Annotated in this window: 101 protein-coding genes and 1 tRNA gene (2 of these 102 cut by a window edge); 54 read left to right on the top strand and 48 right to left on the bottom strand. The window is 31.1% G+C overall.

Going from position 1 to position 115,343, the window contains the following annotated elements; translation table 11 throughout:
• Positions 1-307, top strand: partial view of a VOC family protein gene (locus tag MUN68_RS05495; RefSeq protein ID WP_249995661.1) — the 3' portion only. The gene continues 44 nt to the left of window position 1, outside the view; only the last 307 of its 351 coding nucleotides appear in the window; the start codon falls outside the window, past its left edge; its stop codon occupies positions 305-307.
• Between the two features lie 5 nt (positions 308-312).
• Here the strand turns inward: MUN68_RS05495 and holA are convergent, their stop codons facing one another.
• Positions 313-1,317, bottom strand: coding sequence for a DNA polymerase III subunit delta (gene holA, locus MUN68_RS05490; RefSeq protein WP_249995660.1), 1,005 nt, complete (start codon positions 1,315-1,317; stop codon positions 313-315).
• A gap of 105 nt (positions 1,318-1,422) precedes the next feature.
• On the opposite strand from holA, the gene MUN68_RS05485 reads away from it, so the two are divergent.
• The 3 genes from MUN68_RS05485 to MUN68_RS05475 all read left to right on the top strand — a co-directional run bounded on the left by MUN68_RS05485 (position 1,423) and on the right by MUN68_RS05475 (position 3,871).
• Positions 1,423-1,869, top strand: coding sequence for a type I restriction enzyme HsdR N-terminal domain-containing protein (locus tag MUN68_RS05485; protein ID WP_249995780.1), 447 nt, complete (start codon positions 1,423-1,425; stop codon positions 1,867-1,869).
• Between the two features lie 62 nt (positions 1,870-1,931).
• Positions 1,932-2,912, top strand: coding sequence for a glycosyltransferase family 2 protein (locus MUN68_RS05480; protein WP_249995779.1), 981 nt, complete (start codon positions 1,932-1,934; stop codon positions 2,910-2,912).
• Positions 2,913-3,013: 101 nt separating this feature from the next.
• Entirely contained in the window at positions 3,014-3,871 is an 858-nt protein-coding gene (locus MUN68_RS05475) for an OmpA/MotB family protein (RefSeq protein WP_249995659.1), read from the top strand.
• Positions 3,872-3,930: 59 nt separating this feature from the next.
• Here MUN68_RS05475 and MUN68_RS05470 read toward each other — a convergent pair whose 3' ends face one another.
• The gene (locus tag MUN68_RS05470; RefSeq protein WP_249995658.1) at positions 3,931-4,551 is read right to left on the bottom strand and encodes an L-threonylcarbamoyladenylate synthase; all 621 of its coding nucleotides are present in this window, start codon (positions 4,549-4,551) and stop codon (positions 3,931-3,933) included.
• Between the two features lie 130 nt (positions 4,552-4,681).
• Here MUN68_RS05470 and MUN68_RS05465 point away from each other — a divergent pair, with 130 nt between their 5' ends.
• Genes MUN68_RS05465 through MUN68_RS05455 form a run of 3 tightly spaced genes read left to right on the top strand, consistent with a single transcriptional unit; the run spans position 4,682 to position 7,506 of the window.
• Entirely contained in the window at positions 4,682-5,542 is an 861-nt protein-coding gene (locus tag MUN68_RS05465) for an alpha/beta hydrolase (protein ID WP_249995657.1), read from the top strand.
• A gap of 39 nt (positions 5,543-5,581) precedes the next feature.
• The gene (locus MUN68_RS05460; protein WP_249995656.1) at positions 5,582-6,541 is read left to right on the top strand and encodes a retropepsin-like domain-containing protein; all 960 of its coding nucleotides are present in this window, start codon (positions 5,582-5,584) and stop codon (positions 6,539-6,541) included.
• Positions 6,538-7,506, top strand: a complete 969-nt coding sequence (locus tag MUN68_RS05455; protein WP_249995655.1) for a glycogen-binding domain-containing protein — start codon at positions 6,538-6,540, stop codon at positions 7,504-7,506. Before MUN68_RS05460 ends, MUN68_RS05455 begins: the two co-directional genes overlap by 4 nt.
• On the opposite strand, the gene MUN68_RS05450 is transcribed toward MUN68_RS05455, so the two are convergent.
• Positions 7,507-9,825, bottom strand: a complete 2,319-nt coding sequence (locus tag MUN68_RS05450) for an ATP-dependent helicase (RefSeq protein WP_249995654.1) — start codon at positions 9,823-9,825, stop codon at positions 7,507-7,509.
• A 137-nt stretch (positions 9,826-9,962) separates the two neighbouring features.
• On the opposite strand from MUN68_RS05450, the gene MUN68_RS05445 reads away from it, so the two are divergent.
• The 3 genes from MUN68_RS05445 to MUN68_RS05435 are packed head-to-tail and all read left to right on the top strand — an operon-like array spanning position 9,963 to position 13,350.
• Positions 9,963-11,234, top strand: coding sequence for an amidohydrolase (locus tag MUN68_RS05445; protein ID WP_249995653.1), 1,272 nt, complete (start codon positions 9,963-9,965; stop codon positions 11,232-11,234).
• Position 11,235: 1 nt separating this feature from the next.
• Complete coding sequence (locus tag MUN68_RS05440; protein ID WP_249995652.1) at positions 11,236-12,813, top strand: FMN-binding glutamate synthase family protein; 1,578 nt, start codon at positions 11,236-11,238, stop codon at positions 12,811-12,813.
• 18 nt (positions 12,814-12,831) lie between these two features.
• Positions 12,832-13,350 (top strand): DUF7935 family protein, encoded by a 519-nt coding sequence (locus MUN68_RS05435; RefSeq protein WP_249995651.1) that lies wholly within the window; start codon positions 12,832-12,834, stop codon positions 13,348-13,350.
• 9 nt (positions 13,351-13,359) lie between these two features.
• On the opposite strand, the gene MUN68_RS05430 is transcribed toward MUN68_RS05435, so the two are convergent.
• Positions 13,360-14,253: a patatin-like phospholipase family protein gene (locus MUN68_RS05430; RefSeq protein WP_249995650.1), complete on the bottom strand. Its 894-nt coding sequence runs from the start codon at positions 14,251-14,253 to the stop codon at positions 13,360-13,362.
• A 138-nt stretch (positions 14,254-14,391) separates the two neighbouring features.
• Positions 14,392-16,092, bottom strand: coding sequence for a peptide-N-glycosidase F-related protein (locus tag MUN68_RS05425; protein ID WP_249995649.1), 1,701 nt, complete (start codon positions 16,090-16,092; stop codon positions 14,392-14,394).
• A 104-nt stretch (positions 16,093-16,196) separates the two neighbouring features.
• Here MUN68_RS05425 and recG point away from each other — a divergent pair, with 104 nt between their 5' ends.
• From recG to MUN68_RS05400, 5 genes are all read left to right on the top strand, one after another.
• Complete coding sequence (recG, locus tag MUN68_RS05420) at positions 16,197-18,299, top strand: ATP-dependent DNA helicase RecG (RefSeq protein WP_249995648.1); 2,103 nt, start codon at positions 16,197-16,199, stop codon at positions 18,297-18,299.
• 86 nt (positions 18,300-18,385) lie between these two features.
• Positions 18,386-18,967, top strand: a complete 582-nt coding sequence (miaE, locus tag MUN68_RS05415; RefSeq protein WP_249995647.1) for a tRNA-(ms[2]io[6]A)-hydroxylase — start codon at positions 18,386-18,388, stop codon at positions 18,965-18,967.
• Positions 18,968-19,041: 74 nt separating this feature from the next.
• Positions 19,042-19,413, top strand: coding sequence for a hypothetical protein (locus tag MUN68_RS05410; protein WP_249995646.1), 372 nt, complete (start codon positions 19,042-19,044; stop codon positions 19,411-19,413).
• A 102-nt stretch (positions 19,414-19,515) separates the two neighbouring features.
• A complete protein-coding gene (locus tag MUN68_RS05405; protein ID WP_249995645.1) occupies positions 19,516-19,992 on the top strand; it encodes a hypothetical protein in 477 nt (158 codons plus the stop codon).
• 262 nt (positions 19,993-20,254) lie between these two features.
• A complete protein-coding gene (locus MUN68_RS05400; protein WP_249995778.1) occupies positions 20,255-20,770 on the top strand; it encodes a DUF3124 domain-containing protein in 516 nt (171 codons plus the stop codon).
• 132 nt (positions 20,771-20,902) lie between these two features.
• Here MUN68_RS05400 and MUN68_RS05395 read toward each other — a convergent pair whose 3' ends face one another.
• Positions 20,903-22,120, bottom strand: coding sequence for a peroxiredoxin family protein (locus MUN68_RS05395; protein WP_249995644.1), 1,218 nt, complete (start codon positions 22,118-22,120; stop codon positions 20,903-20,905).
• A gap of 121 nt (positions 22,121-22,241) precedes the next feature.
• On the opposite strand from MUN68_RS05395, the gene pheT reads away from it, so the two are divergent.
• Positions 22,242-24,668, top strand: a complete 2,427-nt coding sequence (gene pheT / locus MUN68_RS05390; RefSeq protein ID WP_249995643.1) for a phenylalanine--tRNA ligase subunit beta — start codon at positions 22,242-22,244, stop codon at positions 24,666-24,668.
• A 49-nt stretch (positions 24,669-24,717) separates the two neighbouring features.
• On the opposite strand, the gene MUN68_RS05385 is transcribed toward pheT, so the two are convergent.
• Positions 24,718-26,364, bottom strand: a complete 1,647-nt coding sequence (locus MUN68_RS05385) for a lipocalin-like domain-containing protein (RefSeq protein ID WP_249995642.1) — start codon at positions 26,362-26,364, stop codon at positions 24,718-24,720.
• Between the two features lie 238 nt (positions 26,365-26,602).
• Between MUN68_RS05385 and MUN68_RS05380 the strand changes: the two genes are divergently transcribed.
• From MUN68_RS05380 to ribB, 7 genes are all read left to right on the top strand, one after another.
• Entirely contained in the window at positions 26,603-27,457 is an 855-nt protein-coding gene (locus tag MUN68_RS05380; protein ID WP_249995641.1) for a phosphatase PAP2 family protein, read from the top strand.
• A 109-nt stretch (positions 27,458-27,566) separates the two neighbouring features.
• Entirely contained in the window at positions 27,567-28,067 is a 501-nt protein-coding gene (gene tpx, locus MUN68_RS05375; protein WP_249995640.1) for a thiol peroxidase, read from the top strand.
• A gap of 4 nt (positions 28,068-28,071) precedes the next feature.
• Positions 28,072-28,440, top strand: coding sequence for a diacylglycerol kinase (locus tag MUN68_RS05370; protein WP_249995639.1), 369 nt, complete (start codon positions 28,072-28,074; stop codon positions 28,438-28,440).
• A 97-nt stretch (positions 28,441-28,537) separates the two neighbouring features.
• The gene (locus MUN68_RS05365) at positions 28,538-30,952 is read left to right on the top strand and encodes a DNA translocase FtsK (RefSeq protein WP_249995638.1); all 2,415 of its coding nucleotides are present in this window, start codon (positions 28,538-28,540) and stop codon (positions 30,950-30,952) included.
• Between the two features lie 33 nt (positions 30,953-30,985).
• The gene (locus MUN68_RS05360) at positions 30,986-31,618 is read left to right on the top strand and encodes a LolA family protein (RefSeq protein ID WP_249995637.1); all 633 of its coding nucleotides are present in this window, start codon (positions 30,986-30,988) and stop codon (positions 31,616-31,618) included.
• A 68-nt stretch (positions 31,619-31,686) separates the two neighbouring features.
• Positions 31,687-33,996, top strand: a complete 2,310-nt coding sequence (locus MUN68_RS05355) for an LptF/LptG family permease (protein ID WP_249995636.1) — start codon at positions 31,687-31,689, stop codon at positions 33,994-33,996.
• A 51-nt stretch (positions 33,997-34,047) separates the two neighbouring features.
• Positions 34,048-35,196, top strand: a complete 1,149-nt coding sequence (gene ribB, locus MUN68_RS05350) for a 3,4-dihydroxy-2-butanone-4-phosphate synthase (RefSeq protein WP_249995635.1) — start codon at positions 34,048-34,050, stop codon at positions 35,194-35,196.
• Here the strand turns inward: ribB and MUN68_RS05345 are convergent.
• The 5 genes from MUN68_RS05345 to MUN68_RS05325 form a co-directional block, all read right to left on the bottom strand.
• On the bottom strand, positions 35,193-37,289 hold the full coding sequence (locus MUN68_RS05345) for a tail fiber domain-containing protein (protein WP_249995634.1): 2,097 nt from the start codon (positions 37,287-37,289) through the stop codon (positions 35,193-35,195). The two genes, ribB and MUN68_RS05345, sit on opposite strands and share 4 nt — an antisense overlap.
• A gap of 310 nt (positions 37,290-37,599) precedes the next feature.
• Positions 37,600-40,575: a hybrid sensor histidine kinase/response regulator transcription factor gene (locus MUN68_RS05340; protein WP_249995633.1), complete on the bottom strand. Its 2,976-nt coding sequence runs from the start codon at positions 40,573-40,575 to the stop codon at positions 37,600-37,602.
• Positions 40,576-40,833: 258 nt separating this feature from the next.
• A complete protein-coding gene (locus tag MUN68_RS05335) occupies positions 40,834-42,030 on the bottom strand; it encodes a DegT/DnrJ/EryC1/StrS family aminotransferase (RefSeq protein WP_249995632.1) in 1,197 nt (398 codons plus the stop codon).
• 1 nt (position 42,031) lies between these two features.
• On the bottom strand, positions 42,032-42,454 hold the full coding sequence (locus MUN68_RS05330; RefSeq protein ID WP_249995631.1) for a hypothetical protein: 423 nt from the start codon (positions 42,452-42,454) through the stop codon (positions 42,032-42,034).
• A 69-nt stretch (positions 42,455-42,523) separates the two neighbouring features.
• Entirely contained in the window at positions 42,524-43,153 is a 630-nt protein-coding gene (locus MUN68_RS05325; RefSeq protein WP_249995630.1) for a nitroreductase family protein, read from the bottom strand.
• A gap of 179 nt (positions 43,154-43,332) precedes the next feature.
• Here MUN68_RS05325 and MUN68_RS05320 point away from each other — a divergent pair.
• The 11 genes from MUN68_RS05320 to MUN68_RS05270 all read left to right on the top strand — a co-directional run bounded on the left by MUN68_RS05320 (position 43,333) and on the right by MUN68_RS05270 (position 58,996).
• Positions 43,333-43,420: transfer RNA gene (locus tag MUN68_RS05320), tRNA-Ser, on the top strand.
• A gap of 238 nt (positions 43,421-43,658) precedes the next feature.
• Entirely contained in the window at positions 43,659-44,909 is a 1,251-nt protein-coding gene (locus MUN68_RS05315; protein WP_249995629.1) for a site-specific integrase, read from the top strand.
• Positions 44,910-45,093: 184 nt separating this feature from the next.
• Positions 45,094-45,357, top strand: a complete 264-nt coding sequence (locus tag MUN68_RS05310) for a helix-turn-helix domain-containing protein (RefSeq protein WP_249995628.1) — start codon at positions 45,094-45,096, stop codon at positions 45,355-45,357.
• The gene (locus MUN68_RS05305) at positions 45,357-46,868 is read left to right on the top strand and encodes a hypothetical protein (protein ID WP_249995627.1); all 1,512 of its coding nucleotides are present in this window, start codon (positions 45,357-45,359) and stop codon (positions 46,866-46,868) included. Before MUN68_RS05310 ends, MUN68_RS05305 begins: the two co-directional genes overlap by 1 nt.
• A gap of 129 nt (positions 46,869-46,997) precedes the next feature.
• Entirely contained in the window at positions 46,998-50,282 is a 3,285-nt protein-coding gene (locus MUN68_RS05300) for a DNA methyltransferase (RefSeq protein ID WP_249995626.1), read from the top strand.
• A 9-nt stretch (positions 50,283-50,291) separates the two neighbouring features.
• On the top strand, positions 50,292-53,339 hold the full coding sequence (locus MUN68_RS05295; protein WP_249995625.1) for a DEAD/DEAH box helicase family protein: 3,048 nt from the start codon (positions 50,292-50,294) through the stop codon (positions 53,337-53,339).
• Positions 53,340-53,341: 2 nt separating this feature from the next.
• Positions 53,342-55,843: a DUF4268 domain-containing protein gene (locus tag MUN68_RS05290; protein WP_249995624.1), complete on the top strand. Its 2,502-nt coding sequence runs from the start codon at positions 53,342-53,344 to the stop codon at positions 55,841-55,843.
• Complete coding sequence (locus MUN68_RS05285; RefSeq protein ID WP_249995623.1) at positions 55,844-57,322, top strand: DUF2779 domain-containing protein; 1,479 nt, start codon at positions 55,844-55,846, stop codon at positions 57,320-57,322.
• 138 nt (positions 57,323-57,460) lie between these two features.
• A complete protein-coding gene (locus MUN68_RS05280; RefSeq protein ID WP_249995622.1) occupies positions 57,461-57,616 on the top strand; it encodes a hypothetical protein in 156 nt (51 codons plus the stop codon).
• 9 nt (positions 57,617-57,625) lie between these two features.
• On the top strand, positions 57,626-58,234 hold the full coding sequence (locus MUN68_RS05275; RefSeq protein WP_249995621.1) for a GNAT family N-acetyltransferase: 609 nt from the start codon (positions 57,626-57,628) through the stop codon (positions 58,232-58,234).
• Positions 58,235-58,708: 474 nt separating this feature from the next.
• Positions 58,709-58,996 carry a helix-turn-helix domain-containing protein gene (locus MUN68_RS05270; RefSeq protein WP_249995620.1) on the top strand — a complete coding sequence of 96 codons (288 nt, stop codon included), beginning with the start codon at positions 58,709-58,711 and terminating at the stop codon, positions 58,994-58,996.
• Between the two features lie 280 nt (positions 58,997-59,276).
• Here the strand turns inward: MUN68_RS05270 and MUN68_RS05265 are convergent, their stop codons facing one another.
• Positions 59,277-60,026 (bottom strand): hypothetical protein, encoded by a 750-nt coding sequence (locus MUN68_RS05265; protein WP_249995619.1) that lies wholly within the window; start codon positions 60,024-60,026, stop codon positions 59,277-59,279.
• Between the two features lie 209 nt (positions 60,027-60,235).
• Between MUN68_RS05265 and MUN68_RS05260 the strand changes: the two genes are divergently transcribed.
• Together MUN68_RS05260 and MUN68_RS05255 are read left to right on the top strand one after the other, a co-directional pair.
• The gene (locus MUN68_RS05260; RefSeq protein ID WP_035325018.1) at positions 60,236-60,424 is read left to right on the top strand and encodes a hypothetical protein; all 189 of its coding nucleotides are present in this window, start codon (positions 60,236-60,238) and stop codon (positions 60,422-60,424) included.
• A 271-nt stretch (positions 60,425-60,695) separates the two neighbouring features.
• The gene (locus tag MUN68_RS05255; RefSeq protein ID WP_249995618.1) at positions 60,696-61,478 is read left to right on the top strand and encodes an RNA polymerase sigma factor; all 783 of its coding nucleotides are present in this window, start codon (positions 60,696-60,698) and stop codon (positions 61,476-61,478) included.
• 46 nt (positions 61,479-61,524) lie between these two features.
• On the opposite strand, the gene MUN68_RS05250 is transcribed toward MUN68_RS05255, so the two are convergent.
• Both MUN68_RS05250 and MUN68_RS05245 read right to left on the bottom strand, forming a co-directional pair.
• Entirely contained in the window at positions 61,525-62,304 is a 780-nt protein-coding gene (locus MUN68_RS05250; protein WP_249995617.1) for a patatin-like phospholipase family protein, read from the bottom strand.
• A 12-nt stretch (positions 62,305-62,316) separates the two neighbouring features.
• Positions 62,317-62,703 (bottom strand): hypothetical protein, encoded by a 387-nt coding sequence (locus tag MUN68_RS05245; RefSeq protein WP_249995616.1) that lies wholly within the window; start codon positions 62,701-62,703, stop codon positions 62,317-62,319.
• 146 nt (positions 62,704-62,849) lie between these two features.
• Here MUN68_RS05245 and MUN68_RS05240 point away from each other — a divergent pair, with 146 nt between their 5' ends.
• Genes MUN68_RS05240 through MUN68_RS05230 form a run of 3 tightly spaced genes read left to right on the top strand, consistent with a single transcriptional unit; the run spans position 62,850 to position 65,389 of the window.
• Positions 62,850-63,632, top strand: coding sequence for an MlaE family ABC transporter permease (locus MUN68_RS05240; RefSeq protein ID WP_249995615.1), 783 nt, complete (start codon positions 62,850-62,852; stop codon positions 63,630-63,632).
• Positions 63,629-64,390, top strand: a complete 762-nt coding sequence (locus tag MUN68_RS05235; protein ID WP_249995614.1) for an ABC transporter ATP-binding protein — start codon at positions 63,629-63,631, stop codon at positions 64,388-64,390. Before MUN68_RS05240 ends, MUN68_RS05235 begins: the two co-directional genes overlap by 4 nt.
• Before the next feature lie 6 nt (positions 64,391-64,396).
• A complete protein-coding gene (locus MUN68_RS05230) occupies positions 64,397-65,389 on the top strand; it encodes an MlaD family protein (protein ID WP_249995613.1) in 993 nt (330 codons plus the stop codon).
• Positions 65,390-65,391: 2 nt separating this feature from the next.
• Here MUN68_RS05230 and MUN68_RS05225 read toward each other — a convergent pair whose 3' ends face one another.
• The 10 genes from MUN68_RS05225 to MUN68_RS05180 form a co-directional block, all read right to left on the bottom strand.
• Positions 65,392-66,000, bottom strand: coding sequence for a hypothetical protein (locus MUN68_RS05225; RefSeq protein WP_249995612.1), 609 nt, complete (start codon positions 65,998-66,000; stop codon positions 65,392-65,394).
• Between the two features lie 16 nt (positions 66,001-66,016).
• Entirely contained in the window at positions 66,017-66,895 is an 879-nt protein-coding gene (locus MUN68_RS05220) for an RsiV family protein (RefSeq protein ID WP_249995611.1), read from the bottom strand.
• 197 nt (positions 66,896-67,092) lie between these two features.
• Positions 67,093-68,217: an efflux RND transporter periplasmic adaptor subunit gene (locus MUN68_RS05215; protein ID WP_249995610.1), complete on the bottom strand. Its 1,125-nt coding sequence runs from the start codon at positions 68,215-68,217 to the stop codon at positions 67,093-67,095.
• Positions 68,218-68,228: 11 nt separating this feature from the next.
• Positions 68,229-72,542 carry a CusA/CzcA family heavy metal efflux RND transporter gene (locus tag MUN68_RS05210; RefSeq protein ID WP_249995609.1) on the bottom strand — a complete coding sequence of 1,438 codons (4,314 nt, stop codon included), beginning with the start codon at positions 72,540-72,542 and terminating at the stop codon, positions 68,229-68,231.
• 71 nt (positions 72,543-72,613) lie between these two features.
• Positions 72,614-73,003 (bottom strand): hypothetical protein, encoded by a 390-nt coding sequence (locus MUN68_RS05205; protein WP_249995608.1) that lies wholly within the window; start codon positions 73,001-73,003, stop codon positions 72,614-72,616.
• Positions 73,004-73,122: 119 nt separating this feature from the next.
• Complete coding sequence (locus MUN68_RS05200; RefSeq protein ID WP_249995607.1) at positions 73,123-73,332, bottom strand: YgaP family membrane protein; 210 nt, start codon at positions 73,330-73,332, stop codon at positions 73,123-73,125.
• A 17-nt stretch (positions 73,333-73,349) separates the two neighbouring features.
• On the bottom strand, positions 73,350-73,655 hold the full coding sequence (locus MUN68_RS05195; protein ID WP_249995606.1) for a hypothetical protein: 306 nt from the start codon (positions 73,653-73,655) through the stop codon (positions 73,350-73,352).
• A 168-nt stretch (positions 73,656-73,823) separates the two neighbouring features.
• Complete coding sequence (locus MUN68_RS05190) at positions 73,824-77,018, bottom strand: efflux RND transporter permease subunit (protein WP_249995605.1); 3,195 nt, start codon at positions 77,016-77,018, stop codon at positions 73,824-73,826.
• Positions 77,019-77,156: 138 nt separating this feature from the next.
• The gene (locus tag MUN68_RS05185; protein ID WP_249995604.1) at positions 77,157-78,236 is read right to left on the bottom strand and encodes an efflux RND transporter periplasmic adaptor subunit; all 1,080 of its coding nucleotides are present in this window, start codon (positions 78,234-78,236) and stop codon (positions 77,157-77,159) included.
• Positions 78,237-78,316: 80 nt separating this feature from the next.
• Positions 78,317-79,624 (bottom strand): TolC family protein, encoded by a 1,308-nt coding sequence (locus tag MUN68_RS05180; RefSeq protein WP_249995603.1) that lies wholly within the window; start codon positions 79,622-79,624, stop codon positions 78,317-78,319.
• Positions 79,625-79,757: 133 nt separating this feature from the next.
• On the opposite strand from MUN68_RS05180, the gene MUN68_RS05175 reads away from it, so the two are divergent.
• The gene (locus tag MUN68_RS05175; protein WP_249995602.1) at positions 79,758-80,756 is read left to right on the top strand and encodes a metal-dependent hydrolase; all 999 of its coding nucleotides are present in this window, start codon (positions 79,758-79,760) and stop codon (positions 80,754-80,756) included.
• Between the two features lie 95 nt (positions 80,757-80,851).
• Here the strand turns inward: MUN68_RS05175 and MUN68_RS05170 are convergent, their stop codons facing one another.
• From MUN68_RS05170 to MUN68_RS05100, 15 genes are all read right to left on the bottom strand, one after another.
• A complete protein-coding gene (locus MUN68_RS05170) occupies positions 80,852-81,358 on the bottom strand; it encodes a hypothetical protein (protein ID WP_249995601.1) in 507 nt (168 codons plus the stop codon).
• 11 nt (positions 81,359-81,369) lie between these two features.
• Positions 81,370-81,498 carry a hypothetical protein gene (locus MUN68_RS05165; protein ID WP_272792406.1) on the bottom strand — a complete coding sequence of 43 codons (129 nt, stop codon included), beginning with the start codon at positions 81,496-81,498 and terminating at the stop codon, positions 81,370-81,372.
• A 14-nt stretch (positions 81,499-81,512) separates the two neighbouring features.
• Positions 81,513-82,970: an NAD(P)/FAD-dependent oxidoreductase gene (locus MUN68_RS05160; protein ID WP_249995600.1), complete on the bottom strand. Its 1,458-nt coding sequence runs from the start codon at positions 82,968-82,970 to the stop codon at positions 81,513-81,515.
• A 69-nt stretch (positions 82,971-83,039) separates the two neighbouring features.
• Positions 83,040-84,161 carry an ABC transporter permease gene (locus MUN68_RS05155; protein ID WP_249995599.1) on the bottom strand — a complete coding sequence of 374 codons (1,122 nt, stop codon included), beginning with the start codon at positions 84,159-84,161 and terminating at the stop codon, positions 83,040-83,042.
• Positions 84,162-84,240: 79 nt separating this feature from the next.
• On the bottom strand, positions 84,241-85,347 hold the full coding sequence (locus MUN68_RS05150; RefSeq protein WP_249995598.1) for an ABC transporter permease: 1,107 nt from the start codon (positions 85,345-85,347) through the stop codon (positions 84,241-84,243).
• The gene (locus tag MUN68_RS05145) at positions 85,344-86,072 is read right to left on the bottom strand and encodes an ABC transporter ATP-binding protein (RefSeq protein ID WP_249995597.1); all 729 of its coding nucleotides are present in this window, start codon (positions 86,070-86,072) and stop codon (positions 85,344-85,346) included. The genes MUN68_RS05150 and MUN68_RS05145 overlap by 4 nt, the downstream gene beginning before the upstream one ends.
• 41 nt (positions 86,073-86,113) lie before the next feature.
• Positions 86,114-87,016 (bottom strand): ABC transporter ATP-binding protein, encoded by a 903-nt coding sequence (locus MUN68_RS05140; RefSeq protein ID WP_249995596.1) that lies wholly within the window; start codon positions 87,014-87,016, stop codon positions 86,114-86,116.
• Entirely contained in the window at positions 87,016-87,396 is a 381-nt protein-coding gene (locus tag MUN68_RS05135; protein WP_249995595.1) for a cupin domain-containing protein, read from the bottom strand. The genes MUN68_RS05140 and MUN68_RS05135 overlap by 1 nt, the downstream gene beginning before the upstream one ends.
• A gap of 11 nt (positions 87,397-87,407) precedes the next feature.
• The gene (locus MUN68_RS05130) at positions 87,408-88,304 is read right to left on the bottom strand and encodes an HlyD family secretion protein (protein WP_249995594.1); all 897 of its coding nucleotides are present in this window, start codon (positions 88,302-88,304) and stop codon (positions 87,408-87,410) included.
• A gap of 10 nt (positions 88,305-88,314) precedes the next feature.
• Positions 88,315-89,565: a TolC family protein gene (locus MUN68_RS05125; protein WP_249995593.1), complete on the bottom strand. Its 1,251-nt coding sequence runs from the start codon at positions 89,563-89,565 to the stop codon at positions 88,315-88,317.
• 1 nt (position 89,566) lies between these two features.
• Complete coding sequence (locus tag MUN68_RS05120; protein ID WP_249995592.1) at positions 89,567-90,181, bottom strand: TetR/AcrR family transcriptional regulator; 615 nt, start codon at positions 90,179-90,181, stop codon at positions 89,567-89,569.
• 79 nt (positions 90,182-90,260) lie between these two features.
• On the bottom strand, positions 90,261-90,557 hold the full coding sequence (locus MUN68_RS05115) for a hypothetical protein (protein WP_249995591.1): 297 nt from the start codon (positions 90,555-90,557) through the stop codon (positions 90,261-90,263).
• Positions 90,558-90,572: 15 nt separating this feature from the next.
• Positions 90,573-91,646 (bottom strand): cytochrome d ubiquinol oxidase subunit II, encoded by a 1,074-nt coding sequence (cydB, locus tag MUN68_RS05110; RefSeq protein WP_249995590.1) that lies wholly within the window; start codon positions 91,644-91,646, stop codon positions 90,573-90,575.
• Between the two features lies 1 nt (position 91,647).
• Positions 91,648-92,979: a cytochrome ubiquinol oxidase subunit I gene (locus MUN68_RS05105; protein ID WP_249995589.1), complete on the bottom strand. Its 1,332-nt coding sequence runs from the start codon at positions 92,977-92,979 to the stop codon at positions 91,648-91,650.
• Between the two features lie 110 nt (positions 92,980-93,089).
• Positions 93,090-93,818: a peroxiredoxin gene (locus tag MUN68_RS05100; protein ID WP_249995588.1), complete on the bottom strand. Its 729-nt coding sequence runs from the start codon at positions 93,816-93,818 to the stop codon at positions 93,090-93,092.
• Positions 93,819-94,018: 200 nt separating this feature from the next.
• On the opposite strand from MUN68_RS05100, the gene MUN68_RS05095 reads away from it, so the two are divergent.
• Both MUN68_RS05095 and MUN68_RS05090 read left to right on the top strand, forming a co-directional pair.
• A complete protein-coding gene (locus tag MUN68_RS05095; RefSeq protein WP_249995587.1) occupies positions 94,019-94,396 on the top strand; it encodes a hypothetical protein in 378 nt (125 codons plus the stop codon).
• A gap of 65 nt (positions 94,397-94,461) precedes the next feature.
• Entirely contained in the window at positions 94,462-96,564 is a 2,103-nt protein-coding gene (locus tag MUN68_RS05090; protein ID WP_249995586.1) for a TonB-dependent receptor, read from the top strand.
• Between the two features lie 390 nt (positions 96,565-96,954).
• Here MUN68_RS05090 and trxA read toward each other — a convergent pair whose 3' ends face one another.
• The 8 genes from trxA to MUN68_RS05050 form a co-directional block, all read right to left on the bottom strand.
• Entirely contained in the window at positions 96,955-97,254 is a 300-nt protein-coding gene (gene trxA, locus MUN68_RS05085; RefSeq protein WP_249995585.1) for a thioredoxin, read from the bottom strand.
• Positions 97,255-97,266: 12 nt separating this feature from the next.
• Positions 97,267-98,262 (bottom strand): c-type heme family protein, encoded by a 996-nt coding sequence (locus MUN68_RS05080; RefSeq protein WP_249995584.1) that lies wholly within the window; start codon positions 98,260-98,262, stop codon positions 97,267-97,269.
• A gap of 3 nt (positions 98,263-98,265) precedes the next feature.
• Positions 98,266-98,628 carry a rhodanese-like domain-containing protein gene (locus tag MUN68_RS05075; protein WP_249995583.1) on the bottom strand — a complete coding sequence of 121 codons (363 nt, stop codon included), beginning with the start codon at positions 98,626-98,628 and terminating at the stop codon, positions 98,266-98,268.
• A 190-nt stretch (positions 98,629-98,818) separates the two neighbouring features.
• A complete protein-coding gene (locus MUN68_RS05070; RefSeq protein WP_249995582.1) occupies positions 98,819-99,742 on the bottom strand; it encodes a mechanosensitive ion channel family protein in 924 nt (307 codons plus the stop codon).
• A gap of 11 nt (positions 99,743-99,753) precedes the next feature.
• Positions 99,754-100,050, bottom strand: a complete 297-nt coding sequence (locus MUN68_RS05065; RefSeq protein WP_249995581.1) for a chaperone modulator CbpM — start codon at positions 100,048-100,050, stop codon at positions 99,754-99,756.
• Between the two features lies 1 nt (position 100,051).
• Positions 100,052-100,936 (bottom strand): DnaJ C-terminal domain-containing protein, encoded by an 885-nt coding sequence (locus tag MUN68_RS05060; RefSeq protein WP_249995580.1) that lies wholly within the window; start codon positions 100,934-100,936, stop codon positions 100,052-100,054.
• On the bottom strand, positions 100,936-101,148 hold the full coding sequence (locus MUN68_RS05055; RefSeq protein WP_249995579.1) for a hypothetical protein: 213 nt from the start codon (positions 101,146-101,148) through the stop codon (positions 100,936-100,938). The genes MUN68_RS05060 and MUN68_RS05055 overlap by 1 nt, the downstream gene beginning before the upstream one ends.
• A gap of 22 nt (positions 101,149-101,170) precedes the next feature.
• Positions 101,171-101,581: a hypothetical protein gene (locus MUN68_RS05050; RefSeq protein ID WP_249995578.1), complete on the bottom strand. Its 411-nt coding sequence runs from the start codon at positions 101,579-101,581 to the stop codon at positions 101,171-101,173.
• A 165-nt stretch (positions 101,582-101,746) separates the two neighbouring features.
• Between MUN68_RS05050 and MUN68_RS05045 the strand changes: the two genes are divergently transcribed.
• The 12 genes from MUN68_RS05045 to MUN68_RS04990 all read left to right on the top strand — a co-directional run.
• Positions 101,747-103,252: a sensor histidine kinase gene (locus MUN68_RS05045; RefSeq protein ID WP_249995577.1), complete on the top strand. Its 1,506-nt coding sequence runs from the start codon at positions 101,747-101,749 to the stop codon at positions 103,250-103,252.
• Positions 103,249-104,301 (top strand): response regulator, encoded by a 1,053-nt coding sequence (locus MUN68_RS05040; RefSeq protein ID WP_249995576.1) that lies wholly within the window; start codon positions 103,249-103,251, stop codon positions 104,299-104,301. Before MUN68_RS05045 ends, MUN68_RS05040 begins: the two co-directional genes overlap by 4 nt.
• Positions 104,302-104,389: 88 nt before the next feature.
• Positions 104,390-105,229 (top strand): universal stress protein, encoded by an 840-nt coding sequence (locus tag MUN68_RS05035; protein WP_249995575.1) that lies wholly within the window; start codon positions 104,390-104,392, stop codon positions 105,227-105,229.
• A gap of 204 nt (positions 105,230-105,433) precedes the next feature.
• The gene (locus tag MUN68_RS05030; protein ID WP_272792405.1) at positions 105,434-106,297 is read left to right on the top strand and encodes a universal stress protein; all 864 of its coding nucleotides are present in this window, start codon (positions 105,434-105,436) and stop codon (positions 106,295-106,297) included.
• 21 nt (positions 106,298-106,318) lie between these two features.
• Entirely contained in the window at positions 106,319-107,164 is an 846-nt protein-coding gene (locus MUN68_RS05025) for a universal stress protein (protein WP_249995572.1), read from the top strand.
• Positions 107,165-107,240: 76 nt separating this feature from the next.
• The gene (locus MUN68_RS05020) at positions 107,241-108,077 is read left to right on the top strand and encodes a universal stress protein (RefSeq protein ID WP_249995571.1); all 837 of its coding nucleotides are present in this window, start codon (positions 107,241-107,243) and stop codon (positions 108,075-108,077) included.
• A gap of 56 nt (positions 108,078-108,133) precedes the next feature.
• On the top strand, positions 108,134-108,973 hold the full coding sequence (locus MUN68_RS05015; RefSeq protein WP_249995570.1) for an ATP cone domain-containing protein: 840 nt from the start codon (positions 108,134-108,136) through the stop codon (positions 108,971-108,973).
• A gap of 10 nt (positions 108,974-108,983) precedes the next feature.
• The gene (locus MUN68_RS05010; protein ID WP_249995569.1) at positions 108,984-110,357 is read left to right on the top strand and encodes an MBL fold metallo-hydrolase RNA specificity domain-containing protein; all 1,374 of its coding nucleotides are present in this window, start codon (positions 108,984-108,986) and stop codon (positions 110,355-110,357) included.
• 278 nt (positions 110,358-110,635) lie between these two features.
• Positions 110,636-111,085 (top strand): hypothetical protein, encoded by a 450-nt coding sequence (locus MUN68_RS05005; RefSeq protein WP_249995568.1) that lies wholly within the window; start codon positions 110,636-110,638, stop codon positions 111,083-111,085.
• 16 nt (positions 111,086-111,101) lie between these two features.
• Positions 111,102-111,779 (top strand): hypothetical protein, encoded by a 678-nt coding sequence (locus MUN68_RS05000; protein ID WP_249995567.1) that lies wholly within the window; start codon positions 111,102-111,104, stop codon positions 111,777-111,779.
• A gap of 340 nt (positions 111,780-112,119) precedes the next feature.
• Entirely contained in the window at positions 112,120-112,953 is an 834-nt protein-coding gene (locus MUN68_RS04995) for a tetratricopeptide repeat protein (RefSeq protein WP_249995566.1), read from the top strand.
• A gap of 38 nt (positions 112,954-112,991) precedes the next feature.
• Positions 112,992-115,343: the 5' portion of a metallophosphoesterase gene (locus tag MUN68_RS04990; RefSeq protein WP_249995564.1), read on the top strand. Its footprint extends 1,668 nt past the window's final position; 2,352 of the gene's 4,020 nt are visible here — the first part of the coding sequence; the start codon lies at positions 112,992-112,994; the stop codon falls past the right edge of the window.

The following is a 115,343-nucleotide window of genomic DNA, read 5'->3' as shown; positions in this document are numbered from 1 at the left end:
CGACTTAGAACAAATAAAAGCATTTTATACTTCTGCTTTTAATTGGACCTTTACAGATTATGGTCCAACCTATACTTCATTTGCAGACAGTGGTATTTCTGGAGGTTTTGAAAAAACTGATGACAGGATCACAAATGGAGCTTTAATTGTTTTGCATTATGAGAATTTAGAAGAAATCAAACAAAAAATCATAACTCTTGGTGGTGAAATTTCTGTCGATATCTTTTCATTTCCTGGCGGAAAACGTTTTCAGTTTTTAGATCCTTCTGGAAACGAATTAGCTGTATGGTGTGAAACTAAAGCTTAATTTATTTAAGATAAGATCTTAACCAAAAGCTCCTTTAACAAATCACCTTGAGGAACTGCGTTAGAATTAACACCTTTGCTTTTAACATCAAACTCACGAAGTATTGACACAATACCACTCACTTTTCGCATTGGAAAATTTCGAGCTGCAGACACGTATTCATTAACAAAATACGGATTGATTTTTAATGCAGACGCTACGTTTCTTGGATTTTTATCATTCAAGCCATGAAACTGTAATAACTGCGAAAAGAAACCAAACAGCAACGAAACTGTAACAACCATAGGATTATCTTTTGGGTTATTAGCAAAATAATTCACAATTTTAAATGCCTTCAAACTGTTACGTTCTCCAATAGCTTTACGCAATTCAAAATTATTATAATCTTTACTGATACCAATATTCTCTTCAATATGTTCAGCTGTTATTTGTGTACCTTCTGGAAGTACAATCTTAAGTTTTCCTAACTCGTTATTAATTTTACTTAAATCATTCCCTAAAAACTCAACTAACATTTGTGAGGCCTTAGGTGAAATCGTATAATTTTGTCCGGAAAGCACACGACGAATCCAATCTGCAACCTTATTTTCATACAGCTTCTTACTTTCAAAAATGACACCTGCCTTTTTTAAAGTTTTGTATAAGGTTTTACGCTTGTCGAGCGTTTTATATTTATAATTTATCACTAAAACTGTAGTTGGTTGTGGATGCTCGACATAGCTAGCCAATTTTTCAATCGTACGCGATAAATCTTGAGCTTCCTTTACAATAACGACTTGACGCTCTGCCATCATTGGATAACGTTTCGCATTACTCACAATCTCATCTACAGCAACATCACGACCATACAACACCATTTGGTTAAAGCCTTTTTCTTCTTCCGCAAGGACATTATTTTCAATATAATCTGAAATGGCATCAATATAATAAGGCTCCTCTCCCATTAAAAAATAAATGGGTTTAATCTGACCTTTTTTTATGTCTGCAACAATTTGCTTTACGTCTTCCAATGTGTGAAAAATTCCAAATTTATAGATTCAAATTCCAAAAAAAGCGTTTGGCTTTTGGTATTTGTGTATTGTAAGTTAACTTTGAAAAAAACTGAACTTATTTATATGCACGAACTCAACTTTCCAAAGTTTGAATTCCGTTTCAAAAGTAACGAAAATAAAGTTTCTATTTTCGATGAGATTCGTAAAAAATTCATCATTTTACAACCAGAAGAATGGGTTCGTCAACACTGCGTTCAGTATTTAATTCAGCATAAAAACTATCCAAAATCATTAATAAATGTTGAAAAAGAACTCAAAGTTAATGGTTTAACAAAACGCTATGATATTGTGGTGTTTAATCCTGACGGAAGCATTCATCTTATCGTAGAATGCAAATCGCATAAAATCAAAATAGATCAAACTACATTTGACCAGATTGCGAGATACAATTTAACTTTAAAAGCCAGTTATTTGATGGTTACTAACGGAATTAATCATTATTATTGTGTGATGGATTTTGAGAGCGAGCGTTATGAGTTTTTAAAAGATATTCCATCTTATAGTAATTAGAGAAACTATAAATCTAATGAACAAACTAAACGACTTTACAACTTAATAAATAAACAATTATACTGAAACTAGCTGTTGTCATATTAAATTGGAATGGAAAGCAATTGCTTGAGCAGTTTGTGCCTACGGTAATTATACATTCGCAAGAAGCAGATATTTATGTGGCAGATAATGCATCGACAGATGATTCTATAGCATTCTTAAAACAACAGTTTCCACAAGTTCGTATCATTCAAAATCGCACCAATGGAGGTTATGCCAAAGGCTATAACGATGCTTTAAAACATATTGAAGCAGATGTGTTTTGTTTGCTGAATAGTGATATAGAGGTGACGAAAAATTGGCTCTCTCCTATTATTGAAGAATTTCAATCACATTCAAAAACGGCGATTATTCAACCTAAAATTTTAGACTTCAAAAAAACATCTCACTTTGAATATGCTGGAGCTGCTGGTGGTTTTATTGACAAGTATGCCTATCCATTTTGTAGAGGACGAATTTTTGACACCATAGAAGAAGACAAAGGTCAATACGACGATATCAAAACAATTTTTTGGGCCTCAGGAGCTTGCTTATTTATACGAAAATCAACATTTGAATCCTTAAATGGATTTGATGAATCTTATTTTGCACATTTTGAAGAAATCGATTTGTGTTGGAGAGCGTTCAATACAGGCCACATTACAAAATATGTTGGTGCATCTACAGTTTATCACGTTGGAGGCGCAACACTTAATGCTTTACATCCGAAAAAAACATACCTCAACTTTAGAAATAGCTTGTTTACTATTACTAAAAATGCAGATGGTTTCCTCTTCGGAATTATTTTTATAAGATTAGTTTTAGATGGCATTGCTAGTTTAAAATTTCTATTTGGTTTAAAATTCGGACACATTCTAGCGATTATTAAAGCGCATTTTAATTTTTATGCGAACCTAAGTCGCCTATTAAAACAACGCAAACAACTTCCAAAGAAAAAACACTACTACGCAACCAAATCAATTGTTTGGTCGTACTTCATAAGAAAACGTCATACCTATTAATTGTTCATAAAACTGTTAAAAGTTTAGTTAAAGTAGAGTCTAAGGTGTTTTCTTTTCTCTAATTTTGGTATGTTAATAACAACTAATTATTAAACTTTATTATGAGAAAATTAATGCTATTTAGTGTTGCAGCAATGTTTATTTTAACATCATGTGTATCTAAGAAAGAACATTTGGCGCTTGAAAAAAGACAAAAAGAAACTCAAGACTTATTAAATTCTGCAACTGTAAAATTAAACAGTTGTTTATCTGATAGAGCTGCTGCTGAAGCTCGTGTTGAAACTATGAAAGATCAATTAGCAGATTTGCGAAAATCAAATCAAGATTTAATTGACACCAAAGGAAACTTAACAACATTGACTCAAAAAGGTGCTGAAAACCTAGAGAAATCGCTAGAAAGCATGAAGGAAAAAGATTTAAAAATATCAAGACTTCAAGATGCATTAACAAAAAAGGATAGTGTAACCTTAGCAATTGTGTCTAGCTTGAAAAAAGCGGTTGGTATTGACGATCCAGATATTGAAGTTAACGTAGAAAAAGGTGTTGTATTTATTTCTATTGCTGATAAATTATTATTTAAGAGTGGTAGTTATAATGTAACCGATAAAGCTAAAGATGTTTTAGCAAAAGTTGCTGCTGTAATCAACAGTAAACCAAACTTTGAAGCTATGGTTGAATCACACACAGATAGCAAATCGTATTCTAAAGGTGTGTTGATTGACAACTGGGATTTAAGCGTGAAGCGTGCAACATCTGTAGTTAGAGTTCTCGAAGAACTTAAAGTAAATCCACAACAATTAATTGCTGCTGGTCGTAGCCATTACGTGCCTTTAGTAGATAATGATACTGCTGAAAATAGAGCAAAAAACAGACGTACACGAATTGTTGTATTACCAAAAATTGACCAATTCTACGAAATGGTTGAAGAAGAAATGAAAAATTTATCTGCTGGCAACTAATTCAGTAGTACCATAATAGATGAAGAAGCTCAATCGAAAGATTGGGCTTTTTTTATGCTTTAAAAAATCTCTAAACTTCCTTTTCCTTCTCTTAAAATCACAGGTTCATCTTCAGATAAATCAATAACAGTAGATGCTTCATTATCACCATAACCTCCATTAATAACTATGTCTACAAGGCTGTCCCATTTTTCTAATATTAACTCAGGATCTGTCGTATATTCTATAATTTCATCTTCGTCATGAATAGACGTAGAGACAATTGGATGACCGAGTTGTTGAACTATATCTAACGCAATTTTATTATCTGGCACACGAATCCCAACAGTTTTTCTCTTTTTAAAAGGATGTGGCAAGCTTTTAGAACCAGGTAGTATAAATGTATAAGCACCTGGAAGTGCTCGTTTTAATATTTTAAACGTCGTAGTATCTATCTGTTTTACGTAATCACTTAAATTGCTTAAATCGTGACAGATAAATGAAAAATTAGACTTCTCCAATTTCACGCCTTTAATTCTTGCAATTTTTTCTAAAGCCTTTATATTAGTAATGTCACAACCCAAACCGTAAACCGTATCTGTAGGATAAATAATTAATCCACCACGTTTTAACACATCAACAACCTTTCTAATCGCTTTAGGATTAGGATTCTCCTCGTATATTCGAATTAATTCAGCCATAAAAATGTATATTGCTTTATACTGTACAAAGTAATTAATTATTTCAATATGACACGAGCATATTAAATATATTATCGTAAACGAAAACATTTATAACAAACTGCATCTAGCCTTTGAAAATAATAAACCTATGAAAACAATTAAACAGACATTTCTTTTTCTTTTTCTTACAATTGGTTTTGTTGCTTGCACAGATGATGAATCGTCAACAGACAATGATCCTCAAGATCAAACTTTAGATTTTAGACAAGAACTAAATGTGTCTTATGGAACTGATAGCAATCAAGTTTTTGATATTTATTTGCCTTCTGGCAGGACTTCAAACACTAAAGTTATGATTTTAATCCATGGTGGAAGCTGGGTTTCTGGAGACAAAACAGATATGAATCCATATAAGGATATTTCGCTTCAAGAACTTCCAGATGTCGCCATTGTAAATATGAATTACAGGCTTGCAGATCAAGACAATTTACCGTTACCAATGCAAACCAACGATATTACTTCAGTAATTAATTTTTTGAAAGCCAATCAGAATACTTATACCATTTCTAATGATTTTGGCATAATAGGTGTAAGCGCTGGAGGACATTTAGCATTGCTTTGGAGCTATTCCTTAGACACAGATAATGATGTAAAAATGGTTTGTAGTATTGTTGGACCAACCAATTTGGCTGATCCGGAATATACAGAGAACCCAATTTATGATCCGGTTTTTGAAATTTTTGGTGATGATCTTACTAACGAATATCTAGAAAACTCTAGCCCACTTTATCAAGTAACCGCTTCAGCACCTCCTACGATACTCTTTTATGGAGGGCAAGATCCATTAGTGCCATCATCTCAAGGTAATGACATGAATGCTCAATTAGAAATATTAGACATTCCACATGAATTTACATTTTACGAAAATGAAGGACATGGTTGGGTTGGATTAAATTTATTAGATACATGGACTAAATTGAAATTGTTTACTGAAACTCATTTAGAATAAAACACTGTAACAATTCATTGATTATTCCGTCTATATATTATGCGGAAGACTTTCTACATATTATTATTTTGTTTACTTCCTTTTGTCGGTTTTAGTAAAGAATCATACAATGTACTGTCGTTTCCTCAAGCCGAATTTTTAACAAGTAATACAACCCGAATTCCTTTTCAACTTGTAGATCACCTTATTGTGATTGAAGCTCAACTTCTAGATCAGAAAGGAAACTTTATTATTGATACTGGTTCAGAATCATTAATCCTTAATAAGAATCACTTTAAAGGTTACCATTCAAATTTAAACACACCTAAACAAACCACTGGCATTTTTGATTTCATAGACAATCCGTTAGAAAAACGATTAAAAGAATTCATCATTAAAGATTTAATAATTCAAAATAAACTGTCTGATGTGATTGATTTATCTCATATTGAATCCAGTAAAAAAATGCATCTCTTAGGTATTATTGGTTATGATATATTGAAAGATTTTGAAATCTTTATCGACATGCACCTTAACCAAATAACGCTCTCTAAAATAAATAACGAAGGTGATAAACTTGACGATTCAGTTTACTTAGAAAAAATAATTGACAGTGTCGATTTTAAACTAAAAAATCACACGATTGTTATTAAAGCAAATGTAAATGGCAAAATATTAAAATTTGGATTAGATACAGCTGCCGAATACAACCAACTCAACAAAAAAATTGATAAAGTCGCTTTAAAACAGTTTTTTCCAAAACGACGCCTGCAATTAATTGGAGCTAGCGGACAAAAAATTGAAGTTTTGGCAGGAAAATTGTATCGTGTTAAACTAACGAAAACGATTTATTATGGACCAATGCATACCATCTTAACCAACCTCAATCAAATGAATAATGCATTTGGAACAAAGTTGGATGGCGTTTTAGGTTATGAGTTTTTTAGGCAACAGCGTACAATTATCAATTATAAAAAAGAAAAGCTTTACTTTGTAAAGAATCCTCTATACAAGCAATGAAATTAAAGTCTTTATATACATTTATTCTCTTCTTCGTTATCGCGATGTCTTCTGTATTTGCTCAAAACCAAAAAGGATACACTATTGAAGATGATGAAGTTGTATTTACTTTTCTTAGATCAGATTATGAAACCTTATCACACGATCAAGCTGGAAACAGAATTAGTTTCGATGACTTAACTGTTGAAAATGTCGTAGTTTCTGGGGAATTCAATAATTGGTCAAAGTACGATTGGCAAATGACCAAAATTGATAAAAACACTTATCAATTAAGAAAACCGCTTAACAAGTTTGAAGGAGAATTTACATGGCAATTTAAATTTATAGTTAATAATGAGTATTGGGCAGAACCCAATAAAAATGCTCCAAACACAGTTGACGCTATCGATAAAAATGGTGCACACTTGCATGTTTACAACCTAAAAATGTATGCCAAAGCCTATCCAAGCAAAAATGGAAATGTACGCTTTAGATTAAGAGGTTATAAAGATGCAGAACACGTAATTGTCGCTGGTTCTTTCAATAAATGGGATGAGCATTTATTTAAAATGTATAAAATTGAAAAAGGCTGGGAATTAAAAGTTCAGATGAAACCTGGCAATTATGAATACCGATTTATTGTAGATGGAATTTGGATGGAAGACCCTTCAAATCCTGATAAGGTTAGAAATGAATTTTATGAATTCAACTCTAGAATTAACGTTGGAAAATACGAAACATTTCTACTAAAAGGCTATCAAGATGCTAAAAGCGTTATCCTTTCAGGATCATTTAATGATTGGAATGAAAACAATCTAGAAATGACTAAGACTAAAAATGGATATTGGAAATACCGATTGCCTTTAGCTGCTGGCAAACATCATTATAAATTTATAATAGATGGAAATTGGATTCTTGATCCAGACAATTCTGTGAAAGAATATGATGGCGAAGGAAATGTCAATTCAGTTTGTATGATTAAGTAATTAACCTAATACATCTAATTTAGCAAAGCGAAGTAATAACTTCTTCACACCTCCAACTTCAAAATTTATTTCGGCTTTCACATCTGGTCCTTTACCTTCTATTTTTAAAACTTCCCCTTTTCCAAAACGTGCATGTTCTACAAAATTCCCAACTGCTAATTTATCATCAAATAAATTTGTATTATCATTAGTATTAGAAGATTTAGAAACTGGTTTCAGGTTTTTTGGTGCAACAAATTTTGCAGGTTTAGCTTCTTTTTTTCGTTTTATAGGTTTTTTAAACCGAATCTGACTAGGTTCAATATCTCCAAAAATATCAGCAGATAGCATCGGATTTTGTCGTGGCTCATTAATAGGTGTTAATACTTCTACAAATTGATCATCTATTTCTTCAATAAATCGACTAGGTTCTGCATCAATCAATTTTCCCCAACGATAACGAGATAATGTATACGTTAAATAAGCCTGTTTTTCAGCTCTAGTCAACGCGACATAGAACAAACGTCGCTCCTCCTCTAACTCACTTCTAGTATTCATACTCATGGCACTTGGAAACAAATCTTCTTCCATACCAACAATATACACATACGAAAACTCCAATCCTTTAGCCATGTGAATGGTCATTAAAGCAACATGATCGGGATTTCCTTTATCCGCATCTAAATCGGTAGCCAAAGCAACATCTTCTAAAAACTCTGCTAAAGAATCGCCTGCATCTGCAAGTTCAATTTGCCCTTCCACAAAATCTTTGATCGCATTTAATAATTCTTCAACATTGTCTAAACGCACTTGACCTTCTGGTGTTCCTTCTTTATTTACTTCTCTAATTAAGCCTGTAGATTTAGTAACATGTTCAGTTAACTCAAAAGCATTTGCTGTTTGATTCATAACCTGAAAACTATCAATAAGCGTTACAAAATCTTTGAGTTTGTTTTTTGTACCATTATTAATATTGATGTCTATTTTATCAATATTCTGTAGCACTTCAAAAATAGTCCTTCCGAAACCATTAGCAGCAACTACTAATCGATCTACAGTGGTTTGTCCTATACCACGAGCAGGATAATTAATCACACGCTTTAAAGCTTCTTCATCTGCTGGATTTAATATTAAACGTAGATAAGCTGTAACATCTTTAATCTCTTTTCTTTGATAAAATGAAAGTCCACCATAAATACGGTAAGGAACATCTCGCTTCCGAAGTGCATCTTCAATAGCACGAGATTGCGAATTCGTTCTATATAACACCGCAAAATCACTATTAGGCAATTGATGTTGCATTTTATTCTCAAAAATAGAACTCGCTACAAAACGACCTTCGTCTCCATCAGTCATTAAACGATTCACTTTTACTTTTTCACCTTCGGTGTTAGCTGTCCAAACAATTTTATCTAATTTCGTTTTATTGTGTTCTATAACAGAGTTTGCAGCACCTACAATATTTTTGGTTGAACGATAGTTTTGCTCAAGTCTATATACATTTACATCATCGTAATCCTTTTGAAAATTTAAAATATTATTAATGTTAGCGCCACGGAAGGCATAAATACTTTGTGCATCATCACCTACTACACATATATTTTGAAAACGATCAGACAAGGCTCTCACAATTAAATATTGCGAATGGTTTGTATCTTGATACTCATCTACTAAAATATATCTAAACTTATTCTGGTATTGTGCTAAAACATTTGGAAAACGCGTTAATAACTCGTTTGTTCTTAGCAGTAAATCATCAAAATCCATAGCTCCTGCTTTAAAACAGCGATCCACATAATTTTGATAGATTTCTCCCATTCGAGGTCGTCTTGCTGCAATATCTGCTTCCTTGAGTTCAGAATTCTTTAAATATGCCTTTACAGTAACAAGGTTGTTTTTATAAGAAGAAATCCTATTGTAAACCTGCTTGGTTTTATAAATATCTTTATCTAAGCCCATTTCTTTAATGATTGAGCCTAATAACTTTTGAGAATCTTGTGTATCGTAAATAGTAAAATTACTTGGAAATCCTAGATGATGACCTTCAAACCTCAAAATTTTAGCAAATACTGAGTGAAATGTTCCCATCCAAAGGTTTTTGGCTTCACCATCACCAACGATATCTGCAATTCTGCCTTTCATTTCTTTTGCAGCTTTATTGGTAAACGTTAAAGCCAGAATATTAAATGAATCTACTCCTTGACTCATTAAATACGCAATCCTATAAGTCAGTACTCGTGTTTTTCCAGAACCAGCTCCAGCGATTACAATCATAGGACCATCCTTTTGTATAGTTGGTGCTAATTGTGCTTCATTTAGCTGACTTAAATATTTTTCCAATACATTATCATTTTTAGAATGATAAAAATAACTATTTGCTTTAGGTTTTGTGTAGTGCTTTTATCAATAATTATAAACAATCATTGCAGCTGCTATTTTTTAATATATATTTAAGTTTTAAACAAAAAAGTATGACTATGAAAGTTCTATTACTATTTATTTTATTAGGAATTACGAGCACATTTGCCCAAAATGATTTAGAATCTCAATATATAGAAATCGAACCTAAGCTTATAGAATGGCGACGTGATTTTCATGAAAACCCAGAGTTATCAAATCAAGAGTTTAAAACAGCTGAAAAGATTGCAACACATCTTAGGTCTTTAGGATTAGAAGTTCAAACAGGTGTCGCAGTCACTGGAATTGTTGGTGTTTTAAAAGGCAATCAACCTGGAAAAGTAGTCGCATTAAGAGCAGATATTGATGCTTTACCTGTTACAGAAGATAATGATTTACCTTTCAAATCGACTATAATTACTGATTTCTTAGGAAATAAAACTGGTGTATCTCATGCATGTGGTCATGATGGTCATACAGCAATTTTAATGTCTGTTGCTGAAATTCTTTCAAAGAATAAAGATAAAATTAAAGGCACAGTAAAATTTATTTTTCAACCAGCAGAGGAAGGTCCTCCTCCTGGTGAAGAAGGTGGTGCAAAATTAATGATTAAAGAAGGTGTTCTAAAAAACCCTGCAGTAGACGTCATTTTCGGATTGCATTTAAGGTCAATGGTTGAAGTCGGACAAATTCATTACAAACCTGGAGGTGCAATGGCAGCTGTAGAACGTTTTGTAATCAATGTAAAAGGAAAACAAGCTCATGGAGCAGCTCCTTGGTTAGGTGTTGATCCTATATTGATTTCGGCAAAAATTATTGATGGTTTACAAAGCATTATAAGTCGTGAATCAAAACTCATAAATGAAGCTGCAGTCATTACTGTTGGAAAAATATCAAGTGGTGTTCGTTTTAATATCATTCCTGAAACTGCAGAATTAGTAGGAACAGTAAGAACTTTAGATCCAGATATGAAAGCTTTAATCATTAAACGCATGACTGAAATGACTGAAACCATTGCTAAAGCATATGGTGGAGAAGCTACTATTTCTTTCAGGAACCAAACAGCAATTGTATACAACAATCACGACTTAGTAAGTGGAATGTTACCAAGTTTAAAAAAAGCAGCTGGTCATGATAAAGTAATTCAGATTAAAGCAGAAACTATAGGTGAAGATTTTTCCTATTTTCAAGAAGAAATACCAGGTTTTTATTTTTATCTTGGCGTCATGACAAAGGGTAATACTGAATCACATCCGCATCACACACCAAGTTTCTATGTTGATGAAAGTGGATTATTACTTGGCGTTAAAGCATTAACTCAAATGACATTAGATTATTTAAATCAACACTAACATGGAATCAATACTAGATTTTTTATCCAATATTTCCTGGTGGCTATGGATTATAATTGTATTAGCTGTAATCGCTTTGCGAGATATTTTTGTTCAAAGAAAGCATACTATTAGTCATAATTTTCCAATAATTGGTCACATTAGATATTTACTTGAAAGTATAGGTCCTGAAATGCGTCAATATTTTGTAGCTAACAATCGAGAAGAATTACCTTTTAATAGAATAGAGCGCAGTTGGATTTATGCTTCAGCAAAACAAGAAAATAATTATGAAGGTTTTGGTACTGATCGCGATATTTATGCGCACCAACACATTTTTATAAACAATGCTATGATGCCATTCAAGGTTGATGAAAATCATCCTACTAGTATTGATAAATCATTTATTCCATGCGCTAAAGTTATGGGAGCATTTAATAAAAGGCGAAAATTATATCGTCCAGCTTCTATAATTAATGTCTCAGCAATGAGTTTTGGATCATTATCTGCCAAAGCCATTGAATCATTGAATAAAGGCGTTAAAATCGCTCATGCATATCATAATACTGGTGAAGGTGGCTTATCGCCATATCATAAAAATGGAGGTGATGTTGTTTTTCACTTCGGAACAGGTTACTTTGGTGTTCGTGCTGATGATGGTGGGTTTTCAATGGAAAAAATGGTGAAACTCGTTGAAGACAATCCATTTATTCGCGCCATAGAAGTCAAACTTTCACAAGGTGCTAAACCGGGAAAAGGAGGCGTTCTTCCTGGTGCAAAAATCACTCAAGAAATTTCAGAGATTAGAGGCGTTGAAGTTGGTAAAGATGTTTTATCTCCTCCAAATCACAAAGCGTTTTCAAATGTTCCTGAACTTGTTGATTTTATTGAAGATATCGCAGAACATACTGGTTTACCTGTTGGAATAAAAGCTGCAATAGGAAAATTAGATCAGTGGCAGGAGCTTGCAGATATCATGGAAAAAACAGGAAAAGGTCCAGATTTCATTACTGTTGATGGTGGTGAAGGTGGCACTGGAGCAGCTCCTCCTAGTTTTGCAGATCATGTAAGTTTACCTTGGGTTTATGGTTTTGGTGATTTATATAAAGTATTTCAAAACAAAGGACTTACAGAACGTATCGTATTTATAGGTAGCGGAAAACTTGGATTTCCAGCAAAAGCAGCAATGGCATTTGCAATGGGAGCAGATTGTATTAATGTCGCTCGAGAAGCTATGATGAGTCTTGGTTGCATACAGGCACAAATTTGCCATACCAATAGATGTCCAACAGGTATTGCTACTCAAAGTAAATGGTTACAAAACGGAATCAATGTACCCTTAAAATCTGAACGTCTAGCTCAATACTTTAAATCCTTCAAAAAAGAACTTATAGAAATCACACATGCTGCTGGACATGAACACCCTTGCCAATTTGCTATGGATGACATTGAAGTTAACGTAGATGACCATAATCTTTCTAAAGATTTGAGCAGCACTTATATGTACCATAAAACAAAAGTTCCTTTCAATTCTATGCAAGACTTAAAAGATTGCATATTTTTGGGTGGTAATTTAAACCAATCAAAAACTTCAAATTAAAAATACGATTAACCAATTATGGAATTAGATATCTTAGGCTTATTATTATACTGTGTACCTGCAATAATTACTGGAGCAATTGCTTTTTTCTTTTTTAGAGAACATGTTGAAAACGAAAATAATCGCAGAAATTTTCTAATCCAAAAAGACCTACAAAAAGACGCACTACCATTGCGACTTCAAGCATATGAACGCATATCACTTTTCCTAGAACGAATCAAGCCATCAAAACTTCTTTTAAGAGCCAAGCCAACATCTTCAAAAAAAGAAGATTACGAGTCTTTACTTATAGCTAACATAGAACAAGAATTTAACCATAATTTAGCACAACAAATCTATGTAACAGACCAATGCTGGAGCATCACTTCTACTGCAAAAAATGCCACTATTCAAATAATAAGAAAAGCCACATTATCAGACAAAGTAGATTCCGCTGACAAACTCCGAGAAGTTATTTTAAGTGAGATGATGGAAAAACGATCTCCTAGCGATGCTGCCTTATCATTTATAAAAGAAGAGGTTTCAGACATCTGGTAATAAATGCTATTAAGGCAACAAATTTTCATGTTTATTTTTAGCATACTCATAGCCTTGAGCCCACCATTTCACCATTAAACGTTTGCTAAAAATTAAAGAGTTTTCTGTTAGACTTGTAGGTGTATAATACAAATTAAGCTTTACGCCCTTGTTTTTTGCTGCAAGCTTCCCAATTTCAATATCATTTTTCTCAACTTGATCTAAAAGATGTCCAAACAAACTTAGCATTAATGAAAACGGATTTTTTCCTAACACTTTTTGTTTACTCATGTTTTCAGACTCTAACACAATAGCATCTACTTCAGTAGCACCACGCTCAATAGCTTCCCGAATTGGAATAACACAACCCAAGCCTCCATCTGCATATTCATAACCATCAACTTTAGCTAACGACATAAATGGAATGTAGTTGCATGAAATCCAAATCCAATTACAAAACTCTTCGTAATTAAATTCTTTGATTGACTTATACTCTACTCGATTCATAGATAAATTAGAAACAGTAACAACCACATCTTCTTTAGTCATTCTAACTCTATCAAACTCTTCTCTTGTAAGGTTTCGCTTAATATATCGTTTTAATGACTTGCTCTCGCCAAAAGTTCGTTTCATTCTTATAAATTGCCATAATGAATTCACAAAATCAATAGACACGTATTCACGATCACCTTTCTGACGGTGAACAAAAGGACTAACACTAAAAATATCACGCTGATTTACATTTGTAAAAATAGTATACAACTTACCTATATCATTCGCAGCCAAATGAGACACCAATAAACTACCAGTAGACGTTCCAAAAAACATATCATATTCTCGGCCCAAATCTTTAGTCAGATATTGAGCAACACCTCCTGCAAAAGCTCCTTTACTTCCTCCTCCCGATATAACTAACGCTTTCATCTATAATTTCATTTATTTTTCAATATTCATCTTACGATTAAATCAAATCAAAACACAAATTCTAATAATTCTTATACAAAATAATTCAGACAAAAAAAGCACGCAAAAACGTGCTTATTTCGTATTTTATACACTTTATTAATTCATAACAACTGGCTTAGCAATAGGCGTATTGCTTTTTACAACCACAAAAGTAGATGTTGCATAATACGCGTCTCCACCAGCTAAATCGCTAACCCAGTCTTCATAATCATATTCAAAAGAAAACGAGCTACCAGCCATAGTTAATCCAAATTGATTTATTCGTGCAGGAACAGCCATTCCTGGACACCAACCTGCTCGATCTGGCGACCAATTTCCTGGGCTTTGATTATTTATAGGATTTGAAGCACAACCAATTGGCTCCATATTATGTTGAAACATGATTGCTCCATTAATTTTAACATCATGACTTCTATAACACCATTCCGCACAAGGTCGTCCATCAGAATCATTTGGAGTTGCATGTCCCCAACCTGAAATCACAGTTCTAAGATGTGTAGACTCTGCATTGGAAGGAACTGAAACTGATCTTGTTAAATCAAAGTCATGAGTCACACCATACGGAACCCCTTCTAATGAATTTTCGTTATATTGCATTACTTCAGCAATTGCATAGTATTCGTAATCTGGCGTTCCTTCAATATAATCAAAATCAATTGAAATTAAATCAGCCTTAGAAGTCCAATTTTCAATATAAATTCTCAATTCCACATTACCAGTTAACAACGATTTAAAATCAGTAACATCAAACTCTAAACCTCTAGGTAGCAATTCAGTTCCAACCCAATAAGGTGTAATATAACGTCCTATTTCGTACCAATCTCCAGAATTAGAATCTCTAACCAATACATTAGCAAACCTATCCCAATCATCACAACCTGTTGCTGGACAGTCTATTTGTAAAAACATTTTAATTTGCTCAATATTAGACATATCTTGATGAAGCGTAAATGCTTGTTCAGCTGATTGACTAAAACCTGTTCCAAAAGCTAAAGGCTCATCACTAAAAGTAGTGTAATTATGAGTTATTGGAACACCTTCTCCTGTTAATGAAACCTCTATATTATCTGTTTCAGAATTCACAACACTTAAAATTCCAGTTGCGCTACCAAGAACTAAAGGAGCAAATCTCACATAAACAGTAGCTTGACCATTTGCAGATTCTGAAGGAATCTGTAACACATCAGAAAAAGCCGTCCCATCTAAAGAAACCTCAAAACCTTCTGTTGTAGCTATATCAATTACAGAATTCAAATTATCACCATCAACATAAAGCGTTAATGGTGTTGAGTTTGACAAAACCTGAGTATCATCAAAAATAAAACTCATTGTATTCACAGTGACCAATGGAGTAATACTCAATCCTGTTCCGTTTAAATTTAATGTTCTAGTAGTCGCAGAATCACTTTCAATACTAACTGTACCAGCAATAGGGCCAATAGAATTCATTACTGGAGAAAACCTTAGGTACAATGTATTCTCTAAACCATTAGCTTCACTTTTACTAATTGTAAGCTGATTAGTAAAATTTACATCATCTAAAGAAATTTCAAAATTTGAAGTAACAGTAACTGACACATCCGAAGAAAGACTCGCTCCTTTAATAATTACATTTTGAGAAGCAGAATAACTCGCAACATCAACTTCTCCAAAAGAATTTATCGCTCCTGTAACTATTATTTTAGATTGTTGGTTACTATCATTTGATGAATCATCACTACTACAATTAACGATAAACAATAAACCCATTAAGAATATCAACACTCCTAGGCTCTTTTTAAAATTACTAGTTTTCATAAATTGATTGGTTTTTTTACAAGATAAAAATTATAAATGATATTTTTCATGAAATCATAAAATTGACATTAAAACATTAGAAAAAAATGATAATTTTGAAAAGAATGAGTACAAATCTTCAAACTCCGATAGACTACCTTAAAGGTGTTGGCCCTAATCGCGCAGATTTACTGCGAAGTGAATTAGGAATTCATACTTTTCAAGATTTGATAAATCTTTTTCCTAATCGCTATTTAGACAGAACGAAGTACTATAAAATCAATAGTTTACAAAGAAACAGTGCTGAAGTTCAAATTATTGGCAAAGTCATTGGATTCAAAGAAGTGACTCAAAAACGAGGCAAACGACTCGTCGGCACCTTTGAAGACGATACAGGACGCATGGAATTAGTATGGTTTCGTGGACAAAAATGGCTAAGAGATACCATAAAGCTAAATACACCATATGTGATTTTTGGAAAAGTAAACTGGTTTAATGGCGTATTTAGCATGCCACATCCCGATATAGAATTACAAAGTGAGCACGAACAAAATCTTCGCTCATCGATGCAAGCCATTTATCCTTCAACAGAAAAACTTTCTAATAAAGGCATAACAAATCGCATAATGACGAAGATCATGCAAAATTTATTTTTGGAAACCAAAGGACGCTTCGAAGAAACACTCTCTGAAGACCTAATTTCAGAACTCAAATTATTATATAAAAATGAAGCGCTTTTCAACATACATTTTCCAAAAAATCAAGACCTATTAGCACGTTCAGAATTTCGATTAAAATTTGAAGAATTATTCTACATTCAATTGCAATTAATTCTTAAAAATTTAATTCACAAATCCAAGATTAAAGGCTTTCCTTTTGAGTCAGTCGGAAATTATTTTAACACCTTTTACAAAGATCATTTACCTTTCGATTTAACCAATGCTCAAAAACGTGTCATCAAAGAAATTAGACACGATTTAGGAAGTAATGCACAAATGAATAGACTACTCCAAGGAGATGTAGGTTCAGGAAAAACAATAGTCGCTTTCATGTCAATGTTAATGGCACTTGACAACGGTTTTCAAGCTTGCCTAATGGCTCCAACTGAAATTTTGTCAGTCCAACACTACAATGGATTAAACGAATTGTCTAACAAACTGAATATCAGCATATCAATACTAACAGGCTCAAGCACTACTTCAGAAAGAAGAAAAATTCATGAATCCTTAGAAAATGGAGAATTACAGATCTTAATTGGCACTCATGCGCTACTCGAAGACAAGGTGAAATTCAAAAATTTAGGACTTGCAATTATTGACGAACAGCATCGATTTGGAGTTGCTCAACGTTCTAAATTATGGAAAAAAAACACCTCTCCTCCACACATTTTAGTGATGACTGCAACTCCAATTCCGAGAACATTAGCAATGTCTGTTTACGGCGATTTAGACATCTCAATTATTGATGAATTACCACCTGGAAGACAAGCTATAAAAACGGTTCATCGATTTGACAAAAACCGTCTTAAAGTCTTACGATTTATACGTGATGAAATTGAAAAAGGAAGACAAGTATATATTGTTTATCCATTAATCCAAGAAAGCGAAAAACTAGACTATAAAGATTTGATGGATGGCTATGAAAGTATCGTTAGAGATTTTCCGCTACCTAAATATCAAATCTCCATTGTTCATGGCAAAATGAAACCTGCAGACAAAGAATATGAAATGCAGCGTTTTGTTAAAAACGAAACACAAATCATGGTAGCAACTACTGTTATTGAAGTTGGTGTTAATGTTCCAAACGCATCTGTTATGATTATTGAAAGCGCAGAACGCTTTGGATTATCACAATTACACCAACTTAGAGGCCGTGTAGGTCGTGGTGCAGAACAGAGTTATTGTATTTTAATGTCGGGACATAAGCTAAGTCAAGACAGCAAAGTACGATTAGAAACTATGACTAAAACAAGTGATGGATTTGAAATTGCTGAAGTTGATTTAAGACTTCGTGGACCAGGAGATATAATGGGAACTCAACAAAGTGGTATTTTAAACCTTAAAATTGCAAACATTATTAAAGATAAGGACATTCTTCAAAGTTCTCGTTTCTATGCCAAGCGGATTTTAAATAACGATCCTTCATTAAAACTTCCAGAGAACAAAACTATTTTACACACTTACAGACAACTCAGTAAATACAAGAACATTTGGAATTATATTAGTTAAAACTAACAAAATTCAGTAATTTAATTACATCCTTATTTCTTTATAGATTTTCTATCTTTACGAAATAAACACATAGAAAAATGAGCATGCTTCATCTCAAATTAGAAACAGATCCTCGTTGGGCAACCATAGCTGAAGAAAACATAGAAGAAATCCTTACAGATCATGCTTGGTGTGAACAAAAAGCAGCCACAAACGCTATTACCATTATTACTCACAATCCGCAATATGAAGACTTAGTTACAGAATTACTTGAACTTGCCAAAGAAGAATTGGAGCACTTTCAGATGGTTCATAATATCATCAAAGAACGTGGCTACACATTAGGTCGAGAAAGAAAGGATAGCTATGTCAATGAACTATATAAATTCATGAACAAAGGCGGAAGTCAGTTACAAAGCATGGTTGATCGTTTATTATTTTCAGCAATGATTGAAGCCAGAAGTTGTGAACGCTTTAAACTGTTATCTGAACGCATAAAAGATTCAGAACTGTCGAAATTCTACTATGATTTAATGGTAAGTGAAGCTGGTCATTATACAACATTCATCACATTCGCTAGGAAGTACGGAAAAGACATTGATGTTGATAAACGCTGGAAAGACTTAGTAGAATTTGAAGGCGAACTCATTAAAAGTTATGGGAAATCAGGTAGTATTCATGGGTAAGTATTTTCAAGCAAACCTTCTGTTTTAACATTTTTTTTACATAGTAAACCCAACTAATACTATAATTTCGCTTTGTGAAACACAACACAACATCAACTATTTTAAATCTTATATTAGGATTTTGCTTTCTTGTAGCATATCCTAACACAGATGTTAGTTTTAATTCTGAAATCCATTTAGAGGTTTTAAAAAGTAAAACTGAAAGCTCTTCAGTAAAATCGGTAAGCCACTTACATGCAAATGATTATTCAGAAAGAATTACGACACACAATCAAAATACATTTACACCTCAATATTTAAAAAAACATTCTGATGCTGATATAAAATCAAACATCAGTAAATATCAGACCTTAGTAAAACGCAACAAATACCTCCAGTACTCAAGAAATCTTTTTCTAAATTTCTTAAATACTGACATTATCTTTCCTTTTCATACATTCTGGTAATCTGTTTTAATTTTTAAGCATCATTTATTTGACAAAAAAATTAATTAGGCATTGTAATCACACAATACCTACATAACAATACTTTTAACTTAATATTTCAAAATGAATTTAGGAATAACAATCACGTCAACAATACTCGTGTTGATAGTCGCTACACCTGTTGTACTTATGCAACAACAACAAAAGAATAAAGAACGAAAGCTCATAAAAGCATTAAAAGCATTCGCTAGTAAAAACAACTGCTCGTTAACAGAATACGAAGCATTTAGAAATTTTGCAATTGGATTAGATAAAAATAAGAACCAATTGTTTTTTTATAAAAAGAGCACTACAAGTGAAACCCTTGAACACATCAATCTTAATGAGATTAGAAGTTGTAACGTTTCAAACTTAAAAAAACCAACTCGCAAAGATGCTGTTGGCAATACTGTTAGACTAGAATTAATCTTAAACCCAATTAACAATAAAAACAACAAATACAACATTGAAATCTATAATCAAACTGATGATTTTCAAATAAATGGGGATTTAGAAATCGGTCGTAAATGGGAACATATTATTAATGATAATATACGCTAATTATTTTTTTTTAGAAACAACTTATTAAGCTTTGATACATTATATTAAGGCTTAATAAGTTATTTCAAATAAAAATAGTAAAGCATAACTAAATCAATATCTGTTTTTAACAAAATTGACGCTGAACATAATACGACTTTCACTATTTTTGTTAGAATATTCTGTAAATTAACACAAAAAGTGTTCGTAGAATTTAAAGATGAGCTCATTAAAAGTTATGGAAAATCAAAAAGCACACACAGACAATCTTATTCAATTAATTATGAAATCTCATTTTGTCCTATTGCTCTTAACGTTCTCATTAATTTTCAGCTGTGAAGATCCACATAAAGAAATCAGTTCAATAAACCCTGAAAATTGGACCAAACGAGCTATTAAAATTAATAAAGCAGACAGCCTTCAATTTGGAAAAACTTATCTTTCCATCTACTCGCAGATCTATAGTCAATCTGAACATAAAACACACAATCTTACTGCGATGGTAAGCTTAAGAAACACTAGCGACAAAGACACTATTTACCTATTAAAAGCAGACTATTTTGACACTCACGGCAAATCGGTTAGATCATATTTTAACCAAACGATTTATTTAGCTCCTTTAGAAACTACAGAAATCATAATTAACGAAAAGGATATTACTGGAGGCACAGGATCTAATTTTATTTTTGAGTGGAAAATTCCAAAAAACTGTCCAGAGCCCTTATTTGAAGGTATTATGAACTCCACGATGGGACAGCAAGGTTTATCATTTGTGACTCAAGGACACCGAATTAAATAAACATTTTTAGTTAAAAAAAGCGCAACGTTCATCTAAAACTAAAGCTTATAACGATTTTTGAACCTTGTTTTGAGAAGAATAAATTAGCAATCTAAGGTTTTGTATTTCCCAACATACAAACTTACATAACTATTAATTGCTTACTAAAGCATCTACAAAACTTGTAAATTCAGTCTTAAAATCGGTGTATTTATCACCTGTTGCAGGACCATTAAAACCAGTATGAATTTTACATACATTACCTTTTTTATCAATAAAAATTGTCGTTGGATACGATAAGACATGGTTTAACATAGGTAGCCTTTCTTGAGCTTCATCTTTATCTGAAGTTCCGTATTGCGCCAATAAAATCGGATAGCTAATTCCAATATCATCCTTTAAACGCTTAATGTTTTCAAAGGCTTTTTCTTTAGTTTTAGCATATTCAAAAGCTAATGCAACAAACTCAACATCCTTGCTACTTCTTGTATTATAGTATTCAGAATAATATTTACTTTCATCTAAACAATTCGGACACCAAGTTCCCATCACCTGAACAACAACAGCTTTGTTTTTAAATCGATAATCAGACAACGAGACCATATTTCCATCAGCATCAGGAAACTTAAATTCTAAAGTTTCGTAACCTTCTTTTAGAAATGTGAGGTCATTTGCATTTGGTAATTCATAAGATTCGCTTCGTTTAGCAACAAAAGGCTCTTCCCAATGGCTCCCAGAATAAAATTTACCATCCATGGTGTCACCATTAATTTCTGCAGTAAACAAAAACGCATGAGCACCATCAAAAGTAGACAACCTCATAGTATTACCATCTATCAAGCCTTCTAAATATCTGTAATCTCCTGTTGTTGTCCTAAATGTACCCGTAACATTAACACCATCTTGTTTAAAAATTCCTTTAGCCATATACGTTTCAGCTTCAATATTTGGACTAAAAACAACTTCCCAGTTTCCTGCTACATTTTGATTGGTTGTATTTGTTTCAGAAGCAAAACGCTTACTGTTTCCAAATTCTGCAGTAAACGGAACTACGCGACCCAAATCTTCTTTTATAAAATTACCTTTTAAGCTACCTTTATTTATAACCGCTTCAACAAACCCATCAAATACTGGTGTTTTAAAAACAATTGTATCATTTGAATATGTAATATCATTTACCAAAATCACCTCTTCAGCATTAAAAATCTTGAGAGACTGAGCTGAAGTCACTTCAAAAATAAAAGGCAAGGCTTCATCTGGAGTCAGTTGAAGTTCTGCTCGCCAAACACCAAGTTGTAAATCATTGCTATCTTCCGTTTTACAAGAGAAAAACACAAGAGATAATAGAAAAAATCTTAAAACAAATTTCATAATATGGAGATTAATGAACTAATAGTCTTGACAAATTTAAAATTCTTACAAAGAAAAGACAATTATCCATTATTATAACTACATAGTATTATTATCTTTGTGGCTTGATTAAAGTACAAAAATGAAGATTTCATACAATTGGTTACAGCAGTTTTTGAAGATCGACTGGCCAGCAGAACAAACTGGCGAGCTTCTTACTGATTTAGGTTTAGAGATTGAAGGCATTGATGCTTTTCAATCGGTTAAAGGAGGATTACAAGGCATTGTCGTTGGTGAAGTACTGACGTGTGAGCAGCATCCAAATGCAGATCGCTTAAAAATAACCACAGTAAATATTGGTAATACTAACCCTCTACAAATTGTTTGTGGAGCACCAAACGTTGCAAAAGGACAAAAAGTTCCTGTAGCAACAATTGGAACAACATTATATACTGCTGAAGGAGAAGCTTGGACCATAAAAAAAGGCAAAATCAGAGGTGAAGAAAGTCACGGAATGATTTGTGCCGAAGATGAGTTAGGATTAGGCTCATCTCATGATGGGATTATGGTTTTAGATGCTGATACAAAAATTGGAATCCAAGCTGCTGAATTATTTAATGTAGAAAATGATGAGGTATTTGAAATTGGCTTAACACCAAATCGTGCTGATGCCATGAGTCATTTTGGAGTCGCTCGTGATTTAAAAGCTGGTTTACTGCAAAAAGAAATCAATAGCGAATTAATCACACCTTCTGTTAGTTCCTTTCATGTTGAAAATAGAACTCTTAAAATAGATATTGACGTTGAAGATAAAACCTTAGCACCTCGTTATTGTGGTGTCACTATTTCTGGATTAAAAGTCGCAGAATCTCCTCAATGGCTACAAAATAGACTAAAAGCAATTGGCTTAACACCAAAAAATAATATTGTTGACGTTACTAATTATGTGCTACATGAATTAGGTCAACCTTTACACGCTTTTGATGCCGCTAAAATTTCAGGAAATAAAGTTATTGTAAAAACACTTCCTAAAGGCACAAAATTCACAACTCTTGATGATGTTGAACGCGAATTACACGAAGAAGATCTTATGATTTGTGATGCTGAAAAACCAATGTGTATTGCTGGTGTTTTTGGTGGTACAGATTCTGGAGTAACACAAAACACAACGAATATCTTTTTAGAAAGTGCATATTTCAATCCTGTTAGTATTCGTAAAACAGCGAAACGCCATGCTATGAATACAGATGCATCTTTTAGATTTGAAAGAGGTATCGATCCGAATATTACTGAATATGCTTTAAAACGTGCTGCATTATTAATTCAAGACGTCGCTGGTGGAGATATTACAAGTGATTTATTAGATTTTTATCCAAATAAAATTAAAGATTTTCAAGTTCGTTTGAGTTTTGATAACGCAAAGAAATTAATCGGTGAAGAAATTCCGAAAGAAACGATAAAAAGCATCTTGACATCTTTAGATATTAAAGTTAATAACGTTACTGAAACTGGATTAGGACTAACAGTTCCTGCATACCGAAATGATGTACAACGTGAAGCCGATATTATAGAAGAAATATTGCGTGTTTATGGTTACAACAATATTGGAACCACTGAAAAGTTAAACGCTTCAATTTCTAATACTTCAAGATTTGAAGATTACAAACTCCAAAATGTAATAGGTAACCAATTGTCTTCACAAGGCTTTTTTGAAATACTTTCTAATTCATTAACGACACCTAAGTATATTGAATTAAGTGAGCAATTAAAAGAAGAACACAACGTAGAAATGCTCAATCCGTTAAGTAACGACTTAAGTGTGATGCGTCAAAGTTTATTGTTTTCTGGATTAGAGGCTGTTAGCTATAATATTAATAGAAAGCGAGATAATTTGAAGTTATATGAATTTGGAAAAACCTATCATAACTACAATGGAAATCGCGAAGAATACAAACGACTGTCTGTTTTCTTAACTGGAAACAAAAATACTTTGCGTTGGAATTCTGCAGCTCAAAAAAGTGATTTCTTTTATTTAAAAGGCATTGTCAATAGTACATTAGAACGTTTAGGTTTTTCAAATCTTAAAACCTCTCCAATTAAAAACGATGTATTTAGTGAAGGGATTAGCTTATCACTTGGAAAAACGAAGTTGGTTGATTTTGGCATTATTAACAAGAAGATCATAAAGCATTTTAGTATTTCGCAAGAAGTACTTTATGCTGAATTTGATTGGGATAATATTGTTGATCTAGCAAAACACCAAAACATTAAATTTACAGATATTCCAAAATACCCTGAAGTAAGACGTGATTTCGCTTTGCTATTAGACGATCAAATAACTTTTGAAGACATCGATAAAATTGCAATGCAAACGGAAAAGCAACTGCTTAAAGATGTTGACTTATTTGACGTGTATCAAGGTAAAAACTTACCAAAAGGAAAGAAAAGTTACGCTGTGAGTTTTACCATTCAAGATGAGAAGAAAACCTTGACAGATAAACAAATTGACAAAATCATGAATAAGCTCCAAACTAATTTTGAGAAACAGCTTGGTGCTGAATTGAGATAACAAAAAAGCCTTTTCATTTCGAAAAGGCTTTTTTATTATTTTATTGCTACTAACGTGTCAACGAAACAGTGCCTGTGCAAGTCTCTCCATACCTAGTACAATCTGACCCAATAACATCTGTTCTGCTACTTTGTGAAGTTCCATTAAACGTATTGGTAACCTTATCATAAGTTAAAGTCATAGAATTAGTAGCTGTTTGAAAATTAACTCCATCACATGCTGGTGAGAAAAAATCTTGATAACTTAAATTTATAGTTAGAATATTATTTTCAAAAGTAAAACTATTTGTCAAATAATTACCATTGGAATCATCAGGTAAAATCGCTGTATAATCTTCATTTAAAGTTAAAAGCTCACCAGATCCATTATCCATAAAAGTATCACCATTTGAAACAACACAATTAGAATTTTCAGCAAAAAACCATCCTCCAAAAATATTAGTATAGGTCTCAACATAAGTAAACGCCCCATCAACTTCTTGTAGTACCATTTTATAAGGTGTCAATTCTAAAATTGTAATGAATGATGTATCTCCATCTGCTGTTTCAGTAATGATGTTACCGTTAACTTCGTAGTTACTAGGTATTTCATCGGATAACTCACAAGCATCACCATAAAACTCGGTTGCAATAAGTTGATTTTCGGTGAATTCAACTGTAATATTGCAATCATCAACATCAAATGTGTTTACTCCATTTTCCGTTTCGCCAACAAGATACCAAGTTGCAATTAATAGTTGAGCATCTACAGGCTCTGAACCTATGGTCGCTGATCCAAAAGCAATACAACCATTATCATCAATAACCATAAGGTAATAGTTACCGTCTCCTGGAGCTACAATAGAATCAGTGATTATTCCAGTATCTACATCTCCTGTAGACCAGTAAAAGGTATAACTTGCTGTATCTCCATTAACAATAGCAACTAAAAGATTTCCTGGATCTACACCTATTATGACTTCCAAATCTGAATCTTCACATTGGTTTTCATCTAAAGTAGTATCTGGTGTATCTGGCGCATCTGGATTAGTTTCCTCAACAGGAGGCTCAGAAGCTGAAGCTGCTCCAGCAAAGATAACTGCTGCTAAAACTCCTGCCAATACTGTAGGAGCTGTAACCACCAAAATTGCGGCACCTGCAACACCAACACAAACACCTAACCAACCTTTAACCGCATTCCATTCAATTCCTGTTACATTACTTGCGTTTCTTAGAAGACCATAACCTGTAAAACTATCTCCATCATATTCTACTGTAGTAAAATTAATAACTGCATCAGACATCGTAATCCAATCTCTTTCATAAACAACATAGTTTACCAATCCATCTTCAGGGTAAATAAACTTATGAATAATATCATCTTTTAAGCCATTAGTTTCAGAATACAGTAATGAGACTCTTTGATTATCATCTAAAATAACATAATCGACTTTATTTGAATTGTCAGCATTATACGCAAAACTTTGAATCTCCAAAGGCGCTCCATCTCCATCTGTTTTTCCATATACATAAGTCGTAGCATTATCATTATCCATATAAATTTCAGATAATAATTGCCCTTCAGAATTAGGAGTATTTAAATACTCTATATATTCGTTATTTGGATCAGGTGAATTGTCAGAATCATTATCATCTGAACAAGAAAAAACAACGATAATTAAACTAAATAAAAAGTAAAAGCGAATAAAATTTTTCATTATAAATGGGTTGATTAGTAAACAAACAAGTTACAAAAATTAATTAAGGTCAGAATACTTAATAATTAGTATACTTTCACACAAATAAATTGAGAAAATCATTAATGAGCTTCAAGCAAACTTTGAAAAACAGCTTGGTGCTGAATTGAGATAACAAAAAATCATTTTATTAGCATTTTTTTGTGAAATCTAAAAATGAAAATGCTTTATTTTTGTCGATAATTGTTATTCAAAATCATTGAGACCATCTACGTTATTTTTATTTTTTTTCTTCTCATTTTGTTCAAACTTTGTTCTATCACAAAATATACAGCCTACTAAGCGTATAGACAGCTCTGAAACATCATGGACATTACTCAAATATGACACAAAACTAACTTTTAAAGCCGTAGGCCATTCCTTATCAAAGCCTGCAACATGGAAAAGTAGAGATTTTACAAAATTAGGAATCCTTTTAGCAGGAACAACGGCATTGACGGTTGCAGACAATCCTACAAGAGACTTTTTTCAAAATCAAAAAAGCAATTTCCCTAAAGTTGTTAGAGATTTTGGATGGTATTTTGGTAGTCCGCAAAACTATTTTATAGCTAATGCTGGACTATATGGTTTTGGATTAATCACAAAGAATGAAAAAGTCAGAAAAACGAGTGTTCTAATAATTTCATCATCAATTACAACCGGATTGATACAAACAATTAGCAAATCAGTATTTGGAAGAGCTAGGCCTGGTTCTGATTTAGATCATTTAGATTTTAAACCATTTTCAAGTGAGGCGAAATATCATTCATTTCCATCAGGACATACAGCACTTTCTATTACCATGGCACATGCCATAGCAAAGCAGTTTGACAATACTTGGACGAAAATTGGAATATATACTATTGGAGCTATTCCTCCTATTTCTAGATTAATTGATGATGCGCATTGGATTACTGATATTGCTTTTAGCGCAGCAATTAGCATTATCGTTGTTGATAGTATTGATAAATATCTTTTCAATGAAAAAACTTATGCTTATTCTCAGAAGAAAAAACATATGTCTTGGAATTTAAAGTTTGGAGGAAATCAAATTGGAATTGTAGGCTCTTTTTAGACATTTAATAATTCATCTGTAAAACTATTACAAAATAATATGAAAGCTTAAGGTTTAAAATTTAAATAATACTTAATTTAGTAATACAAAAAATAAAACGACATAAAACATGGCAACAATAACATTAGGAGGAAATACCGTACACACCTCTGGAACACTTCCTGAAATAGGCTCTCAAGCTCCAGATTTTAAATTAACAGCAGTAGATTTATCAACTAAAACATTAAACGATTTTGCAGGACAAAACCTAGTATTAAACATTTTTCCAAGTGTAGACACAGGTACTTGCGCACAATCTATGCGAACTTTTAATAAAGAAGCGAGCGCATTAGACAACACTAAAGTATTATGTATTTCTAAAGATTTACCTTTCGCTTTTGCTCGTTTTTGTGGTGCTGAAGGCTTAGATAATGTCATTAGCTTATCAGATTACAAAACAGGTGATTTCGGAACTAACTATAATCTTAAATTTACAGATAGTGTTCTTGAAACCTTATTATCGAGATGCATTATTGTAATTGATGTAAAAGGCAAGATTATATATACTGAACAAGTACCAGAAATCTCAGACGAACCTAATTACAAAGCTGCGCTAAACGCATTGTCTTAGTTTTATGTCAAAAAAAGATTCTTTTTTAGTCAACCGATTAAAAAGCGTAGGTCATGCTTACAAAGGAGTTGTGCATCTTATAAAAACAGAATCGAGTATAAAAATCCAAGTTTGTATAGCAATAGCTGTAACTATAACTGGGTTTTATTTTGACATTTCTAATACAGAATGGCTCATACAAATTGTTTTTATTGGATTAGTTATGAGCCTGGAAGGTATGAACACTGCTTTTGAACACATTTCAGATTTTGTACATCCCGATACTCATGAACATATCGGAAGAATAAAAGACATTGCGGCTGGAGCCGTTTTAATCGCGGCAGTTTCTGCTGTAATTGCCGCATTGATTATTTACATTCCGAAAATATTTTAAGGTTAACAACTCCGTTAATATCTCATCGCTTTAAATACTTTAAAGTTAGGATAAACGTTAGTAATTTGTATTTTTGTTTTACACTAAGAACCCTTTAATGGCGAAGAAAAAAACTAAGACTAAAAGCAAAGCTAAAGCAACGCCTAAACTAAAAAAACCAAGTTTTAAATTATCAAGTCAACAAAAATTGATTTTTGGTAGTTTATTAATAATTCTTGGCGTCTTATTGTTTATAGCATTCTTATCATTTTTCTTTACTGGACAAACTGACCAAAGTACACTCACAGAATTTTCTTCAAGAGATGTCGAAACAAAAAACTGGCTCAACAAACTTGGTGCTTGGGTAAGCGACTTGTTTATCAATAAAGCTTTTGGTGTCTCGTCATTTATTTTTTCAGGGTTATTATTCCTTTCTGGAGTTTATGTTGCTCTAGATATTAATAAATCTAAACTACTTAAACATTGGATTTGGGGAACACTGATTGCTATCTGGCTATCTGTTTTCTTTGGTTTTTTCGCACACAAATACGATTCACTTGGTGGAACTATAGGTTTTGAAATGAATAGCTTCTTTCAAGATTATATGGGAAAAATAGGCACTGTACTCCTACTTGTTTTTATTCTAATAATTTATTTAGCCATTCGTTTTAAAGTTACTGGAGAATCTATTGTAGCCCTTTTTAAGAGAGCAAATAAAGAGCTTAAAGACGAAATTAATTCTGTAAAAACAGCAAATGAAGACAACATAGTTCCTTTAGATAATGATTTATCTGCTGAAGCTGAAGACATAAAATCTGCTTTTGAATTAAACATAGCAGAAGTTGAACCTACGATTGAAAACCATTCGAAACCAGAAAAGAAGACTGAAACTCCAAAAGTAAAAATCAATAAACCTGAACCCGAACTAGAGATTGAACCAGAGCCTGAGTTAAATATTGAAATTAAAACAATTGAAGAAGAAGTTTCAGAAACTGATAACCTATCAAACAAATTGGTTGAAGATTTCGGACAATTTGACCCAACTTTGGATCTAAGTAAATTTGAATTTCCGCCTTTAGATTTATTAAAAAAGTACAATACTGAAGGTATTACTATAAATCAAGAAGAACTTGAAGAAAACAAAAACCGAATTGTAGAAACCTTGAACAACTACAAAATTGGTATTGCAAGTATTAAAGCTACAATTGGCCCAACAGTAACGTTGTATGAAATTGTGCCTGAAGCAGGAGTACGTATTTCTAAAATCAAAAACCTTGAAGATGATATTGCATTATCGCTCTCGGCTTTAGGAATTCGTATTATTGCTCCAATTCCTGGCAAAGGAACTATTGGTATTGAAGTGCCAAATAAAAATTCAACCATTGTATCGATGCGATCAGTAATTGCATCACAAAAATTTCAAAAATCAGAAATGGAACTTCCTATTGCTTTTGGAAAAACCATTAGCAATGAAACCTTTGTTGTCGACTTAGCAAAAATGCCACATATGTTGATGGCAGGAGCAACTGGACAAGGTAAATCTGTAGGTTTAAATGCCGTTTTAACATCATTATTATACAAGAAACATCCTGCAGAAGTTAAGTTTGTTTTAGTTGATCCAAAAAAAGTTGAACTTACGCTTTTTAATAAAATTGAACGTCATTACTTAGCGAAATTACCAGATAGCGAAGAAGCTATTATTACAGATAACACCAAAGTGATTAACACGTTAAATTCGCTTTGTATCGAAATGGACAATCGCTACGAAATGCTTAAGAATGCCATGTGTCGTAATCTTAAAGAATATAATGCAAAATTTAAAGCACGTAAACTAAACCCTAACGATGGTCATCAATTTTTACCTTACATTGTTTTAGTCGTTGATGAGTTTGCAGATTTGATTATGACTGCTGGTAAAGAAGTAGAAACTCCTATTGCTCGTTTGGCTCAATTAGCTCGTGCTATTGGAATTCACCTTATCATAGCAACTCAACGTCCTTCAGTTAATGTAATTACAGGTATTATTAAGGCAAACTTTCCAGCTCGTATCGCTTTTAGAGTAACGTCTAAAATAGATTCGAGAACCATTTTAGATGGTTCTGGAGCAGACCAATTGATTGGTCGTGGTGATATGCTATATACCTCTGGAAACGAAATCACTCGTATTCAATGTGCATTTGTAGACACTCCAGAAGTTGAAAAAGTTACTGATTTTATAGGTGCACAAAAAGGGTATCCTGATGCTTATTTATTACCTGAATATGTAGGCGAAGAAAGTGGCACAAGTATTGATAACAATATTGCAGACAGAGATAAACTGTTTAGAGAAGCTGCTGAACTTATTGTAATTGCACAACAAGGTTCTGCCTCTTTATTACAGCGAAAACTTAAACTGGGTTACAACAGAGCTGGACGGTTAATCGATCAACTTGAAGCTGCAGGCATTGTTGGAGGTTTTGAAGGCAGTAAAGCCAGACAAGTTTTAGTTCCAGATTTAGTAGCTCTAGATCAATTATTAGAAAATGAATCGTAATTAAGAAGTTTATAACTAACATTAATTTTGAAGATGAAACAAATAGTACTAGTAGTAATAGTTTTAATAAGTTCATTTGGTTTTGCCCAAGATGCAGAAACCTTACTTAATGACGTGTATGACAAAACTAAATCATATGAAAACATATCTATAGATTTCAAATATGTTCTTGAAAACACGAGTGAAAGCATTAATCAAGAAACTCGAGGAGATGTTGTTATACAAGGTGATAATTATGTGCTAAACATACTTGGTCTTACTCAAATTTATGATGGCACAACACTCTATACCATAAGTCCAGAAGATGAAGAAGTCACTATTTCTTCGGATAATACAGAAGAGGAAACTACAATTACGCCAAGTAAAATGTTGTCATTCTACAAAGAAGGTTATACTTATGAAATGGATATTGTTCAGAATGTAAAAGGAAGAAAAATTCAGTATGTAAAATTAAATCCAATTGATACAAATTCTGAAATAAAGCAGGTATTATTAGGTATTGATGCACATACAAAACACATCTACAATTTAATTGAAATTGGAAAAAACGGCACAAAAACTACCTTAACTGTTAATTCTTTTAAAACGAATGAGCCGATTTCAAAAACCTTGTTTACATTTGACAAAAGTAAATATGGAGACTATTATATTAATAGACTCGATTAGGCCATTAACCATCAATGAAAATACTAGATAGGTACATACTAACGACCTACTTAAAAACTTTTTTGAGCGTGTTTATTATACTCATGCTCATTTTTGTTTTACAATCTATTTGGCTATACATTAGCGAATTAGCAGGAAAAGACTTAGCCGTTGGTGTTATATTAAAATTCTTATTATATGTAACTCCTACTCTAATTCCATTAATATTACCACTTACTATTTTGTTAGCTTCAATTATGGTTTTCGGACAATTTTCTGAAAATTATGAGTTTGCAGCTATGAAGTCTACTGGGATTTCGCTTCAACGTGCAATGCGAAGTTTAAGTGTTTTTATAGTGCTACTTGGCTTAACTACGTTTGTTTTTTCAAATTATGTCATTCCTTGGGCGAATTACAATTTTTACAACTTAAGAAAGAACATTGCAAAAGTACAACCTGCAATGGCCATTGCGGAAGGACAGTTTAATGACATTGGTGATTACAACATAAAAGTTCAAGAAAAAAGCGGAGATAAAGGTCAGTTTTTCAAAAACGTTGTGATTCATAAAAAAGGAGTTCGTCGTTCTGGAAACTCAACTGCAATCATTTCTAAAACTGGTGAATTAAAGAGTAATCCAAATTCAAACATTCTCCAACTCGTATTATTTGAAGGTAATTATTACGAAGAAATATTTAGTAAAAAACCTAAACAACGCAGCAAAAAACCCTATGCAAAAAGTTATTTTGAGGAATACACAATTAATGTAGATCTAGAAGGTTTAAACGATGTAGATATCGATGACAAAAGTTATGATAATCGTTACAATATGCTTGACATAATCAGTCTTAACTATACAATTGACAGTTTATTTGAACAGAAATCAGAGAAATTAAAAGATTTTTCAAACACACTTTATGCACGTTCAACTTTTGAAAATCTAAATCAGAATATTACGACCAAAAAAGATTCAATCTTTAAAGGAGATATTTTTAGTTTATATAAAAACACAACTAAAATACAAATACTTAATCTTGCAGCTAACACTGCTTCCAGTTCGATACAAATTATATCTGCAAATAAAAAACAGACATTTAGATCTACCAAATGGCTAAATGAACACATTATCTCACTACATGAAAAGTATATATTAAGCATTGCCTGTATAATTCTGTTTTTTGTTGGAGCACCTTTAGGAGCATTAATTCGCAAAGGAGGTATTGGCTTGCCTTTAGTTATCGCAATATTATTGTTTTTAACCTATCACTTCATTGGAATTTTTGCAAAAAACAGCTCTTATGACGGAACATTAAACCCTGTTTTTGCAACTTGGTTATCGACGCTTATCATGCTGCCTTTAAGCATCTATCTTACTCGAAGAGCAACAAAAGACAGACAATTATTTGAATCTGAAGGTTTATTAGAGCCTCTAAAAAAACTCTTTGGTTTAAAAAGAAAAACACTCATTTACAACACAAATATTTTAAAAGCAGATTCTGAAGCTTATGAAACATTAAACAGCTACGACAATAAAAAATTAATTGATGTGGTTAAGCACTATAGAAAATATGACTACAGCATTGAATACAAAAATTCTTCATTACAATTATTAGAATCTAGAGGAATTTCGCAACAAGAATTAAAATTTGGAGGTAATCTAATTGATTATGACTACGAAGAATCAATACGTTTAAAATATTTATACGAAGAAAACTCAAAATTAGCTTTCATCCTTTATGCCATAACATTAATACTAATACTTCCTGGTTCAATTTTGAAAAACAATGGTTTCCCTTCTATTGGACAAACCATATTTGTTTGCGGAATTATAGTCGGAGTATTCTATTTGTTTGCATTTATTAAATCCTTTATAGACAACTCAAATTTATATAAACATCTAGGCATAAGTAATGTTGCTAATGCTTTAGTATTTGCAATTGGTGGTTTGCCTTTATATTTTCTGTTTTACTTTTTTCAAAAGAAAAAGATTAGTGAAGATTTAAAAGTCAATAAAACGGATGACGATGCAGAACATCAATCTGCTAACAAATCAAATCTCTTAGAAATAGAAGGAATAGAAACAGTCTTAAACGATTACAAATCGTATTCAAAATTTGCCCTAATATTTTACATAATTGGCATTGTATTGTTTGTTTTACACTTTGTATTTAAAAACAACAACTTAGCAGCAGCTGAAAGCGCTACCTTAGAGCTATCTGCAATTTCAGGTCTTTTATTTTTAATTTATTACATCGCTTCTAGTATTTATTTTAAAAAGATTTATAATCTTATTAATCGAACGTCAGACTCTCAACTTATAATGACTGTTTTAGGATTTATCATTTATCCCGTTATATATTTAAAAAGGCGAAATAAAATAACTGAAGACTTTTCAGCATAGAAAAAATAAGCCATATCTTTGTAATTCTAATTTATCGTTATGCTCAGTACAATGACAAATACTAAAAATTCAGCAAAAATAGAGCTCAATACTATTTCTGAGGCCATAGAAGACATTAAAAACGGAAAAGTCATTATAGTTGTTGATGACGAAAACAGAGAGAATGAAGGTGATTTTCTTGCAGCATCAAGTAAGATAACACCTGAAACCATCAATTTTATGGCCACTCATGGTAGAGGTCTAATTTGTGCTCCTTTAACCGAAAGTAGATGCAAAGAACTTGAGTTAAACATGATGGTAAATAACAATACAGATCCTATGGAAACTGCTTTTACTGTTTCTGTAGATTTGAGAGGAAATGGTGTTACCACAGGAATATCTGCAAGTGATAGAGCAAAAACGGTTCAAGCGCTTATTAATCCAAATATTAAGCCTTTTGAATTAGCAAGACCTGGTCATATTTTTCCACTTGTAGCTAGAGAAGGTGGTGTTTTACGACGAACTGGACATACTGAAGCTGCTATTGATTTCGCAAAACTTGCTGGTCTTGAACCTGCGGGAGTTATTGTAGAAATCATGAATGAGGATGGAACCATGGCAAGGTTACCTCAGCTTATGAAGGTAGCTAAAAAGTTTGATTTAAAAATTGTATCCATAGAAGATTTAGTTGCTTATCGCATGGAACATGACTCATTAATAGAGAAAAAAGAAGACTTCAATATCGAAACTAGATTTGGTAATTTTCGTTTAAGAGCATATCAACAAACAACTAACAATCAAATACATATATCTTTAACAAAAGGGAGCTGGACCAAAAATGAACCTGTACTGACTCGAGTTAATGCGACTTTGGTAAATAATGACATTTTAGGAACACTTACCAACAATGCTGATGAGAAATTAGACGATATGTTTAAGGTTATTAATGATGCAGGAAAAGGCGCTATTATTTTTATTAATCAGCAGTCGCAATCTATGAATCTTTTAAAACGATTACATATTTTAAAAGATAGTCAGGTAGAAGGTAAGGTTACTAAAGCGCCAAGAATTGATATGGATAGTAAAGACTTTGGAATTGGAGCTCAGATATTACATGACCTGAATATTCACAAGCTTCGTTTGATTTCTAATACTGAACAAACTAAACGTGTTGGAATGATTGGCTATGGATTAGAGATTGTGGAATATGTTAATTATTAATTCTTTTGCTCTAAACCCTTAATTCTATCTTCTAGAGTTTTATATATTTTTAGTTCTCGTTTCAATACTTCAATTTCATCTTGTTGTTCTTGTATCGCTTTAATTAACACAGGCACTAACTCAACATAACTCATCGATTTATAGTCGCTTTTAGTAATTATTTTTTCTCCTGTTTCTGGATTAGCGTCTATGTCATCGTTAAACACAACTTCAGGAATTAAGACTTCTACCTCTTGCGCTATTAAACCTAGACGAAAACGATCGTCAATTGAAAAATCTTTATTATACCTATACGTTACTGGATTAAGACTTAAAACCGTTTCTAAACCATAAGGTATTTCTTTAATAGAATTTTTAAGCCTTCTATCAGAAAAATTCACAAAATCATCAGCTACCACATCATCCCAATGTTCTGTTGCTGTATTATTACCTAAATCATATCCAGAAACACTTCCACCAAAAGGTACAATATCTCCATCTAAACCTAAATTATTTGCTCCAAGATCGGCAACTTCTAAATTATTCAAAGACAATGTTGCATTCGTATGAGTTGCATTGACATTACTGATAGTTACGTTACCATTAAATCTCAAAACATCTGTATCAAACTCTCCATAGATTAAAGCTTCAGTGCTATCTGCATCAGAATTTTCAATGTATAATTTATTAGAAGCTGTTTCATTATATCCTGCTTGATAGCCAATAGCGATGTTATTTGACCCTGTTGAATTACTGAATAGAGATTGAAACCCATAAGCTACATTATTATCACCTATATCAGTTGAATTAAGAGACTGATATCCAATTCCTACATTTCGATTATCTGAACTATCGTCATTTACACCTGCTCCAATGCCTAAAAAAAGAGAAGAACCGTCATCTGAACCATCATTATCAGATTTACCATCAACTAGATCATTTATTTCATGAGTGACGGTTGAATTAGCCCAAGTAACATTTCCAGCTCCATCAGTTTGTAAGACTTGATTTATAGCGCCATCTGCGGTTGGGAATTGATATGCGCTATTGATATCTAAAGTGCCGTTTACTCTTAAAAGATCATTATCAAATTCACCATATATAAGCGCATTATTTGCATCTGCGCTTGAATTTTCTATATATAATCTATTAGAACCTGTTTCATAATAACCTGCACGATAACCTAACGCGATATTATAAGACCCTGTTATGTTTCGATATAATGATTCAAAACCATAACCGACATTATAATCTCCTGAATCATTAGTACGCAAACTTCGGATTCCAATAGCAATATTAGCATCACCTTCTGTATTTAAATCTAAAGCGAAAAGACCAATAGCTATGTTTGCGCTTCCAGTTAAATTATCACCTAAAGCTCCAGTACCAAAAGCAATATTATAATTTCCTTCAGTATTATCATGTAAACTGTTATTTCCAGTCGCAATATTAGAGTTTCCTGTTATATTACTAAATAAAGATTGATACCCAGTAGCTACATTACCATTTCCTTCTGTATTTTGTCGTAAAGCCCTATAACCAGTTGCTGTATTATAATCTCCTTCTCTATTAAGATACAGAGCCCTAAACCCTGTTGCCACATTTAGAGTACCTGTTGTATTTAAAGATAAAGCTTGATACCCTATTGCTGTATTTTCACTACCTATAATATTTGAACTAAGAGATTGATAACCAACTCCTACATTATGATTATTTGAACTATCATCAATAAAACCAGCTCCAGTTCCTAAAAAAACAGACGAGCCATCATCTGAGCCATCATTATCAGATTTACCGTCTATTAAATCATTAATTGCCCTTGCTCCATTGCCAATTGGCAACCAGCCTGTTCCATGGTTGTAGTAATAAAACCCTGGCGCATTAATTCCAAACGTTGTTGTTAGATACACAAGCATTGCGTTTTGATTAACATTAACTCCTGTTGGAAACACATCTACTTTAGGAATAAGTATACCATCTGTAGATGTTGGAGCAGCTTGATTTGATGATCGGATATCTAATTGTGCTTGAGGATCTGTTGTTCCAACACCAACCTGTGCAAATGAATTAAATATAAACACATTAAATGCTATACTAAGTATTAGTTTTTTCATATTCTAAATGGGTTATTTCTTATTCTTTATTAAAACTTGTGCTTTTAATAACTTTATTATTATGAACGATCTTCAACTTATAAAGTCCCTTTTCTAAATGATTAATATTTATAAGAATTTGCTTCTCATGAACCTTTTCAAGAGTTCCTATGTAAGATTTCTTTTTCACATGAATAGGTTATAGCAAGTCAATGCTTTAAATTCATGATAAATGTAATTGACTATAGAAAAGAGTTCTGTAAATTTTGTAACAAGAGCTGAAACTATTGTAACATACGTATGAATAATCTACTTTTAATGCGGAATGGAGTTATTTTTTAGCGTATTCTGAAGGTGTACAATTGTAAAAATCTTTAAAACATTTGCTAAAATATGTATGGTCATTAAATCCAACACTGTAACCAATTTGAGAAATATTAGTATCAGATTCTTTAAGAAGTTTTGCTGCTAATTTTAAACGTTGAGAACGAATAAACTCTGATGTTGTAAGACCAGTTAGTGCTTTTAATTTTCTATGTAATTGCATTCTGCTCATCCCAATAGCAACACTAAAACTATTGGTACTAAATGAAGGTTCTACCAAATTAGAATCTAGAACATTTTGTAATCGTTCTAAAAATTGCTCGTCTATATTAGTAATGCTAACGTCTTTTGGCAATAACACTAATTCTTGGCTGTAACGTTCTTGTAATAAACGCCTATTTTCGATAAGTTTTTTGACTTTAGCCATTAGAATTTTTGAATTAAACGGCTTGGTAATATAATCGTCTGCGCCTACTTCAATGCCTAGCAATTCATTTTGATCTCCAGCTTTTGCAGTAAGTAGGATAATAGGAATATGGCTAGTTCTTTCGTCATTTTTTAATTGTTGTGTTAGCGCTACACCATCTTTTACTGGCATCATAATATCAGAAATAATAATATCTGGTATGGTCTCAAACGCAGCTTCAATACCTTTTTCGCCATTTGATGCTGTTACAATATTATAGGTCTCTTCAAAGGTTTGTCTTAACAACAGTCTTACATCATCATTGTCTTCTACTAATAATAAAATAGGTTGTTCGTTATCTACAAGTTCTACTGTTTCTACTGTTTCTACTGTTTCTACTGTTTCTACTGTTTCTACTGTTTCTACTGTTTCTATTGTATTTATTTGCGTTGCGGCTGGAGCAATTACAGTATTATCTTCTTTTGACTCTATAAATTGTTCATTTTTAAAACTAATCTTGTCCACAGGTAATGTAACTGTAAAAGTGGTAAATGAGTTCGGTGCACTTTCTACTTGTATTTTTCCTTTGTTTAGATCCACTAATTCTTTAATTAATGCTAATCCAACTCCAGTGCCTTGATTTTGCTCGTTGGTTTGGTAGAAACGTTGAAAAACATGTTTCAATTCTGTTTCTGTTAATCCTTTACCAGAGTTTTTAACCTTAAGTTGAAGTATGTCGTTTTCAATAAAGGCATCGCATGATACAGTTCCCTTTTCAGGAGTATATTTTATAGCATTAGATAAAAGGTTTACACAAATTTTTTCTAGTGCATCTCTATCAAAATAGACGTTCTGATCATGTTCATTTAAATTTAAACTATAATTAATTTCCTTTTGTTCTGCAGAATAAGCAAAAGACTCACTTATTGCTGCAATAAAATTAATAGCATTAGATTTTTGAATGTGCAACTTTAATTGACCAGCATCAATTTTTGAGAAGTCTAACAATTGATTAACAAGTGATAATAAACGCTCAGAATTTCGTTTAGCAGTTTGAAATTGTTGTCGTTTTTTATCTGATATGGTATTATCTTCTAAAGTGGCCTCAATAGGATTAGAGATTAAGGTTAAAGGCGTACGAAACTCATGCGTAATATTGGTAAAAAAGTTAGATTTTGCAATATCAAGTTCTCTAAGTTTATCAGCCGTTTTTTTTCTATTTCTGAAAAGAATAAAGAAAAAGACTCCTATCAAACCGATAAGTAAAATACCACCTATTAGTAGGTCTCGTTGATTCTTTTTTTGTTGAAGTGCTAATTCATTTTCAGCTTTTAACGAGTTAATCTCTTTATCTCTTTGTGCTGTTTGATATTTTCCTTCAAACTCCTTAATCTTCTCAGCGATTTGAATCTGACTTAATGAATCTTTTATTTTATATCCAATTTTGTTTAGATTATTTGCTTTTTCATGCTCACCCATTAAGGTATAAGTGTCTGCCATCACAAATGCCAATTCCTTTTTAATAAGACTATTATTGGTGCTATTATTTAATTGAACACCTATTTGAGACCACGATAAAGACTTTTCAAAATTATTTTTTCTTAATGAAAGTTTTGCTAATTCGAGCGCATTAGTGGCTGCTTCTAAATTAAAGTTTGATTGTTCAAAAAAATCGAAAGATTTTGTAAATAATGTTTCTGCTTCAACTAATTGATTTTTATCCAATTTAATTTGAGCGAGTGTAGTTCCAATATCTGCAGCATTTCTTAAGTCATTAATTTTAAAAAAGAAGGCCTGTGAATTGGTTAGAATGCTATCTGCTTGGTTTAGTTTCTTCTGCTTAAAATACAATTTTCCTAACTCTATATTATTGGTGCTCATATAATATTCTGCAGCAGCAGCTGGCAGTTTTTCAAACTGACTGTTAGCCTTTAGGTAATATAATTCTGCAAGATCAGGATCATCAAACTTTAAATATATGCCTCCTAAATTCTGATAAGCTGCAGCAATGACATCTGGTCGTAAGGCTTTATTGATATGCATTGAATCGACCTTAAGAAAATAAACTTGAGCTTTTTCAATAAAATCTTGTCGTGCATAAATAGTTCCTAAGGCAGTATAAGTATCTGCTTTGGTCATATATGAAAGTTCAATATCTGAATTGATATTTATTAAAGCCTTATTACACGCTATTTCTGCTTCATTGTATTTGGTTAAGAGGTACAAATTCCGACACAAACCATTGTAAGCTATAGCTGCACCTATGTTATATTTTTCTTTTTCTGATCTTCTGGCAGAACTTTCTAAATAATATAAAGCTGAATCTGTTTGTTGGGTTCTTCTAAAGTATTGGGCATATAAATATTCGGTATCTGCAAGCCCCTTTTGATAGTTGCTTTTTTCTGCAATTTTAAAACTCTTTCTAATGTAATAAAGTGCACTATCAGGTTTAGGATTGATATGTTGAATTACCTTTTTCTTGTTTTCGGAAATTACAACTGAATCTTTATAATGATTGTTTTGAGAAACAACCGAGTTTAGATATAGTAAGAAGAATAAAACTATTAAGTATCGCATATATATCTTTAATTTCATTTAAATATAAGTAATAATATAAATAACAAATATATTAGGATTACACCTATTGTAACATAATCTGTTACATACGCAACATTATAAAATAAAACCTAAAAAAGGCTTAGAATATCTTAAAACAAAACGATCTGAATGCGTTTTACCATCTAAAAATTTCGCTAATATTAGGACCCATTTTCATCTTTATAAACTGATTATTCTTTGAGTTTAATTTCTCTAAAACTCAATAAATAATTAAATTTATTGGAACACTTCATTTATAAGTTTTGCCATTAATTGTGCTCTTTCTTTAACTTCATCTTCGGTCCAAGATAATTTAATTAAGCATGATATGTTTCGACCAATAAAATGATCAGATTGTGAAAAGTCTTTTGTTTGAAGTTGTGATAGAACTATTTTCATTTCTGAAGACAATGGATACAAAGATTTAGCATCTTTTAAATGATTCCATTTGCGAACATAATGCCAATTATTATCAAAGTAATTCCAACACGCATCAATGCCATTATCTTTAAATGTAGCCGAAACTTTTCGAGCTGTTTCTAAATCTGGCAAAAAGAAGTTCAAAAACGCATAACTTTCTTCTCCTTCTTCGGGAACTCTTCTAAATGTAACACCAGGAACGTTACTTATTGCATCACGTAGAATAGAATAATTCTTTTTCTGAATGGCTATAAATTCTGGCAATCGTTTTACCTGAGCCAATCCAACAGCAGCATGCAATTCTGAAATTCTAAAATTATAACCTAAAAATGGATGTGTTTCGGCTCCTCTGTCACTACCAATATGATCGTGTCCATGATCGCTATAATGATCCGCATTTCTATAATAGTCTGGATTATTTGTGATAACTGCTCCACCTTCACCACAAGTTATAGTTTTTACAAAATCGAATGAAAAGCAACCTAAATCTGCAATACTGCCTAAAGGTTTTCCTTCATAAGTTCCACCTATAGCTTGACATGCATCTTCAACAAAAAGAAGATTATGCGTTTTACAAATGTTTTGAAGAGCATTCATATTCCCCATGCTTCCGCACATTTGAACAATCATAACCGCTTTTGTCTTTTCAGTAATAGCGCCTTCAACGGCTTTGGGATCTAATGTAAGTGTATCATCAATATCTACTAGAACAGGAATTGCTCCAAGCATCATAATCGCTTCAAAACTCGCTACAAAAGTAAACGTAGGCATAATCACCTCATCACCTGCTCCAACACCAGCAGAAGCCAATGCAACAGAAACTGCAGCAGTTCCACTAGACACTAGTTGCACATGGTTTGTCTTGAATGTGTTTTGAAGTTCTGTTTCTAAAGCTTTAGCTTTCCAATGGCCTTTTCGCATGCCATCAAAACCATAGCGCATGAGCACTCCATTATCTAATACATCATTGACTTCTTTACGTTCTAAGTCGCCAAATAATTCAAATCCAGGCATATTAGTATTTGGTCTTAGTCTTTAGAAAAGTCATAAACTCTGAAACTGTCTTCGAATTTATTTCAGTTAACGCCTTTTCTATTGTATTTCCTTTTTCATCAATAAGCACTAAAGCTGGTACAATTTTACTTTTTGTATAATGAGCCGCTAAGCGCTTATTATAATCGTCGGCAGATATATCTAGTTTTAAAAGCACAAAGCTAGACGAATATTTTTTGAATTGATCTGAATTAAATACTTCATCCTGTAGCACTGTATAATTCTCATTAGTAGAATTATCAGTTACAAAAACTAATATTGGATTTTTAAGTGTTTCTGAAGTTTTGATAGCTTTCTTATAATCAGTAAACCAATTTTGAGTATTAGTTTGTGCTGAAAGATTTACACTAACGATAAGTAGGATTATTATGGCTATTTTTTTCATGGTATTAATATTACAGTGAATAAAACAAATATAACATATTAGTAATGTCGTTCAAAACAATTATTAGAATTATAAAGTGATCACTGCATCATCAATTGTTTTTCTGACTTTTTTAAATGCAGCAAATTTATCGTCTTCAGCGCGATAACCAATTGGAAGCACCAGAACAGATCTTAAATTTCGTTCTTTTAAATTCAATAAAGCATCATACTCTTCAGAAATAAATCCTTCCATCGGACAAGCATCAATGCGTTCAATAGCACAAACAGTCATTAAATTACCAAGAGCTATATATGCTTGTTTTACAGACCATTCTTGACGCTCTGTTTTAGACATATTTTGCATCATTGTCTTTAAATCTTTTCTGTATGGCTCAAGAATATCTTCAGGAGTTTTTCTTAAATCGGCTACTGAATCAAATAATCCATCGACATCAGCATCCAAAATATCATCTTGAACACAAATCACTAATAAATGTGATGCATCGACTATTTGATTTTGATCATATGAATGTTTAACAAGTAAGTCGCGTTTCACTTTGTCAGTTATCACAAGTAAACTTATTGTTTGCAACCCAAATGATGTTGCAGTAAGATTAAACGCTTGTTTAACAATAGATACTTTCTCTTCTGAAAGCAATTTTGAAGCATCAAATTTTTTTGTGGCATAGCGCCATTTTAAATGATCAATAGTAGTCATAGCCTTGTCAATTATTATTGCAAAAATACGTTATACACATTTGAATTTAAACACTAGAACTATTAATTAAATCAATAACTATATAATTTGTTTTAAAAATATCAGGTTTTATTTGAAAGAATTAAAAAAGGGTTCTATATTTGCACTCGCATTTAGGGAATACCTAATGAGACACTACTGGAGAGTTGGCAGAGTGGTCGAATGCGGCAGTCTTGAAAACTGTTGAGGGTCACACCTCCAGGGGTTCGAATCCCTTACTCTCCGCCAAGATTTATTCAAAATCGACGAAAGTCCTGTAAACACTATGTTTATGGGACTTTTTAGTTCACCCTAAACATCAAAAAGTGTATTAAAAACCATTCTGTTGGTGACCCAATCGGTGACCTTTTTTATACCTTATTTAGGTCACCTAATTTGTTAATAACTGTTTATAAACCAACGGTTTAAACTTATTTAAAGACCTCTATATTTTGTAAATTAATGTATAATTTTAAAGGTCACCAGAATGAACAAAACATTTGGATTATTATTCTACTTGAAGAAAAGTAAAGTAGATGCACAGGGCAAATGCCCTATTTATTTACGTATTACTATAGATGGTAAACGTACAGAGGTTAGTGCAAAGCGTACTATCGAGATTGAAAAATGGAGCAAAGAAGCCAATAAAGCAATTGGACGTACAGAAGATGTACGAGAACTTAATGCCTATTTAGACTCACTTACTACAAGAGTCTATCAAAGTCAAAGAGATTTAATTCAAGATAATAAGCGTGTAACTACAGAGACTCTAAAAAACAAGTTTTTAGGTGTTGAGGATAAACAAAGAACACTTAACACCATCTTTAAAAACCACAATAAGCAAGTAGAAAAATTAGTTGGCAAAGAGTTTTCACCAGGTACTTTAGAACGCTATAGAACAGTAGCAAAACACTTAGAACGGTTTATGTTACATCAATACAAAGTTAGCGATGTAGGTATTAAAAGAATAGACCATCAATTTATCACAGACTTTGAGTTCTATTTAAAAACAGTTAGAAACTGCGGTCATAATAGTGCTATTAAATATATCAAGAACTTCAAAAAAATAGTCCGCATTGCTATAGCAAATGATTGGATTACTAAAGACCCATTCCGTAATTATAAAGTGCGTATTAAAGAAGTAGAACGTCATTTTCTATCTGAAGAAGAAATACAATCAATGTTAGATAAAAAACTACATACACCTCGTTTAGAGCAAGTGCGAGATATATTTGTGTTCTGTTGCTTTACAGGTTTAGCATATAGTGATGTTAAGAAACTTACTAATGATAATTTAGTGTTTGGTATTGATGGAGACAAGTGGATAAAAGTAAAACGTACCAAAACAGATACACGAAGTAATATTCCACTATTACCAACAGCTTTAGAAATTTTAAAGAAATACGAGAACCACCCAGAAGCAGTAACAAAAGGAGTATTACTTCCTGTACTAAGCAATCAAAAGTCAAATGCTTATTTAAAAGAAATAGCAGACTTGTGTGGTATCAATAAAAACTTAACCACACATTTAGCTCGCCACACCTTTGCAACTACTGTAACACTTTCTAATGGTGTGCCAATGGAATCTGTAAGTAAAATGTTAGGTCATAAATCACTAAAAACCACACAACATTATGCTAAAATATTGGATAGAAAAGTGAGTGATGATATGGCAATATTAAAACAAAAATTTGCTGATAAAAGAATTGCAGACGATTCAAAGCGAATAGCTAATTAACACATATGCACAATGCATATAAGTATATACTTAAACCCTTGTTAATTCAAGGGTTTTTTTGTTGAAAAAAGCACTCTTTTTGTTTACAAGTGTTAATAAGTTTGTTTTAATCAAAAGTCAAAATGTCGTAAATTAACACAATATAAATCAGGTGTTTACACCGTTTAATACATTTTAATAAAGAATGACATTTGAAGTAATTACAAAGGATGATTTAAAGACTCTCAAACAGGAAATCATTACAGAACTTAGAACAATTTTAGGAAGCCAAACAGAGCAAAAAAAGTGGTTAAAATCAGCAGACGTACGTGAGCTATTAAATATCTCAGCAGGTACATTGCAGAATTTACGTGTAAACGGTACTTTACCTTATACAAAGATGGGTAAAACGATGTACTATGAGTATGACGATGTAGTAGGTATTTTAATCCAAAACAAGAGTGCATAATGAGATTATATATTCCAGAGAATTTGGATATAGATCAACTTATGTATGACAATCCACCGAACTTTAAAAAGTACAAATGCAAAACTGATAAGTTATTGTACATTATTCATTTAATTAATGCTTTGCCATTAATGAATAAAGACTTGTTGTATGAAGGCTACGTGCCTTTAAACGCTACTATGCTTCAAAGCAAAATATCAAACTACAAGGAATACCTTGACTATCTTCTAAATGATTTAAAAATAATTGAATCAGACGGTCAATACTTTCCAGGTTATAAATCTAAAGGTTATCGATTAATAGAAGAATACAAAACAGAAATTGTATCAGTTTCTATAAGAGAACAAGTTTTTTCTAATACGCTTAAAGTACATCGCAATAGAATAAAAGCGTCGGTTACTCATCTTGATTACTTAACAAAATGGTTTGATGATAAATTGCAGATTGATATAGATTATGTAAACGAATTTTTGAAAGAAGAATTTAAGCTAAAAGAAAATAATGATGCGTTAAGAGATTATGACAGAAGTAGAAAAAAATTCAAAGAACCAATTGCACAATTAAACCACGCTAAAATTAGTGCCGAAAAAATAAATCGTGGAGAATACTATTTAATGCACGATAGTAATGTTTACAGATTCCATTCCAACCTTACGAATATGCGAAGTGTTGTTAGGAATGCAATTACTTATGATGGCCAAAAATTAATTTCGATTGATATTAAAAACAGTCAACCTTATTTAAGCACCATATTGTTGAGTCGTTCATTCTGGATTGAGCAAAAAAATGAGCCAAATCAAGAAAAGTCTTTATCAATTTCATTTAACGAGCCCAAAAGTTGTCACAATTATGCTTTTAATGATATAAATACTAATAAGTATAAAGGTGTTAATGAGATTGATGATAGAATGAATATATCACAAATAAAGATACACGATAGTGATTCTTACATTATGTTAGGAGATATTGATAAGACCCTTATGAATAAAGAGTTTAGTCAGTATATAAATCTTGTAGTGAGTGGTACACTATACGAGTTTTTAGAGCAACAGTTTAGTCAATGCTTAGGTGAAACCTTCTCAAACCGTAAAGAAGTAAAAACAGCAGTATTTCAAGTGCTATTTACAGATAATAGATTTTTGGGGCAAGAAGAAGCAAAGCCAAAGAAGATGTTCAAAGAAATGTTTCCATACGTCTATGAAGTCTTTAGACAGATTAAGAGTAAGGATAAATCACTACTTCCAAGATTATTACAGAGTATTGAGAGTTACTTAATGATTAATGTTATTGCAAAGCGTATATCAGAAGAGTATCCAGATGCGTTTATATGTACCATACACGATAGTATTTCTACAACAGAAGAATATGTAGATGTTGTTGAGCAAATAATGATAGAGGAATTATCTAAGGCTATTGGTCATCCACCAAAATTAGCTCGAGAAGAATGGTGTAAAAGCAATATGGTAAAGCATCTTGGAGCTTTGAAAGAAAAAGCAAGAGTGGTTGCATAAATAACCCAACAGAACCCAATTAACCCAATGGGTTCTTTGGGTTTAATATTTAGTAAGATATATTCCTAATTACTGCCAAAAGAATTATATTTTTAAGGCTTAATAAATTAAAATACTCTGGTCAGAAATATGTCAAAATCAATAGACAACCTAAAATACTTCTTGAAAGAAATGTTCCAATTCAATGAAAACGATTTGGACTTCGGAATCTATAAAATATACAACCTTAAACGTAACCACATAGAAAGCTTTATCGATGGAGATAACCCTAACGATTTAGAACCAAATATTGTAGAAACATTAAAAGAAGTAAATCTTGCAAACCAAAAAACGGATGCTCTTGATTTGCATAATTTTTTAAAGGGAATAAATAAAGAATCACTTTTAGAGGAACCAGAGAAAAATTACGATAGAATTAAAGGTCAATTGGAATTAGATTTAGAAGATGAAAATGAAAAAACTAAATTAATTGATACACTTAACAATCTCACAAAATCAGAAAGTATTACTGACGAGCTAAAAGATAAAATCTACAATCATATACTTGGGTTTTTCCAAATGTATTATTCTAACGGAGATTTTGGATATAATGACAGGAGTAGAGATTTATACAAAGTTCCTTACGAAGCAGATTATAATGGTAGTGACACAATGTTTCATTGGAAGCATAAAGGCAGTTTATACATTAAAACAGGTACATCTTTCAATGCGATTAAGTTTGAATTAAATGGAAAAAAGATAGAATACCGTTTAGAAACAAATGAAAACAGCGAAGATGAGGGAACAAGCCAAAACAACAACAAGGACAGTCAACTAAAACATTATCGTTTTGCCAGAATCGAAAAAATAAAAGACAAGGCTACTAAAGAGACTATTTATCAAGTTGTTTTTAATCTTTCTGATGCATCAACCTCTAAAGTAGATATTTATAAAATAATTTATAAAGAGGTATTTAGTGAAACCGATATAGATAAATATTTGGAATATGAAAATATTAAAAAAGATGGTAAAATCGAGACTAAACAAGTATTTGTAGACTTAACTAAAGATTTTGACAAAGTACAAAACGGAGCTATAAAAGGTTTATCTGCTTTACGCCAAAAGAAACAAAAAATTGAAAAAGAAGTAAAAAACAATTTTGATAGAGGTGTGCGCTTATATGATGAAGAAACAAAACAGTTTACAGATGAAACTATAAAAACACTTTATACATTAGACCAAAAATTAAACAGTTTTTACATTGGTAATGATGCTGATTATTTTATACACGAAAACCTAAACGAGTTTTTAACCAACGAGAAAAACAGATACGTTAAAAATTACATTTTTGATGATTTAGAAAGCATATATGCAGGTAAATTAGATAACACCACATTACTAATTGCAAAGGCTTTTGATAAAGTAAGCACACGCATTATTGAGTTTTTAAGTACTATAGAAGATTTTCAAAAACACTTATTTACTAAAAAGAAAAAAGTAGTAGAAAGCGAGTATTGTATTACAGTAGATTATATAGATGAAAACTATTATCAAGAAATTTTAGAAAACAATGCTCAACTACAAGAGTGGCAAAACCTATTTTCTTTAGAAGTAAAAACTATTGAAGATATAAAAGCCAACCCAACTTTAGTATTAGATACCAAATGCTTTAAACAACCAGATGGCACAAACCCATTAAAAGATAAAATACTTTTTGAAATAGACGATTTAGAAGATAAAACGAATGGTTTATTAATTAATTCTGAAAACTATCAAGCGTTAGATATTATAAATTTAAAGTTTAAAGATTCTATTTCTGGTATTTATATTGACCCACCATATAACACGAGTAAAGATGGTTTTATCTATAAAGACTCTTTTAAATCATCTTCTTGGAGTTCTTTGATTAATCAAACTCTTCAAAAATCCTATAGTTTATTGAATAGTGAAGGTTCGTTTTTTGCTAGTTGCGATGAAAATGAATTTCTAAATTTTGGTTCATTATTACAGTCAACTTTTAAAAAGCAAAATCATATAGAGACAATAACTTGGAATAAACGTGTTCCTAAAAATGATAAAGGAATTGGTAATATTCACGAATTTATTTATTTGTTTACAAAAAATTGGGATGAAAGAAAGAAAAAAGAACTAAGCTTTCTAATGCTGAAAGATGATTTGGAGGTCATATACGATTTTGTAGATAAATGTAAAAGGGAAGGTTTATCTATTGAAGATTCAAGAGTGAAACTAAAAAAGTTTTATAAAAAGCAAGGCTATGATAGAGGAATAACACTTTATTGCGAGCTTGATTCTAAGTATGAAATCTGGGGAAAAATAAATATGTCTTGGCCAAATGCTAATTCACAAGGAGAGAAATATGAGGTTATTAACCCTGTTACTAATAAACCAGCACCAGCACCAGATAGAGGTTGGAGATGGACAAAAACAACATTTGAACAAGCAGAAAAGGATGGTATGGAGTTTACTTTACCAGATGGTAGCTTAATGAAAGGAAAAATTTGGTATTCTACTAATGAAAAAACTCAACCAAGCTCGATAACATACTTAAAAGAAGTTGAATCTTTCCTATTAAGGTCTATACTAAGTTTTAAAAGTGATGGAAGTATTGAATTAGAAAATATGGGATTAGGTGGTATAATTGAGTACCCTAAACCAACTAAACTGATTGATAGAATTATTTATTCAATGAATATTCAACAAGGTTATATTTTAGATTTTTTTGCAGGCTCAGGTACTACTGGTCATTCTGTTATCAATCAAAATCTATCAGAAGAGAAAAAAAGAAAATATATTCTAATCGATATGGGTAAACACTTTAGTACTGTTTTAAGACCAAGAATATGTAAAAGTGTTTTTTCAAATAAATGGCAGTCAAAATCACCATCAGGCTTAGGTTCACCAAAACACATTTTTAAATACCAAATATTAGAACAGTATGAAGATGTTTTAGATAATTTACAAATATATGAAGGTGCATTGCCTGAAAAATTACCAATAAAGTATTTATATAAACCAGAAGAAAATAGTTTAGATACTACACTAAATCTATTTACACCTTTTAGCAATACTATAAGCTATGGGCAACCTACCCAACAAGGATTTATAGATATAGTAGAGACTTATAATTATTTACAAGGTTATTTTGTAAAGACTATTAAAACGTATGAGTTAAATAAAAAGTACTATAAAGTAGTAGAAACTACTAATGGTATTTTAGTTGTTTGGAGAGTTATTACAATAGATGAAGATGATAGCAAACAAGTTATTGAAATTGCGTCTAAATATAAAAATATTCATACTATAGAAGTAAATGCAGAATTTGCTACACTCAATTTAGATAAAAGCAATAACTTAAAAGTAGAAGACACGGATATAGAGCTAAAAATCATTTCTAAAGAAGTATTTAACCAATAATAAAACGCAATGGAGTTAAAATTATATAACTATCTGCGTAAAGAAGGGTTAACGCATTCCGATGTAGATTTTAGAGAAACTGTTTATCAAGATAAATTAGAGCTGTATGATACAACTTTAGGTTTAGATGTAGATATTTTAAGTAGTGTACAAAAGCATTTAAAAACATACAACACCTATTTAAAAACAAATCAACAGCAAGAAGTAGCCCTACGTTACTATCAAATATTAGCACTATACTTTACAGAGTTGTATCTCACTAAAAAAGAGGAACACGATTTTGAATATAAACAAGAAAAGGAAGAATCATTAGCCTATTGGATGGCTACAGGTAGTGGTAAAACAATTATTATGCATCTTAATATTTTACAATACATAGCACATTGTAAAAACTTTAGAGATTTTGAAATTATAATGACAACACCTGGTGTAAATTTAATAGACCAGCACGAAAGAGAATTAACACCTTTTATTGAGTTTCTAAATACAAAATATCGTAACACAGTTCGTTTAACAATTGATACTACATCAGCATTATTAAATAAGCCTAATGACTTTTTCGATTTTCCGCAAAGCAAATCTTACCGTAGATTAATATTAGTAGATGAAGCACATATTGGGTTAAGCACAACAGGTACTACAGGAACAGATGGAGCTTTTATGATGTTAAGAAAGCGTTTAAACATAGAAAATAGTTTCTTGTTTGAATATTCAGCCACCTTTCATAATATTAGTGGCGATTTAGAAAAAGATTACGAAAAGTCAATAGTTTACGATTATAATTATAACCTATTTTACAAAGATGGTTATGGTAAAGATTATTACTTTCAACAAGTTGGGGATGATGTTTTAGAGAAAAGTTTTGATGATAATTTGCATAGAAACCTATCTGTAATTAATGAAAAGATAGACTTATGGCACAACATAGATTATTCCGTTCAAAAGGATATTTTTAAAGCCTCACAGCATCCAGACAAGCCTTTAATTGCATTTATGGGTAATACGGTTAACAACAAAGATAAGTCTGCTAAAAACGAAGACCCAGAAGTTTCAGATATTACAAATATTGTCAATTTTTTAGCTGATTTATCTGATGAACAAAAAGCAACATATAAGTACCTTTTTAATGAAGAGTTTGCAGGTAAACTTACGCTTACACGAAATCCAGAAACTGATGATGAAATTCTAATATCTTATGGTAATGGTGGTTATTGGGGAATTGTAAATGTAGGTAATGGAGCAAAGTTTATCAACGATTTAGAGAATGATAACGTCATTAAAAATCCAAGAGATAAAGTAATTGTATCTAATATAGAACGCTATTCATTTAAAAATATAGACAGTCAAAACTCACCAATAAATGTATTAATTGGTAGTAGAAAGTTTGCTGAAGGTTGGAACTGTTTTAGAGTATCTGTAATTGGTTTAATTAATTTAGGAAGTTCTAAAGGAAATAAGATTATTCAAATATTTGGTAGAGGTGTTCGTATTAAAGGATTAAAAAATAATGGTAAACGTACCTTTCCAGAACATAATGAAGATTACTTTAAATTAAAGAATACAAAAGAAGAAGATAAACTTCGTAAAATAGAAACACTAACAGTTTTTTCACTTAAAAAATCATATTTAGAAACCTTTACAGGTGCAGTAAATAAAGAGTTAGAAATTGTTAAGAAATATGAGATTGAAGTAAATCCAAGCATCATAAAACTAAATGATAATACAGAAATAAAATTTGAAGAGTTTAGAAAACGTATCCCAATTTTTAAATTATCTAAAGTAGATATTGCACAGCGAAGAGTAAGTTTATTAGCTAATAATAGTTTTAAAGTAAAGTTCAATCAAAACGGAAGCAATAAAGAAGATACAGTAAATAATTTCTCAATCAATTTAGATTATAGACCAGATAGAAATACAGAAGGTGTAAATATTAAAGGAGAATTAGAAAATTTTATAAAGTATTATAGTGTATTTATTAACCTAAATAAATTACAAAATATAATCTCTGAATTTCAAGAGGATAATGGTTTGTACATTAATGCTAATAGCAAACAAGTAACGATAATTGATGTTCTAAATTATATTAATGAAATAAACTACAAATCATCTATTGATACTACAAATATTGAGTTCATTGAAAATATAGTAATTCAAGTAACAACAGACTTTTTAAAGAAGTTGAAAAATAAAGTAAACTGGTATATCAATAATAGTAATTACCAATATCAAGAGCTTTTAAATCAAAGTACAGATAAAGTAAAGGGAGATTTTATTGATAAATATTACATCCTTAAAACAATAGAATCTACTAAAGAATCAAGAGGTAAAACTACCTTTAAAAAGCAAAAAGAAATTGATAAAGAGGTAACAGATTTTGAAAATGAAATTGATGCAATAGCTGAAAGCTTAAAAATAGATACTATTGGTAATCATATATACAATCCACTATTACGAGAAGTAAGAAACAATGTAGATGGTGAAAAGGATTTAAAAATTACACCAGACAAATTAAATGCAGGAGAAAAGAAATTTGTTCAAGATTGTGCAAATTACTTTAAAGACAATAAAGATTTTAAAGATTACGAAATCTACTTAATGCGTAATGTAGAAACCTTAAAAAGTATCGGTATTTACTTAAATGATGATTCACAAGTATTTTATCCAGACTTTATTTTATGGATGATAAAGGAAGATACTATCCATATCAATTTTATAGATCCAAAAGGTCAAATGGGTATACAAGATGCAACCACGCTTTTAGATAATGAAAAAGTAAAAATCGCAAATAAAGCAAATAATGATACTTTGGTTAGGTTAGAAAAAGAGTTGTCAGAAACGCATAACAAAACCTTTATTCTAAACTCATTTTTATTGTTAAGGGATAGTTCTGTATTGGGTTTTAATAAACCAAAAGAGTGGATTAAAGAGAAATTGATAGATAAGAATATCTTTAGATTAAATTGGCACGAGACTGATGAAAGAGAAAATAAAGTAGCTGTAGATAAATTACCTGATAATAAGAGTTATTTAGACTTAATCGTAGATTGTATAAATTAAATATGAAAGCAAACGAACTACCAATTATAAATTTTTTACAAGCACCAGATGTGCAATTTGTAATACCTGTATATCAACGTAATTACGATTGGACTAATAATGAGTGTAAAGAACTATTAAATGATATAATAGTTGTAGAAACCACAAACAGAGGCACACATTTTATTGGTAGTATTGTTTTTATACACGAAGGCGCATATAGCACAAGTGAAGTTAAAGAATTAGTTATTATAGATGGTCAACAAAGACTTACAACTATTAATATCTTATATGTAGCATTATATCGTTTTGCAAAAGATAACGATATGCAACAAGAGGCAGATATGGTTTATAATAAGTTCTTAGTCAATCAATACGTTCAGCAAGAATCAAGTAAATTAAAATTAAAACAAACAGACACTAATTCATTGGCATTTAAAGCAATAATGAATAGCACGGAAAATGAGTTTGCGCATTATTCAAATGTTATAGAGAATTTTAATTATTTCAAATTAGCTATAACTAAAGATAGTTTTAATACCATACTCAATGGTTTAAAACGCCTCATATTTGTTGAAATTTCTTTAGAACGTGGTAAAGATGATCCACAACGTATTTTTGAGAGTTTAAATTCAACAGGTTTAGATTTATCTCAATCCGATTTAATTAGGAATTATATTCTTATGGATTTAGACCCAAAAAACCAGTATAAAGTATTTGAACAAATTTGGAACCCTATTGAAGAAAATGCAAGAGACTTAACAAAACAGAAATCTTTAGTATCATCTTATATTAGAGATTATCTCACATTACGCAATAAAAAAATACCTAATAAAAACAAGGTGTATATAGAGTTCAAGAAGCTATACACTATAAAAGATGAAGCATATCATCAAGAGTTAGAAAACATCAAATCGCTTTCTACACACTACAAGAAGTTTATTAATCCCTCTACAGTTCAAGAACATAGTATAAGAAGAGAATTAGAATATATTTCTCGTCTTGAAATTAATGTAGCATTTCCATTTCTACTGCAAGTATTTGAAGATGCAGAAAATGGTTTAATAACAATTGAAGAATTAATTAAAGTTTTAAAATTAATACAGACGTATACGTGGCGAAGATTTGTTGTTGGCTTACCTACCAATGCTTTAAATAAAATATTTATGACATTATATTCTGAAGTAGATACAGAAGAATATTTTGATTCCATAGCGTTAGCATTAATAAAAAAACGAGGTAGTGCAAAGTTTCCGACAGATGAAGATTTAAAGACAGCTTTAAGAGATAAAGATTTATACAATATTCAATCTAAAAACAGAAACTATATGTTTGAGTTATTAGAGAATTTTAATAATCGTGAATATGTAGATACATCTAACGAAAATATAACGATTGAGCACATCTTTCCTCAAAACCCTAATGAAGATTGGAATAAGAACATTACACCAGATGATTATTTTCAATTCAAAGAAAAGTACGTTAATACAATAGCAAATTTAACCCTATCAGGTAATAATGGCGCTTTAAGTAATAAGTCTTTTCAAGAAAAAAAATCAATGAATAGACAAGATGCTGAACAAGGTTATAATTTTAGTCGTCTTTGGTTGAATGATTATCTTAAAACAATTGTTAATTGGGATATTAGTAATTATGATGAACGCTTTGATTTAATCTACAATAGGTTTTTAAAGATTTGGGAATATCCTGATGTTATTATACCAAGTGCAGATAATATTGAAGAACAAAATATATTTAATGCAGAATCACCTACTCATAAAAAGTTAGAATATTTCATATTTGAAAATACTAAAGTAGATGAAGAGGTAATATCTCAAATGTACGTTTATGTAATTCAAAAACTGTATGAAAAGAACCCTCAACTATTATTAGAAGCAACAGACATTTTTAAAATTACTCGAAATTCTGAAGATTTTAGAACACCACAAGAATTGGATAATGGATATTTTATAGAATCTAATTTAGATAGTAATTCAAAGTTTAGTAGTCTTAAAAAACTACTTAATCTATTTGAGCTTGAAGATGAGTTAGTTATAAAATATGAAGATAAAGAAAGTAAAGATTCACAAAATAGATTTGCAGTACGTAGAGAGTTTTGGAAACAATTATTACCTCAAATAGTTAATACAGAATTATTTGGTAATGTAAACCCAAGTAAAGATCATTGGTTAAGTTCAGGTGCTGGTATAAGTGGTTTAAATTACACTTTTGTAATAACCAATAAATATGCACGGATTGAATTAGGTATAACATCTTCGAGTAAAGAGAAGAATAAAAAATATTTCAAAAAATTATTAAGTCAAAAAGATAGTATTGAAAAGGCTTTTGGAAATGCTCTTGAATGGGAAGAATTAGCAGAACACAAAATGAGTCGTATTAAGTATGAGCTAACTGGTGTTAATTTATTTGATAATGCTGATTGGGATAAAATGAGTGAATTTTTAATTGAATACTTACCAAAGTTTGAATCTGCATTACAACCTGCAATTAAGAAATTGAAATAAATGCACCAACTCACCAAAACAGATTTTAAGTATTATTTAGATTGTCCAGAATCTATATGGTTATTAAAAAATAAACCACAGGTATATCCTAAAGGTGAGTTTTCATTATTTGCAGAGAAATTAATTAAAGAGGGTTATGAGGTTGAAGCCTATGCTAAACAGTTATTTACAAATAGTTTAGACTTACCAGAATATGGTAGTCCTGTAGAAACACAACAAGCATTAACTGATAGGCATACTATTTACTTTCAGCCATCATTTAACACTAATAAAGACGTATTTGCACGTATAGATGTATTAGAACGTTTAACAGATGGTACGTGGCATATTTATGAAGTAAAATCTTCTACCTCAATAAAAAAAGATAGAAAGCATAGACAAATAGAAGATGCTTGTTTTCAGAAGTATGTACTTACAGAATGTGGTTATATAGTTTCAAAAGTTTCTATTATTCATTTAAATAAAGAGTACGTTAAACAAGGTGCTATAATCCCTAATGAATTATTAGAAATTACAGACGTTACAGAAGCAGTAAATGGTATCTATTCAACAGTAGTAAATACAATTAATGCAGCATCAAACTTTATTAATAAAGAAGCTATTAATGAAACTGTTTGTTCTTGTAAGTATAAAACAAGGTCTAATCATTGTGATGCATTTGAGTATTTTAATAGTGACATTCCAGAATATAGTATTTATGAAATAGGTCGTATTTCAGCAAAAAAAGTAGGTTTATTAGCAGATAATGAGCAATTAGCAATTATTGATATTCCTTTAGACTTTGAGTTAAATGTAAACCAACAAACACAAGTAGAATCTGTAAAACAAGAGCAACCTATAATTAATCAGCCTAATATTAAAAGGGATTTAGATGTTTTAAAGTTTCCATTACATTTTATAGATTACGAAACTTATGCAAGTGCTATTCCAAGATTAGATGGATTAAGTCCGCATAAGCATTTAACCTTTCAAGTATCAATTCATACACTTACAGAAGATGGTACTTTAACACATTTTGAATATTTATTGGATGCTATGAAAATGCCAATAGATATGATACAAGCAATGCAAGACTTTACAGGCAGTACAGGCACTTTTATATCGTGGCACGCAAGTTTTGAAATAGGAAGAAATAAAGACTTAATAGAATGGTTACCGCAGTTTACCAATTATCTCACTTACGTGAACGAGCATACTTTTGATTTAGAGACGATTTTCAAAAAAGATTATATAGACTATCGTTTTCACGGTTCAAGCTCAATTAAAAAAGTACTACCTGTATTATGTCCAGATATAAGTTATTCAGATTTAGATGTTAATAATGGTACTATGGCATTAGACACTTGGGGAAGAATGATATTAGATAAAGACTTTAATGAAGATAAAGAAGAAACAAGAAAAAACCTTTTAGATTATTGCGAATTAGATACTTTGGCAATGGTTAAAATATATGAAGTATTAAAAGAAACTATTAAATAAAGACTTATAATAAGTAACATAGTAACTCATTATACTACTAATAGTAAAGTACTTAATAAAGTTACTTATGTAGTTTTTGGTATAAATTTTGTTTTAAAACAAATAAATTACATAATTTTGCACTATATTTAAACAACAATGGCAATAGCAATTAAATCAATACCAGTATTAAAAGATAAAGCAGCAGCTCACTTTACTTCTAAAGTAGCTGAAAATTCTGCTAAGAAATCTTCTGTTGATTTTTCTAAGCAAACTTCAATTGCAGCAAGGATTTTAGCTAAAGCAAAAATATAATATATTACTTTGGGTTTTCTAAGTGATAATTGTACTCTAAAACTTTATAATCAAGATATAATAGATAGTTGTAATCCTTTTGATTGCGACCATACCGATTTAAATGATTTTTTTACTAATGATGTAGATAATTATTCATCTGAACTTTTAGGAAAAACGTATTGTTTTACTTTAGATAGTGATCCAACTATTATTGTTTGTGCTTTTACTATATCTAATGATAGCATAAAAACTACACACTTACCAAATTCAAGAAAGAAGAAAGTAATTAAAGAAATACCTCGTCCTAAACAAATGCGAAGTTATCCTGCTGTACTTATTGGTAGATTGGGTGTTCATAAGGATTATAGAAGTGTTGAAGGTGAAGAAGATAATACAGGTAAACAATTAATGGACTTTATTAAGTCTTGGTTTATTGATGGTGCTAATAAAACAGGTTGTAGGTTTATAGTTGTAGATTCATATAATGAACCAAGGGCATTGAGATATTATGCTAAAAATAGTTTTGAAAGTTTATTTTCTTCAGAAGAACAAGAAAAAGAATTTACAGGTTTACCAACAGAAGCTTCATTGACAACAAGGTTAATGTTTTTCGATTTGATAGTTCTTACTAAATAATAGGTTTTCATAAGTCCCCACAACCCAAAACCCAGTTTTTTCGTACCTCAAAATCCTCTGTCTTTTGTGTTGTTCCGTTACCATACAAGTTCAGCGTTTTTTCATCTTTAAGGTAATAGCATATTGCAATTTGGTTTTAAGAAAAATAAAACCAAACTGCAATAAGCTATTCTGTTATTATTTTATCATAAAACCCTAAACTCACCCAAGCTATGTTACATAATAGAAGTTATAGGTCCGCTTCGCACAATTTTTAAACGTTTATATTTTAGAAAGATAAAAAATAGTCACTATAACTGCTATTATGTAAAATATCCGACATATCCCACGCTCACATTGGGACTTCAAAGAAAATAACGTTATCTCATTCAACTGCACAAAACCATCGTTAAGTCCAAGTATTCCTTACCTCAAGTCTTTGTTTGTTTCATTTCGCTAACTTTCATATTAAAACAACTTAACAAGTAATAACCTATGATAACAAAGACAATAGAAATTCAAGAAATTACAGTAGATGAATTGGCAGATAAAGTAGCAGACAAATTATTAAATAAGATAAAAAGCTATTTAGATGAATTGCACACTAATGAAAGTGATGTATATCTAACCAGAAAAGAAACATCAGATTTTTTAAAGATTAATATTACTACACTTTGGAATTGGACAAACAAGGGTAAAATAAAAAGCTATGGTATTGGTAATAGAAGATATTACAACAAGCAAGAAATCATAGCCTTATTAAAGAAGAATGAGTTGAGGTAATAAAATAAAAAAGAAAGCAAATATAGGTAGCTCGCTTCAGCCAACGCTAAATACTGTAAAGGTCAAGCCCTACGGGTTTTGAATAAAACTTTTTTAAGAAGCCACGTTAATAAGTTTCAAGATTTAGAATAAAAAACTTTTATCCAAAAACCTTGACAGCATTATCCACGCTACCTTTTACATTGGCTGTCTTTTTTCTTTTCTTTAAAAATATTGGCAAAAGAAAAAGCCCTATAAAATTAATTATAGGACTCTTTCAGCTTCAAAGGTCAGAATGAAACTATGCTACTTCTACGATGTTTAAAACGTTATATGCGCCATTTTTAAGCGGATACTGTACACCATTGATTTCTTGGAAGAACTCAACTAATAATACGTAAATATCGTTCCCTGTTCCTGTTGGTACACCTGCTGGAGTTAGTGTTTGAGTTGCAGAAGTTGTATCAATTGGAATATTTATAGTTGGACTGTACTCGATTGTACTTTCTGATGTTGCAAAATCTACTTTTAAATAAGCAGAAGCAAAACTAACGTGCGTTGCGCCTATTGGATAAGCAATATCGTTAGTAGGTGTTAAATTTGGAATAACAATTTCACCAGTAGCACCATCTACAGTAAAAGGTGCAAATAATACTGAACTTAATATCGCTCTATTATTAAAGTCCAAGCCTTTTAAAGAGGCTTTACCTTCTGGTGTTGCTAATCCTGTAGCCACATTTCTTTGACCTCTTACAGAGGTTGTATCAAAGTTTTTAATTTGTGTCATTTTTTGAGTAACACGACTTGAAACTCGATTGTCTTTTGCTCTAATCATTAAGTTTCTTACAGAAGTCCTTAATAACTTCCCAGATGTTGCAGAACTACCAAATTCTGAACCATTTTCACGAGTACGTTCAAACGCTGGATCATTTTGAATACGTTCCTTAGAAACACCGCCTTTAGTTTTTACTAAATAGCCCTCTTTTGCTTTGTAAAAAGTTAGATTATCTAACGTTCCTTCTAACTTAATAATACCTTTTAACTTTGCCATAACTAATACATTTTTTGATGATGAATATTAAATATACGGACTATTGACTATCAATGTATTAAGGTGCTTCCGAAGTGTTTATAAGTTGCCAAAACTTCCGAAATAGATAGTTTTTTCAGTACGATAATTGTCGTATATTGTATATAAGAGCTTTATAGCAACGGTATAGATAAAGCATAGTTAGAGTATTAATTTTAAATTTAAAGTGAATGAGTAGAATCTGTATTTACCCTAAAGACGTGCAAGTGGTAACAGGAAAGAGTGAGCGTTATGGCAGAACAATAATCAAAGCGATTAAAGAACGCCTTAACAAAGAAGCTCATCAGTTAGTTACTATCGATGAATTTTGCGACTTTATGGGCTTTGAAATCAGTAAAGTACAAGGATTAATCAAGTAAATTCCTTATCTTTACTTCAAGGTATTAAAGGTGACCTATTAGGTGACCTCAAAATGGAACAGGACAGAAACAGCAATAAATAAAGGCATTAGAGATGGGTTCACTTACCTTACTCTCCGCAATACCCTTGTTAATCTATTGATTTTCAAGGGTATTTTTATTTAATTCTCTTTCCCATTTTTATTTATTCTGAGTTTTAATGATAAATATCATTTTATACATTTTTTTTTCTAAATAGATTTAAAGTCTATACATAATTAGTGTGTCTATTATGAAAACAAATGTTTCTTATTACCAAAACAAACATGAGTTCCGTCTTTTCGTAACCAAAACATTTTCAAATCTTATTCAATTAAAAAAAGAAGGCAATCAAACGTCTTTTAATGAATTGGTATTAAAAATAATGCCCGAAATACGAAAGTATGTCAACGGAAGACTCAATACAGCAATAAAAAAAGGCCATTTTTCTAAAGGAAAATATAAAGCCGATGATTTCATCGATCAGCTCTTTATTGAGATTTATGATCGCATTGAAGGTGTTGAAAATGAAAATAGTTTTTACCTCTGGTTATTCAAAAAAACCAATGAATTATTGGAAGATATCATTGTAGAAGAAGAGTTTGATGATTTTTTCTTTAAAAATATTGAAGAGTATTCTAAACCAGAATGGGATGAAATGCAAGAGAAATTTAGCACAGATGGAGATGGAGATTTAATTATGATTGAAGATTTAGATGATATGTCTTACAATCATAATAATTATACATTAAACCATGTATTTGTAGAAGATAATGAAAAAGCTTTGGTTGATAAATTAGACAAGAGTATAGATGAAGAAAGAATCCAAAATCATATAGCAATGGTTTTACACAATTTACCTTCAGACATACGTAATGTTTATGAATTATTCACAAATCAACACATAAAACTAGAAGAAATTGCTCTTATAAGAAATACTACGATTGAAGACGTTGAACAACTATTAAAAGATGCTAGAAAGACTTTGCAAGTGAGCTTATTTAATAGATATACTGATGATAGTTTGAATGAATAAATAGATTCCTTAGGCTTTTATGGAATCATAAACATCAATTTTGGACTTAATTATTAGTGAATTTCAATTTAAACGAAGAATCATTTTTAAATGCCTCCATAGTTGCATTATAACCAATCTCAAATATGGCTCTAAGATATTTTTTATCAAACGTGCCATACTTACTTAATGCTTTAGGAGCTATTATTATGTCACAAGTATTAAATTTTCTGTAATCCTCTTTAACAGATTTTAATTTAAAAGCACGCTCTACAACATTATGAGAATGTTTTAAATCCTTAATTGTAATGGCTTCAAAGTCGTTAACATAGCTTCCAATAATTATATCACAATTAGGTTTCAATACATCTACAGGAAAATTATTAAGCACTCCACCATCAATATATAAAGAGTTTTCAATTTTTACTGGTGCAAAAACTCCAGGAAAAGCTGCCGAAGCCAAAATAGGTTTTATTAATTCTCCTTCACTAAATATTTTAAGATTACCTTGTAAAATATCTGTAGCAGTAATTATTAATGACTTTTGTAACACACTAAAATCATCTTCTTTTATATAGTTCCTAAATTGAGGATAGAACTTTTCGGTATCAATAATACCAGGCTTACCAAGGGCATATTTTTTAAAGTCTAATAACTGAGTATCTCTAAAAAATTTAAACATATTTTCCCAATCATAACCATAAGCATACAAGGCACCTACTATTGCTCCAGAACTTGTTCCAGAAACATGTGTTGGAAAGATTCCGTTTTCTTCTAAAGCCTTTATAACACCTATATGCGCTGCTCCTCTAACACCTCCTCCAGACAACACTAAACCAATATTCATTTTTTTTAAGTATTACATGTATTTTGTAAGGAATGTAAAAAATTCTTTCTTTAAATCAGTATACATATGTCGTTGATTTTCAATTTTATCTCTAAATTCTAAATGTTCTTTAAAATAGATTCTATCTAAGGAATCTTCATGAAGTTCATCATGTTTAGAGATGTTATGTTCATGAGTATTTATACTATTCATCATTTCTTCCATTATATTATTATTAATAATGAAGCGATTCTGAAAGTAATCCAATTTTTTCAAGACCTCTTTATCTGTCCATCTTAAGACAAGTTCATCTAATCGATTTTGAAAGGACTTCATTTCGTCTCTCCAAAATAATAATTCATTCTCCCATTGTTTATGCTCAAAATGAAGATCAGAATTTTGTACTACTTGAGTTTTCATAATTGAAAAATTTTAAGATTAATAATCTTAAAATTAATTCTAAATAGCATCAATTAAAATGATATAAATCAGTATTCTATATGATTTATATCATTTTTTTCAGGACATGATTACTATACATTTGAAAGGACAATTGCAATCTAGTTATGTCAAGTATCAATAAAATCAAAGCTCGATTTGAATCTTTTTTAATAGACATTGGTGATTTATCCTTCTTTACTGGACGCTTTTTTAAAGAAGTCTTTAAACGGCCTTTTGAGTTTAAAGAATTACTAAATCAATGCTACAACATGGGAAATAAATCCTTGTTATTAGTTTGCATTACTGGTTTTATAATTGGATTGGTTTTAACCTTACAAACACGTCCAACTCTTATGGAATTTGGAGCTGTGTCATGGATGCCATCTATGGTAAGCATTTCTATTGTTAGAGAAATAGGACCAATACTAACTGCATTGGTTTGTGCTGGTAGAATTGGATCTGGTTTAGGTGCCGAAATTGGCTCAATGCGAGTTACAGAGCAAATTGACGCCATGGAAGTCTCTGGCACTAATCCTTTTAAATTTCTTGTAGCTACTCGCGTTTTGGCTGTTACACTTATGCTTCCATTATTAGTTATTATTGGTGATGCAGTGGCTTTATTTGGTTCTTTTTTAGTAGAAAATGTAAAAGGAAATGTGTCCTTCATTCTATATTTTAATCAAGTATTTGACGCTTTATCCTTTGGAGATATTATGCCAGCTACTATAAAATCTTTCTTTTTTGGTCTAGCAATTGGACTTGTAGGTTGTTATAAAGGGTATTACTGCAAAAAGGGAACTGCAGGCGTTGGAAGAGCAGCAAATTCTGCGGTAGTTTTCACCTCTTTATTATTATTTATAATTGATTTCATCGCTGTTTTTGTAACTGATATTTTCTTTGATTTATGACAGATAACAACCACATACCAAAACAAGATATCGTTCTAAATATCAAAGACTTACACAAAAGTTTTGGAAATAACCACGTGCTTAACGGCTTTAATTTACAACTTCATCAAAGTGAGAACTTGGTGATTATGGGAAAATCAGGTTCAGGTAAATCCGTCATGATAAAATGTTTGGTAGGTTTAATGGAAGTCGATAGTGGTTCAATTTCTGTAATGCGTAATGATATTACAAAATTAGACCAAAGCGCTTTAGATATTTTACGTGCTGATATTGGTTTCTTATTTCAAGGAAGTGCTTTGTATGATTCAATGACAGTACGAGAGAATTTAGAATTCCCTCTAAGACGACATTCTAAAAGGTTTGAGAATGATAGCGATAGAGAAGCTCTAGTTATTGAAGCCTTAGAAAATGTTGGATTAAGAGATGCTATCGATTTAATGCCTTCGGAATTATCTGGAGGTATGCAAAAACGAGTCGCCTTGGCTAGAACACTCATCTTAAAACCCAAAATAATGCTTTATGATGAACCTACAAGCGGTTTAGATCCTATTACAGCAAAAGAAATTATTATGCTCATGCAAATTATTCAGAAAACATATGGAACCTCATCACTCATCATAACCCATGATGTCGATTGTGCTCGAGTTATTTCAGACAGAATGATTTTGCTTATTGATGGTATCGATTATGCAACTGGTACATTTAATGAATTATCAACTCATGAAGATCCTAAAATAAAGGCTTTCTTCAAAAATTAAATCATTATGAAACAAACAAATTCACAAAAACTCAACTTAGGACTCTTTGTTATCATAGGCACTATTCTCTTTATAACTGCTGTGTATCTTATTGGTCAACGTCAAGATATGTTTAAAAAAACATTTACGATTAGTGCATTTTTTCAAAATATAAATGGCTTACAAAAAGGGAATAATGTACGTTATGCAGGAATTGATATTGGCACAGTAAAAGGAATTACTATGAGTAATGATTCTACTATTAAAATAGACATGAATATCGATGAAAAAATCATTGTTCACATCAAAAAAGACGCTATTGCTACAATTGGTTCTGACGGATTAGTTGGCAATATGATTGTAAATATTGTTCCTGGAAAAGGTGTTTCCGAAGTCATAACGAATGGAGACATCATCAAATCCTATAGTAAAATTGGAACTGATGATATTTTAAACACGTTAAATACAAGTACTGAAAATGCTGCGATACTCACTTCAGATTTATTAAAAATCACTAATAATATCACGAAAGGAAAAGGTACGATAGGTGTTTTACTGAATGACACTATTATGGCGAAAGATTTGAAACAATCCATAACGAATCTGAAACTGGCTAGTCAAGGTGCTTCAAATACAATTAGAGAAATAAATGCTATTGTTTCTTCAGTAAAAACAGCTGACAATACAGTTTTAGGCATGCTACTTAATGATTCAATTTCAGGTAAAAAACTAAAACATATTGTAACGAATCTTGAAAATTCTAGTACAGAGATTGAAGCTTTATTGAACAATGCCAATACAATTGTAGATGACTTTAACTCAAGTGAAGGCACTTACAATTACATAGTAAAAGACACATCTTTAGTGAATAGTTTGAAATCTACACTAAAAAACATCAATGAAGGCACAGATAAGTTCAACCAAAATATGGAAGCTTTAAAACATAATTTTTTAACTAGAGGTTATTTTAGAAAACTAGAACGACAAGAGAAAAAAGAAGCAAATAACACTAATAAATAAATTCAATTTTTTGTCACAGGAATTTTAATTACAATACTCACATCTGGCCAAAGTTTAGAAACACCATCAGCGCCTTTATGCAAATCGTAACAAACTTTATTTAAAGTATCTAGAGCTTTCTCTGCCTTCCATTTTATTAAATGTAGATTGGTATTTACAAATAGAGTATCTTCTTTTAAGTTATAATTATAGGCTATTTCTTCTGTTATATCATTCATACTTAACGCTAAAATTCCTTTTCCAGAATCAGCATTTAGTATTTCACCTTTAATGATTTCAGTATTAAATGTATTAAAAAAGACATCACGAAGTTTTACGTCTCTAATCTCTAACTTAGAGTTTACCGACTGCGTTTTAATTGAAATCCTAGATGTTTTTAGTAACGTTTCTATAGATACCGAATCACTAGCTGTCTTAATTTCAAAGTCATCAAAAACACCTTTTACGCCCACTTTTTCTGTGAATTTATAAGCAGTCCAACCAACTGATTTCCCTTGAGAGGTCATGGAGTAATTTGCATCTGTTTTGGTAAGTTTTTTTTCTGAATTATTACAAGAAAACAGTAAGATTAAGATTACTAAATAAGAACTGATTTTTTTTAATGGCATCATTATGAATCACGTTTAATTAAAAGACTAAAGGATTTAAATCGTATTTTTTTAAAACTGAAAGCAATTCTACTAACGGAAGTTCAATAGAATAAGTACCTGTATAAGATGGACACATTACACAGTCATCAAAATAAAACGCCACATAAGTATCGTTGAGTACGAAGTTGTTTTTACTTTTAAAAAAATCATCTGAAGATAATTCCCAACAGTCATAGTACACGTCTCCTTTTCCTATTTTTTGGCTTATTTTTTCATTTATAAGTGTGACTAATTCATCTTCTGAACCTTCATTAAAAAAGTCCTCATAGGTCATAAAAACACCTCTATTTAAATCAAAATTAAAACCATCAAAAGAATAGCTAGGATGCATTGCACCAGAATAAAAATTCTCTTTATAAAAAAGCACACTCATAAGCTGATCATTAACGATATAAATTTTATAATCTATATAACGCTCTTCTCTAAATTTTGAGGCTGTAATACTATCACACAATAACTTGCTCTCTATAATTTCAGATTCGGTTTTAACCACATTTGCATAATAATTTTCAATAAACTCATTAAAATTTATGTGCGTAGGCTTAAAAGATTCATTAAGTAATGGATAATTAAAATTTATAGTGTAATCCTTCTTATCTATGAGATATTTTTTCTCGATAATCAATTTCTCAAACACTTCTCTTTCGTCTTTTTTTTCAATCAATCCTTTTTGCTTTATCTTAATGGAAATTGTTTTATCCAAAGGCTTAATATCCTTTTCAGAAGTTTGAATCGTATCTACAACCAGTGAATCTGTGATAATAGTGTATTCAACATCATTGAAAGAGTCTTTACGATAGTCTTTTTTACAACTTGTAAAGACTAAAATCAGCAATACTAGGTATAAATATTTCATAACGCTATTTCAAATTAATTCTCATTGCTCTTTAGGCGCTTTGCTAAATTAGTTAAACTACGATTTTCAGACTATGATTTTCATCAGGTATCTCATCTTAAATCTTAATAACGACAAAAAACCAATTGCTGCTTATGACTATGTGATTCTTCACTATTTTATTTCATAAGTAGTGGTTACTATAAATTTAAAATGTTTTAATCCGCTAATAACATAAAAGCACCTTCAAACAAAATTGGAATATCTTTCAGATCTGATGTATTTAAAACTTCTATAAAATCTTCTGTAGTACTCCCTACATCTAATTTCAATGTATCAAAAGTATACTGTGTTGCTTTTGTATCTAGTACTAAAATAAAATAATTATCTTCAATTTCAACTACAGCGTTCCTTGGTAATGACCAACTCTCTTTAGAATTTGTAATAATTTCTGCTTCAACGAACATACCAACTATAAAATTTGCTTGTTTTTCATCATCGATATGAGCGTGTATTTTGACAGTTCTATTCTTTTCATCTATGGTTGTACCTACCAAATGTACTTCAGCTTCAAATATTTTGTCTGAAGCTTCAGGGATTTGAAATTCTATATTTTGCCCTTTTTTAATATTCAAAATATCTTTTTCAAATACCGATAATTCTAAATGAATATGCTCTGTATCTACAATTTCAATAATAATATCTGCTGGTGATACATAAGTTCCATTACTCACATTTACTTTTGTTACATAACCTTCAATAGGTGCATATAAATTTATTTTTGAGGTCATTAGACCATTCTCTACAGATGAAGGATTAATGTTCATCATCGTTAGTTTTTTACGTAGTCCATTATATTGCGCCAAACTACTTTTATAGATGCTTTCTGCTTTTAAAAAGTTTTTTTGCGATGTAATATTCTCATTGAATAGCGTTTTTTGCCTTTCGAATTCTGATTTTAGATAATTCAATTGCTCTGCAACTTCTAAATATTGTTGTTGTATTTCAACAAAATCTGGATTTTCAAGCGTAACTAAAAGTTGTCCTTTTGCTACCTCATCACCAACTAACAAAAGAGTTTTAGTGATGTAGCCACCAAAAAAAGCACTCACATTTGCTTTATTTTGTGGTGGAACATCAATCATTCCACTAGTCTTAATTGTTTGATTAAAGACGTGTTTTGTAAGTGTTCCCAATTGCATCTGTTCACCTTCAAATTGTGAGGTGCTGACTACAATTTTGCCGGAATCAGCTGATATTCCATTTTGTGTATTGCTATTTTTATCGGAATTCCCACAAGCCATTAAAACAAGTGAAAATAATAGGATATATATGTATTTCATTAGAATTGATTTTATAAGATTAAATAATTTATGGCAATAACAGTTTGATTATATTTATTAAGATTATTGAGATATGTTAACTCGATATCCATTGCTGTTTCTATACTTTGTATGTATTGAAAGAAATCAATTTCACCTTCTTTAAAAGTACGTTCTGCAGTTTTAATAATTTCTTCGGAAAGGTTTTTTCCTTGAATCTCATAATAAGAAATAGCTTCGTCATACTGTTTAAGTTTTGCTAATAACATTTTATATTCTGCTATCAATTTTATTTGGTAATCTAGTTTTTGTTCGACAACAACTTCTTGTGCTATTTTTGAAGCTTTAATTTTTGATGAATTCCCACTAAAGAGCAGAGGGATTTTTAGACCAAATTGATAACCTTGTATGTTCGTGTTTAAACTGCTATTTGAACCTTGAAAATACTCAACACTTAAGTCTGGAAGCAGATCTTGTTTCTCCTTTCGATATAATGCTTCGTAATAGTTTTTAGAATCTTCAAAAAACAAAAGTCCAATATTGTCTTCTGTTGAAATACTTTCCAATTTCAATTTCAATAAAGGTTCATCTATAATTTTCAAACTATCAACCTGAACAACTTTTTTCAATTGTTCAATATTTAAAATAACGTCTTGTTCGGCTTGTTTATAAAGAGTATTTAATTGTTTTTGCTTTGATTTAGCAGTAATCATCTCTAAATAATTGGTTTCTCCCAATTCAAAACGTCGTTCTGCTGCTTTTGCAAAATTTTGATATAAACTATCCAAATATTGAAAACTCTTCGCTTTGTTTTTAGCATAACTTAAATCATAAAATGCTAAATACACATCACGTTTTAAAGATTGCAACCTTATACTGTAATTTGATTCTTGAACTTTATACTGTGCTTTATTTACTTTTTTATCAGCAAAATAGACCGTTGGAAATTTGAAGTCTTGAGAAATCCCAAACACTTTCAAAGGACTTCCATTTATTGCCAAATTATTCTCATCATAATTATAATAAATCGATGTTTTATCAAAACTAAAGGCGCTTCCAATTAAAGCATCTGCTTCATCAACTTCTAACGATGAAGCTTTTAAACCAGCATTATTTTCTATAGCTAAATTTAAAGTTTCATCAATAGTTAAAAGATTTTGCTGCGCATTCATTGTCAATGAAAATGCAATTATAAGTACCGAAACACTATTTTTTTTATTGATTTTCAGTACTGATTTCTCTTCAAACCAAGCATATAAAACAGGTAGTACGACTAAAGTTAGAATCGTTGCGCTAACCAATCCACCTATAACTACTGTAGCAAGAGGTCGTTGTACTTCGGCTCCTGCATTGGTAGAAATTGCCATTGGCAAAAACCCTAAAGCTGCTGCAGCAGCAGTTAATATTACTGGACGCAAACGTTCTGAAGTTCCTCGTTTAATACGTTCTTCAATATTAGTAATTCCTTGTTCTTTTAATTCTTTAAAATGTTCAATAAGAACAATACCATTTAATACAGCAATTCCGAATAAAGCAATAAAACCAACACCTGCAGAAATACTAAAGGGCAAATCTCTAATCCATAACAACAAAATACCACCAACAGCAGATAAAGGAATTGCAGAATATATCATTAATGCCTCTTTAACTGAATTGAAGGCAAAATATAAAAGGATAAAAATAAGCACCAAAGCAACTGGCACTGCTACCATTAAACGAGCTTTAGCACTTTGTAAGTTTTCAAATTGTCCTCCATAAGTAATGGTGTAACCTGTTGGTAGTTTTAACTTACTTTTAATAATAGCTTGCACATCATCTACAACCGATTGCAAATCTCTATTTCTAACATTTACACCAACAACAATACGTCGTTTAGTATCATCTCTAGAAATTTTAGCAGGTCCAGTCGTGTATTTAATTTCAGCTAATTCATTCAATGGAATTTTTATTCCTGTTGGTGCATCTACGTATAAATTCTGAAGACTTTCAATATTTTTTCGGTGTGTTGCATCCAAACGAATAACCAAATCAAAACGCTTTTCACCTTCAAAAACGCTACCAGCAGTTTTACCAGCAAAACCCATAGAAATAATTTCATTTAAATCTGATATATTTAAACCATAGCGTGCAATTTTATGACGGTTATAATTCACACTCATTTGCGGCAATCCTTCCACTTTTTCAATGACAATGTCAGATGCACCATCAACATTTTGAATGAGCGATTTTATTTCATCAGCTTTCGTTGCTAAAACAGACAAATCTTCACCAAATATTTTTATAGCAACATCTGCTCTAACTCCTGTAATTAACTCATTAAAACGCATTTCGATAGGTTGCGTAAATTCGACTTCCATTCCTGGAATCACAGTCAACGCTTCTTTAAACTTATCAGCCAGTTCATCTTTACTTTTAGCTGAAGTCCATTCATTTTTTGGTTTCAATTTGATAATGACATCACTTTCTTCCATAGACATTGGATCTGTCGGAACCTCAGCAGCACCAATTCTACTTACGACTTGGTCTACTTCTGGAAAATTATCCAGTAGAATTTGTTCAATTTTAGTAGTAATCTCAATGGTTTTACTTAATGAAGTCCCAGTTTTTAAAACCGGTTGAATTACAAAATCACCTTCATCTAACGTAGGAACAAATTCGCCTCCCATTTTACTAAAAACCCAGAAACTTGTTACCAATAAAACTACTGAAAGTGAAATCACTATTTTTTTATGACCTAATGCCCAATTTATAATTGGACTATAACCTTTATTCAAGAATTTCATTATGCGCACTGAAACATTTTTATCGCTTTGCGCTTTTGGTTTTAAAAACATTGAAGAGATCACTGGAACATAAGTCAAACAAAACAACATGGCTCCTATTAATGCAAAACTGAAGGTTAATGCCATTGGTTTGAACATTTTTCCTTCAACACCACTTAATGATAAAATAGGAATAAACACAATGAGAATAATCAATTGTCCAAAAATGGCAGAATTCATCATTTTAGATGCACTTTTGAGTGTAATAGCATCGACTTTTGACTGCTGCTCTTCTTTAGACAAAGATTTTATTTTAACAACTTGAGCTGTAATCTGAAAAGCAATGAACTCTACGATAATAACTGCTCCATCTATAATAATCCCAAAATCGATAGCACCTAAACTCATCAAGTTTGCATCAATTCCGAAGATGTTCATTAATGAAATTGCAAACAGAAGACTTAAAGGTATCACTGAAGCTACAACCAAACCAGAGCGCAGGTTTCCTAATAAAATGACCACAACAAAAATAACAATGAGTGATCCTAATATTAAGTTTTCGGCAACAGTAAAAGTAGTTTTACCAATAAGTTCACTGCGCTCCAAAAAACCATTAATGTAAACACCTTCAGGTAAAGCGCTTTGAATGGAAGCTACACGCTCTTTTACTGCATCAATAACTTGTTTAGAATTACCATCTTTAAGCATCATGATCTGACCAAGTACTTTTTCGCCTTCACCATTTCCTGTAATAGCTCCAAAACGTGTGGCATTACCAAAGCCTACATTAGCAACGTCTTTTATATAAATTGGTAATCCGTCATTTTTTACAACAATATTTTCGATATCTTCAATAGAAGACACCAACCCTTCTCCTCGAATAAAAAAAGCCTTGTTTGTTTTCTCAATATAACCACCACCAGCAACGCTATTATTTTTCTCTAATGCAGTATAAATATCTGAAATTGCAATATGCATTGCTTTCAATTTTTGAGGATTAATAGCGATTTCGTATTGTTTTAAAAATCCTCCCCAAGTATTGACTTCAACCACTCCTGTAATTCCAGACAATTGACGTTTTACAATCCAATCTTGAATAGTCCGTAACTCTGTAACAGAATAACGATTTTCAAATCCAGGTTTTACATCTAATACATATTGATAAATCTCACCTAATCCTGTTGTTATCGGACCCATTTCTGGTGTACCGAAACCCTGTGGAATTTTCTCAGAAGCCGATTTTATTTTTTCAGCAATTAATTGTCTTGGTAAATAGGTTCCTAAATTTTCATCAAAAACTATAGTTACAACTGAAAGACCAAACTTTGAGACCGAACGGATTTCTTCAACTCCTGGTAAGTTAGCCATTTCCAATTCTACAGGATAAGTAATAAATTGCTCTACATCTTGAGTTGATAAATTTCTAGATGTCGTAATGACTTGAACTTGGTTATTTGTAATATCTGGAACTGCTCCAATAGGTATTTTGGTTACAGAATATATTCCGAAACCAATCACAAATGTGATAAATAGAAGAATAATAAGCTTATTCTTTAAACTAAATTTTATAATATTTTCTAACATAATTCATATATAATAATGGCATAAGCTATTGACTACAGCTTATATTAAAATAATTTTTAACCAATTATAAATTATGCGAATCTTGGAGGCTGAAAAACAGCAAGTTTTTCAAATAAGGAAGACGATTCCTTGTATAAGAAATTTAAAGGAATTTCAGTAAAAGAAGAATATTCAATATTACAACTAATCGAATTTAAAATAAAAGACGAATTAATATGCGTAAGTTGATGCTGACTATCGTTAAACGGTAAGTCTTTATGTTCTTCGTGCTCACCAGCATGTTGGTATTTAGCATCTCCATAATGTTCAGCTATAAATTCAACAAATGAATCGCCATAAGTTTCTGCATGATAATTAGCATGCTCCAATAAAATTTTGAATTTTGAAATGTCTTCAAAATTAATATTGAAACTTTGAATAAGAATCAAAAAAGAGAATATTATGGCTAGTAATTTACTCATAAGCTTTACGAAGATATTAAAAACACATCATTTCGTCTGTAGCAAATGTTACATATTCTAGAATAAACATCATTAAAACTGCTTCTAACTTCATTACTATTCATACAAAACACTTCTTGCTAATTAATAGAACAACTATCTCCTCCTTTTTTAACACCTAACTTCATTAATATGGTTTCTAACAAACACCAATTTGTAAAAGCAGATTGAATTAAATTCACACCAATAAAAACCGTAAACCACACCCAATTTGGACTCACATAAACGGTCAAAACGACACTTAAAAGTACCATAACACCAACGATCACTCTAAAATATGTATTTAACATTTTAATAATTTTTAAATTTATATAGATCTTTCTATAGGAACCACAACCGCTTTTATTGGGTTGTTCGTTTCTAGATTATTATTAAATTCTTTTATTAAATTGAACAAAACATCTATCTTTTCATCTTCAGTAAAAGAAAAAAACATTTCCGAATCTGCTCCACTTTGCTCACTAACAAACCAACTAGAAGACATCTTTACAGATGCATCAGCTTTAAAACCCTCAATATCAGATTCACTAAAATTATTTATTTGAGCTTGTTTAAATAATCTGATAATATCCTTTTTGTAGTAATCAACTACAGTAACTATAAGTAATTTCATTATTTTTTATTTTAATATCTTCAGTTCGAGTGACTCCGAATACTTTAGAATTTGTATCGAGAACCATTAAAACTTCTCGATACAATTTTTAAGGCTATACTTTGGTATCTTTAATCAAAGTATATTTTGATTTCGATAATTTAAAAAACCACTTGAAGAGACGAACCTTTATTTAAAGTTCTTTTTCTCTATCATATAATACACTAAAGGCACCACTAATAATGTCAACACTGTTGAAACAATAGTTCCTCCCATTAATGAAATTGCTAATCCTTGAAAAATAGGATCAAATAGTATTACAAATGCTCCAATAACAACGGTTCCTGCTGTTAATAGAATTGGTGTAGTACGCACTGCTCCTGCTTCAATTGCCGCTTGTTTAAGTGGTATGCCTTCTGCTGTTCTTATGTTTATAAAATCAATCAGTAATACAGAATTCCTAACCATAATTCCTGCTAAAGCAATCATACCAATAAAAGACGTTGCAGTAAAGAATGCTCCCATAATCCAGTGTCCTAAAATAATTCCGATTAAGGATAAAGGAATCGCAACCATCATTACAATTGGTGCTTTAAAGTTTTGAAACCAGCCTACAATTAATATATATATTAAAATAATGGCTCCTAAAAAAGCAATTCCTAAATCTCTAAATACTTCTAAAGTAATTTGCCATTCGCCATCCCATTTTACAGTGTAATTATCTTCAAAATCTGGCTGACCTAAATACATTTCATTTAATTCGTAGTCTTTTGGTAATGGAATCTCTTTCAATTTCTCTTCCATTCCTAGAATTGCATACGCTGGGCTTTCTAATTCACCAGCCATATCTGCCATGACGTAAACGACACGTTTTTGATTTTTACGATAAATACTTTTTGCTGCTGTAGTCTCTGTTATAGTGACCAAATCTGCAATTGGAATCATATTTCCTTGTATCGACTTTACTTTTAATTGCGAAATATCAGTGATGGTTGATTTTTCCTTTTCATCTAAAGCCAATACCAAACCAATTTGATTTACCGCATCTTCATCATATAAATTGGTGATCGATCTGTTAGATAACGCCATATTCATGGTGTAAGCAATTTGTTGTGGTGCCACACCATACAACATCGCTTTCTCTTTATTGATATCGAACTGATATTCGGTTTGGTCATCTTCAACCATCCAATCAATATCTACAACATCATCTGTCTTTTTTAATATACCCTGAACACTATTTGCTACTTTTATTTGCTCATCATAATCTGGTCCATAAACTTCTGCAACAATTGTAGATAATACTGGTGGACCTGGTGGAACTTCTACTAACTTCACATTCGCATTATATTTTGAAGCAATTTTCTGAATCTCTGGGCGCAATAATTTAGCAATATCATGACTTTGTACAGTACGTTCTTCTTTGGCTAATAAATTCACTTGAATATCTGCCATATTAGAACCTCCACGTAAATCATAATGACGAACTAAACCATTAAACGTAATTGGTGCCGACGTACCAACATAATTTTGATAATTTACCACTTCTGGTCGAGTAGATAAATACTGTGAAATCTCTTGAGTCACAACTCCTGTTCGCTCTAAAGTTGACCCTTCTGGCATATCAATTACAACCTGAAATTCATTTTTGTTATCAAATGGTAACATTTTTACGGCAACCGAATTGGTAAAGAACAAGACCATAGTTCCTATTAAGACTACAAAAGTTCCTATTAAAAAGATCCAACGTTTTCCTCTACTCTCTAAAAGAGGTCTTTCAAATTTGTTATATATTCTATAAATAAGTGTGTCTTCTACTGCTTTTTCAGGCTTTTCCTCTGCTTCTTTTTTATCTTTTTCTCTTAAGAAAATATAACCTAAATAAGGTGTAATAGTTAAGGCTACAAACAAAGATAAAATCATAGCAATTGATGCTCCAATTGGCATTGGCGCCATATATGGACCCATTAATCCTGACACAAAAGCCATAGGTAAAACCGAAGCTATAACTGTAAATGTGGCTAAAATTGTTGGGTTTCCAACCTCGTTAATCGCATATAAAGCAGCTTGTTTAAATGGCAAGCGTTTCATCTTAAAATGCCGATGCATGTTTTCTGCAATAATAATCGAGTCATCGACCACAATTCCTGTCACAAAAACCAATGCAAACAACGTGATTCTATTGAGCGTGTAATCCATCATATAGTAACTCAACAAAGTCAAAGCAAATGTAATTGGAACCGATAAAAACACGACCAATCCTCCTCTCCAACCCATTGCAAGCATAACCACAATTGTTACAGCAATGATAGAACCTATAAGGTGCCACAACAACTCTGACACTTTATGAGATGCTGTTTCTCCGTAATTTCTAGTCACTTCAACATGTACATCATCTGGAATTAAAGTCGTACGCAAATGATCTACTTTATCGATAATAATTTCCGAAAGTTTCATCGCGTCTGCGCCTTTTCGCTTCGCAACAGAAATGGTAACTGCTGGATATTCCGATTTATAATCAGTAGACTTCTCACTTCCTGCTCCAAATCCTAAACTCACATAATTCTGAGGCACTTCTGGTCCATCAATAATTTGTGCCACTTGCTTTAAATAAATAGGTTGATTTTGTTGCACACCAACGACTAAATTTTCAACATCTATAACCGATTCTAAAAACTCACCAGTAGTAATCAAAAATTCAGTATCGTTTTTATCGAAACTCCCAGAACTCATTTGACTATTATTCGCCTTTATCATTTCAGAAACCGACAAGAAGTCCAAACCACTTGATGCCAACTTATCTTTATCTAAAACAACACGTAACTGACGATTTCTACCTCCAATTTTATGTGTCGTAGAGACGTCATTTACCTTTTTTATTTCCGCTTCCAACTCAAGTGCCATTTGACTTAATTGGTAGTCGTCATAATGTTCACTCCACAAGGTCAATCCCAACATTGGCACATCATCAATGGCACGTGTTTTTACCAAAGGAAACGTAACACCTTGAGGCATTTGATCCATGTGCTTGTTTATTTCGTTGTATAATTTTACAAACGAACGCTCAATATCTTCGCCAACATAAAACTGTACAATGACCATTCCTTGTTCTTTCATCGATGTCGAATACACATACTCTACACCTTTGATATTCGAAATTAATTGCTCTAAAGGCTTAATTACTCGTGACTCAACTTCTGTAGGACTTGCGCCTGAATAACCTACAAAAATGTCTGCCATTGGCACATCAATTTGCGGTTCTTCCTCACGCGGAATTAAAAACGAACTATACACTCCAACGACCATAAACACAATCATTAACAACACGGTTAACTTCGATTGCATAAAGACTTTGGCAATTTTTCCTGCGATTCCTTCTTTCATTTGAGTTTAATATTTTGGGCGTTTTAACAGGCTATCCACTATATCTTTTTACTTGTTCTCGATACAAATTTGCTTAGGCAAATTCACTCGAACTGACGTAAAAAGGATGTCGTTTCTATCCTTAACGCGGCTTTTTAGTTATTGAATTGAAATTTTAACACCATTAAATAATTTTCCTTCAGCAGAAACTATGTAAGCTTCATCTGCATTTAAACCAGATAACACTTCTACTTGGTTTCCAAAAGTTCTTCCCAAACGTAACCAACGTAACATAGCTGTATTACTTTGACTTATGGTGTACACTCCAGATAATTGCCCTTTGGTTACAATAGCTTCAGTAGGAATTAAAACCAGTGTTGATTTTGCTATTCTTTCTACTGGAAACTGAACCGTTGTAAACATTCCTGACAGGATGTTTGCCTCTGTTTTTTCTATAGCTATTTTCACTAAATATTGTCCGCCAGTATTTTTGGCAGATGTACTCACTTCTGTAACCTTTCCTTTAATGGTTTTGTTGATAGATTTTACTAAAACATCAACGGTTGTTCCTTTTTTAATTTCAGAAATTTCAGATTCTGGAACCATTGCCATCACTTCAAAACTCTCTGGAGTTTCTATACTAATTAAAGGTATTCCTGGATTTGCCATGTTACCAGCCTCAACAGTTTTACTAGTAATCATTCCACTAAAAGGCGCTGTAATATTACTATAAGCAAATTGTGCATTGACTTCGTTTTTCATTTGGTTTGCCGCTTCTAAACGTGCTTTTGCCATCTCGAAATTCGCAGTCATATCATCCAACTCTTTTTGAGACGCACTATTATCTGCAAACAAATTTTTAAAACGATTATAATCTTTTTGGGCATTATTAAAAGCAGCTGTAGCTTCTGTAATCCCAGCATTTACTTGAGCACGTTTAGCCTGTAAATCACTATTATTAATAGAAACTAGCAATTGACCTTTTTGAACGTTATCACCAACATTAACATGTACTTTGTTTACATACCCCATCATTCTGGTGCTTAAATCTGCACTGTTAGTGGCTTGAATTTTTCCGCTTACACTTAAAAACGGACTATTACTATTTGTTTCTACTTGACTTACTTTTACAGCTATTGCTGGTGTGCTATCTGTAACTGGTTTTTTGTCTTCGCTTCCGCAGCTTGTTATAAAAAACACTGTTGTAGTTAACGCTAGTAAGTAAATATATATTTTCATTTTGTAATTTGTTTATTAATTAGGTCTCGACTGCGCTTGACCAGATAATACTCTGTCTCCTCGAGTGCAGTCGAGAGGTTTTATTCTTTAGTTAAAAATTGTAAATAGGCTTGAGCATAATTATATTCAAAAATGGTTTGATAATATTCTAATTGCTTTTGTGCAAATTGTGTGTCTGCAATCAATAAATCTGATGTTTTTTCTAAACCTTCTTTAAATCTGTTCGTTCTAATTCGTAAAGATTCTTCAGATTGCTCTAATGCTAAAGCAGTTAATTTTAATTTGTTTTCTGCATCTGTAAAAGCTCGTTTTGCTTTGTTTAATTCCAAATTACTTTTAGAGACATATTGTTTGTATTCTAATTTTGATTTTTCGTATTCTGATTTACTTTTTTGAGCCTTTCCAAAACGTTTAGAACCTTGAAAAACATCCCAAGTTAATTGTGCTCCAAATAAATAGCCATTAGCACCACCATGAAAAACCTGATCATCATATAGTTCATAACTTCCAAAGGCATTTAATCGTGGTAGAAACGCCATTTTATCAGATTTACTCATCGCTTCATAAGCATTTGAAGCAAATTGCATAGCTTTAATATCTGAACGATTTTCAGAAACTGTTGTATCTTCAATTGAAAACGTTGAAACCACCAATTCATCAGTTGGTGTATACATAACATACGATTCATCATTCATTAAAAAAGACAAATAATTGGATGCATTTTGCACATTGCTTTTAGCCATTTGCAATTGATTTTGAACTTCGGTTACTCGTACTTCAACATTTAATACATCAGCTCGTTGTAAATACCCTTGTTCAAAACTGTTATCTGCTAATTTCTTATTAGCATTAGCTGCTTCTAATGTTGTTTCTAAAACCTGCACTGCTTTATAAGCTAATTGTAATTGCATGTATGCTTTTTCAACTTCAAACGCTAAATAATCTTGTGTACGCTTCGTCTTTAATGACATGGCTTCCATTTTAGATTTAGCAGCTTTACGTTGAAATAAACCATCCATATTGATTAATGGTTGTTGAATTTCAAACTTTGTCGCATAGTTTTCTATCTGAGAAGGATCATTTAATAATGCTGGATTGAAATCATTTTGCGTTAAAATTTCCTGATTCAATTTAGATCCAAAAGCCATTAACGGATTTGTAGTCGCCATTGCTGTATGACTTGCTGTAATGTTTGGAAAAAACACAGCATTAGTTTGTCTGTAATCTGCTTTAGCTTGATTAAATTCTTCTTCGGAAATTTTAATACTTATATTTTTTTCAGACACTTTAGATAAAACCTCTGTCATAGTAATAGGCACTACTTCTTGCGCTTGAACTAAAAAACTGAAGACAGAACCAAATCCTAGGATATAAAAATGTTTTTTCATCAATTATTGATTTATTGTACAAATTTACATCAGATAAAGACCGAAGTCAGTAACATAAGTTACCAAGCCAAGAGTCATTTATGAGGACGTATGTTATGTTGTTTACTGCTCTTGACTTACTTTTGTAAAGTATATGGATTCATTAACTCAAATCGTATTAGGTGCAGCTGTTGGTGAGGCTGTGCTAGGAAAAAAAATCGGAAATAAAGCCATGTTTTATGGTGCTATTGCTGGTACAATACCTGATTTAGATGTACTTGCTATTCATTTTACTGATACTGTTTCTGCGCTATCAATTCACCGAGGTTTTACACACTCGATTGTATTTTCAATAGTATTTGCTCCCCTTTTCGGTTGGATTGTTTCTCGGTATGAAACATTTAAAAGTTTTAAAGATTGGTCATGGTTATTTTTCTTGACATTTGTAACGCATCCTATTTTAGATGCACATACAACTTGGGGAACTCAATTATTTTGGCCATTTGATCTACGATTGGCGTTTAAGACTATATTTGTTATAGATCCGCTTTATACAATACCATTTTTGGTCTTTTTGATTCTTACACTGAGGCAAAAACACTGGACCCAAAAACGTCGTTTATATAATAAAATTGGGTTAATAATAAGTTCATCCTATTTATTACTTACCATATTTTTGAAATGGATAGCGTTTAACCAATTTAAATCTGCTTTAAAAGATCAAGACATCACCTATCTGCAAATAGACACAAGACCTTCGCCATTAAATACAATTCTTTGGAGTGCTAATGTGGAAACTGAAGACGCTTATTTATTGGGAAACTATTCCTTTTTTGATACTCAGCCAATAACTTTTGAAACTTATCCTAAAAACCATCAACTCTTAGGCGATCTTGCTACCAACGAAAAAGTACAACGTATGATTATAATTTCTGAAGGATGGTATATGATTTCTAAAAAAAATGGAATTCTTTATTTTAATGATTTGCGATTTGGACTTTTAAGTTTAGCACCAAAATCTAAAAACTTTGTTTTTCAATATAAAATAGAGACAGATAATTCTGGTAAGGTTCGATTTATTGAAGCTCCTAAAGACAAACGAGATGGAAAGAAACTGTTATTTGAATTATGGATGCGTTTAAAAGGAAATTAAAACTAGTTTCTTTACAAAAAAAGGCATTCATAATTACTTATAAATGCCTTTAACCAACCAAAAAAAACTGATAATCACATCAGTTTAACCAAATATTACTGCTTATATGTTGCATGACATTGCACACAATAATTTAACGTATTTGATAATGCAGTAAGGGAATTATCTTTATTTCTTTTTTTAAAAACATCACTCATTGCATCAGCACTTTTATGAAATTCTAATCCTAAATTCTCAAAAGCTTTATCTCCAAAAGAAGCACACATTAAGCGCATTTCTGTTGTAGACCCTAATTTTGTATAGGCAATCATTGAGGCTTCATCATAGTTTTCTTGTGACAATAATAATGTGATTTGTTGTATAGCTTCTAAATGACTTCTCATATTAGAAAGTTGATGATTTTTTTGCATAGGATTCAAATTAAGTGATATGCGTCCATCATCAATTTCCACCTTCTGCTTAAAAGTATGATCTTCTTTTATGTTTTGTTCAACAGTATTATCTGCTGCTTTTATTATTCCTTTTTTTTGTTCTTCATTACAAGAGAGAAATCCTAAAAAACTCAAACAAATTGTTGTCATTACTAAACTTCTAATTTTCATCATCCTTTGTTTTATCTTGTACCTCCATGTCCTCCAGCCACTACAAGCATTATTTTCATGCTTAAGTAAATGAATTTAAAAAATTGAATTATAGGATTCATCATTTTAAATCTTTGATATTTTGAAATTCTTTGTGTCATGTTATTATCATTTTTTATTCAGGAATTAACCACCAAAATGGTCGCATTTTTGCTTTGTAAATAAAGGCATAATGCAATGCCAATTTTAGCCAATGTCCTGCTAAACCAATTTCCCCAAAGGTTTTCCCTAATTGTCTTCCTTGCGTTTTTGGATATTTCTCATAATCTGGAACAATTGGATAAGTTGTAATGCTAACACCACTTCCTTGTGTTATTCCGTAACCAGCAGAAGCGATACATGCAGCTCCCATATTTCCCATTGATCCTTTATGGTCTAAAGATTCTTTTCCATTTTTTATAGAATCAATAATATTATCTGCGACTAATTTTGCTGTAATACCAGATGGCATTCCTGTACGTGGTGGTGCAGGTGAAATATCGGTTCCATTTTTACTTTTCCTAGGTTTTGAAATGGCATGTGGTGGTGCAAATGCAATCCCTGGAGCAAATATGTTTTTATAACTTGGATTCTGATAGGTTTCTGGCCAATCTTTGACAGACCATTCTTCATAAGGTTTTGGTGAATAATCTGCATCAACAATCATAAATCCTTTGAATAGTTTTTCTGTAATATCATTTTTGTTTTTATCGTAAGCTTTAAAACCATGACCAGAAAACGAAGGTATTAGCATTGCAAAATCATAGGTTTCTGTTTTATATTCTCCATCAAGATTTTCATAATGCGCTAAACCATCTTCAATTTTATGAACACCTGCTCCTATTATCCATTTAATGTCTCTATCTTCAAAAATCATCTCGACCATTTCGCTAGATTTCATAGTCATACTACCATAACTCAATAACATGCCATCCATTCCAAAATCGCCTAATTTATGTTCGTTAGCAATCCAAGTTACTTCAGCCATATCTCGCACATTATGCCTACACAATTCCTTTTCTACATTCAATATATATTCAAAAGCAGCACCTTGACAAGTCGATTTAGCATGACCTGTACCAATCAAAATTTTTGCTTTTTTTCCTTGTTTCATCTCTTGAATCAAAGCATTCAATCCTTCCCAAGCATGATCTGCGTGTGTATAAGTACAAACCGAATACGTTTTATTTTCACCAGGAGTCAACCCTTCAGTTGCTTCAAAATTCAGTTTTGGTCCAGTCGCATTTATTAAATAGTCATACGTTATTTTTTCTTGTTGGCCTTTATTATCTCCTTCTACATATTCTGCTAAAACATATGGTTGTTCTTCATGCATATCACCTTCAGGAAAAAACGAAATCGCTTTAGCTTGTTTAAAACCAATCCCTTTCTTCTTATATAAAGGTGCTAGTGGAAATAAAATTTTTTCGGATTTCATTCTTCCAATTCCAACCCAAATATTAGAAGGAATCCATTGGTAATTACTGTTAGGAGACACCACTACAACTTCGTGTTCTTTTGATAATTTTCTGCGTAAATGCGTTGCTGCAACATGACCAGAAATACCTGCTCCTAAAATGACAATTTTAGACATTTTAAAATATTTTTAATAAAGGTAATTCTCTTTTTAAAGCTGTACAGTAACTTAAGTTACATAAGGATATTAATTCGTCTTCTTGTAACTCAAAACTGCTAAACCATTCATAACAAATGCATAAAGTGCTGTTTTTAATAACTGAGGAAGAATATCAATAAAGCCAGAACCTTTAAGCATTACCATACGCATCACCTCTACAAAGTATTTTACTGGATTAAATTCTGTTACAATTTGTGCCCATTTTGGCATGCTTTCAATTGGTGTAAACAAACCACTCATTAGAATAAAAATTACGACAAAAAACCATGAAATAAACATCGCTTGCTGTTGTGTATCTGTAAAATTTGAAATGAATAAACCGATACCTAAAACCACTAAAATATAAATTGATGTGTAGAAATACATGAGTATTATACTACCAAGCATTGGGACGTTAAATATGAGTCTTGCTAAAATTAATCCGACAGTTAGCAAGCCCATTCCAATAACCCAAAACGGAAAGAGTTTCCCTATTATAAACTGACTTTTTTTAATTGGTGTCACATTAATTTGTTCTAACGTACCAATTTCTTTTTCTCTTACTATATTCATTCCTGAAAGGAACAATGTAATCATAGTTACTAATAAAACTAGGATTCCTGGAACCATAAAAGTTTTGTAGTTCAAAGTTTCATTATACCAGAATAACGGAATAGTTTCAATAGTAGTTGGTTGTATTTGTTTATCTGAAACCTGCATTAAATCAACTTTTAAGCCTTGATTAAAACGTTGGATAATTTGTGTAACATATACATTTTCAACACCAGCAGCTGCACCATCAATTGCATTAATAGTAACACCTAAATTGTTATGCTTTTCTTTTTGTAAATCGCGTTCAAAAAAATTTGGAATTTCTAAAACCACATCGACTTCTCCATTTAGCATGGCTGCATTTGCAAATGCTTCCGAAGGAAAATCTGTTAATACATTAAAATATGTGGATGCATTAAATTTTTCAACTAAAGCTCTTGATGTTGATGTATGATCATTATCAATATAGCCAAATTTAATATTCTTGACTTCAAAAGTGGCAGCATTAGATAAAATAACAAGCTGTAATAACGGCAAAACAAAAATGATAGGAAGCATGCCTTTATTTCTAAAGATTTGCTTGAATTCTTTTTGTATGATGTATAAAATTGTTTTCATATTTCTTCCATCGTAGGCAGGAATCTCTTTTAATTTACAATACCTACAAGGTTTTAAAAACCTTGCACGATATACTTTTCTACTCTAATCTTATTTTATATTTCTTCACACTTAATGCTATAAAAAACACAGTCATTCCTAATAAAATCAAGGTTTCTTTCCATATAAATTCTAATCCTACACCTTTTAGCATAATGCCTTTTATAATGATGATAAACCATTTTGCAGGAATGATATTACTAATCACTTGCAATGGTAAAGGCATACTAGAAATAGGAAAAATAAAGCCTGATAATAAAATTACTGGAAGCATTAAACCCATTAAAGAAATCATCATTGCGGTTTGTTGAGTTGCAGAAATGGTTGAAATTAAAATCCCTAAAGCCAAGGCACTTATTATAAAAAGAATACTTTCTAATCCTAATAAAAACAAGCTTCCTTGAACTGGCATTTTAAAAATAAAAATGCTTAGCAAAACGATAACTACTGCATTAATTATTGATAGAAAAATATATGGAAACACTTTACCAACAATAACCTGAATTGGTTTTAAAGGCGACACTAAAAGAATTTCCATAGTTCCTAATTCCTTTTCTCTAGTTATGGAAATGGACGTCATCATTGCAGAAACCAACATTAAAATAATCGTCATAACACCAGGAACAAACATGTAAACACTTTTTAATTCTGGGTTGTAAACCATACGCGTTTCAGGTATAATTTGATAAACGATTGTCATGTCTTTATTCAATTCTTTTTGATATTTCTGAAGAATAGCATTTACATAATTACTGATGGTATTTGCTGTATTTGGATCTGTAGCATCTGTGATTATTTGAATCGTTGCTTTGTTGTATTTTATGAGGTTTTTACTGAAGTCCTTTTCGAAATTTAAAACTGCCTTTATTTTTCCTTTTTTGAAAATGGGTTCAATATCAGATTCTCTGTCTATAAATTGATTGATGCTAAAATATTTTGAAGCTGAAATTTTATTGATAATTTCGTCAGTAGTCGCATCTTTCGAATGGTCTAAAATTGCAATATCTACATTATTGATTTCATTAGTAATAGCGAAACCAAATAACATAATTTGAGCAATAGGCATTCCGAAGAGAATAAATAATGAACGCTTATCTCTAAAAATATGATAGAATTCTTTTTTTATGAAGCCTATAAAACGTTTCATCCTCTCGCCAATTTTAAAAATACATCATTCATATTATCTACTTCAAACTGTTCTTTCAATTTCTTTGGAGTGTCTAAAGCTTCTATTTTTCCGTTTACCATGATGGAAACTCTATCGCAATATTCGGCTTCATCCATGTAGTGTGTGGTTACAAAAACGGTTGTTCCTTCGCTAGAAGCTTTATAAATCATTTCCCAAAACTGACGTCTAGTAATAGGATCTACACCTCCTGTTGGCTCATCTAAAAACACAATTTTTGGATCATGAAGTAAAGACACTGAAAACGATAGTTTCTGTTTCCAACCTAATGGCAAATCGCCAACGAGCTTATTTGCTACTTTTTCTAATCCTAATTCTTCAATTAAAATTGCCAATTTTTCTTTGATTTGCTTTCTTGACAAACCATAAATACCTCCAAAGAATGTAATATTTTCTTTAACGGTTAAATCGTCATATAAAGCAAATTTCTGACTCATATAACCAATATTTTTTTTGATATCTTCTGCTTGACTATAGACATCAAAACCTGCTACATTAGCTTTTCCTGAAGTTGGATTAGAAATACCTATTAGCATTTTCATAGCTGTTGTTTTTCCTGCGCCATTTGCACCTAAAAACCCAAATATCTCACCTTTATTCACTTCAAAAGTAATGGCATCAACAGCTGCAAAATCTCCAAACATTTTGGTTAATCCTTCTACTTGTATGACGTTGTTATTGTTCATTTTTATTATTTAAACCTACAAGATTTTTAAAACCTCGCAGGTTATTTTGCTAATTCCATAAAAGCATCTTCAATGGTAACTTCTGTTTTTTTAATGTCTATATGAGATAGATTGTTTAATTCTAAATACTGAAATAAATCTTTCGGATTAAAATCTATTCTACGATCTGTATAATGCACATATTCACCAAAAGGATACACACTATGGTTGTATTGATACGCCTTTAAAGCTTTTATGAGCTGATATGTATTATGAGCTCTAACATTATAGATCTGTTTTAGATAATGTTTCACTATGGCTTGAGGTGTGTCAATTTGTAAAATTTTTCCGTCTTGAATTAATGCAATTCTATCACACAAAGCAGCTTCATCCATATATGGCGTAGACACCAAAATAGTAATCCCTTTTTGCTGTATGCGCTTTAGCATTTGCCAAAATTCTTTTCTAGAAACTGGATCCACTCCAGTAGTAGGTTCATCTAAAAATAATACTCTAGGCTTGTGGATTAACGCACAGCATAACGCTAGCTTCTGCTTCATTCCACCAGATAATTTCCCTGCTCTACGGTTTTTAAATGGTTCTATCTGAACGTAAATTTCTTTTATTAAATCGTAGTTTTCTTCAATGGTTGTACCGAAAATAGTTGCAAAGAAATTCAAATTCTCTTCAACTGTCAAATCTTGATAAAGTGAAAATTTCCCTGGCATATAGCCAACACTATTTCTGATCTTTTTATAATCTTCAACCACATCAAAACCTGCAACCGTTGCTTTACCTTCATTAGCAATTAGTAAGGTTGTTAAAATTCTAAACAACGTTGTCTTACCTGCTCCATCAGGACCAATCAACCCAAAAAGCTCACCTTCTTTGACATTAAATGAAATGTTTTGTAAAGCCTTTACGTTTTTGTAATTTTTTGATATGTTAGAAACGGAAATACCCATTATTTTATCAAAATAAAATTACTGTCAGTTATTGCACTTACCTCATGTTTAACATCTTGAGTAATCATTACATAATCTCCTGCTTTTAATGTTACATCTCCTGATTCATCTTTATAAACCGCTTTTCCAGAAACACAAATTAAAATTGTTGGTACATTACTAACATGTTCTTTTAACTGTTCTCCTGAAGCGATTTGTAATGAAATTACTTTTCCTTCTTCTGCTTTGAGCAACAATTTTGTTTGAACCGCTTTATCTTCTGTATGTAAATCTTTTAAATTCATTTTTGGGTAATTATTTTTAGATTGATTTGTTATGTTTTCAGTGCTTTTACAGCCAACTAACAACAGTATTCCGAGTAATACAATTAGATTCTTCATGTGTCTTATATTTAATTATTTGTGTCTATCCACATTTCTGCAGGCATACCGATTTTTAAGCTTCCGTCATTTTTAACATCTACTTTTACAGCATACACTAAAGCAACACGTTCTTCTTTAGTTTGAATGATTTTTGGTGTAAATTCTGCTTCCGAAGCGATCCAACTAATTGTTCCTTTATAAGATTTCATAGTATCTGCATCATCAATTTTTACGGTAACTTCTTGTCCGAATTTAATATTTGCCAATTGGGTTTCGCTGATATAAACCCGTAATTGCATTGTATTTAAATCTGCGATTTTATATAGCGGTTTTCCAAAAGTTGTTATTTCGTTAGGTTCGGCATATTTGGTTAAAACTGTTCCGTTAACAGGGTTTATGATTTTACTTTTTTCAATTTGATTATCAATTTGTTTTAACTGTACATCTATGCTTTTTAGTTCATTAACCACTGGTGCATTTTGGATTTCAACACTTCTAATTTGGTTTCTAATGACATTAATTTCTCCAGTAACATCATCTAATTGTTTTTGAGTACCAGCATTATCCTTTATAAGATTTTCAGCACGTGTTTTATTAATGTTAGCTGTTTTTAATTTTGAATTTAACACAGAAATTTGAGAGAGTACGCCTTTAGATTTTGAACTAATTACAGCTTTAGAAACTTTTAATTGTTCCTGTTTTAGATCTAATGGAATGGTATCAATGTAACCAATGAATTGTTCTTTTTGAAGCACGTCACCTTCATCAACATTCAACTGCATTAGTTTTCCATTATTTTCAGCAGAAATAGTTATTTCTATTGCTTCAAAATTCCCATAACCATCAGCCTTTCCGTTATCATTTCCACAGGAAAACAAACTAAAAATGATGATACTTAATCCTAATATGCGTGTGTAATTTTTCATATATTTCTTTTTATTGTCCCTTAATAACATTATAATTTGCTTTTGCGAGTTGTAATTGAATATTATGTTTTATTAAAATATTTTCATCTTCGTATAAATTGGTAAGCTCTGTGATATATACCGAAGATGTAATCACACCATTTTTAAGTTGGGAATCTACTGTTTTAAGCACTTCATTTCTAAGATTTAAAATCTCTAAATCAGAAGCTATAAAGTTTTCTATTTTATCGATTTCTTGCTGTTGTTGATTCAATTCAATATTTATATTCAGCTTAAAAATTTCTGTTTCATTATCTACAATATCTTTGTTGATTAATAGTGATTCACGTTGTTTTTTATTTGAATTCCAATCGAAAATATTCCAATTGAACTTCACTCCAACTGTATAAAATGTTTGAAATGAATTATCAAGCATGTTTAATCCAGGATTTCCATAACCACCAGTCGCAAAACCATGTAATTTTGGTGAATTTTGTTTAGACAATAGATTTTCTGAATTATCAATTTCTTCTTTTTTAAGTTGAAATAATTCGAGTTCTGGTCTATTCAAATCCGATTGAATTTGAGTTTCTATAAGTGGATTTTGAAATTGGGTTAAAGCATTTAATGGCTGGCTTATTAAACTTGAAAGTGTCGCAATGAGCGTTGCTTTTTGGCTTTCTAACTCTTTAGATTGTTGACTTATTTTTAATAGTTCGACTTCCAAGATCTTGTCTGAAGATGGCAAAATAACACCATACTTTATTCCAGATTTAACTTCTATAAGCTTGGCTTCTAATTGCGCTTGCTTTGCGTTTAATAATAACTCAGATTTTTGAGTTAATAGTACAGAAAAATAAAGTTGATTAATTTGTTGTTTTAGTTGATACAAACTAATCTCAACCTGTTTCCTTTTCGTTTTGAGTTGCGCAGATTTCACTTGTAATGAAGCGTTCGTTAATCCACCATTATAAATTAACTGATTAACTGATAACGTTGCACGATACTGGTCTTTGTTTAAACCTTCAATATTGGCATTTGGAATAGGAATTTCTATCACATCAGATTGATACGTTGCTTGAGCATCAAAATTGAATTGTGGTAGTTTTGAAGTAGAAATTGCTTCAACATCCAATTTGTTTTGCGCATCTAATAGTTGTGATTGCTTTGCTAGTGGATAATTTATAGTTACAAAATTGTAGCATTCCTCCAGCGTGATGCTTTGTTGTGCTGCAATTGGCAATGCAATTAGAAGCATTAAAATGAGGATTAATTGTTTCATTTTATGTGTTTTTTAGCGAATTAATAATAAAGTCGGAAACTTCTGTTTTACGATCTTCAATTAATTGTTTGTAATCTTCATCATCTGTATTTGTAAATGCCATGATTAAGGGTTTTGCTACAAATGGAAAAATATTTAAAGCCACAATATTGATAAATAATTGCTCTGCACTAATTGGTTTTATAATGCCATTCTCAACTTCACCTTTAACTTGTTTACTAAATTTTTCAAGATTTGGAAAACCTGGATTGCTTTTCATTTTTAAAATAAACTCTGGATTTCTATTGAGTTCTTGAATAACGAAGTTTGGCAAATAAGGATGCTTAACAATGAATGTTATATAATTTAGAGTAAAGTTCTTCACCTTCTCTTCAATAGAAGAATCATCATTTAAAATCGCATTTAATTGAGGTGCTAACAAGGAGAATGCGTTTTTAAAAACAGCTTCAAATAATAATTGCTTGCTTCTGTAATAATAATGAAGCATTGCTTTATTTATACCTGCCTTATCTGCGATTTCTTGCATACGAGCTCCAACCATTCCTTTAGATTGAAATACATTTTTAGCTGCATCTAATATTTGTTCTTCTGTATTTTCGTCTTTCTTTTTTGTCATTTTAACTATATAGTTTAACCAATTGGTTAGTAAATTTACAAAAAATAATCAAACACAATACTGTTTGATTATTTTTTAACTATCTATTAAATTTATTTTGAATTATTTTAGCCAATATGAGTCCAAAAAAGCCACCTAAAGCAGACACTAACAAATTGATTGTTAAACGAAATCCATCAAAATCTCCATTATTCATAATAGCCCAAGGGTCGAAACCTAATCGTCCAAAAGTTTTAATAAATAAGATACTTCCAAAAACACCAATCAAAGTATTTCCTTTAAAACCGAAAGTATATTTTTCATATAACTTACCAAATGCATTGGAGGAAATTATTCCGATTAAAATACTGATTAATGAAATTAGTGTGCCTGTCATGATGGTATGAATGTTCTAATGGCCATAATCCATGTTATCAATTTTCCCGCTCATCAACCTTTTTTGAATGATCATGTAAACAACGATCAAGGCAAATCCAATAATTCCCCAAATTACAGCAACAGATAAACCATATTCTGATGCAGATGTATTATAAATAGTCAAATGCTCATTCACATCATTAATAGACGGTAATATTACAGGAAACAAAGATGCTAATGAAGATGTAATGCCACCTAAAATCAACAAGGTTGACAATACAAAAGCATGACTATCTTTTTTGATTTTTTTTATAAAAAACAGCCCAATCAATCCAGTTAAATAAATGATCGGAAATATCATTAAAAAAGGCTTTTGAATAAAATTATCTAATGAATTTGGATTCACACTTTGCCATACAATTAAAGAGAAAACTGTAAGGATTGCCAAAGCAATATTTAATTTAGAAATAACGCCTTTAAGCTTGATATTTATTGTTGAATTGGTTTTTAGAATGATCCAATTGGCACCATGAATTGCCAAAGTAACCACAGTAATTAATCCAATAATAATTGTAAACCAATCAATAACTCCAGGATGGTCTGTTAATGGACTAAAACTACTATCCCATAACGGTAAGAAAAAATAATGTCCTTCATGAGAAGAAACTCCGTTTTCAACGCTTCCTAAATTAACACCTCTAACAATATTACCTAAAGCGATTCCGAAAAATAACGCTAATAACAAACTAGAAACACCAAAGGCTTTATCCCAAATATCTTTCCACATTTGATATTTAAATTGTCCTCTAAATTCTAATCCGATGGCTCTAAAAATAATTAACCATAATACAATTATTAATGGCAAATAAAATCCACTAAAAACTGACGCATAAAAAGTTGGAAAAGCCATAAATAGCATTCCTCCTGCTGCTACTAGCCAAACCTCATTAGAATCCCAAAACAAACCAGCAGATTTAGTAATGACTTCTTTGTCTTTTTCATCTTTTGCAAAAAATAAATGAATAATTCCTGCTCCAAAATCATAACCGTCTAAAATAAAAAACACCGTTAGAACAATTCCTATTGCTATGTACCAAAATATTTCCATATTAATGTTTTTGAGGTGTTGGACCTTGGTTAATAGTTTTACCGACTAAGACTAAAAACAACAAGCCTAGTAGCATATATAAAGCGACAAAACCGAGTAAAGTAAATAAAGTATTACCTGATGAAACCGTAGGCGATACACCATCACTTGTTCTTAACAAACCATAAACTAAATAGGGTTGTCTTCCTAATTCTGCTGTATACCAACCTGTAAGATTTGCGATATATGGAAATGGAACAAGAAACATTATCGTCCAAAGTAATGGCTTAATGTTGTATAATTTTTTTCTCCATAAAAAGAAAAGTGCTAAAGCCATAACACCTATAAAAATAGTTCCTAAACCAACCATTATATGATAGGAATAATATAAAGCTGGAATATTATCTGGCAATTCATGATCTTCAAATTGATCCATTCCAGGAATTTGTTTATCCCACTCTTGGTAGGTTAAAAAGCTTAATATATTAGGAACTGCAATTTTATTGTCTAGTTTTTTATCGACCATATTAGGTTGACCAATAAGTACGATTTCGGCTCCAGCTTCTTCGGTTTCAAAAACACCTTCCATAGCTGCAAATGTTCCTGGTTGGTATTTTGCTACATTTTTAGCATTCCAGTCTCCTGTTGGGAAAGCAACTAAAACACTTGAAATTAATCCAAAAACGACACCTGTTTTTAAAAATAATCTACCATATTCAGAATGCTTATCTCTTAAAATATAAAAGGCTCCTATACTTGCCATCACAAAAGCAGACGTTACAACAGATGCCAATTGATTGTGTAAAAATGCTGGAAATAACCAAGGATTAGTAAAAAGTGCTGAGAAGTTTTCTAATACATATTTCCCATTCTCTAAAATTTCATAACCTACAGGATGTTGCATCCAAGCATTGGTTGCTAAAATAAACCAACCACTTGCCCAAGACCCAAAAAACACTAAAAAACCTGTTAAGAAGTGTAGTTTTTGTCCCATTAATTTTTCACCAAAAATAAATAGTGCTAAAAATGAGGATTCAAGAAAGAAAGAAAACATACCTTCCATAGCTAAGGTTTGGCCAATAATTCCGCCTGTTAACTCAGAGAATTTTGCCCAATTGGTGCCGAATTGAAATTCCATTGGAATTCCTGTTACGACTCCCATGGTAAAATTAATGGCAAATATTTTCATAAAAAACTTTGCTGCATTATTATATTTTTCAATTTTAGTTCTGAGGAATTTCCATTTAAAATAGACTATCATTAGCGATAATCCCATGGTTAATTGCGGAAAAATGTAGTGGAATGTGATAGTAAATGCAAATTGCAATCTATCATAAAAAATCATATCTTCCATATTTTGAATTTTGATTATAAAAATACAACACAAACGATATATACTGTGTAACATTTATCACAAAAAGCCTCTAGAAAGAGGCTTTTTAAAATTATTTTTCAACTATTTAATTATTTTTTTAGAATGCTGTCTAAAACTAGATTTTTATCTAGTTTTTTAGTACAAAAGAACCAGTCTTTACAATCTAAATCTTCGGTAGATGTCATTCTTTCTTCAGCAACACCACAAGATCCTGCTGGAGACACAATCACATCATCTCCTGGATTCCAATCTGCTGGTGTTGCCACATTAAATTTATCTGAGGTTTGCATCGCGATTAACGCTCTATATAATTCATCAAAATTGCGTCCTAAACTTAATGGATAATAGATTAAAGCTCTCACAATGCCTTCTGGATCTACAAAAAAGACAGCTCTAACAGCTTGTGTTTTACTTTCTCCTGGTTGTATCATACCATACTTTTTGGCAACATTCATAGAAATATCTTCAATTAATGGAAATTTAACCTCAATGTTTTCCATACCATTAAATTTAATTTTATCCTTAATCGTTCTTAACCAAGCAATGTGGCTATATAAACCGTCAATTGATAAGCCGATTAAATTACAGTTTGCTTTTTTGAACTTTTCCTCTAAATGAGCAAATGTCATAAACTCAGATGTACAAACTGGTGTGAAATCTGCTGGATGACTAAATAATATTGACCATTCACCTTTATAATCTGAAGGAAAATTAATTTCTCCTTGCGTTGTTGTTGCAGTAAACTCTGGAGCTTTATCACCAATTCTTGGCATGGTAAAAACTTCTTCTTGCTGTTTTGTTGTTTCTAAAGTATTCATAATTATATCTAGTTTTAACGATTTAATAGTGTAAAGTTACTCTACAACACATTCTTAGTTTGTAACATTTGTAACTTAAACTATACCAAATTCATATATAAATATAAGTATCATCAATAGTAGAGAAACAGTACAATTTCATAACTGAAACATGATAAAAATCATCTTAAAAAAAAGCGCTATATATTATCTTTGCAATAATGAAAATTAGCGCCTATATATTCTCAATAGTTTTAACATCTCTACTTCTATTTAATAGTACAAGAGTAACGTTCACTTATGCGTATTACAATTTAGATCCTGTTGGCTTTGTAGAAGCATTATGCGAAAATAAGGACCAACCAGAATTAGAATGTAATGGAAAATGTCATCTAAAAAAAGTTGCTAAATCTCAAGATAAAGATCAGAAAACTCCAGAAAGTATAATCGATTTTAAAGAACTCACTTTATTTTCAAATGCATTTGAAGCCATAGTTTTTCTTCAAAAGAAAACTATAAAAAAACAAAACCCTATAGTTTACCAAAACCTATATTCGTTCAACAATACAAACGTTTTTTTTCATCCACCTCAAGCATAGTTTTTCTTCAATTACTGGTATTTATATCTACCACAAACATTTAAGTTAACTATAATATTCAATACATGAAAACATTATATAGTGTGCTATTATGCACGCTAATTACAGTTATGTCTTATGGTCAAGAGCAAAACGAAACCAAAAAAGACACCATAAAACAAAAAATCACCAAACTAGATGAGGTGATCATTACTGGAAATATTAAAAAAGATCCAGTACTAACCGTTGTTTCTAGTAAAAATGACGAAAAGATTGTGCAACCCAAAAATGTTGCCGATTTATTTAATAATATCAATGGATTTTCAGTTATAAAAAGAGGAAATTATGCTATTGATCCTTCGTTTAGAGGTGCTCAATACGAGCAGTTAAATATTCAGTATGATGGTGGCACAAAAGCTATGCATGCTTGTCCGAATAGAATGGATCCCATAACAACACATATTATTCCTGAAGAAATTTCAAAAATTGAAATTATAAAAGGTCCTTACACTGTCAGATATGGAACTACTTTTGGAGGTATTGTAAATTTAGTAACTCAAAAACCAGATTATGAAGATGATGGCATACACGGAAAAATTTCTGGTGGCTATGAAAGCAACGGAAACTCATTAGTAAACCTAGCACAACTACAATACATTCAAGAAAAATATGACATCGTGGTTAATGCTGGCTATAGAGATTTCGGGAATTATGAAGATGGAAATAGAACAGAAATCCCTTCCTCTTTTAGAAGCACAGATTACGGCATTAAATTAGGTTACAACTTCTCTGATGATCAACGTTTACAAGCACATTGGAGGCAGTCTTTTGGTCGTGATGTATTACATGCTGCACTTGCAATGGATACAGAATATGATAATAGTAGCATTTTATCATTAGATTATAAATTGGATAATATTGGTGAAATCATAAAATCATTTACAACAAAAGCCTATTATAGTTACGTAGATCATTTAATGACTAATGATAACAGACCTTCGTTTATGATGATGGAAGCTTCATCTGCTGTAGATGCAACAACCATTGGAGGAAAATTAGAACTCAACTGGAAACCATTAGAAAAACTAAACATGTTTTCTGGTTTTGATGCGATGCATATTTCTAGAGATGGTGGAAGAACAAGATTAGTCAAAATAATGAATGGCAACATGTTACCAATGCCTATAACGTTTAATGATAAGGTTTGGCAAGATTCTTATATTACAGATTTAGGTGTATTTACAGAAGCAAAATATAGCATTAATTCAAAAATTATTTTTACAGCAGGATTACGTTACGATAATGTAACTTCAGACATACAAGATCCTGAAGCCGACTTTGAAGCCATGTACGATTTAGAAAAACGTACAGAACACAATGTAAGTGGAACCGTTTCTATAAAAAACAGAGTATCTGATCATTTTACTTTAGAGGTTGCTTATGGTCGTGGTGTTCGTTCTGCTAATATGATTGAGCGTTTTATTAATCACTTTACTGTAGGCCAAGATCCATATGAATATATTGGAAATCCTAATTTAAAAGCTGAAGTTAATAATCAATTTGAAATAGGTTTTAAAGGTAGAGAGCCTTTGAAAAATGGATTTAATAGCTTTACATATGAAACTTCTTTCTATTATTCATTCTTTGAAAACTATATCGTTGGCGTCATAGACCCAACCATAACACGTAAATTTAACCCGACAACAAATCCTACAAATGTAAAGGTATTTCAAAATATAGACGAAGCTTACAAAACTGGATTTGAAGCTATGGCTCAAATCGATTTTCTAAATGACTATTATTTTAAAACTGAATTTGCCTATGTATATGCAAAAAACAAGGATTTAAATGAATCGTTGCCTTTAATATCACCATTTAATACGAAGCTAAGTTTAGGTTTTCAAAAAGAAAAATTTTGGGGAAACATACAATACAATGTAGTATCTAAACAAGATCATATTTCTAGAAGTTTTGGTGAAACTGAAACCGATGGCTACCAAACTTTAGATATACGTTTTGGCGTAAAACCTATTAAAAATATAACTTTAGGCGTAGCCGTAATTAATGCTTTTGATGAAACTTACAACAACCATTTAAACTTCTCTTTCACTAATCAAGCAGATTTTGGACGAACATCAATTACAGAACCAGGACGCAATTTTTCTGCCTTTTTACAATATAAATTTTAACAGATATTTTAATAGTAGACAAAAAAAGTAGCGCATTTATATGCGTTACTTTTTTAAAAATTAAGAATAATAGTGATTACTATCTTTCTTTAGGTTCTCTTTTATCCCTATCGTTACTGGTCATAGAGTTAACTATAAATCCAATTAAAACGAAACAAACTAGCCCAAATATAGTAATCATAACAACACCATTAGTCCAGTTCGATAATGCAATGCTTTGAGAAATCATAATATTTAATATTTGTTGGATTGAATTCTAAAATTAGAGTATTACACTAAAAATTAATATGATACTTATCAGTAATTTAAAAAATCCATCAATAAAAACAGTAAGTATTGGGCTAAATAACACAAGCATCTTAAAAAGTAAAAGTGTTATCTTCAAATGAATTATGATCCCTTAGAAGTAATAATGTTTATAATTTCATCTTTTTGAAGCACACCTGATTGTCGCCAAACTTGCTTCCCTTTTTTAAACAGCATAAGTGTTGGCACACCTCTCACTTGATATTTTGCAGCTAAAGCTTGGTTCTTATCGACATCAATTTTTATAATTGCTACTTTATCTCCTAAATTGTCTTTTACCTGTTTTAAAATAGGACTCATCATTTTACATGGTCCACACCACTCTGCAAAAAAATCTACTAAAACCGGTTTATCTTGATTTATTAATTCTGAAAATTTACTCATACCTGACTTGATTTATTTATCAAAAGTAACACTCCAAATACCTCTAATTTCATTTATATTATATCCTAAAGCCTTATCGTTTGGATATAATTGCTGAAGCTTATTTAATGTTTCATTAGTTACAGACTGATTTGGTGTGCCATGACATTTCAAGCACATATCATTTGTAATAATAGGATAATATACATGGACTTTTTCTTCTATTTCTGCAACAATAGGTTCAATCTCTAATTTATTTTTTAATTGCTTTTTAAAGGTTTCGATTTTATTTATTTCAAATGAATTCGCTTGGTTATTTTGATTTCTAGGTTTATCTGAAACACGTTTGATATTAGCATTATGTACTACAGACATACTATCTGTTAAAGGATATGCTTGTTCATTGCAAAAAGCTAAAGCTTCTATAACGCCTTTCTTTTGAATTGTACCCATGAGATTTTTACCCAAAACTGCTTTCGTTGATAGTGCATATGTTAAGCCACGTTCTCCATACGGCAACTTTTCAAAACTAGATTGCGCCTGTTGCTTGTGCATTCCTTTTCCTTTATTATTTCCCTTGCCTTTTTCTTTTTTACCTTTAAAATGATCTTCAAACCAAATTGGTTGCTCTATTTCATTATCAAACATATAATCTGCTATTTGCTGAATAGTTTCATCTGGAAAAGATTGCTTAGGCATTAGTCCAAAACGTTTTACGGCTCCAAACATTTTAGCATCATCTTCTTTTGGATTCTTTATCCAAGCTTGCATGGATTTTATAAATTCATCTTTTGAAGTATTACTGTCTATATAATGTTTTTTTATAGCAATCATTGGAGGTCCTACTCTATCATCTTGACTAGCTGTTGGACTATGACACACATAACAATTAGTCTCCATTAACTTTTTACCAGGATGAGCACTTTCTCCTTCAAGCGTTTTTACTGAGGTAAGTGTTGTATTCTTTTTTTCATTATTACAACTAAAAATGAATAGAGATAACGTAAAAATAATTAATGTTTTTTTCATGATTTAATAATTTAAAATGCCACCTTTTAAATCGTAAATCTCTTTGAAGCCTAACTCTACTAATAATTTGGTTGCCCTTTGACTTCTACTTCCAGACCTACAATATAAATAAACTGGTTCGTTTGGATCTAACTCCTTAAAATAAGCTATAAAGGTTTTTCTATTTAAGACATCTATATTTAAAGCATTTTTAATATGTTCGGAATTGTATTCTCTACTTGTTCGTACATCTATAAGTTGTACATTCTTACTTTCAATAGCTATTTTATAATCGCTAGGTTCTAAAACTTTTATTTGATCTAATTGCTGTGCAGTCATCCCAAAAATTGAACTAAATATTGACATTACTAATATTATTTTTCTCATACTATTCTTATTAAAACAAATTTATAGGATTAGACAGACTTATATAGTAACTTTTGTTACACATGAAAAGTCAATTATTTTGCTTGCTTTTTAAGTTTTTTCAGAACAAATGCTACAACAACTTTTGACATATGGAAACTCATCAACTCACAATAAGCAATTAGACCTATCCAATAAAATTCTCTAGTATTTATTGTCCCTTTTTATCTTCACCCAAATTCACTTTTAATTCAGGAATTTTAATCAGCTCTATTGTTGTTGATGCTAAAATAATTTTACCATTTGTGTTTTCAATTTCCATTCTTATTTTATCATTCAGAAGATCCTTTATAAACCTACGTTTCTTGAAATCGACAATGTATCTCAAATTGAATTGGATCCAATTATCAGTGAGAGATATGGCTAAAGTTGGATCAATTTGTGCGTCTTCAATGTAGTATTTATTAACGACACTTTTCCATTCGGCTTTTGAATTTGTTGTGTATTCTGAAAGTACTTCCGAAGCTATTTTAATTATCATTGACTTTGCTAAATCAATATCAGAACCATAACGAATAGGTAAATTAAATTCGTCCCAGATAAACGGAAAATCTTGGGAGTAATTATAAATTGGTCCTTTAAAAACGAAAGCATTACTTAATTTCACAATTCGACCACTGTAATTATCACTACTTACCCATTGACCAATTTCCATCATAGTGGTATAAATACTATCGACATCAATCACATCTCCTTTAATACCATTGATTTCAATGCGATCACCAGGCTTATAGACTTTCACTAGAAAAATATAGACAGAACCTGCAACGCTCAAAATCAACTCCTGTAAGGTAAAAGCCAATCCTGCAGTAAACAAACCTATTACAATTGTAAAATCTTTGATGGTTCCCGAAAAGTAAATAATTGCCAGAATGATTAACAAAGCATAACCCAAAATTTCGATACCTTTTTGAGCTTTATAACGTATGACAGTGTTTGTAATCTTCTTTTTTAAATATCTTCTAAGCAATTGAATGCAAAACAATACAACAATTAGGATCATCATAAACTTAACAATACTCCATATAAAAGGATTAGTGTTAATCCAGTCTCTTAATTGTTCTATTTCTGTCATTGAGAATCCATCTAAAGTTTTTCATAAAAGTTCACCTTATTTCTAAGGACAATAAGTTCAGACTGAAGAGATTCTACTTGTTTTAATAAATTGTAAATAACATCAATACCTTCTAAATTAATATCTAAATCATAATGCAAACGCATCATTTTTTCGACATCATTAAGCTGATTTGTTTTTAAATAATTGTCTTGATCAGTAATTGTAATCTCTACTAATTCGTACTCCTGTAATGCATTTACAAAGCTAATTGGAACATTATAATGTGTACAAAATTGTTGGATTGAGATGAGCTGTGTCGTGTCCATGTTATCGTAATTTTGATAATTCTGTTAAGAGTTCTTTTTCCTTTTCAGTAAGTTGTGTTGGCGTTTTTATAAGATAAGTAATATATAAATCTCCAAACTGTCTTTCCTTTTTATACTTCGGAAACCCTTTTCCTTTGAGTTTTACTTTTGTTCCGTTTTGAGTTTCTGGTTTAACAGTTAATTTCACTTTTCCATTAAAAGTATCAACAGTTATATCGCCTCCTAAAAGTGCTTTGTATAAATCTAAATCTACCGAAGCATATAAATTATCACCATCTCTTTTAAATTGCGATGTGTTTTTTATTGAAAACTCAATATACAAGTCTCCATTAGGTCCTCCATTAACACCTTTTCCACCATGTCCTTTAATTCTTATTGTTTGTCCATTTTGTACACCAGCAGGAATTGTAATTCTAATATTTTTATTATTTACCGTTAATGTTTGTTTGTGTGGATTATAAACATCGTTTAAATTAAGTTGTAATTGCGCATTAAAATCCTGTCCTTTAAACTTGACTTCTCTTCGTTGACCTCTAGCATTTCCACCTCCAAACATAGAGCTAAAAAAATCTGAATAATCACTATCACTATAACCACCTTGCGAAGATTGCTGTCTGGCATTCTGTTTTTGCTGCTGCTTTGCTTGTTCGTAAGCTTCTGATTGTTGCCAATGCTCACCAAATTCATCATACTTTTTACGATTTTCAGGATTGCTTAATACTTCATTAGCCTCATTAACTTCTTTGAACTTTTGTTCTGCTTCTTTATCGTTTGGGTTAAGGTCTGGATGGTATTTCCGAGCTAGTTTTCGATAGGCTTTCTTTAATTCGCTTTCTGAAGCACTTTTGGAAACTCCCAACACACTGTAATAATCTATAAATGCCATTAGCTTTTGTTATGGGTTTTGGTGTATTGTTTTAATATTTGCTTGAGACTTTCAAGATAATCTTCCATAATCTCGATAGTCATATTAGGATGAAGTTTATCTGGCATCGTTAAAGGGTTTTCATCTAACATAACATATAATTCAGGATAATTAACCTCAATACTTGTAGTGAGTGTTATGATTTGATTTTCTATGTCTTGGAGTGTTTTCATAAAATATAGAGCACTAATTATATCATATATTTTTTAAGGCCATTTCAAGTTTCGCAAGCATAATCAACTCTGCTTTATTAATACCAGAAAATGCATAAGCCACAGCCGAAGCAGTTTTTAAAATTAAAGACTTTACCTTATCTGTAAATAAATGCGCTTGTTCTTTTTTATAGTTTACAAAATCGTTAAAACAAATTTCTGCACTTGTTAAGTCTTCTTCATTTAACCAATCAAAAACAATTTCTATTTGGTAAGCTGCATCAGCACCAAAGGCATCAAGCACATCATCAACTTCTAGCCATTGCTGTTTTACAAGCGCTTTTAATTTAGCAAATTCCAAATCTCTTACGACACCATCAGAAGCGGCTATTGCATAAAATAATTTTCCTAAATTTTGATAAAACTCGAGCGTTAATTTTTTTTGAATTGTCATACCTTCAATTTTAATTTACATAGTAAAAATAGAGTTATCATAACATAAAAAGAATGATATAAATCAGTTAAACTATTACATTAAAACTTTAGAATTAGTTGTGACTTATAATATTGAATAGGATTAGCTATCTTTATGTTTCTTTAAAATCAACCTTCAAAAAACATGTTTAAGCAAGATCAAGAGATTTTTAATATCCTTTTAGAGTCCGTTTCAGAAGGCGTAATTATTGTGGATGAACAGCAAAACATTGTTGAAGCCAACAAATCTGCAGAGTTAATGTTTGGATACAAAAGTAAAGAACTGTCAAATCAGCATTTAAACATCTTAATACCGCAAAATTATCATGCCAACCATGGCGAACATTTTAGAGGTTTCGTAAGAGACCACAAACAGCGTCGAATGGGACATGGTCGTGATATTTTTGGCGCGAAAAAAGACGGAAGTATTTTCCCTATTGAAGCTAGTTTAAATCCTTTTACTGTTTATGGTCAGAATTTTGTCATGGCCTTGATCGTTGATATTACAGAACGAAAAAAATTAGAGCAAGAAAAAAATCATTTATCAAAAATTATTCTAGAATCCTTAAATGAGATTTATGTATTTGATGCAAAAACACTACAATTTATAAATGCTAATGTTGGTGCACAAAAAAACATAGGCTATAGTTTAGAAGAAATTATTACGATGTCACCTGTAGATATAAAACCTAACTATACAGAATCGCAGTTTAGAAAAGAACTCAAATTACTCAATCAATCAACTATTGAAAAAATCGAATTTGAAACGATACATCAACGAAAATCTGGAAGCACATACCCTGTAAATGTTCACCTACAACGCTCAAAACTAGGAGATAGAGATGTATATGTTGCTATTATTTTAGACATCACAGAACAAAAAAACTATACTGAAAAATTAGAAAAGACAGTTGCAATACGAACTAAAGAATTGAAAACGGCTTTAACTGCTGAAAAAGAACTCAATGATTTAAAAACTAAGTTTTTATCAATGGTATCGCATGAATTCAAAACACCTCTAAGCGGCATTTTAACTTCTACCATTTTATTGAATAAATATAAACTGACAGAGCAACAAGACAAAAGAGAAAAACATGTTAAAACAATTACAGACAAAGTACAATACCTCAATACAATCATAACTGATTTTCTTTCTATAGAAAAATTAGAAAAAGGTAAAGTCAATTATAAATTTACAACCTTTAAATTAAGTAAAGTTTTAAATGAAGTCATCTACAATGCAAACATGCTACTAAAAGATGGTCAACAAATCAACTACCCAGAACATATTGATGATATTTCCTTATATCAAGATGAAAAAATTGTAGAATTAGCATTATCTAATTTAATATACAATGCAATTAAATACTCTCCAGAGAATACCAATATAGATATTGAGATTACTCAAAATAACGATAGAACGACGTTTAAAGTTATAGACAATGGTATTGGAATTCCTGAAAAGGATCACAAAAACATATTCAATCGTTATTTTAGGGCAGAAAACGTCTTACTTATACAAGGCACAGGGATTGGATTAAACATTGTTAAAGATCATTTAGAACATTTAAATGGTTCTATTTCATTTGAAAGCCAAGAACATAAAGGCTCAACGTTCATTATAGAACTTCCAAACCAAGCGCAATTATGAAAAAAGTACTATTAATAGAAGATGACATAGTATTGAGAGAAAACACTGCAGAGTTATTAGAACTTTCTGAATATAAGGTGCTAACAGCTGCGAATGGACAAATTGGTCTTGAAATGACTAAAAAACACAGACCTGATATTATTATTTGTGATATTATGATGCCTATACTTGATGGTTATGGTGTACTCAAAAGCTTATCTCAACATCAGGACACAAAGTTTATCCCTTTTATATTTTTGTCTGCTAAGACTGAACGACAAGATGTAAGAAAGGGAATGGATTTAGGTGCAGATGATTATATAACAAAGCCCTTTAGTGAAGATGAAATTATTAGTGCTATTGAAAGTAGAATTGCAAAAGCTGCCATTTTAAAAGACGAAAGAGAATCTTTTCAAAACAATTCAACAACTTCTGAAGATGAATTAAGAACCTTAGATGATTTAAAAAACTTTTTTGATGACGATGGAACTATTTTAAATTACAAAAAGAATGATATTATTTACAAAGAAGGTCATAATTCAAACTTCATTTATTTAATAATTAAAGGTGTTGTTAAATGTTATAAATTTGATGAAAAAGGTAAAGAATTAACCACAGATCTCCACAAAGAAGATGATCTTTTTGGATACACCTCATTCACTAAAAACATCCCTTACAAAGAAACTGCTATGGCTATGAAGGATTTAGAACTAGTAGGTGTTTCTAAAACAGATCTTAAAAAGATTTTAATCAATAATCATAAAGTTGCGTTAGAAGTCATTCAATTACTAACTTACGATATTACAGGTGTAAAAGATCAATTATTGCAAATGGCTTATAGTTCTGTACAAAAAAAGACTGCCTCTACTATTTTAAGATTTGCAGAAAAAATTAATGCAAAACCTCAAGATCCCATAAAAATTTCACGTAATGATTTGGCCAGTGTTGCAGGTATTGCTACAGAGACATTAATTAGAACCATCTCTGATTTTAAAAAACAAGGTATTATAGAGCTGGAAGGTCGAAATATTAAAATTTTAGACCTTCAGAAATTGCAGGATATCTATTAATTATTTTATCTCTTTTTTGAATATGAGAAATATCATATTTTTTTAATCCTCTACCATTTAGATTTGTTCATATTGAGAATTATAGATAATGAACATTTTACTTCCTACAGACTTTTCAGATAACGCATTCAATGCTATAAAATATGCTATCGCTTTTTTTGAAAATACATCTTGTAATTTTTACCTGCTTCATATTAATAACTTAGAAAACCTAGTTGCTGCAGACATAGGTTATGTACCAACAGCAGAAGTTATAGAAAAAGCATATACTAAGCCGTCAAAGCAAAAACTAAGAGACTTATTAAAACAAATTAGTTCTAAAGTTAAACACAATGAAAAACACAAGTTTTATACTTTAACTGATTACTCTTTTTTTATTGAATCTATTAGAAAACATGTTGAAGAAAAGAAAATAGACATGATTATTATGGGTACAAAAGGTGCCTCTGGACTGAAAAAGTATATCGTTGGAAGCAATACAGGAGATATTATTACCAAAGTAAAATGTACCACTTTAGTTGTTCCAGAACATGCTAACTATTCAAAATTAAAAGAAATTGCCTTTCCTACAGATTTCACTTTATCTTATGACATAAACACATTACAACCTATTACAGACATCTTAAATACGATAAAACCGAATTTAAGTATTGTTCATATTAACAATAAAGATCTATCATTAAATACTGAACAACTTACAAGTAAAGACCTATTAAATGATTATTTCGAAGATTTTAAACCTAGTTTTCATTTCCTTTCTAATAAAAAAGTAGAAAACGCTATACAATGCTTTGTTGAAAGTAGAGACATCGACTTGATTGCCATGGTTGCCAAAAATCTAAATTATTTTCAAAGTATTTTGTTTCACTCAAAAGTAGAAAAAATAACATATCATACGCATATTCCTTTTTTGGTATTGCATGAGTAAAAACTATAAATTATTGATATTTCAATTTTCTTAGCAAAGTTTTGGGGTTGGTCTCTTTTCAATGCCATATATTACTTTTTTTGACTATCGTAGAATACATCTAAAGGACTACAATAAAGTTTTACTAATGGTAGGATTAATAAAAACCTACATCTGATATATATCATAGTTTTTACATTATTTCTTCATTAATTTTATTAGTGAATGTTAAAACTAATCGTTATGCTATCGATACTACTTCCTACCGATTTTTCAGAAAATTCAATGAATGCTATTAAATATGCCTTAGAATTTTTTAAATACCAGAAAACGACATTCTATTTCATGCATGCTTATCAAAATGAGTTTTACGACCATGATGATCTCAAATCACGTGACGTATTTGAGGATGTTTTGGATGGTGTTAGAAATAAATCTCAAGCTAACTTAGAAAAGTTGCTTAAAACTGTTCAAGAAATTTCACCAAACCCGAGGTTTACCTTTCAGATCCTTTCAGCATATAACACATTAGTTGAAGAAGCAAACCTTATTGCAGATGCTAAAAATATAGATTTGATTGTCATGGGAACAAAAGGTAAATCAGACAAACGACATATTATATTTGGAAGCAAAACATTTCAAGTTTTAAAATATGTAAAATGTCCAGTTCTAGCAATTCCTTCCAATTATACTAATACACAACCCAAACATATTTTATTTCCAACCAATTATATGATTCCATATAAACGAAGAGAATTAAAACTATTGGCAGTGTTGGCAAAATCATACAGAAGTGTTATAGATGTGCTATACATATCTAAAAGTGATAAATTATCAATACGTCAGGAAGACAATAAGGCTTTTATTCAAAAATCATTATCTGAAAACGACGTGAATTTTAAACATAAAAATGAAAAAAAAGTAACTAATACAATATCATCGTACATCGACGAACAAAACATAGATATTATTACAATGGTTAATACACAACATTCCTTTTTAGAAGATATGCTATTTCCATCAACCATTGATGAAGTAAGTCTTGGATTAAAAATACCACTTTTAGCAATGCAAAATACAACGCGTTAAGTAATTTAAATTCACAGTATTATGAAACAGATCCTTTTACCAACAGATTTTTCCGATAATTCTTGGAATGCCCTTAAATACGCTATTAAACTCTTTAAAGAAGAAACGTGTACGTTTCATTTATTAAATACTTATACTCCTATTATTTATAATGTTGAATATGTTCTTGGTTATCCAGCTCAGTTTGGCTTAGGAGATGCTATTAGAGAGACTTCAGAAAAAAACCTTAGTCAATTACTTGTAAGAATTTCAAAAGAATTTGATACCAACCCAAACCACAACTTTGAAACCATATCAAAGTTTGACACTCTAATTTCTGGCATAAAAGAATTCATTTACAAACACCCTATAGATTTAATAGTTATGGGAACTAAAGGCGCTACAGGAGCAGAAGAAGTATTATTTGGGTCTAATACTGTACATGTATTCAAAGAAATTAAATATCCAATTTTAGCTATTCCATCCAAATTCAAATTTGAAACACCACATGAAATTTTATTTCCAACAGATTTAGAAGTAAACTTTAAAGACTCACAGCTAAACATTCTTAAGGAAATAGCCGTTTTAAATCATTCAAGAGTTAATGCCATACATGTTTCAACAGGTTATAGTTTAACTGATTTTCAGGAAAATAATAAATCAAATTTAGAATCCATATTCAAAAACACGGCTTATCTATTTCATAATATCAAAAGCATGAATATCACTGATGCCATCAATCACTTTCAAGTGAAGCATAAAATTAATCTTTTGGTTATGATTAACAATAAACATTCATTTTTTGAAAATCTATTCTTTAAGAATACGATCAAACAAATTGGGTTTCATTTAAATATTCCTTTTTTGGTGATGCCTTCAAAAAAATAGTTCGCTAATGATTTTAATCATTTAACAACACAATCATAAACATGAGTTTTTTAAGGATCATTTAAATTTTGCAGTCATGAAAAAAAGCATACTTATACCAACAGATTTTTCAGATAATGCATGGAGTGCTATTGTTTATGCATTAAAATTATATAGTGATGTAGAATGCACATTCTATTTTCTACATTCAACCAACATGAGATTATCAACCATGTCAAATATTTCTAATAAATTATTAAGAAGTATTTCAGATAAGGCTTTTAAAGAGCTTGAAGAATTGAAAGATATGGCCGAAATTTCAAATGCAAATTCAAATCACGAATTTAAAATTATTTTAAGTGCTACAGACCTACTAGACACCCTAAATGTTTCGATAGAAAAATACAATATAGACCTCGTTGTAATGGGAACAAAAGGAGCTACAGGTGCAAAAGAGTTTTTCTTTGGAAGCAATACTGTACATATTATAAAAAAATTAAAACGATGTCCTGTTTTAATTGTACCAGATGAATTTGATTTTATTGAGCCAAAACAAATTGCGTTTCCTACAGATTTTAATCATTTATATGATGATAAAGAACTAGATCCATTAAGGGATTTAGCAGAGCTTTACAATTCAAAAATTTTACCTGTTTGCATTCTTTCCAATGAAAAACTCACAGGCAATCAAGAGATTAATATGACTCAGCTTGAAAAGCATTTAATGAATTATAATACAAGTTTTCATGTCATGCCAAATTATGCAAAAAAGACAGTTGAAATTAATGATTTTATAGAGTTATTAGAAATAAATATGCTAGTAATGATTAACTATAAACACAGTTTTATTGAACGCATTCTGAAAGAACCTATTATAAAAAAAATCGGCTTTCACCCATTGATTCCATTTTTAGTAATTCCAAGTTTAAGCTAACCCATAATATTTAGTGCATACATCTTTAAAGTGGAGCAGGTTTATAAAATTTAATTATGAAAATTGAAAATATAGATGTTATTAAATCCTCTGGTGAAAAAGTCAAATTCTCACTAGACAAATTGTATTTGTCACTTAAAAGAACTGGAGCAGATGATATGATCATCAATCAAATTCTAGATAAAGTTCGTGATGAACTATACCAAGGCATTTCTACAAAAGAAATTTACAACAGAGCTTTTGCTTTACTTAAAAAAAACAAAAATTTACTCGCTTCAAAGTATAAACTCAAGAAAGCTATTTATGAATTAGGTCCAACAGGATTTCCTTTTGAACGTTTTGTAAGTGCCATTTTAAATTATTCAGGATATAAAACCAAGGTTGGCACGATCCTACAAGGTAAATGTGTATCGCATGAAATAGATGTTATCGCTCATAAAAATTCTGAAGCCACCATGATCGAATGTAAATTTCATAGCGAACAAGGACTTAATTGCAATGTTAAAATACCATTATACATCAACTCAAGATATCAAGATATTAAAGCAAATTGGAATCAAAATCAAAAAAAAGAAACCTCACTATCAGAGGGTTGGGTTGTCACAAATACAAGATTCACTAAAGATGCACTACAATACGGAAGCTGTGCTGGTTTATATTTATTGAGTTGGGATCATCCCAAAGACAATGGTCTAAAAGATAGAATTGATCGATTAGGTTTATATCCAATCACAGTTTCGACCTTACTAACCAATAGAGAAAAACAATTTTTGTTAAGTAGAAATGTTGTGCTTTGTAGAGAATTGATACAAGACCGTTTTTACTTAGATCATTTAGGCATCTCAGAAATGAGAAAAACTAAAATTACAACTGAAATTTTACAATTATGTGACTAAATTAAGCACTATGGAAAAATTTGTTAAAATCAACTTTTTAGGAGCAGCTGGAGTGGTCACTGGCTCAAAATTTCTCATCGAAACTTCAGAAAAAAACATCCTAATCGATTGTGGTATGTTTCAAGGGCTTAAAGAGCTAAGAGAAATGAATTGGAACAATCTTGATATTGACGTTTCAACTATTGATGTTGTGCTATTAACTCATGGCCATTTAGATCATGTTGGTTACTTACCGCGTTTAATAAAGCAAGGTTTTTTAGGTAAAATTATTGGCACTGCACCAACCTTAGCAATCGCCGAAATCATTTTAAATGATAGCGCTAAAATTCATGAAGAAGAAGCCAATAAAGCAAACAAAGAAAAATATAGTAAACATGAACCTGCGCTTCCTTTTTATACTGCCAAAGATGCTGAAAACACTATGAAACGTTTTGAGGTAGAAATCGAAGATAAATGGATTCAATTATCAGATCACATTTCGTATCGTTTTCAATATAATGGCCATATTATAGGCGCTACATTTATAGAAATTGATATCAATAGTAAACGTTTTGTGTTTTCTGGAGATGTTGGTAGACAAAATGATTACCTATTAAACGACCCTAAAACTCCAGAATGGGCAGATTTTTTATGTATTGAAAGCACCTATGGAAATAAAATTCATCCGGAACAAAATGCAGAAGATCTTTTAACTGAAATTATAAAAGAAACCATACATAATCAAGGAAATTTAATCATTCCTAGTTTCGCTGTTGAACGACTACAAACGCTTATGTATATTCTTTGGAAACTGTACAATGAAAATAGAATTCCGAACATTCCGATTTTTGTTGATAGTCCTATGGGAAATAATGTCTTAGACGTTTTTAAACGTTTTCCAAAATGGCATAAATTATCGCCTCAAGATTATGAATCTATGTATAATCATATGAACATCATTCAATCTTACAAAGAAACTTGGGAAACTATAGATGATAAAAGATCAAAAATTATAATTGCTGGAAGCGGAATGGTTACTGGAGGAAGAGTTCTCACCTATTTACAACAACTTATAGATGAACCTTCTACAACGGTTTTATTAGTTGGTTATCAAGCAGAAGGCACTCGTGGAAGACAACTTCAAGATGGTGCACATGAAATTCGTTTTTTCGGAAAATATCATCCTGTAAATGCTACCATAAAAACCATTGAAAGTTTATCGGCTCATGCAGATCAAAAGGATTTAATAAACTGGATGAGTGCGATTAAAAACACTCCTAAACATATTTATTTAATTCATGGAGAGCCTACAGCATTAGATGCGTTTAGAGTAAAAATAAAAGATGTTTATAATTGGAATGCTAAGATTCCCAAATTAACAGATGTAGAGAAAGTAAGTCTTTGAAAAGCATAAATAATAATATATCAAACTGATATTTATCATTTTACAAAGCATAATTAGTTAGTAACTTAGTTTTAGAAAGTTAATTTAACCTTAAAACCATGTCACTCACTAAATTTAATCGAGGAAGCAGGCAATCCTCATCAGTAAATTACAAAAATGACATTCTTTGAATTAACAAAAATAAGCTAAATAAAAGTATGAAAAAATGATTAAAACTTTATAATAATCAAGAAGTTAGGTTGTCGTTAGAGGGCTGCATTTTTATTAAAAAACATAACATGAAAACAATACAAACACAAGTACGCTATGTTGAATGGCTCAGTCCAAAAGACATGCACTTAGCTTCACAAGAATGGTTATCTGAATTGAAGTTTATCAAAGATGAACATCTGTTTTTTGAAGACCTAATAACAACTTTTACGTCTCAATTAATTGAATCTGGAAAATTTTCAGAAAATAAAGAAATTATTGATGCTGTAAATAGATCTCAAAAACGAAACAATTTATTAATTGAAGCCATTAAAGTTCATGAAAATGACCTTCAAATAATGGTCGATGGAATAGATCAATTAGACGAAGAGAAAGCTTATACTAAAGAACACAGTGGTTTAATGATTGCAATTGCTGACTTCTTAAAAGAATATAAATCATTAAAAACACAACTCTTCAGTATTATAAAAAAAATCAAAAAAGAAGACAAACAAAAACACCTAATTGATAAAAAGTAACTCAAATAAAATTGTTATGAAAAAATCAATCTTAATAATCACAATTGCTCTTTTTATGGGTTGCTCTTCGACTCAATTAGAAGAAAGCTGGAAAAACCCAGATATTGATACTTACGAACCTTATAAGGTTCTAATTGTAGGATTAACTTCTGATGAAGTAGCAAGACAACAATTCGAAGTAAAACTTAAAAAAGAGTTAGAACTAAGAGGCTCTGAAGCTATAGTTAGTTTTGATATATTAAATCATACTTCTAAAACTGATAAAATGAGCGAAGCAGAGTTAAATGCTTTAGAAAGTCAGCTTATCGAAGATGGGTTTGATACGATTCTACTTACCAAAATTGTTGGTGTTGAAGAAAAAACCACCTATCGCGAAACCGATAATGGTTACGATGAAACCACTCGAAAATTCAAAGATGAATATTTAATGCATCAAGATGTATTTTATAATCCAGATTATTATAATAACTATACAGTTTATAAAGCTGAAACTTCAATGTATTGTATTTGTCCAACTAAAGACAGAGAACTCATTTGGAAAGGTTACATCAATATTACAGATCCTCAATCACAATCAATTGAAAAAACTGTAAATGATTATGTAAGATTAGCTATCATTGTTTTAGAGGAAGAACATCTCATTAATCCCTTAGTTATACATAACGTGGAAACCACTGAAAAAATAGTTCAATAGCAGCTTTAATCTATATTTAAATCGAATAAGCATAAATTCGAGTTTTAATGTTTTAAAAACGAATTAAAAACACTTTGAATATGCTTTAATTTATAAGAACTATTCTAATCCTATTATCATTATGGTATGATTCAAATAAAACCTTACAAATAGATTTAAACTATTAATTATCTTGAGTTTAAGGAAAAAGATTCGCATTATAAAAAAGTTATAAAAACATCATTAAAATCAAGATGTTTTTAAAGCAATATTACCAATTAGAATAAAACAAAAATATAAAATTCATTCACCCAGTTTTAAATTCTAAAATTGTATATTGAATCTCATATTGGTAGAATTAATGAAAAAGATAATCATCCCTATAAACTTGCTTTTTTCTAGTCTTATGTTTGCCCATGGAGATTTGCATGATCGGATTCAAAATACAACAATTGAAATTAAAAAATACCCAGATAGTGCTTACCTATATTTTAAACGCGGTAAACTCTATTTCCAACATGAATCATATGATAAAAGCCTTATTGATTTAAAAAAATCAAATGATTTAGGTTATTTTTCAACAGAACAAAAACTAATCTTGGCCAAAAATTATTTTAGGCTTAAAGACTACAATCAATCTTTGTTGTTAGTAGAAACTATTTTATCTAACAAGCCTCAACATGTACAAGCAATTAAACTTAAAGCAAGAAATTATTTTGAACAACAGCTGTTTCTTGAATCAGCTAAAGCATATCAAGATGTCATTGCATTCTCTAAACAAACCTTCCCTGAAAATTATATTGAAGCATCAATTGCCTGGGAAGCACTTAATAACCAATCAGGAGATGTTAATGCCCTAAATAGTATTAAAAGAGGCATTGAAGAGTTAGGCAACATCATTAGTTTATACAATCGTCTAATTGAATTAGCTATTAACAAAAATGATTACAATAGAGCTATCAAAGCACAAATGGAAGTTTTAGAATTCTCTACTAGAAAAGAACTTGCATACTATAAATTAAGTGAACTATTTAACTTTAATAAAGAGTATACAAAAGCTTTAGAGCATGTAAAATTAGCAAGAATTCATTTCAACAAATTACCTGCAAGAATACAAAACACACCGTCAATGAAAGAGTTAAATAATAATATTGAAATTAAAAAGAAATCATTAATTACTAAATCAAGAAAATAGTTATGATTAGTATCAAACCAATAAAAAACTCAAATTATATGACGAAAAGTTTATGCATATTTGTGTTAATCTTTTTAGTTTCAACTCAAGTTAAAGCACAAAATGAAGATTTAATTTCTTTAGGTTCTGAATGGTCATACTACGATAACCAGAATGAACCAGCTGCACAAAATTCTAATGTTTGGTATTCTAATGCTTATGACGATTCTTTATGGGCATTAGGAAATGCAGAATTAGGCTATGGAGATAATGATGAAGTAACAGTGGTAAATAACGCTACCAAAGTACTATATGTGCGTCAAACTATTACTATTACAGATCCATCAATTTACCAAGCTTTAATATCTAATCTTGTTTATGATGATGGTGCAGTTGTTTATTTAAATGGTCAAGAAATATGGAGAGTAAATATGCCTACAGGTATCATTAATTACAGTTCGTTTGCAGCTTCTAATAGTTCAGATAACGCATTAGTTACAAGCTCTTTTTCTAATACACTTCAAATTGGTGATAATGTTATTGCTGTTGAAATTCATCAACGTAATGCTAGCAGTTCTGACTTAAGTTTCGATTTAGAATTAAAAGGGTCTTTATTAGGCGAGATTAATATTAATCGTGGTCCATACTTACAAAAAGCTAGTGCTACTAGTATGGTAGTTAAATGGAGAACTGAAACACCAACTGAATCAAAAATTAATTTTGGATTGTCTTTAGGAAACCTAACTCTAACCGATGAAGAATTAAGTTTAAAAACGGAACATGAGTTAGAGCTGACTAATTTAACTCCTAACACAAAATATTTTTACGAAATAGCAAATAACAGTGATGTAATATTACCTGAATCCGCTGATTTGTTTTTTGAAACACATCCAACTATAGGAACAAGTGATCCATATAAATTTTGGATTTTGGGAGATGCAGGAACAGCAAATAGTAATCAGAGAGATGTAAGAGATGCCTATTACAATTATATAGGCTCTAATCATACTGATGGCATTATCTTTTTAGGCGATAATGCATACGATGATGGCACAGATATAGATTATCAAGCTGCTATTTTCCAAAACATGTATGAAGATAAATTAAAGAATACCATTTCATGGTCTACATTAGGAAATCATGATGGCTATAGTGCAGACTCTAACACTCAAACTGGACCATATTATGATATTTTCACTTTTCCAACAGCTGGAGAATCTGGTGGTATGCCATCTGGAACAGAAGCTTATTATTCTTTCGATTATGGAAACATCCACTTTATTGTTTTAGATTCTTATGACACTAATACTAATATTGGAGCATCAATGTACAATTGGGCTCTAAGTGATGTCCAAAATACGATGCAAGAATGGATCGTCGCTGTATGGCATCATCCTGCTTATTCTAAAGGTTCACATGATTCTGACACAGAGAACAGACTTGTCGATATGCGTGAAAACTTTCTTCCAATGCTAGAATCTAATGGTGTAGATTTAGTATTATCTGGTCATAGTCACTCTTATGAGCGTTCCTATTTTTTAAATGGTCATTATGGAGATTCTGACTCTTTTAATAGTGCTTCTATGACTGTTGGTGCTAATGGTTTTGGTGATGGAAAAACTGATGGAACAGGTTCTTACACAAAACAAATTGGCAATCCAGATGGTGCTGTATATATTACTGCTGGTTCATCAGGAAAAACAAGTGCTGGAGATTTAGATCATGAGGCAATGTATTACTCCGTTAGTCAACTAGGATCTTGTGTCTTAGAAGTTGATGGAGATACAATGCATGTAAAATTCATTAGAGAAACAGGAGCTGTGGATGATTATTTTACGATACAAAAAGAAATGTGTACTGTAGGCGATTCATGTAATGATGGAAATGAAAATACTATAAACGATGTTTTTGATGTCAATTGTCAATGTTCCGGAACTTTAGTTTCAGAAACACTTATCGATTTTGCATCTACTTGGTCCTATTACGATAATGCTGATGAACCTTCAGCTCAAGGAGCAATAGATTGGAATGACAATACTTATGATGATTCAACTTGGTCAACCGGAAATGCACATATGGGTTATGGAGATGGCGATGAAGCACAAGAAGTAAATACTGCTACCAAAGTATTATATACACGTCATAATTTTAATGTTGCAGATTTATCGACAATTCAGGCTTTAGTTTTAAATTTAATTTATGATGATGGTGCTGTAGTATATCTTAACGGACAAGAAATAATGAGAACTAACATGCCTGAAGGCGGAATTATGTACAGTACCTTTGCATCATCTGTTAGTACTGATAATTCACTAGCAACCGAAGCATTTTCAAATCTGCTTATACAAGGAAATAATGTAATAGCTGTGGAAATTCACCAAGTTAATGCTGGCAGTTCAGATTTAAGTTTC

The sequence above is a fragment of the Psychroserpens ponticola genome (assembly GCF_023556315.2).
Taxonomy (GTDB): Bacteria; Bacteroidota; Bacteroidia; order Flavobacteriales; family Flavobacteriaceae; genus Psychroserpens; species Psychroserpens ponticola.
The sequence above is the reverse complement of the archived record's forward strand: the minus strand, read 5'-3'. Positions and strand labels throughout refer to the sequence as shown.

What these genes read in the sequence shown, in the direction of transcription:
- MUN68_RS05260 (WP_035325018.1), top strand. Translation starts at nt 60,236, where the DNA reads ATGAGTAGAATCTGTATTTACCCTAAAGACGTGCAAGTGGTAACAGGA.
- MUN68_RS05330 (WP_249995631.1), bottom strand. Translation starts at nt 42,454, where the DNA reads ATGAAAAAAATAGCCATAATAATCCTACTTATCGTTAGTGTAAATCTT.
- MUN68_RS05220 (WP_249995611.1), bottom strand. Translation starts at nt 66,895, where the DNA reads ATGAAATATTTATACCTAGTATTGCTGATTTTAGTCTTTACAAGTTGT.
- MUN68_RS05150 (WP_249995598.1), bottom strand. Translation starts at nt 85,347, where the DNA reads ATGAAACGTTTTATAGGCTTCATAAAAAAAGAATTCTATCATATTTTT.
- MUN68_RS05460 (WP_249995656.1), top strand. Translation starts at nt 5,582, where the DNA reads ATGCGGAAGACTTTCTACATATTATTATTTTGTTTACTTCCTTTTGTC.
- MUN68_RS05025 (WP_249995572.1), top strand. Translation starts at nt 106,319, where the DNA reads ATGAAACAGATCCTTTTACCAACAGATTTTTCCGATAATTCTTGGAAT.
- MUN68_RS05200 (WP_249995607.1), bottom strand. Translation starts at nt 73,332, where the DNA reads ATGTTAAATACATATTTTAGAGTGATCGTTGGTGTTATGGTACTTTTA.
- MUN68_RS05325 (WP_249995630.1), bottom strand. Translation starts at nt 43,153, where the DNA reads ATGACTACTATTGATCATTTAAAATGGCGCTATGCCACAAAAAAATTT.
- MUN68_RS05370 (WP_249995639.1), top strand. Translation starts at nt 28,072, where the DNA reads ATGTCAAAAAAAGATTCTTTTTTAGTCAACCGATTAAAAAGCGTAGGT.
- MUN68_RS05020 (WP_249995571.1), top strand. Translation starts at nt 107,241, where the DNA reads ATGAAAAAAAGCATACTTATACCAACAGATTTTTCAGATAATGCATGG.
- MUN68_RS05105 (WP_249995589.1), bottom strand. Translation starts at nt 92,979, where the DNA reads ATGGAAGATATGATTTTTTATGATAGATTGCAATTTGCATTTACTATC.
- MUN68_RS05265 (WP_249995619.1), bottom strand. Translation starts at nt 60,026, where the DNA reads ATGGCAAAGTTAAAAGGTATTATTAAGTTAGAAGGAACGTTAGATAAT.
- MUN68_RS05155 (WP_249995599.1), bottom strand. Translation starts at nt 84,161, where the DNA reads ATGAAAACAATTTTATACATCATACAAAAAGAATTCAAGCAAATCTTT.
- MUN68_RS05255 (WP_249995618.1), top strand. Translation starts at nt 60,696, where the DNA reads ATGAAAACAAATGTTTCTTATTACCAAAACAAACATGAGTTCCGTCTT.
- MUN68_RS05475 (WP_249995659.1), top strand. Translation starts at nt 3,014, where the DNA reads ATGAGAAAATTAATGCTATTTAGTGTTGCAGCAATGTTTATTTTAACA.
- MUN68_RS05000 (WP_249995567.1), top strand. Translation starts at nt 111,102, where the DNA reads ATGAAAAAATCAATCTTAATAATCACAATTGCTCTTTTTATGGGTTGC.
- MUN68_RS05120 (WP_249995592.1), bottom strand. Translation starts at nt 90,181, where the DNA reads ATGACAAAAAAGAAAGACGAAAATACAGAAGAACAAATATTAGATGCA.
- MUN68_RS05015 (WP_249995570.1), top strand. Translation starts at nt 108,134, where the DNA reads ATGAAAATTGAAAATATAGATGTTATTAAATCCTCTGGTGAAAAAGTC.
- MUN68_RS05130 (WP_249995594.1), bottom strand. Translation starts at nt 88,304, where the DNA reads ATGAAAAATTACACACGCATATTAGGATTAAGTATCATCATTTTTAGT.
- MUN68_RS05295 (WP_249995625.1), top strand. Translation starts at nt 50,292, where the DNA reads ATGGAGTTAAAATTATATAACTATCTGCGTAAAGAAGGGTTAACGCAT.
- MUN68_RS05205 (WP_249995608.1), bottom strand. Translation starts at nt 73,003, where the DNA reads ATGAGTAAATTACTAGCCATAATATTCTCTTTTTTGATTCTTATTCAA.
- MUN68_RS05045 (WP_249995577.1), top strand. Translation starts at nt 101,747, where the DNA reads ATGTTTAAGCAAGATCAAGAGATTTTTAATATCCTTTTAGAGTCCGTT.
- MUN68_RS05215 (WP_249995610.1), bottom strand. Translation starts at nt 68,217, where the DNA reads ATGAAATACATATATATCCTATTATTTTCACTTGTTTTAATGGCTTGT.
- MUN68_RS05455 (WP_249995655.1), top strand. Translation starts at nt 6,538, where the DNA reads ATGAAATTAAAGTCTTTATATACATTTATTCTCTTCTTCGTTATCGCG.
- MUN68_RS05465 (WP_249995657.1), top strand. Translation starts at nt 4,682, where the DNA reads ATGAAAACAATTAAACAGACATTTCTTTTTCTTTTTCTTACAATTGGT.
- MUN68_RS05345 (WP_249995634.1), bottom strand. Translation starts at nt 37,289, where the DNA reads ATGAAAAAACTAATACTTAGTATAGCATTTAATGTGTTTATATTTAAT.
- MUN68_RS05300 (WP_249995626.1), top strand. Translation starts at nt 46,998, where the DNA reads ATGTCAAAATCAATAGACAACCTAAAATACTTCTTGAAAGAAATGTTC.
- MUN68_RS05445 (WP_249995653.1), top strand. Translation starts at nt 9,963, where the DNA reads ATGAAAGTTCTATTACTATTTATTTTATTAGGAATTACGAGCACATTT.
- MUN68_RS05175 (WP_249995602.1), top strand. Translation starts at nt 79,758, where the DNA reads ATGGATTCATTAACTCAAATCGTATTAGGTGCAGCTGTTGGTGAGGCT.
- MUN68_RS05285 (WP_249995623.1), top strand. Translation starts at nt 55,844, where the DNA reads ATGCACCAACTCACCAAAACAGATTTTAAGTATTATTTAGATTGTCCA.
- MUN68_RS05080 (WP_249995584.1), bottom strand. Translation starts at nt 98,262, where the DNA reads ATGAAAAAAACATTAATTATTTTTACGTTATCTCTATTCATTTTTAGT.
- MUN68_RS05095 (WP_249995587.1), top strand. Translation starts at nt 94,019, where the DNA reads ATGAAAATTAGCGCCTATATATTCTCAATAGTTTTAACATCTCTACTT.
- MUN68_RS05360 (WP_249995637.1), top strand. Translation starts at nt 30,986, where the DNA reads ATGAAACAAATAGTACTAGTAGTAATAGTTTTAATAAGTTCATTTGGT.
- MUN68_RS05440 (WP_249995652.1), top strand. Translation starts at nt 11,236, where the DNA reads ATGGAATCAATACTAGATTTTTTATCCAATATTTCCTGGTGGCTATGG.
- tpx (WP_249995640.1), top strand. Translation starts at nt 27,567, where the DNA reads ATGGCAACAATAACATTAGGAGGAAATACCGTACACACCTCTGGAACA.
- MUN68_RS05315 (WP_249995629.1), top strand. Translation starts at nt 43,659, where the DNA reads ATGAACAAAACATTTGGATTATTATTCTACTTGAAGAAAAGTAAAGTA.
- MUN68_RS05005 (WP_249995568.1), top strand. Translation starts at nt 110,636, where the DNA reads ATGAAAACAATACAAACACAAGTACGCTATGTTGAATGGCTCAGTCCA.
- MUN68_RS05470 (WP_249995658.1), bottom strand. Translation starts at nt 4,551, where the DNA reads ATGGCTGAATTAATTCGAATATACGAGGAGAATCCTAATCCTAAAGCG.
- MUN68_RS05335 (WP_249995632.1), bottom strand. Translation starts at nt 42,030, where the DNA reads ATGCCTGGATTTGAATTATTTGGCGACTTAGAACGTAAAGAAGTCAAT.
- MUN68_RS05140 (WP_249995596.1), bottom strand. Translation starts at nt 87,016, where the DNA reads ATGGGTATTTCCGTTTCTAACATATCAAAAAATTACAAAAACGTAAAG.
- trxA (WP_249995585.1), bottom strand. Translation starts at nt 97,254, where the DNA reads ATGAGTAAATTTTCAGAATTAATAAATCAAGATAAACCGGTTTTAGTA.
- MUN68_RS05230 (WP_249995613.1), top strand. Translation starts at nt 64,397, where the DNA reads ATGAAACAAACAAATTCACAAAAACTCAACTTAGGACTCTTTGTTATC.
- MUN68_RS05145 (WP_249995597.1), bottom strand. Translation starts at nt 86,072, where the DNA reads ATGAACAATAACAACGTCATACAAGTAGAAGGATTAACCAAAATGTTT.
- MUN68_RS05050 (WP_249995578.1), bottom strand. Translation starts at nt 101,581, where the DNA reads ATGACAATTCAAAAAAAATTAACGCTCGAGTTTTATCAAAATTTAGGA.
- MUN68_RS05340 (WP_249995633.1), bottom strand. Translation starts at nt 40,575, where the DNA reads ATGCGATACTTAATAGTTTTATTCTTCTTACTATATCTAAACTCGGTT.
- MUN68_RS05070 (WP_249995582.1), bottom strand. Translation starts at nt 99,742, where the DNA reads ATGACAGAAATAGAACAATTAAGAGACTGGATTAACACTAATCCTTTT.
- MUN68_RS05385 (WP_249995642.1), bottom strand. Translation starts at nt 26,364, where the DNA reads ATGAAAAATTTTATTCGCTTTTACTTTTTATTTAGTTTAATTATCGTT.
- MUN68_RS05090 (WP_249995586.1), top strand. Translation starts at nt 94,462, where the DNA reads ATGAAAACATTATATAGTGTGCTATTATGCACGCTAATTACAGTTATG.
- MUN68_RS05115 (WP_249995591.1), bottom strand. Translation starts at nt 90,557, where the DNA reads ATGACAGGCACACTAATTTCATTAATCAGTATTTTAATCGGAATAATT.
- MUN68_RS05305 (WP_249995627.1), top strand. Translation starts at nt 45,357, where the DNA reads ATGAGATTATATATTCCAGAGAATTTGGATATAGATCAACTTATGTAT.
- miaE (WP_249995647.1), top strand. Translation starts at nt 18,386, where the DNA reads ATGCTTCATCTCAAATTAGAAACAGATCCTCGTTGGGCAACCATAGCT.
- MUN68_RS05425 (WP_249995649.1), bottom strand. Translation starts at nt 16,092, where the DNA reads ATGAAAACTAGTAATTTTAAAAAGAGCCTAGGAGTGTTGATATTCTTA.
- MUN68_RS05065 (WP_249995581.1), bottom strand. Translation starts at nt 100,050, where the DNA reads ATGGACACGACACAGCTCATCTCAATCCAACAATTTTGTACACATTAT.
- MUN68_RS05160 (WP_249995600.1), bottom strand. Translation starts at nt 82,970, where the DNA reads ATGTCTAAAATTGTCATTTTAGGAGCAGGTATTTCTGGTCATGTTGCA.
- MUN68_RS04995 (WP_249995566.1), top strand. Translation starts at nt 112,120, where the DNA reads ATGAAAAAGATAATCATCCCTATAAACTTGCTTTTTTCTAGTCTTATG.
- MUN68_RS05010 (WP_249995569.1), top strand. Translation starts at nt 108,984, where the DNA reads ATGGAAAAATTTGTTAAAATCAACTTTTTAGGAGCAGCTGGAGTGGTC.
- MUN68_RS05165 (WP_272792406.1), bottom strand. Translation starts at nt 81,498, where the DNA reads ATGACACAAAGAATTTCAAAATATCAAAGATTTAAAATGATGAATCCT.
- MUN68_RS05270 (WP_249995620.1), top strand. Translation starts at nt 58,709, where the DNA reads ATGATAACAAAGACAATAGAAATTCAAGAAATTACAGTAGATGAATTG.
- MUN68_RS05100 (WP_249995588.1), bottom strand. Translation starts at nt 93,818, where the DNA reads ATGAATACTTTAGAAACAACAAAACAGCAAGAAGAAGTTTTTACCATG.
- MUN68_RS05185 (WP_249995604.1), bottom strand. Translation starts at nt 78,236, where the DNA reads ATGAAAATATATATTTACTTACTAGCGTTAACTACAACAGTGTTTTTT.
- MUN68_RS05075 (WP_249995583.1), bottom strand. Translation starts at nt 98,628, where the DNA reads ATGAGAAAAATAATATTAGTAATGTCAATATTTAGTTCAATTTTTGGG.
- MUN68_RS05210 (WP_249995609.1), bottom strand. Translation starts at nt 72,542, where the DNA reads ATGTTAGAAAATATTATAAAATTTAGTTTAAAGAATAAGCTTATTATT.
- MUN68_RS05195 (WP_249995606.1), bottom strand. Translation starts at nt 73,655, where the DNA reads ATGAAATTACTTATAGTTACTGTAGTTGATTACTACAAAAAGGATATT.
- MUN68_RS05060 (WP_249995580.1), bottom strand. Translation starts at nt 100,936, where the DNA reads ATGGCATTTATAGATTATTACAGTGTGTTGGGAGTTTCCAAAAGTGCT.
- MUN68_RS05310 (WP_249995628.1), top strand. Translation starts at nt 45,094, where the DNA reads ATGACATTTGAAGTAATTACAAAGGATGATTTAAAGACTCTCAAACAG.
- MUN68_RS05135 (WP_249995595.1), bottom strand. Translation starts at nt 87,396, where the DNA reads ATGAAGAATCTAATTGTATTACTCGGAATACTGTTGTTAGTTGGCTGT.
- MUN68_RS05055 (WP_249995579.1), bottom strand. Translation starts at nt 101,148, where the DNA reads ATGAAAACACTCCAAGACATAGAAAATCAAATCATAACACTCACTACA.
- MUN68_RS05290 (WP_249995624.1), top strand. Translation starts at nt 53,342, where the DNA reads ATGAAAGCAAACGAACTACCAATTATAAATTTTTTACAAGCACCAGAT.
- ribB (WP_249995635.1), top strand. Translation starts at nt 34,048, where the DNA reads ATGACAAATACTAAAAATTCAGCAAAAATAGAGCTCAATACTATTTCT.
- MUN68_RS05030 (WP_272792405.1), top strand. Translation starts at nt 105,434, where the DNA reads ATGTTAAAACTAATCGTTATGCTATCGATACTACTTCCTACCGATTTT.
- MUN68_RS05180 (WP_249995603.1), bottom strand. Translation starts at nt 79,624, where the DNA reads ATGAAAAAACATTTTTATATCCTAGGATTTGGTTCTGTCTTCAGTTTT.
- MUN68_RS05240 (WP_249995615.1), top strand. Translation starts at nt 62,850, where the DNA reads ATGTCAAGTATCAATAAAATCAAAGCTCGATTTGAATCTTTTTTAATA.
- MUN68_RS05170 (WP_249995601.1), bottom strand. Translation starts at nt 81,358, where the DNA reads ATGAAAATTAGAAGTTTAGTAATGACAACAATTTGTTTGAGTTTTTTA.
- MUN68_RS05125 (WP_249995593.1), bottom strand. Translation starts at nt 89,565, where the DNA reads ATGAAACAATTAATCCTCATTTTAATGCTTCTAATTGCATTGCCAATT.
- MUN68_RS05400 (WP_249995778.1), top strand. Translation starts at nt 20,255, where the DNA reads ATGAAATCTCATTTTGTCCTATTGCTCTTAACGTTCTCATTAATTTTC.
- cydB (WP_249995590.1), bottom strand. Translation starts at nt 91,646, where the DNA reads ATGGAAATATTTTGGTACATAGCAATAGGAATTGTTCTAACGGTGTTT.
- MUN68_RS05430 (WP_249995650.1), bottom strand. Translation starts at nt 14,253, where the DNA reads ATGAAAGCGTTAGTTATATCGGGAGGAGGAAGTAAAGGAGCTTTTGCA.
- MUN68_RS05235 (WP_249995614.1), top strand. Translation starts at nt 63,629, where the DNA reads ATGACAGATAACAACCACATACCAAAACAAGATATCGTTCTAAATATC.
- MUN68_RS05485 (WP_249995780.1), top strand. Translation starts at nt 1,423, where the DNA reads ATGCACGAACTCAACTTTCCAAAGTTTGAATTCCGTTTCAAAAGTAAC.
- MUN68_RS05245 (WP_249995616.1), bottom strand. Translation starts at nt 62,703, where the DNA reads ATGAAAACTCAAGTAGTACAAAATTCTGATCTTCATTTTGAGCATAAA.
- MUN68_RS05250 (WP_249995617.1), bottom strand. Translation starts at nt 62,304, where the DNA reads ATGAATATTGGTTTAGTGTTGTCTGGAGGAGGTGTTAGAGGAGCAGCG.
- MUN68_RS05190 (WP_249995605.1), bottom strand. Translation starts at nt 77,018, where the DNA reads ATGAAAGAAGGAATCGCAGGAAAAATTGCCAAAGTCTTTATGCAATCG.
- recG (WP_249995648.1), top strand. Translation starts at nt 16,197, where the DNA reads ATGAGTACAAATCTTCAAACTCCGATAGACTACCTTAAAGGTGTTGGC.
- MUN68_RS05395 (WP_249995644.1), bottom strand. Translation starts at nt 22,120, where the DNA reads ATGAAATTTGTTTTAAGATTTTTTCTATTATCTCTTGTGTTTTTCTCT.
- MUN68_RS05040 (WP_249995576.1), top strand. Translation starts at nt 103,249, where the DNA reads ATGAAAAAAGTACTATTAATAGAAGATGACATAGTATTGAGAGAAAAC.
- pheT (WP_249995643.1), top strand. Translation starts at nt 22,242, where the DNA reads ATGAAGATTTCATACAATTGGTTACAGCAGTTTTTGAAGATCGACTGG.
- MUN68_RS05225 (WP_249995612.1), bottom strand. Translation starts at nt 66,000, where the DNA reads ATGATGCCATTAAAAAAAATCAGTTCTTATTTAGTAATCTTAATCTTA.
- MUN68_RS05435 (WP_249995651.1), top strand. Translation starts at nt 12,832, where the DNA reads ATGGAATTAGATATCTTAGGCTTATTATTATACTGTGTACCTGCAATA.
- MUN68_RS05280 (WP_249995622.1), top strand. Translation starts at nt 57,461, where the DNA reads ATGGCAATAGCAATTAAATCAATACCAGTATTAAAAGATAAAGCAGCA.
- MUN68_RS05035 (WP_249995575.1), top strand. Translation starts at nt 104,390, where the DNA reads ATGAACATTTTACTTCCTACAGACTTTTCAGATAACGCATTCAATGCT.
- MUN68_RS05405 (WP_249995645.1), top strand. Translation starts at nt 19,516, where the DNA reads ATGAATTTAGGAATAACAATCACGTCAACAATACTCGTGTTGATAGTC.
- MUN68_RS05365 (WP_249995638.1), top strand. Translation starts at nt 28,538, where the DNA reads ATGGCGAAGAAAAAAACTAAGACTAAAAGCAAAGCTAAAGCAACGCCT.